108 protein-coding genes and 7 tRNA genes (1 of these 115 cut by a window edge) are annotated in these 115343 nt (G+C 54.1%); 48 read left to right on the top strand and 67 right to left on the bottom strand.

Annotated features, from left to right (window positions below):
• The 9 genes in view from ccmI to ccmA are tightly spaced (at most 55 nt apart) and all read right to left on the bottom strand, a layout consistent with a single transcriptional unit that may run on beyond the window.
• Positions 1–817 carry the 5' portion of a c-type cytochrome biogenesis protein CcmI gene (ccmI, locus tag CTZ24_RS14560; RefSeq protein WP_208723888.1) on the bottom strand. Its footprint begins 395 nt before the window's first position, so only the first 817 of its 1212 coding nucleotides appear in the window; its start codon is at positions 815–817; its stop codon lies beyond the left edge, outside the window.
• Complete coding sequence (locus CTZ24_RS14555; protein WP_036626831.1) at positions 817–1272, bottom strand: cytochrome c-type biogenesis protein; 456 nt, start codon at positions 1270–1272, stop codon at positions 817–819. The genes ccmI and CTZ24_RS14555 overlap by 1 nt, the downstream gene beginning before the upstream one ends.
• Positions 1269–1826, bottom strand: a complete 558-nt coding sequence (locus CTZ24_RS14550; protein WP_013509947.1) for a DsbE family thiol:disulfide interchange protein — start codon at positions 1824–1826, stop codon at positions 1269–1271. The genes CTZ24_RS14555 and CTZ24_RS14550 overlap by 4 nt, the downstream gene beginning before the upstream one ends.
• Positions 1823–3781 (bottom strand): heme lyase CcmF/NrfE family subunit, encoded by a 1959-nt coding sequence (locus CTZ24_RS14545; protein ID WP_021185132.1) that lies wholly within the window; start codon positions 3779–3781, stop codon positions 1823–1825. Before CTZ24_RS14545 ends, CTZ24_RS14550 begins: the two co-directional genes overlap by 4 nt.
• On the bottom strand, positions 3778–4263 hold the full coding sequence (ccmE, locus tag CTZ24_RS14540) for a cytochrome c maturation protein CcmE (protein WP_021185133.1): 486 nt from the start codon (positions 4261–4263) through the stop codon (positions 3778–3780). The genes CTZ24_RS14545 and ccmE overlap by 4 nt, the downstream gene beginning before the upstream one ends.
• Positions 4260–4493 carry a heme exporter protein CcmD gene (gene ccmD / locus CTZ24_RS14535; RefSeq protein ID WP_021185134.1) on the bottom strand — a complete coding sequence of 78 codons (234 nt, stop codon included), beginning with the start codon at positions 4491–4493 and terminating at the stop codon, positions 4260–4262. Before ccmD ends, ccmE begins: the two co-directional genes overlap by 4 nt.
• Positions 4490–5230: a heme ABC transporter permease gene (locus tag CTZ24_RS14530; protein ID WP_036626875.1), complete on the bottom strand. Its 741-nt coding sequence runs from the start codon at positions 5228–5230 to the stop codon at positions 4490–4492. Before CTZ24_RS14530 ends, ccmD begins: the two co-directional genes overlap by 4 nt.
• Positions 5231–5285: 55 nt before the next feature.
• Entirely contained in the window at positions 5286–5945 is a 660-nt protein-coding gene (ccmB, locus tag CTZ24_RS14525) for a heme exporter protein CcmB (protein WP_036626878.1), read from the bottom strand.
• Positions 5945–6559: a cytochrome c biogenesis heme-transporting ATPase CcmA gene (gene ccmA / locus CTZ24_RS14520; RefSeq protein ID WP_021185136.1), complete on the bottom strand. Its 615-nt coding sequence runs from the start codon at positions 6557–6559 to the stop codon at positions 5945–5947. Before ccmA ends, ccmB begins: the two co-directional genes overlap by 1 nt.
• Positions 6560–6803: 244 nt before the next feature.
• On the opposite strand from ccmA, the gene CTZ24_RS14515 reads away from it, so the two are divergent.
• Both CTZ24_RS14515 and CTZ24_RS14510 read left to right on the top strand, forming a co-directional pair.
• Complete coding sequence (locus tag CTZ24_RS14515; protein ID WP_021185137.1) at positions 6804–7721, top strand: formate/nitrite transporter family protein; 918 nt, start codon at positions 6804–6806, stop codon at positions 7719–7721.
• Positions 7722–7795: 74 nt separating this feature from the next.
• Positions 7796–7870 (top strand) — tRNA-Arg (locus CTZ24_RS14510).
• 17 nt (positions 7871–7887) lie between these two features.
• Here CTZ24_RS14510 and CTZ24_RS14505 read toward each other — a convergent pair.
• Both CTZ24_RS14505 and CTZ24_RS14500 read right to left on the bottom strand, forming a co-directional pair.
• The gene (locus CTZ24_RS14505) at positions 7888–8076 is read right to left on the bottom strand and encodes a hypothetical protein (RefSeq protein WP_208723887.1); all 189 of its coding nucleotides are present in this window, start codon (positions 8074–8076) and stop codon (positions 7888–7890) included.
• 180 nt (positions 8077–8256) lie between these two features.
• Positions 8257–9126 (bottom strand): AraC family transcriptional regulator, encoded by an 870-nt coding sequence (locus tag CTZ24_RS14500; protein WP_208723886.1) that lies wholly within the window; start codon positions 9124–9126, stop codon positions 8257–8259.
• A gap of 179 nt (positions 9127–9305) precedes the next feature.
• Between CTZ24_RS14500 and CTZ24_RS14495 the strand changes: the two genes are divergently transcribed.
• A complete protein-coding gene (locus CTZ24_RS14495) occupies positions 9306–10205 on the top strand; it encodes a DMT family transporter (protein ID WP_208723885.1) in 900 nt (299 codons plus the stop codon).
• Positions 10206–10243: 38 nt separating this feature from the next.
• Here the strand turns inward: CTZ24_RS14495 and CTZ24_RS14490 are convergent, their stop codons facing one another.
• Positions 10244–10483 carry a hypothetical protein gene (locus tag CTZ24_RS14490; protein ID WP_013509957.1) on the bottom strand — a complete coding sequence of 80 codons (240 nt, stop codon included), beginning with the start codon at positions 10481–10483 and terminating at the stop codon, positions 10244–10246.
• A 279-nt stretch (positions 10484–10762) separates the two neighbouring features.
• Between CTZ24_RS14490 and CTZ24_RS14485 the strand changes: the two genes are divergently transcribed.
• Entirely contained in the window at positions 10763–11980 is a 1218-nt protein-coding gene (locus CTZ24_RS14485; protein ID WP_208723884.1) for an L-lactate MFS transporter, read from the top strand.
• 38 nt (positions 11981–12018) lie between these two features.
• Here CTZ24_RS14485 and CTZ24_RS14480 read toward each other — a convergent pair whose 3' ends face one another.
• The gene (locus CTZ24_RS14480; RefSeq protein ID WP_208723883.1) at positions 12019–12897 is read right to left on the bottom strand and encodes an SMP-30/gluconolactonase/LRE family protein; all 879 of its coding nucleotides are present in this window, start codon (positions 12895–12897) and stop codon (positions 12019–12021) included.
• A 304-nt stretch (positions 12898–13201) separates the two neighbouring features.
• Between CTZ24_RS14480 and CTZ24_RS14475 the strand changes: the two genes are divergently transcribed.
• Positions 13202–13363: a hypothetical protein gene (locus CTZ24_RS14475; protein ID WP_200864702.1), complete on the top strand. Its 162-nt coding sequence runs from the start codon at positions 13202–13204 to the stop codon at positions 13361–13363.
• Positions 13364–13432: 69 nt separating this feature from the next.
• On the opposite strand, the gene CTZ24_RS14470 is transcribed toward CTZ24_RS14475, so the two are convergent.
• The 4 genes from CTZ24_RS14470 to CTZ24_RS14455 all read right to left on the bottom strand — a co-directional run bounded on the left by CTZ24_RS14470 (position 13433) and on the right by CTZ24_RS14455 (position 16025).
• On the bottom strand, positions 13433–13714 hold the full coding sequence (locus tag CTZ24_RS14470) for a putative periplasmic lipoprotein (RefSeq protein WP_021186345.1): 282 nt from the start codon (positions 13712–13714) through the stop codon (positions 13433–13435).
• A 252-nt stretch (positions 13715–13966) separates the two neighbouring features.
• Positions 13967–14770: a hypothetical protein gene (locus CTZ24_RS14465; protein WP_208723882.1), complete on the bottom strand. Its 804-nt coding sequence runs from the start codon at positions 14768–14770 to the stop codon at positions 13967–13969.
• Positions 14771–14780: 10 nt separating this feature from the next.
• Positions 14781–15233: a universal stress protein gene (locus tag CTZ24_RS14460; protein WP_021186343.1), complete on the bottom strand. Its 453-nt coding sequence runs from the start codon at positions 15231–15233 to the stop codon at positions 14781–14783.
• A gap of 6 nt (positions 15234–15239) precedes the next feature.
• Positions 15240–16025 carry an IclR family transcriptional regulator gene (locus CTZ24_RS14455; RefSeq protein WP_208723881.1) on the bottom strand — a complete coding sequence of 262 codons (786 nt, stop codon included), beginning with the start codon at positions 16023–16025 and terminating at the stop codon, positions 15240–15242.
• A 147-nt stretch (positions 16026–16172) separates the two neighbouring features.
• On the opposite strand from CTZ24_RS14455, the gene CTZ24_RS14450 reads away from it, so the two are divergent.
• The 3 genes from CTZ24_RS14450 (at position 16173) to ypdK (ending at position 19081) form a co-directional block, all read left to right on the top strand.
• Positions 16173–17774: an MFS transporter gene (locus CTZ24_RS14450; protein WP_208725562.1), complete on the top strand. Its 1602-nt coding sequence runs from the start codon at positions 16173–16175 to the stop codon at positions 17772–17774.
• A 5-nt stretch (positions 17775–17779) separates the two neighbouring features.
• Positions 17780–18808, top strand: a complete 1029-nt coding sequence (locus tag CTZ24_RS14445) for an HlyD family secretion protein (RefSeq protein WP_208723880.1) — start codon at positions 17780–17782, stop codon at positions 18806–18808.
• Between the two features lie 201 nt (positions 18809–19009).
• The gene (ypdK, locus tag CTZ24_RS14440) at positions 19010–19081 is read left to right on the top strand and encodes a membrane protein YpdK (protein ID WP_150105822.1); all 72 of its coding nucleotides are present in this window, start codon (positions 19010–19012) and stop codon (positions 19079–19081) included.
• A gap of 46 nt (positions 19082–19127) precedes the next feature.
• Here ypdK and alaC read toward each other — a convergent pair whose 3' ends face one another.
• On the bottom strand, positions 19128–20360 hold the full coding sequence (gene alaC / locus CTZ24_RS14435) for an alanine transaminase (RefSeq protein ID WP_021186339.1): 1233 nt from the start codon (positions 20358–20360) through the stop codon (positions 19128–19130).
• 118 nt (positions 20361–20478) lie between these two features.
• Positions 20479–21003, bottom strand: a complete 525-nt coding sequence (locus CTZ24_RS14430) for a GNAT family N-acetyltransferase (protein WP_208723879.1) — start codon at positions 21001–21003, stop codon at positions 20479–20481.
• Positions 21004–21255: 252 nt separating this feature from the next.
• Between CTZ24_RS14430 and CTZ24_RS14425 the strand changes: the two genes are divergently transcribed.
• Both CTZ24_RS14425 and CTZ24_RS14420 read left to right on the top strand, forming a co-directional pair.
• Positions 21256–22947, top strand: a complete 1692-nt coding sequence (locus CTZ24_RS14425) for a sensor histidine kinase (protein WP_302474913.1) — start codon at positions 21256–21258, stop codon at positions 22945–22947.
• A complete protein-coding gene (locus CTZ24_RS14420) occupies positions 22944–23672 on the top strand; it encodes a LytR/AlgR family response regulator transcription factor (protein ID WP_208723877.1) in 729 nt (242 codons plus the stop codon). The genes CTZ24_RS14425 and CTZ24_RS14420 overlap by 4 nt, the downstream gene beginning before the upstream one ends.
• A gap of 36 nt (positions 23673–23708) precedes the next feature.
• Here the strand turns inward: CTZ24_RS14420 and glk are convergent, their stop codons facing one another.
• On the bottom strand, positions 23709–24674 hold the full coding sequence (gene glk / locus CTZ24_RS14415) for a glucokinase (protein ID WP_021186335.1): 966 nt from the start codon (positions 24672–24674) through the stop codon (positions 23709–23711).
• 161 nt (positions 24675–24835) lie between these two features.
• Positions 24836–26482, bottom strand: coding sequence for a thiamine pyrophosphate-binding protein (locus tag CTZ24_RS14410; protein ID WP_208723876.1), 1647 nt, complete (start codon positions 26480–26482; stop codon positions 24836–24838).
• Positions 26483–26697: 215 nt separating this feature from the next.
• On the opposite strand from CTZ24_RS14410, the gene mgrA reads away from it, so the two are divergent.
• Both mgrA and CTZ24_RS14400 read left to right on the top strand, forming a co-directional pair.
• Complete coding sequence (gene mgrA, locus CTZ24_RS14405) at positions 26698–27687, top strand: L-glyceraldehyde 3-phosphate reductase (RefSeq protein ID WP_021186333.1); 990 nt, start codon at positions 26698–26700, stop codon at positions 27685–27687.
• A 159-nt stretch (positions 27688–27846) separates the two neighbouring features.
• The gene (locus CTZ24_RS14400; RefSeq protein ID WP_021186332.1) at positions 27847–28200 is read left to right on the top strand and encodes a DUF2502 domain-containing protein; all 354 of its coding nucleotides are present in this window, start codon (positions 27847–27849) and stop codon (positions 28198–28200) included.
• A gap of 69 nt (positions 28201–28269) precedes the next feature.
• On the opposite strand, the gene CTZ24_RS14395 is transcribed toward CTZ24_RS14400, so the two are convergent.
• Positions 28270–29550 (bottom strand): Nramp family divalent metal transporter, encoded by a 1281-nt coding sequence (locus tag CTZ24_RS14395; RefSeq protein WP_256402061.1) that lies wholly within the window; start codon positions 29548–29550, stop codon positions 28270–28272.
• 333 nt (positions 29551–29883) lie between these two features.
• On the opposite strand from CTZ24_RS14395, the gene CTZ24_RS14390 reads away from it, so the two are divergent.
• The 5 genes from CTZ24_RS14390 to CTZ24_RS14370 all read left to right on the top strand — a co-directional run bounded on the left by CTZ24_RS14390 (position 29884) and on the right by CTZ24_RS14370 (position 35531).
• Positions 29884–31074: a NupC/NupG family nucleoside CNT transporter gene (locus tag CTZ24_RS14390; RefSeq protein WP_021186330.1), complete on the top strand. Its 1191-nt coding sequence runs from the start codon at positions 29884–29886 to the stop codon at positions 31072–31074.
• Between the two features lie 192 nt (positions 31075–31266).
• On the top strand, positions 31267–32355 hold the full coding sequence (locus CTZ24_RS14385; RefSeq protein WP_208723874.1) for an LLM class flavin-dependent oxidoreductase: 1089 nt from the start codon (positions 31267–31269) through the stop codon (positions 32353–32355).
• Positions 32355–33335, top strand: coding sequence for an ABC transporter substrate-binding protein (locus CTZ24_RS14380; protein ID WP_208723873.1), 981 nt, complete (start codon positions 32355–32357; stop codon positions 33333–33335). The genes CTZ24_RS14385 and CTZ24_RS14380 overlap by 1 nt, the downstream gene beginning before the upstream one ends.
• A complete protein-coding gene (locus CTZ24_RS14375) occupies positions 33332–33922 on the top strand; it encodes a cysteine dioxygenase family protein (RefSeq protein ID WP_302474894.1) in 591 nt (196 codons plus the stop codon). Before CTZ24_RS14380 ends, CTZ24_RS14375 begins: the two co-directional genes overlap by 4 nt.
• On the top strand, positions 33915–35531 hold the full coding sequence (locus CTZ24_RS14370; protein ID WP_208723872.1) for a rhodanese homology domain-containing protein: 1617 nt from the start codon (positions 33915–33917) through the stop codon (positions 35529–35531). Before CTZ24_RS14375 ends, CTZ24_RS14370 begins: the two co-directional genes overlap by 8 nt.
• A 136-nt stretch (positions 35532–35667) precedes the next feature.
• Here the strand turns inward: CTZ24_RS14370 and CTZ24_RS14365 are convergent.
• Both CTZ24_RS14365 and CTZ24_RS14360 read right to left on the bottom strand, forming a co-directional pair.
• Positions 35668–35743, bottom strand: a tRNA-Ala gene (locus CTZ24_RS14365).
• 45 nt (positions 35744–35788) lie between these two features.
• Positions 35789–35864 (bottom strand) — tRNA-Ala (locus CTZ24_RS14360).
• 325 nt (positions 35865–36189) lie between these two features.
• Between CTZ24_RS14360 and CTZ24_RS14355 the strand changes: the two genes are divergently transcribed.
• Positions 36190–36978 carry a formate/nitrite transporter family protein gene (locus tag CTZ24_RS14355; RefSeq protein WP_208723871.1) on the top strand — a complete coding sequence of 263 codons (789 nt, stop codon included), beginning with the start codon at positions 36190–36192 and terminating at the stop codon, positions 36976–36978.
• Positions 36979–37089: 111 nt separating this feature from the next.
• A complete protein-coding gene (locus CTZ24_RS14350; protein WP_208723870.1) occupies positions 37090–37443 on the top strand; it encodes a YfeC-like transcriptional regulator in 354 nt (117 codons plus the stop codon).
• Positions 37444–37487: 44 nt separating this feature from the next.
• Here the strand turns inward: CTZ24_RS14350 and gltX are convergent, their stop codons facing one another.
• Positions 37488–38909 carry a glutamate--tRNA ligase gene (gene gltX, locus CTZ24_RS14345; protein WP_208723869.1) on the bottom strand — a complete coding sequence of 474 codons (1422 nt, stop codon included), beginning with the start codon at positions 38907–38909 and terminating at the stop codon, positions 37488–37490.
• Between the two features lie 273 nt (positions 38910–39182).
• Here gltX and CTZ24_RS14340 point away from each other — a divergent pair.
• The 5 genes from CTZ24_RS14340 to CTZ24_RS14320 all read left to right on the top strand — a co-directional run bounded on the left by CTZ24_RS14340 (position 39183) and on the right by CTZ24_RS14320 (position 40056).
• Positions 39183–39258 (top strand) — tRNA-Val (locus CTZ24_RS14340).
• A 38-nt stretch (positions 39259–39296) separates the two neighbouring features.
• Positions 39297–39372, top strand: a tRNA-Val gene (locus CTZ24_RS14335).
• Positions 39373–39413: 41 nt separating this feature from the next.
• Positions 39414–39489: transfer RNA gene (locus tag CTZ24_RS14330), tRNA-Val, on the top strand.
• A gap of 4 nt (positions 39490–39493) precedes the next feature.
• A tRNA-Lys gene (locus tag CTZ24_RS14325) sits at positions 39494–39569 on the top strand.
• A gap of 139 nt (positions 39570–39708) precedes the next feature.
• Positions 39709–40056: a FlxA-like family protein gene (locus CTZ24_RS14320; RefSeq protein WP_208723868.1), complete on the top strand. Its 348-nt coding sequence runs from the start codon at positions 39709–39711 to the stop codon at positions 40054–40056.
• Here the strand turns inward: CTZ24_RS14320 and CTZ24_RS14315 are convergent.
• Positions 40053–40973, bottom strand: a complete 921-nt coding sequence (locus tag CTZ24_RS14315; protein WP_208723867.1) for a LysR family transcriptional regulator — start codon at positions 40971–40973, stop codon at positions 40053–40055. The genes CTZ24_RS14320 and CTZ24_RS14315 overlap by 4 nt on opposite strands.
• 99 nt (positions 40974–41072) lie before the next feature.
• On the opposite strand from CTZ24_RS14315, the gene CTZ24_RS14310 reads away from it, so the two are divergent.
• Positions 41073–42077, top strand: coding sequence for a bile acid:sodium symporter family protein (locus CTZ24_RS14310; RefSeq protein ID WP_021184258.1), 1005 nt, complete (start codon positions 41073–41075; stop codon positions 42075–42077).
• Positions 42078–42143: 66 nt separating this feature from the next.
• Here CTZ24_RS14310 and CTZ24_RS14305 read toward each other — a convergent pair whose 3' ends face one another.
• From CTZ24_RS14305 to zipA, 3 genes are all read right to left on the bottom strand, one after another.
• Positions 42144–42359, bottom strand: coding sequence for a DUF3820 family protein (locus CTZ24_RS14305; RefSeq protein ID WP_021184259.1), 216 nt, complete (start codon positions 42357–42359; stop codon positions 42144–42146).
• Between the two features lies 1 nt (position 42360).
• A complete protein-coding gene (gene ligA / locus CTZ24_RS14300) occupies positions 42361–44379 on the bottom strand; it encodes an NAD-dependent DNA ligase LigA (RefSeq protein WP_208723866.1) in 2019 nt (672 codons plus the stop codon).
• Positions 44380–44452: 73 nt separating this feature from the next.
• Complete coding sequence (zipA, locus tag CTZ24_RS14295; RefSeq protein ID WP_208723865.1) at positions 44453–45421, bottom strand: cell division protein ZipA; 969 nt, start codon at positions 45419–45421, stop codon at positions 44453–44455.
• A gap of 217 nt (positions 45422–45638) precedes the next feature.
• On the opposite strand from zipA, the gene cysZ reads away from it, so the two are divergent.
• The 5 genes from cysZ to crr all read left to right on the top strand — a co-directional run bounded on the left by cysZ (position 45639) and on the right by crr (position 50587).
• Positions 45639–46397 (top strand): sulfate transporter CysZ, encoded by a 759-nt coding sequence (gene cysZ, locus CTZ24_RS14290; protein WP_208723864.1) that lies wholly within the window; start codon positions 45639–45641, stop codon positions 46395–46397.
• A gap of 140 nt (positions 46398–46537) precedes the next feature.
• Positions 46538–47509, top strand: coding sequence for a cysteine synthase A (gene cysK, locus CTZ24_RS14285; protein ID WP_208723863.1), 972 nt, complete (start codon positions 46538–46540; stop codon positions 47507–47509).
• Between the two features lie 389 nt (positions 47510–47898).
• Entirely contained in the window at positions 47899–48156 is a 258-nt protein-coding gene (gene ptsH / locus CTZ24_RS14280) for a phosphocarrier protein Hpr (protein ID WP_007889063.1), read from the top strand.
• A 157-nt stretch (positions 48157–48313) separates the two neighbouring features.
• Positions 48314–50041 carry a phosphoenolpyruvate-protein phosphotransferase PtsI gene (gene ptsI, locus CTZ24_RS14275; RefSeq protein WP_021184264.1) on the top strand — a complete coding sequence of 576 codons (1728 nt, stop codon included), beginning with the start codon at positions 48314–48316 and terminating at the stop codon, positions 50039–50041.
• 42 nt (positions 50042–50083) lie between these two features.
• Positions 50084–50587, top strand: coding sequence for a PTS glucose transporter subunit IIA (gene crr, locus CTZ24_RS14270; RefSeq protein WP_013509993.1), 504 nt, complete (start codon positions 50084–50086; stop codon positions 50585–50587).
• Positions 50588–50646: 59 nt separating this feature from the next.
• On the opposite strand, the gene CTZ24_RS14265 is transcribed toward crr, so the two are convergent.
• From CTZ24_RS14265 to CTZ24_RS14215, 11 genes are all read right to left on the bottom strand, one after another.
• Positions 50647–52020: an ATP-binding protein gene (locus CTZ24_RS14265; protein WP_021184265.1), complete on the bottom strand. Its 1374-nt coding sequence runs from the start codon at positions 52018–52020 to the stop codon at positions 50647–50649.
• Positions 52017–52697: a response regulator transcription factor gene (locus tag CTZ24_RS14260; RefSeq protein WP_021184266.1), complete on the bottom strand. Its 681-nt coding sequence runs from the start codon at positions 52695–52697 to the stop codon at positions 52017–52019. The genes CTZ24_RS14265 and CTZ24_RS14260 overlap by 4 nt, the downstream gene beginning before the upstream one ends.
• 178 nt (positions 52698–52875) lie before the next feature.
• The gene (cysM, locus tag CTZ24_RS14255) at positions 52876–53757 is read right to left on the bottom strand and encodes a cysteine synthase CysM (RefSeq protein ID WP_021184267.1); all 882 of its coding nucleotides are present in this window, start codon (positions 53755–53757) and stop codon (positions 52876–52878) included.
• 75 nt (positions 53758–53832) lie between these two features.
• Positions 53833–54921, bottom strand: a complete 1089-nt coding sequence (gene cysA / locus CTZ24_RS14250; RefSeq protein WP_208723862.1) for a sulfate/thiosulfate ABC transporter ATP-binding protein CysA — start codon at positions 54919–54921, stop codon at positions 53833–53835.
• The gene (cysW, locus tag CTZ24_RS14245) at positions 54911–55783 is read right to left on the bottom strand and encodes a sulfate/thiosulfate ABC transporter permease CysW (protein WP_021184269.1); all 873 of its coding nucleotides are present in this window, start codon (positions 55781–55783) and stop codon (positions 54911–54913) included. The genes cysA and cysW overlap by 11 nt, the downstream gene beginning before the upstream one ends.
• Positions 55783–56616, bottom strand: coding sequence for a sulfate/thiosulfate ABC transporter permease CysT (gene cysT, locus CTZ24_RS14240; RefSeq protein ID WP_021184270.1), 834 nt, complete (start codon positions 56614–56616; stop codon positions 55783–55785). The genes cysW and cysT overlap by 1 nt, the downstream gene beginning before the upstream one ends.
• Entirely contained in the window at positions 56616–57632 is a 1017-nt protein-coding gene (locus CTZ24_RS14235; protein ID WP_208723861.1) for a sulfate ABC transporter substrate-binding protein, read from the bottom strand. The genes cysT and CTZ24_RS14235 overlap by 1 nt, the downstream gene beginning before the upstream one ends.
• 193 nt (positions 57633–57825) lie before the next feature.
• Positions 57826–58722 (bottom strand): Dyp-type peroxidase, encoded by an 897-nt coding sequence (locus CTZ24_RS14230; protein ID WP_021184272.1) that lies wholly within the window; start codon positions 58720–58722, stop codon positions 57826–57828.
• A 100-nt stretch (positions 58723–58822) separates the two neighbouring features.
• Positions 58823–59437: an RpoE-regulated lipoprotein gene (locus CTZ24_RS14225; RefSeq protein ID WP_208723860.1), complete on the bottom strand. Its 615-nt coding sequence runs from the start codon at positions 59435–59437 to the stop codon at positions 58823–58825.
• A gap of 63 nt (positions 59438–59500) precedes the next feature.
• Positions 59501–59962 carry a DUF2919 domain-containing protein gene (locus tag CTZ24_RS14220; RefSeq protein WP_021184274.1) on the bottom strand — a complete coding sequence of 154 codons (462 nt, stop codon included), beginning with the start codon at positions 59960–59962 and terminating at the stop codon, positions 59501–59503.
• On the bottom strand, positions 59963–60388 hold the full coding sequence (locus tag CTZ24_RS14215; RefSeq protein ID WP_021184275.1) for a GNAT family acetyltransferase: 426 nt from the start codon (positions 60386–60388) through the stop codon (positions 59963–59965).
• 210 nt (positions 60389–60598) lie between these two features.
• Here CTZ24_RS14215 and amiA point away from each other — a divergent pair, with 210 nt between their 5' ends.
• Complete coding sequence (amiA, locus tag CTZ24_RS14210) at positions 60599–61459, top strand: N-acetylmuramoyl-L-alanine amidase AmiA (protein ID WP_021184276.1); 861 nt, start codon at positions 60599–60601, stop codon at positions 61457–61459.
• A gap of 35 nt (positions 61460–61494) precedes the next feature.
• Entirely contained in the window at positions 61495–62418 is a 924-nt protein-coding gene (gene hemF / locus CTZ24_RS14205; protein ID WP_208723859.1) for an oxygen-dependent coproporphyrinogen oxidase, read from the top strand.
• 72 nt (positions 62419–62490) lie between these two features.
• Here hemF and maeB read toward each other — a convergent pair whose 3' ends face one another.
• Positions 62491–64770 carry an NADP-dependent malic enzyme gene (maeB, locus tag CTZ24_RS14200; protein WP_208723858.1) on the bottom strand — a complete coding sequence of 760 codons (2280 nt, stop codon included), beginning with the start codon at positions 64768–64770 and terminating at the stop codon, positions 62491–62493.
• Between the two features lie 363 nt (positions 64771–65133).
• Between maeB and tal the strand changes: the two genes are divergently transcribed.
• The 3 genes from tal to ampH all read left to right on the top strand — a co-directional run bounded on the left by tal (position 65134) and on the right by ampH (position 69459).
• Positions 65134–66084 (top strand): transaldolase, encoded by a 951-nt coding sequence (gene tal, locus CTZ24_RS14195; RefSeq protein ID WP_208723857.1) that lies wholly within the window; start codon positions 65134–65136, stop codon positions 66082–66084.
• Positions 66085–66152: 68 nt separating this feature from the next.
• Complete coding sequence (gene tkt, locus CTZ24_RS14190; RefSeq protein WP_208723856.1) at positions 66153–68153, top strand: transketolase; 2001 nt, start codon at positions 66153–66155, stop codon at positions 68151–68153.
• Between the two features lie 136 nt (positions 68154–68289).
• Positions 68290–69459 (top strand): D-alanyl-D-alanine-carboxypeptidase/endopeptidase AmpH, encoded by a 1170-nt coding sequence (gene ampH, locus CTZ24_RS14185; RefSeq protein WP_208723855.1) that lies wholly within the window; start codon positions 68290–68292, stop codon positions 69457–69459.
• Here the strand turns inward: ampH and CTZ24_RS14180 are convergent.
• Positions 69456–70529: a DUF1176 domain-containing protein gene (locus CTZ24_RS14180; protein ID WP_208723854.1), complete on the bottom strand. Its 1074-nt coding sequence runs from the start codon at positions 70527–70529 to the stop codon at positions 69456–69458. The genes ampH and CTZ24_RS14180 overlap by 4 nt on opposite strands.
• Before the next feature lie 350 nt (positions 70530–70879).
• Here CTZ24_RS14180 and CTZ24_RS14175 point away from each other — a divergent pair, with 350 nt between their 5' ends.
• Positions 70880–75751 carry a hypothetical protein gene (locus CTZ24_RS14175; protein WP_208723853.1) on the top strand — a complete coding sequence of 1624 codons (4872 nt, stop codon included), beginning with the start codon at positions 70880–70882 and terminating at the stop codon, positions 75749–75751.
• A gap of 52 nt (positions 75752–75803) precedes the next feature.
• On the opposite strand, the gene nudK is transcribed toward CTZ24_RS14175, so the two are convergent.
• The 8 genes from nudK to CTZ24_RS14135 form a co-directional block, all read right to left on the bottom strand.
• Positions 75804–76382 carry a GDP-mannose pyrophosphatase NudK gene (gene nudK / locus CTZ24_RS14170; protein WP_208723852.1) on the bottom strand — a complete coding sequence of 193 codons (579 nt, stop codon included), beginning with the start codon at positions 76380–76382 and terminating at the stop codon, positions 75804–75806.
• Positions 76383–76538: 156 nt separating this feature from the next.
• Complete coding sequence (gene napC / locus CTZ24_RS14165) at positions 76539–77123, bottom strand: cytochrome c-type protein NapC (protein ID WP_208723851.1); 585 nt, start codon at positions 77121–77123, stop codon at positions 76539–76541.
• Positions 77120–77551 carry a nitrate reductase cytochrome c-type subunit gene (gene napB, locus CTZ24_RS14160; protein WP_021184286.1) on the bottom strand — a complete coding sequence of 144 codons (432 nt, stop codon included), beginning with the start codon at positions 77549–77551 and terminating at the stop codon, positions 77120–77122. Before napB ends, napC begins: the two co-directional genes overlap by 4 nt.
• A gap of 11 nt (positions 77552–77562) precedes the next feature.
• The gene (gene napA / locus CTZ24_RS14155) at positions 77563–80049 is read right to left on the bottom strand and encodes a nitrate reductase catalytic subunit NapA (protein WP_208723850.1); all 2487 of its coding nucleotides are present in this window, start codon (positions 80047–80049) and stop codon (positions 77563–77565) included.
• Entirely contained in the window at positions 80040–80324 is a 285-nt protein-coding gene (locus CTZ24_RS14150) for a chaperone NapD (RefSeq protein WP_021184288.1), read from the bottom strand. Before CTZ24_RS14150 ends, napA begins: the two co-directional genes overlap by 10 nt.
• On the bottom strand, positions 80311–80784 hold the full coding sequence (gene napF / locus CTZ24_RS14145; protein ID WP_208723849.1) for a ferredoxin-type protein NapF: 474 nt from the start codon (positions 80782–80784) through the stop codon (positions 80311–80313). Before napF ends, CTZ24_RS14150 begins: the two co-directional genes overlap by 14 nt.
• 216 nt (positions 80785–81000) lie before the next feature.
• Positions 81001–82503, bottom strand: a complete 1503-nt coding sequence (gene ansP, locus CTZ24_RS14140) for an L-asparagine permease (protein WP_021184291.1) — start codon at positions 82501–82503, stop codon at positions 81001–81003.
• A gap of 274 nt (positions 82504–82777) precedes the next feature.
• On the bottom strand, positions 82778–83050 hold the full coding sequence (locus tag CTZ24_RS14135) for a YdgH/BhsA/McbA-like domain containing protein (protein WP_021184293.1): 273 nt from the start codon (positions 83048–83050) through the stop codon (positions 82778–82780).
• 243 nt (positions 83051–83293) lie between these two features.
• Here CTZ24_RS14135 and narQ point away from each other — a divergent pair, with 243 nt between their 5' ends.
• From narQ to acrD, 3 genes are all read left to right on the top strand, one after another.
• Positions 83294–84982 (top strand): nitrate/nitrite two-component system sensor histidine kinase NarQ, encoded by a 1689-nt coding sequence (gene narQ / locus CTZ24_RS14130; protein ID WP_208723848.1) that lies wholly within the window; start codon positions 83294–83296, stop codon positions 84980–84982.
• Positions 84983–85013: 31 nt separating this feature from the next.
• Positions 85014–85646 (top strand): two-component system response regulator NarL, encoded by a 633-nt coding sequence (gene narL, locus CTZ24_RS14125; protein ID WP_208723847.1) that lies wholly within the window; start codon positions 85014–85016, stop codon positions 85644–85646.
• 196 nt (positions 85647–85842) lie between these two features.
• Positions 85843–88959 (top strand): multidrug efflux RND transporter permease AcrD, encoded by a 3117-nt coding sequence (acrD, locus tag CTZ24_RS14120; RefSeq protein ID WP_208723846.1) that lies wholly within the window; start codon positions 85843–85845, stop codon positions 88957–88959.
• 207 nt (positions 88960–89166) lie between these two features.
• Here acrD and ypfM read toward each other — a convergent pair whose 3' ends face one another.
• Positions 89167–89226 carry a protein YpfM gene (gene ypfM / locus CTZ24_RS26905; RefSeq protein WP_139810981.1) on the bottom strand — a complete coding sequence of 20 codons (60 nt, stop codon included), beginning with the start codon at positions 89224–89226 and terminating at the stop codon, positions 89167–89169.
• 404 nt (positions 89227–89630) lie between these two features.
• On the bottom strand, positions 89631–91796 hold the full coding sequence (katG, locus tag CTZ24_RS14110; protein WP_208723845.1) for a catalase/peroxidase HPI: 2166 nt from the start codon (positions 91794–91796) through the stop codon (positions 89631–89633).
• Between the two features lie 225 nt (positions 91797–92021).
• Here katG and CTZ24_RS14105 point away from each other — a divergent pair, with 225 nt between their 5' ends.
• From CTZ24_RS14105 to CTZ24_RS14095, 3 genes are read left to right on the top strand one after another with little or no spacing between them, the layout of a single operon-like run.
• A complete protein-coding gene (locus tag CTZ24_RS14105; protein WP_021184298.1) occupies positions 92022–92381 on the top strand; it encodes an ArsC family reductase in 360 nt (119 codons plus the stop codon).
• A 1-nt stretch (position 92382) separates the two neighbouring features.
• On the top strand, positions 92383–93510 hold the full coding sequence (dapE, locus tag CTZ24_RS14100; protein ID WP_021184299.1) for a succinyl-diaminopimelate desuccinylase: 1128 nt from the start codon (positions 92383–92385) through the stop codon (positions 93508–93510).
• 22 nt (positions 93511–93532) lie between these two features.
• The gene (locus CTZ24_RS14095) at positions 93533–93721 is read left to right on the top strand and encodes a YpfN family protein (RefSeq protein ID WP_208723844.1); all 189 of its coding nucleotides are present in this window, start codon (positions 93533–93535) and stop codon (positions 93719–93721) included.
• Positions 93722–93818: 97 nt separating this feature from the next.
• Here the strand turns inward: CTZ24_RS14095 and ypfH are convergent, their stop codons facing one another.
• The 6 genes from ypfH to dapA form a co-directional block, all read right to left on the bottom strand.
• Entirely contained in the window at positions 93819–94517 is a 699-nt protein-coding gene (gene ypfH, locus CTZ24_RS14090; RefSeq protein WP_021184301.1) for an esterase, read from the bottom strand.
• Positions 94518–94590: 73 nt separating this feature from the next.
• Complete coding sequence (locus CTZ24_RS14085) at positions 94591–96552, bottom strand: tRNA(Met) cytidine acetyltransferase TmcA (protein WP_208723843.1); 1962 nt, start codon at positions 96550–96552, stop codon at positions 94591–94593.
• Positions 96549–97415 (bottom strand): KPN_02809 family neutral zinc metallopeptidase, encoded by an 867-nt coding sequence (gene ypfJ / locus CTZ24_RS14080; protein ID WP_208723842.1) that lies wholly within the window; start codon positions 97413–97415, stop codon positions 96549–96551. Before ypfJ ends, CTZ24_RS14085 begins: the two co-directional genes overlap by 4 nt.
• Before the next feature lie 171 nt (positions 97416–97586).
• Positions 97587–98300, bottom strand: coding sequence for a phosphoribosylaminoimidazolesuccinocarboxamide synthase (purC, locus tag CTZ24_RS14075; RefSeq protein ID WP_013510031.1), 714 nt, complete (start codon positions 98298–98300; stop codon positions 97587–97589).
• A gap of 143 nt (positions 98301–98443) precedes the next feature.
• A complete protein-coding gene (bamC, locus tag CTZ24_RS14070) occupies positions 98444–99475 on the bottom strand; it encodes an outer membrane protein assembly factor BamC (protein ID WP_021184304.1) in 1032 nt (343 codons plus the stop codon).
• Between the two features lie 13 nt (positions 99476–99488).
• Positions 99489–100367, bottom strand: a complete 879-nt coding sequence (gene dapA / locus CTZ24_RS14065) for a 4-hydroxy-tetrahydrodipicolinate synthase (protein ID WP_013510033.1) — start codon at positions 100365–100367, stop codon at positions 99489–99491.
• A gap of 143 nt (positions 100368–100510) precedes the next feature.
• Here dapA and CTZ24_RS14060 point away from each other — a divergent pair, with 143 nt between their 5' ends.
• The gene (locus CTZ24_RS14060; protein ID WP_021184305.1) at positions 100511–101065 is read left to right on the top strand and encodes a glycine cleavage system transcriptional repressor; all 555 of its coding nucleotides are present in this window, start codon (positions 100511–100513) and stop codon (positions 101063–101065) included.
• A 145-nt stretch (positions 101066–101210) separates the two neighbouring features.
• Positions 101211–101678 carry a thioredoxin-dependent thiol peroxidase gene (gene bcp, locus CTZ24_RS14055; RefSeq protein WP_208723841.1) on the top strand — a complete coding sequence of 156 codons (468 nt, stop codon included), beginning with the start codon at positions 101211–101213 and terminating at the stop codon, positions 101676–101678.
• Positions 101679–101712: 34 nt separating this feature from the next.
• Here the strand turns inward: bcp and CTZ24_RS14050 are convergent, their stop codons facing one another.
• From CTZ24_RS14050 to CTZ24_RS14035, 4 genes are all read right to left on the bottom strand, one after another.
• Positions 101713–102771 (bottom strand): AI-2E family transporter, encoded by a 1059-nt coding sequence (locus tag CTZ24_RS14050; RefSeq protein WP_208723840.1) that lies wholly within the window; start codon positions 102769–102771, stop codon positions 101713–101715.
• A gap of 103 nt (positions 102772–102874) precedes the next feature.
• Positions 102875–104467 carry a sensor domain-containing diguanylate cyclase gene (locus CTZ24_RS14045; protein WP_208723839.1) on the bottom strand — a complete coding sequence of 531 codons (1593 nt, stop codon included), beginning with the start codon at positions 104465–104467 and terminating at the stop codon, positions 102875–102877.
• Between the two features lie 372 nt (positions 104468–104839).
• On the bottom strand, positions 104840–105448 hold the full coding sequence (locus tag CTZ24_RS14040; protein ID WP_208723838.1) for a DsrE family protein: 609 nt from the start codon (positions 105446–105448) through the stop codon (positions 104840–104842).
• Between the two features lie 34 nt (positions 105449–105482).
• Positions 105483–106088, bottom strand: a complete 606-nt coding sequence (locus CTZ24_RS14035; RefSeq protein ID WP_036626447.1) for a DsrE family protein — start codon at positions 106086–106088, stop codon at positions 105483–105485.
• 706 nt (positions 106089–106794) lie between these two features.
• On the opposite strand from CTZ24_RS14035, the gene bepA reads away from it, so the two are divergent.
• Positions 106795–108261, top strand: coding sequence for a beta-barrel assembly-enhancing protease (gene bepA, locus CTZ24_RS14030; RefSeq protein WP_021184319.1), 1467 nt, complete (start codon positions 106795–106797; stop codon positions 108259–108261).
• A 2-nt stretch (positions 108262–108263) separates the two neighbouring features.
• The gene (gene arsC / locus CTZ24_RS14025; RefSeq protein WP_208723837.1) at positions 108264–108611 is read left to right on the top strand and encodes an arsenate reductase (glutaredoxin); all 348 of its coding nucleotides are present in this window, start codon (positions 108264–108266) and stop codon (positions 108609–108611) included.
• Here the strand turns inward: arsC and hda are convergent.
• From hda to upp, 3 genes are all read right to left on the bottom strand, one after another.
• A complete protein-coding gene (gene hda, locus CTZ24_RS14020; RefSeq protein ID WP_021184321.1) occupies positions 108608–109315 on the bottom strand; it encodes a DnaA inactivator Hda in 708 nt (235 codons plus the stop codon). The genes arsC and hda overlap by 4 nt on opposite strands.
• A gap of 87 nt (positions 109316–109402) precedes the next feature.
• Positions 109403–110686 (bottom strand): uracil permease, encoded by a 1284-nt coding sequence (gene uraA / locus CTZ24_RS14015; RefSeq protein ID WP_208723836.1) that lies wholly within the window; start codon positions 110684–110686, stop codon positions 109403–109405.
• Between the two features lie 71 nt (positions 110687–110757).
• A complete protein-coding gene (gene upp / locus CTZ24_RS14010) occupies positions 110758–111384 on the bottom strand; it encodes a uracil phosphoribosyltransferase (protein ID WP_021184323.1) in 627 nt (208 codons plus the stop codon).
• 241 nt (positions 111385–111625) lie between these two features.
• On the opposite strand from upp, the gene purM reads away from it, so the two are divergent.
• Both purM and purN read left to right on the top strand, forming a co-directional pair.
• Positions 111626–112666 (top strand): phosphoribosylformylglycinamidine cyclo-ligase, encoded by a 1041-nt coding sequence (gene purM / locus CTZ24_RS14005; protein ID WP_013510051.1) that lies wholly within the window; start codon positions 111626–111628, stop codon positions 112664–112666.
• Positions 112663–113301 carry a phosphoribosylglycinamide formyltransferase gene (gene purN, locus CTZ24_RS14000; protein WP_208723835.1) on the top strand — a complete coding sequence of 213 codons (639 nt, stop codon included), beginning with the start codon at positions 112663–112665 and terminating at the stop codon, positions 113299–113301. The genes purM and purN overlap by 4 nt, the downstream gene beginning before the upstream one ends.
• Positions 113302–113419: 118 nt before the next feature.
• On the opposite strand, the gene CTZ24_RS13995 is transcribed toward purN, so the two are convergent.
• Both CTZ24_RS13995 and CTZ24_RS13990 read right to left on the bottom strand, forming a co-directional pair.
• Positions 113420–114163, bottom strand: a complete 744-nt coding sequence (locus CTZ24_RS13995; protein WP_208725560.1) for a T6SS immunity protein Tli3 family protein — start codon at positions 114161–114163, stop codon at positions 113420–113422.
• A 2-nt stretch (positions 114164–114165) separates the two neighbouring features.
• On the bottom strand, positions 114166–115326 hold the full coding sequence (locus tag CTZ24_RS13990; RefSeq protein ID WP_437180278.1) for a T6SS effector phospholipase Tle3 domain-containing protein: 1161 nt from the start codon (positions 115324–115326) through the stop codon (positions 114166–114168).
• Positions 115327–115343: the final 17 nt, after the last annotated feature.

The following is a 115343-nucleotide window of genomic DNA, read 5'->3' as shown; positions in this document are numbered from 1 at the left end:
CAATACGATGGTCCCCCGCCGGTAACAATTTCAGCATCGTCTGCCAGGCACCAATCGCCTCATCATATTGCTGCTGCTCAAAAGCGTTGAACGCCAGCAAACTCAGGGTACGGACATTGCTGTGATCGCGCTTCAGCAGGTCACGCAGCAACATGCTGGCCTGACGATTATCCTGTGGATCGCTGGAGCGCGTCAGCACTTCTGCGTAATCCTGTTGCAGTTCCAGATTATTCGGAGCCAGTTGCAACGCACGTTCGAATGCCTGACTGGCATCGGTGGCGTTATTCAGCACCATGCCAAGTCGGCCCAACATGGTCCAGTCATTGAGGTTTTGCGGGTCGGATTGCAGCGAGGTACGCAGCCCAAGTTGCAGACGCGCCAGTTCTTCCATCGTCAACGGTTTCGCCTGCGGATCCATCACGCGCGCACGTAACGCCGGATATTCTTGTTGTACCGAGGTCCAGCCCGCCAGTTGCGCCAATCCACCGGTTTTCAGGTACATGCCGAGTGAAACCACGATCAACAAACCGACACCGGGGAGCAGGACCCAGCGGCTGCTTTGATGGCTGCGCACCTCATCCTGTTGCGGCACATCGGTCAGCAACGTTTGTTGCAGCTCGCGTACCATCTCGGGTCGCTCTGCCACCACACCTTCATCTTCATCACGCTCCAGCTCGCGCAGGCGCTGCTGATAAAAGTCGGTGTTCAGACGATCGCGATCGCCATTACTCGCCACACGCTGACGCCAGCCTGCGCTCAGAAACAGCACCGTGGCTGCCGCCAGTAAAATTATCAGGGTAATCCAGAATCCACTCATTACGGCTTCCCGTCACGCTTCAGAATCGCCGCAAGGCGTTGTTGTTCGTTGTCATCCAGTTCGCTGCGCGTTTTACGCTGGCGACTGCGCAGGATAATGATCAGGCCACCGAGCACCACAAACAGAGCCGGGCCGACCCACAGGATCAGGGTTGATGGCGTCACCGGCGGTTCGTAAGTGACGAAATTGCCATAACGCGCCACCATATAATCAATGATTTGCTGGCGGCTCTGCCCCTGCTTCATCAGTTCATAAACTTTGAGACGCATATCCGCAGCAATCATCGCGTTGGAGTCAGCGATGCTGTTGTTCTGGCATTTCGGGCAGCGTAGCGAACCGGTCAGATCGCGATACTGCTCCTCCTGCTGCACCGAATCGAACTGGTAAGTATCAATCGCCGCCCACAGGCTGGTGCTCAACAACACGCCTGCGAGCAAAAGAAGCAGCCGTTTCACGCCCCTGCCCCCTTGCTGTATTTATCCCACAGCGGTTTCACTTCCTGCTGCCAGACACGCTCGTTCATATCACCGGCATGGCGATAACGAATAATGCCTTTGCCATCAATCAGGAAGGTTTCTGGCGCACCGTAGACGCCGAGATCCAGACCCAGCATGCCATCACCGTCATACAGGCTCAGCGCATAAGGATTCCCCAGGGTATTCAGCCAGGTCACCGCTTTGGTGCGATCGTCTTTATAGTTGAGGCCCACCACGCGAATGCCTTTTTCCGCCAGCGTGTTGAGATATTCGTGCTCCGCGCGGCAGGTCGGACACCAGGTGGCCCAGACGTTCAGCAAAATCGGTTTGCCATCAGTCAGCACCTGTTGGTCGTATATTTTACCTGGTTTGTCGAGCGCTTCGAGTTTGAACACCGGCACCGGTTTGCCAATCAGCGCCGACTCCAGCAACGTCGGATCGTCGCCATTGGCATTGCGCGTCAACTGCCACAGCAGCGCCGCCGCCAGCAGCAGAAACAACACCAGCGGGATAAAAAGGATTTTCTTGTTCATGCCTGCTCCTCCCGTTGCGCTTTTTTGCGCGAACGATAACGCGGGTCGAGCAGACAAAGCAGGCCACCCACCGCCATAAACACGCCGCCGAACCAGATCCAGCGCACGAAAGGTTTGTAGTAAATCCGCACTGCCCAGGAGCCGTCATCCAGCTCTTCGCCCAACGCCGCATAGAGATCGCGGGTAAAGCCACCGCTGATCGCCGCTTCGGTCATCATGGTACGCGCGGCGGTATAGAAGCGTTTCTCCGCGTGTAGCACCGCTTCCGGCTTACCGTTGCGGGTCACGTCGATAATCGCCACGCCACCGCTGTAGTTCGGCCCTTGCAGGTTATGCACGTCACGGAAGATGAAGTGGTAATTGTGGATATCAATATTATCGCCCGACTTCATCCGCACATCGCGCTCGACGCTGTACTGGGTACTGAAGGCGATACCAATCACCGTCACTGCCACACCGAGATGACCAAGCACCATACCCCAATGGCTGCGCGTCAGATGGCGCAAGCCTTTGAAGAAAGTATGACGATGGGTGGCGCGTTCGTGCAGCTCCATTAATGTCAGCAGGATCACCCAGATCGACATCAGCAAGCCAATCACCGTCATCGCTTCAATACGATCTTGCAACAACCACGGCAGCGCGATGGAGAGGATCAGCGTCACCAGTAAGGCGATGCCGAGACGTTTCCACAGTTTCTGCGGCTCATCACGTCGCCAGCGCACCAACGGGCCGATGCCGAGCATCAGCGCGAACGGCGCCATCAGCCAGGTGAACATGGTATTAAAGAAAGGTTCGCCGACCGAAATGCTGCCCAGCCCCAGTTGCTTATGCACCAGCGGCAGCAGGGTACCCAGCAGAACCACCAGCATGGCGGCAATCAACAGTACGTTGTTACCCAGCAGGAACGATTCGCGTGACCAGGCTTCATTTTGCACCCGGCTGCGTACCTGACCGCCTTTAATTGCGTACAGCAACAGCGAGCTACCAATCACGATCACCAGGAAAGCGAGAATAAACATGCCGCGCGCCGGATCGGAGGCAAACGAGTGCACCGATACCAGCACGCCGGAACGCACGAGGAAGGTGCCGAGCAAGCTCAGCGAGAATGCGGTAATCGCCAGCAGCACCGTCCAGGATTTAAAGCTGCCGCGCTTTTCCGTTACCGCCAGCGAGTGCATCAACGCTGTGCCTGCCAGCCACGGCATAAAGGAAGCATTTTCGACCGGGTCCCAGAACCACCAGCCGCCCCAGCCGAGTTCGTAATATGCCCAGGCCGAACCCAGCACGATGCCGATGGTCAGAAACACCCAGGCGGCCGTAGTCCACGGACGTGACCAGCGCGCCCATGCGGTATCGAGACGCCCCGCCATCAGTGAGGCGATGGCAAACGCAAAGGCAACGGAGAAGCCGACATAGCCCATATACAGTAGCGGCGGATGGAAGATCAGGCCGATATCCTGCAACATCGGATTGAGGTCACTGCCGTCAATCGGGAAGTTAGGCAAGGTACGGGTAAACGGGTTCGATGTCAGGGTGATAAACAGCAGGAAGCCGAGGTTAATCATCCCCATCACCGACAGCACGCGCGCCAACGCATCCTGCGGCATGCCGCGACTGAAAATCGCCACCGCCAACGTCCAGCTACTCAACAGCAGCACCCACAACAGCAGCGAACCTTCGTGCGCTCCCCATGTCGCGGCGATGCGATAATAAACCGGCAGCAAGGTGTTGGAGTTGGTTGCGACGTAAGCCACGGTAAAATCGTTCACGATAAACGCGTGTACCAACAGCAAAAACGCCGCTGCGATACAGGCAAACATCCCGACCGTCAGCGGGCGCGCCAACGCCATTAAACGTGCATCCTGACGCACCGCGCCCCATAGCGGATAAATACTTAACAGCAGCGCCAGTCCCAGCGCCAGGCAGAGCAGAAAACTGCCAATTTCTGGCATCATGATTGGGCACCTGCCTGCTGATAGTTGGCCGCAGGTCCTGTGTGATTTTTCTTCATCGCGTCCTGGATTTCCGGTGGCGTATATTTTTCATCGTGCTTCGCCAGCACTTCTTTGGCATTCACCAGGTTGCCGTCCTCCAGCACCCCTTGTGCCACCACACCCTGCCCTTCGCGGAACAGGTCCGGCAGAATGCCTTCATAGCTGACGCTCACCACGCCGTTGGCGTCATACAGTTTGAATGAGACAGCGAGGGTTTTGGGATCGCGCTTGACGCTCCCCGGCATCACCATGCCACCAACGCGCAAACGCTGGCCTGGCTCGGGTTTCTGGTGATTTTCGCCCTTGCCGTACAGAATTTCGCTCGGGGTGTAGAACAGATCGATGTTGGAACGCAGCGCATACATCACCAGCGTAGTGGCAAGGCCCAAGCCCACCAACACCGCTACCACCACATACAGGCGGTTACGACGACGGATATTCACACAGATTCTCCTGCCGCTTCACTGGCGGCTTTTTTCGATTTAGCCGCACGGATGCGACGCTCCCTGGATTGACGCTGGCGAATTTCCGCCAGCAGGCGACGGCGGAACAGCACGGTGTGCAGCACCAGACCGATCAGCGGAATCAGCGTGAAGACCACGGCGAGCCAGACATAAAAGGCATAGCCGCCCATGGCAAAGAAATCCTGCCAGGAAGAGAAAGCTGGCGTCATGATTTGCGCCCTCCCTGTGCGACCTCAATCGCCCAGGGACGATGACGTTCAGTAAACAAAATCATATTGCGCAGACGCATCAGCGTCAGCGAGATGAATACCAGTAGATAACCGAGGATCGCCCAACGCAGCGGGGTACGCATGCTCGGCGCAATCGCCTGTTGCAGAATGCCGGACGACCCCTGATGCAGGGTGTTCCACCACTGCACCGAGAAGTGAATAATCGGCAGGTTAATCACACCAACCAGAATTAAAATTCCAGCAGCACGACCGGCAGTGCGACGGTCATCAAAGGCGTGATAGAGGGCGATGACACCCATATAAAGGAACAGCAATACCAGTTCAGACGTCAGGCGGGCATCCCAAATCCACCAGGTGCCCCACATCGGCTTGCCCCAGGCGGACCCCGTGACCAGCGCGATAAAGGTGAACACAGCGCCAACCGGTGCCATCGCTGCCGATACCAGGTCAGCCATTTTCATCTGCCACACCAGACCGATAAACGCGGCAATCGCCATTGAGGCATAGACGCCCATTGACCACATTGCTGCCGGTACATGGATGTACATGATGCGGAAGCTATCGCCCTGCTGATAATCCGCTGGCGCAAAACCAAAGCCCCACACCCAACCCAACAACAAGGTGGCGACCCCAAGTACCGCGAACCAGGGAATTAAGCGACCACAAAGCCGATACAGCTTTTCAGGCTTTGCCCACTGGTGTAACCATTTCCACATTTGCATAGCTCACAATATAAGAAGAGAGATTTCGGCATCTCTGTGGATGCACGATTTAATGCAGACTAATACGCAGCGCCGCCGCCGTAGCAAACGGGGACAGCGTAGCACTGCCTGCCAGCATGGCACCGAGGATCGCCAGATAACCGCCAATCGGCAGGCCCTGTCCGGCGGCATCAATCGCTGCGCTGGCAAAAATCAACACCGGGATCGCCAATGGCAATACCAGCAAACTCAATAACACCCCGCCGCGCCGCAAACCGACGGTCAGGCCGGTGCCGATAGCCCCAAGAAAACTCAGGGTTGGCGTTCCCAGCAACAGGGTCAGCGCCATTGCCCGCCACCCGGCAAAGTCGAGTGACAACAGCAGTGCCGCCAGCGGCGACAATAAAATCAACGGCAGTCCGGTAATCAGCCAGTGAGCGATCACTTTGCCCAGAACCGTGACTGGCAATGGCGTTGGCAGTAACAACAGCTGCTCCAGCGAACCGTCCAGAAAGTCATCGCGAAACAGACGCTCCAGCGCCAGTAACGACGCCAGTAACGCAGCCACCCAGGCGATACCGGGGGCAATGCGTGCCAGTTGCTGCGGATCAGGGCCAATACCCAGCGGGAACAGCGTAATGACAATCAGGAAAAACCACAGCGGGTTAATCACTTCCGCACCACTGCGGAAGGCAATTTTCAGCTCACGCTGAATCACACGGCCCAGCATCATGCCCACTCCGATACCAGACGAATTTTACGAACCCGCTCTGCGCTGTCTGGCAAATCCTGATGGGTGGTTAAAATCACCGCGCCTCCGTTATCGGCATGCTGCGCAAAACGCGCCATCAATTTTTCCACGCCAGCTTTGTCGATGGCCGTCAACGGCTCATCAAGAATCCACAAGGTTGCCGGACTGAGCCACAGGCGAGCCAATGCGACGCGTCGCTGCTGACCAGCAGAAAGCTGTGCCACTGGCACCTCTTCATATCCCAGCAAATCAACCTGCTCCAGAGCCTGGAAAATCGCGTCACTGTGGCTGTCGCCATGCCAGAAATGCAAATTCTCTAATGGTGAGAGTACCGATTTCACTCCCGGGTGATGGCCCAGATAAAGCAGATTTTGATGCCATATTTCCCGCTGCTGACGAATCGGCTGCGCCTGCCACAGCACGTCACCCTCTTCCGCCCGGCTCAATCCGGCCAGCAAGCGCAGTAGCGAGGTTTTACCTGCGCCATTTGGCCCCTCAATTTGCACGATGTCGCCTGCTTCAACACGAAAGCTCAGCCCGTTGAACAGGGTACGCTCATCGCGAACGCATGCGAGATTAATGACTTCGAGCATAAAAGGGGGAATCATGGCAATGAAATTAGGCCGGGATAATACCACAATGAATCTGTGGGCCGTAGTCTGTGAGCCATGTCACACCTACCCCAAACGGGGTAAACGGGTGGTTCAGATCAATAAATCGCTCAAAAAACCACCACAGTTAAAATCTTGTTACTCTTAAATTGAATCCACGTAACAAATCAAGCTTGCGCAAAACGGCTACGCTTATTACGCAATGGCATTATCACCGGAGGAAAATATGAAGCGTTCGCCATCGGTTTCTCAAGCGAGTAATGACGTTGAAAGCGAAGAAAAAACGCAAGGCACAGAGATTGAAGTCGATGAGGAGGCGTTACCCTCACGAGCCGCTGCCATCCATGAAGAGATACGTCAGGACGGGGAAAAGGAACTAGAGCGTGACGGTATGGCGCTGCTGTGGTCAGCGATCGCAGCTGGGATGTCGATGGGCGCCTCTCTGATGGCGAAGGGGATTTTCCAGGTCCATCTGGAGGGCGTACCTGGGGGGTTTTTACTGGAAAATCTTGGCTATACCTTTGGTTTTGTTATCGTAATTATGGCGCGTCAGCAGTTGTTCACTGAAAACACCGTGACAGCTGTGCTGCCCGTAATGCACAAACCCACGTCAGGGAATATTTTGCTGCTACTGCGCTTCTGGGGGCTGGTGCTGTCGGGTAATTTGATCGGGACGGCACTGGGTGCGCTGGCGTTTAATTATATGCCGATCTTTGATGAGGCAACCCGTCAGGCTTTCACCGTGATCAGTGAAAAAGTAATGGCAAACCCGCCGGGAGAGATGTTCGCTAATGCGGTGATTTCCGGCTGGATCATTGCCACCATGGTATGGATGTTTCCCTATGCCGGTGCCGCGAAAATTGTGGTGATCGTGATGATGACCTGGCTGGTGGCGCTTGGTGACTTAGCCCACATCGTGGTTGGTTCAGTGGAGGTGCTGTATCTGGTGTTTGCCGGCCGTATTCCCTGGCATGAATTCCTCTGGCCATTCGCCCTGCCGACGTTGCTTGGCAATATTACCGGCGGAACGCTGATTTTTGCTTTGATCAGCCATGCGCAGATTCGCAACGATATGAGCGAGGCGGCAAAAGCCAAAGCCCGTGCCGAGCAAAAACGCCAGGCGAAGTGTGAGAAATCACGCTAATTTGTTGAGATATTAAGCAAACGGGAAACAGGCGGTTAAATTTGCGTAGCTGCTGGGGTATACTGCGCGCCGACGTTCCCTTAGTTAAATGGATATAACGAGCCCCTCCTAAGGGCTAGTTGCAGGTTCGATCCCTGCAGGGAACGCCATGTCTGGTGTTACCCCTTCAAAACAACCAACGCGCCAGCGCCAGAGACACTCCGGCAATCGCAGCCATGCTCGCCATTAACCATTTTGTTTGTTTACCGATTTCCTCAAGAAGATCACTACGCGTTGCGTGGTTTGACTTAATAACCGCCAGATCGGTTTTCATTTCGCTCAGATCCTGTTCCAACTTTGACACACGAATTTCCATATTGGGCTTCCTCGCATAAGAACCTACTGTGAAACAAGTGATAATCACACCACGTTAGCAAAACCATTTTAACTACTCAGCATTGAAAATCACGCTAATTCACTGGCCAGAATCACAAAATGCGTAGGGTCTCTCAGGAAAAGCAGGACGTTGCAGAACGATCTCAGCGAGTGACAGATCTCATCCCTGCGTCTGCCGCCACGCCGAAGGCGTCACCCCATGTAACTGGCGAAACCGGTTACTGAAGTGACTGGAGGAGTGGAAACCACAGCGTAGTGCAATCTCGGTCAGCGGTAACGCCGTGTGCCTGAGCAAGGTCAGGGCTTCGTCCATGCGTCGGCGCATCACATATTGGTGTGGTGCCTCCCCGACGCTGGCGCGGAACATGCGCGCGAAATGGAACTCACTCAACGCCGCCTCAGCCGCGAGGTGTGCCAGCGTGAGCGGTTGACCCAGATGCGCATCGATATAAGCCAGAATACGACGTAGCACTACCGGGGCCAGCCCACCACGTATCTGCGGTGCTTGCCATTGCACATCGCTGTAATGCTGCAACAAATGCGTCATTAATAAGGTTGATGCGCTGCTGAGCATCAACTGGTTGGCTGGTTGTTGCCAGTCGGTGCTGAGCAGGAAATGACGATAGAGTTGAGTGATGCGATCATCCGCCGAGAATACCTTCTCATGCAAATTAAGCCGAGCCGGACTGCGATCCCAGATTTGTTCAGCCATCTGGCGCAGGTGTTGATCGGTGCAGTAAAGATGCACAAACGACAGGTCTGCGCGAATATCCCACACCGATTCGGTGCCGGAAGGCATCAGACAAAAACGATCAGGGCCACCGCCATTACGCCAACCATGCTGGGTTTTGTGCCAGGTATCATAACCATCCGCGGTGTAGAGGCTGAGGGTGTGGTGATTACTCAGATTAGTCACGCGATCGCCGCTGTTGAACCAGGCTGCCAGCTTGATGCCGCTGCTTAGCTGCACGCTGTCACGCAACTGCGCTTTATGGCGCTGAAGCATAGTAAAAGTCTGGTAATCAGGCATGGTCAACATCACTCGCTGGGCAATAGCGCTTAGTTTACGGATTCAGACGGACAGAAAACAGGCCACATTGGGACGCAGAGGTAAAAAGCGCAAGATTTTGCAATTGTGGCGCAAGAGAATGCAAGCCAACCACCACAAGGGACGTCACACTCGCCGCAAATCTGTTGTGGAGAGAGCATATGAACCTGGTGTTATATCTGGCGGTGGTTTTAATCTGGGGCACCACCTGGATAGCAATTTTTTTACAGCAGGAAGCCGCTGATACGCCGGTCCTGGTGGCGGTGTTCTGGCGCTTTTTGCTGGCTTCGCTGGTGATGCTGGTGGTATTGAAACTGATTCGTCGCCTGAAAAAACTGGATGCGCAGGATCACCTGTTCTGTGTTTTGCAGGGTTGTTGTGTGTTTGGCTTCAATTTCGTCTGTTTTTATCATGCCGCAGCATGGATTAGCAGTGGTCTGGAGTCGGTGATTTTTTCGATGGCGGTGCTTTATAATGCCCTGAATAGCTGGATCTTCTTCCGTCAGCGTCCCCCCTTTCGTCTGTTACCTGCCGCGATTCTCGGGTTAGGTGGTATCGTTGCGCTGTTCTGGGGCGATATCCGCGCTGCGCATCCAGCGCCACAATTGTTGTGGGGTGTGGGTTTGAGCGCGCTTGGCACGCTGGGGTTCTCCTTTGGCAATATGATTTCGACGCGCCACCAGCGTCGTCAGCGTGATGTTCTGACCACCAATAGCTATGCAATGCTTTATGGCGCGCTGATCATGGCGGTGCTGGCCACGCTAAACGGTGATTCACTGGCCCCGGCACTCAATCTGCAATGGTTGGGTTCCATGAGCTATCTGGCGATTTTTGGTTCGGTACTGGGATTTGGTGCCTATTTCACCCTGGTGGGACGAATCGGGGCCAGTCAGGCCGCCTACAGCACGCTACTGTTCCCGCTGGTGGCGTTAACGTTATCCACCCTGTATGAAGGTTATCAATGGCATAGCAACGCGATTGTCGGCCTGGTGATGATTCTGGCGGGAAATATGGTGATGTTCCTACGCTGGCCGACCGCAAAACGCCTGCGTCTGGCCTGATGCACGAGAGCGGGCATTGCGCCCGCTCTCTGGTCCTCTTAGCGCCAGCCCTGCACGCCGATATTGAGCTGGTGAGGTTGATTGATCGCTTTTCTGGCGATCCAGTAAAGCAGTATGCGCTCATCGTCTCTGTCGCGATCGGCCATTGCCAGTAGTTTCAACGACAGCGTGGATTTATTCACTGGTTGATGTTCATCGCTTAACTCGATCACCGCCTGACCGATGATGCAGCAAACTTCATCCTCACTCGACGCGGATTCATATGCTCGGTCTTTCATATTTCCTCCTGTTTGATGAGCTTTAAGCATGGCAAAATTTTATTAGTTTGCAGCCCATAAATGGCCTGAGACGCATCTGGTTACATATCACCACCTGATGCAACAATCTTTCATGCACTGACACGCAATGCGTGCTAGCAAGTAGCGCAATGCCATTCATACCGGTTTCACTGCATTTCATTCCGTCGCTACAGCCTCTCACGCCTTTTCTCCCCACGCCTACGCGCGAGCGGATTACCATCGCTTCAGTTTCCGAATTCCCGGATGGGAGAGAAAAATATGCAAACCACCACATCAAATTATCAACGCACCCGCTGGCTCACCCTGGCTGGCACCATTTTGACTCAATTTGCGTTAGGTTCGGTCTACACCTGGAGCCTGTTTAACGGCCAACTGGCGCATAAGCTTGATGCCCCGGTCAGTCAGGTCGCGTTCTCGTTTGGTTTACTGAGCCTCGGCCTGGCGATTGCTTCATCGCTGGCCGGTAAATTACAGGAACGCTTCGGCGTACGTAATGTCACCATTGGTGCCGGTGTATTGATGGCGCTGGGTTTCTGGTTAACCGCGCATGCGGATAACCTGATGATGCTGTACCTCAGCGCAGGGGTACTGGTCGGGCTGGCTGATGGTGCCGGTTATCTGATGACCTTATCCAACTGCGTAAAATGGTTCCCGGAACGTAAAGGGGTGATCTCCGCCTGTGCCATCGGTGCCTACGGTTTGGGTAGCCTGGGCTTTAAATTTATCTGCGGCGCGCTGCTCAACAGCCAGGGGCTGGAAAACACCTTCGTGATTTGGGGGGTGCTGGCAATGACCATGATCATCCTCGGCGCACTGCTGATGCGTGATGCACCGGTCCAGCAGAGCAGCAGCACCTCCGCCGTGCAAAGCAAAGATTACACGCTGGCGCAGTCCATCCGTTTACCACAATACTGGATGCTGGCGCTGATGTTCCTCACTGCCTGCATGAGCGGTTTGTATGTGATTGGCGTGGCGAAAGATATTGGCGAGGGTCTGGTTCATCTCAGCACACAAACTGCGGCGAATGCGGTGACGGTGATTGCTATCGCTAACCTGAGTGGTCGTCTGGTGTTGGGTGTGCTGTCCGATAAAATGGCGCGTATCCGGGTGATTTCGCTGGCACAGGTGGTTTCACTGGCAGGGATGAGCATTTTGCTTTTCACCCACATGAATGAATCCACCTTCTTTATTTCCCTGGCCTGCGTGGCATTCAGCTTTGGCGGCACCATCACCGTCTTCCCGTCACTGGTCAGCGATTTCTTCGGCCTGAACAACCTGACCAAAAATTACGGCCTGATTTATCTGGGTTTTGGTATCGGTAGCGTGCTGGGATCACTGGTGGCATCGGTGTTTGGTGGCTTCACTATCACCTTCAGCCTGATTATGACCTTGCTGGTGATTTCATTGTTCCTGTCACTCAGCATCCGCCTGCCGCAACGCCACAATGTACAGGAGCCGGTACTACATCGCAGTTAAGTTCCAGGCCATGCCGTGCTTTCGGGCACGGCATGTTTTTATCCTTTAAATAACGGCTCCGCTATTCCCGCCACGTCCACCTCCACAGCAAAAATATCGCCCGACTGCGGATAACGTGTCAGCTCCTCGGCAGTTCGATGTTCACGCGATGAGGTGATATACAGGGTTTTCAAATCGGCACCGCCAAACGCGACCATCGTCGGCCAGCGCACCGGCAACGTAATCTCATCGACGATCTTCGCTGTCAGCGGATCAATACGCACCACCCGACCACCGTCAAATAGCGCAGACCAGTAGTAACCTTCGCTGTCCACCGCAGCACCATCCGGCAATCCCCCTTTGGCATCAAACTGACGAAAACGCTGACGCTCGCCAGGTTCGCCGTTTTGGACATTCAGTGGGTAGCGATACAGCACTTCATTGGGGGTATCGCTGTGATACATCCATTGGCGATCCGGTGAGAACGCCAGACCGTTGGAAATTTTCACGTCCTCAGCCATCACCGCTAATACACCATCAGGGGTAACGCGGCACAGTAGCCCACCATTTTTATCCTGTGGCTCCCACAGGCTGCCGCACCAGAAATTCCCCCAGGGGTCGACACGCCCGTCGTTGAAGCGACTCTTCGCTGCAACCCCCGGATTATCTGCCAGCTTACGCTGGGGTTTACCCTGTTGATCCAGCAGCCAGACGCCACTGCGCAGCGCCGCAATTAAGCCGCCCTGCTCACGCAGCCCAATACAACCCACCTCTTCCTGTTGAGGAAACGTATGCAACTCACCACTGACGGGATCGAAACGATGAATGGCAGGTGCCAGAATATCCACACACCACAGCACCTGTTCGCGTGTTGACCATAAAGGACACTCAGCCAACTCGGCCTGCAAGGCCAGTACATTTCTCACTTCACGCGCCATGATTGCTCCTTATTTATGCTGTCCCGACTGTAACCTGTATTTCAGAAACCTGCGCGATAAATCGCACCGCTAACGTCATCTATTTTAACTGAGAACAGATATTATTTAGACTTGCTTTTCAGACTAATCGCGTTATTATCATCAGGCATTCAGCTTATTCCGATTGGTTTATATTCCTTCCTGACAATCCTCTCTGCAAATTGAAATATTCAGAAATAGATCCAGAAATAACTCTACATTCGCTGCATCTTCGCTCCACTTTTCCACTGTAATCTGGCCTCATTGGAAAAGAGGAGGACTCTCCATGAAAAAACTAATTAAAGTTGCGTCTGTCGTTGCCGTCGTTGCCATGCTGAGTGGTTGTATTATTGATGGTGGTCACGGACGTGGACCTGGCTGGGGACCGCCACATGGGGGCTGGCACGGTGGCTGGCATCATGGGCCAGGACCAGGCAGACACTGGTAAGCGGGCAAAGCTAACACACAGCAAATAATAAAAAAGAAAAAGGGCGGGAAAATTTCCCGCCCTTCTTTTTTAACTTTTCACTGCGTAATTGCATTGATACCAGGCTTTCTTTAGTCCTGGAATATGACTATCCTGGGCGGGTAACGCTTCAACTTTATCAAATCCACGCTTGCTGCAATATTCAGCCAAATCTACTGCCATAGCATCTTTATTAAATGTCTGCGGATCGTAACGATACTGCACAGTATTTGAGCTGGGATCTTCATCTACACGCTCAAATCCTCCTGGGTGACTGACACTACAGCCAGACAATAATAACAGCGCGATGGCACCCATTAACCCATTTTTCATTGTGATGTCCTCATTTAGCACCGCAGTGTAAAAAGCAGCGCTGCGTCTGGCTATAGGAATGGGGAGCGAAATATCTGAACAAAGAAAAGATTTTACCAATTAAATTAATAAAACCAAACGGCTATTCTTATCACTTCTGTAGTGACATACTTTTCTCAGACAAAACGAAGTCCACGCCACACCAGGTGAATAACGTAAAAGACTGACTGATTGTGACCTTATTGCCCGTGCTGAGCGGGCTTTTTTTGCCCGCTATCCGGTAAGACTGACCATTTTACGCAGAAGATTAGCCGCTTGTTTGTCAGGCAATGCGAGAATGCCGTTGTAGAGGTCAATCGACATCGCGCACATCGCCGAACGATCGACCGTGGTATCCGCAGGCATATTAAGTTGTTGCAGACGGTCACCCCATTTGCTGTACAACGTCTCCACCACTTTCTGCAAATCACGCTGCGCCGCCTGATTATCCAGCGGTTGCTCATCTCCGGTGCTTTGCGCCAGCAATTCGTCCAATGCCTGCGCATCACGCTGATTCAGTTGTGGTGGCAGCAATTGCTGTAAATTGACACCGCCATTCACCTGCGGGTAAAGAAACCGGAAGCAGCTTTGTGCATTCTGTTGTTGCAGCGCCTGCATCTCCTCGACGGAAACGCGAATGTAATTGAGGATGGCGGTATCACTGGCACGGACCAGACGTTGATTAACTAAATCGAATAGCCAGCCACGCATCTCGCCCAACGCTTCTTCCGGTGGCACCCCGGCCAGACGTTTATGCAACAACTCACGATTCAGGAGCTGCCACAACACGGGTTCCTGGGTTTTCAACAGCCGATAACCCGGTGCCTCGCTGAGTTGATTAGCGACTTCAGTCGCCAGCGCCTGCCGCTGCTGGCGTGGATGCAGCCAGCTAAACCACAGCAGATTGGCCAGCAACACCGGTAACAGAAAGAGCAGCACACCCTGCCAGAGACGCAATGCGGTGGTACGCAACAGCACAATAATGATCAGCGCCAGCAGCCCAAATGCCACCAGCGTAATAATGAAAAGCGAGAGCATGGAGCGGTTATTAATCCTTGCGTACGTCAATCAGAACCGGACAGTTGGCGCGTTCAATCACGGCAGCGCTGACCGAGCCTTTCAGCAGGCGGTTGAACGGCGAAAGATGGCGTCGTCCCATGATAATCATGCTGGCCTGCACGGCAGCCGACTGTGCAACAATGGTTTCCGCCGCTTCCCCGGCCAGAATCACCCCTTTTGCTGTCACCCCGGCGCGCATAATCGGTGCCAGCGCATGGCGCACCACCATTTCAGCGGTATTTTGTTCATCCTTTGCCACCAGAAAATCATCCGGATCTTCACCGGCATCAATCTCAATCGGCTGGTTGCAGGAAGAATAAGCCGGGTCGATGCAGCACAGCACCACTACCTGCGCCTGGTGCGCAAGCGCCTGTTCAATCGTCAGGGCGATCACTTTCTCCGCCACTGGAGAGTTATCAATGGCCATCAACAAGGTTTTCATCTGCGGTTATCCTTCAACAGCGGTCATTTTGCCAATTTCGCGGGTCAGCGCCTCTTTACACTTCAGGATTTCCTCACAATAACGCGCCTCGTGTTTACGAAAACGCGCTGTCGGCACCAGCAGTGAAATAGAGAAGCGGCCAAATAAAGTGTCGATCGCCACCGCCATGGTTGAGATGCCCTCCAGCGTCTCACCACGATCGTAGGAGAAGCCGGTTTTGCGCACTTCACCAATCAACTCCAGCAACTGCGGCAGCGTTTTGATGGTCATCTCCGTCAGCTCTTTATAGGCTTCGCCGACAATTACCCTGACATCTTCATCGCTCTCCAGCGCCAGTAAGGCCCGACCGCCCGAGGTGCTGTAGAGCGGCAGATTCAGCCCCATGCGCGGCACCACACGCAGTTCGCGTGACGCCACCACATAATGGACGATAGCCAGTTGGGTACCACTGGCGCGTGCCAGTGAGACAGTTTCATTCGTCTCTGCGGAAAGTCGTTCAAGAAAAGGACGCACCACTTCAACCACGTCACTGTGCACGCTGGAGATCAGCTTCAGCAGCGCCGGACCGAGGCGTAATCCGCCTGCGCCACTGCTGCGTACCAGTTGCGCATTATCCAACGCGGCGACAATACGTTGCACCGTCGAACGGGGTAAATCCACCGCCTGAGCAATCTCCCCCAGGCTCATACCGCCGGGATGCTCACCCAATGCATTTAGAATTTTTGCCGCGCGGGCGATGACCTGAATGCCGCCCGCTTTTTCATCCTCACGGCAGGAGGGGATTTCAACCATAGTGCGATCCTTTGTGGCCTGCCCTACTTTAGCGCGATTAACCGCACTTTTACACCCTGTATCACATTGCAATACAACATACCGGGATGTAATATGCGATCTGTATCACATCGCAATACACTGCATCAACATAACGAGAAACCTGCTATGAATGCCCAGCCCGCAGCGGCCCCGGCACCCCATCCTTTTACCCTGCGCCTTGCGCTCGGTCTGGTGGGTGTGCTGATTGCCGCCCTGACCGCCGGTTTAAACGATCGCGTCACCGATATTGCTCTGGCGGATATCCGTGCAGCCATTGGCATCAGTTACGATCAGGGTAGCTGGATCATTTCTGCTTACCAGGCTGCCGAAGTGGCCACCATGATGATTGCGCCCTGGTTTGCCGTCACCTTCTCGCTGCGCCGTTTTGCGCTTACCGTCTCGGCTGGCTTCATGATCACCGGCATTCTGCTGCCGCTGCTACCCAATGCCACCTTATTTATCACCCTGCGCGTTATCCAGGGGCTGTTTGGTGGCGCTCTGCCCCCGTTACTGATGACGGTCGCGTTACGTTTCTTGCCTCCGCCGATCAAACTTTATGGCCTTGGCGCTTACGCGCTGACAGCGACCTTCGGCCCCAATCTTGCCGCCTCATTGGCTGCTTTCTGGACCGACGACGTCAGTTGGATGTTCGTGTTCTGGCAAGTGGTGCCCGCTATGCTGGTAGCCATGTTGCTGATTGGCTGGGGCCTGCCCCAGGACCCACTGCGTTTCGAGCGTTTCCAGCAAATGGATCTGTTCGGCATGCTGACCGGTTGCAGCGGTATCGCGTTGCTGATCCTCGCACTGACACAGGGTGAACGATTGGACTGGCTCAGCTCGCCATTAATCGTCGCGCTATTATTTAGCGCCGCGGCATTGCTGATTGTGTTCTTTATTAATGAATGGTTTCACCCGTTGCCATTGTTCAAGTTGCAGATGCTGCAACGCCACAACCTCGCGCACGGTCTGCTGGCACTGGCCGGGGTACTGATTCTGTCGCTTTCCGGTTCAGCCCTACCCTCGGCTTACTTTGGCCAGATCGAGGGTTTCCGTACCCTGCAATTTGCCCCGCTGGCACTGACGGTGGGTTTACCGCAGTTGTTAATCGCACCGTTGATTGCCGCGCTGCTGAATATCCGCTGGATTGACTGCCGCTGGATGCTGACCGCAGGCGTGGCATTGCTGGTGACCTCCTGCCTGCTCGGGATGCAAATCACCACCGACTGGGGGCGACAAAATTTCTGGCTGATACAAATTTTGCAGGCTTTTGGTCAGCCAATGGTGATTTTGCCGGTGTTGATGAGCGCCACCAGCGTCGTTGCCCCGCCGGAAGGTCCTTTTGCCTCCGCGATGTTTAATACCGTGCGCGGCTTCTCCAGCGTCGCCGCCAGTACGCTGGTGGAGTGGTTTATCAGCCACCGCGAACAGTTTCATTCCAATATCCTGGTGGGTAACGCCGCCAGCCGTTCGTGGTTGATGACCGCACCCACCAGCGCACAGGCAAGCAGCAGCTTCCCGCTTTTGCCGGATGGCAGCGCCAGCAGCAGTGAAAACCTGAGCGGTTTCGCCAGTCTGCTGAAGCATCAGGCGATGGTGCTCAGTTTGAGTGATAGCTATGTGATGCTGATCGGTTTCGCCGCACTGCTTCTGCTGCTCACCGCCTGGCTGCCAAAACGTGTCTGGCCGCCACAAACTCTGATTCAACCTGTTACAAACACGTCGAGATAACTGATATGCGTGCTTTTGCTCTGAAAAGAACGGTGCTGCTGAGCGCCTTACTGCTGGTGTTGCTGATCATGGCTTTTTTCGTCTGGTCGTCGATGACCGCCAATGATCACCGAACGGATGATGCTTACGTCAATGCGGATTACACGCTGGTTGCGCCGAAAGTCTCCGGCTATATCGCCAGCGTTAATGTGCAGGATAACCAGCGCGTCAAAGCGGGTGAACTGCTGGCGACGCTCGACGACCGTGATTATCGCGTCGCGCTGGAAACCGCCAAAGCCAATTTACAGGTCAGTGAAGCCAAGCGTCTGAGCAGCCAGGCGCAACTGGAGCAACAGCAATCCACCATTGACCAGGCAAAAGCGACACTGGCCGCCAGCCAGGCTTCAGCTCAGTATGCCGGTCAGAGTGCGGCGCGTTACGACAGCCTGTATAAAAGTGGCACCATCGCCGCCGATGAGCAGCAAAAAGCCACATCTACTCAGCGCTCCGCTGCCGCCACCGTACGCCAGAGCGAAGCGGCGCTGGCCGCCGCCGTGAAGGAAGTTGGTGTTTTGCAGGCAGCATTGCGTCAGGCAGAAGCGGATGTCACCGCCGCACAAGCCAGCGTCGATCAGGCACAGCTTAATCTGTCCTACACCCGTATCGTCGCCCCGGTCGATGGCATGGTGGGACAACGTTCGGTGCGACTCGGGGCCTATGTTACGGCGGGAACCCGTTTGCTGGCGGTGGTGCCGTTGCAGCAAACCTATATCACCGCCAACTATCTGGAAACGCAGTTGACGGATGTGCGTGAGGGGCAAAAGGTGTTGGTGCGGGTGGATGCCCTGCCGGGCAAGACATTTTCCGGCCATGTTGACAGCATTGCGCCCGCCACGGGAGCAACCTTTTCCGCCATTTCACCCGATAACGCGACAGGCAACTACACCAAGGTGGTGCAACGCCTGCCGGTGAAAATCGTGCTGGATCCCAACCAGGCCGATCTGGCGCAATTACGCGTTGGCATGTCGGCGATCCCGGAAATTGAAGTGCACTAAAAACGTGAGAAATATCTCAGAATGGATCTATTTCTTTTCGGAAAAATTACGCGTAAATTAGCGTTCGATCCTGTTCTGAGTTTGCTCTGAACGACCTGAGATGAAAGCGTGTAGCGGTGATGAACTCCACCTTTCTCTTATTCTGTCGCGTTACGCTGGTCTGGGATCACCATCGTCGTAAACGCTCAGAGGAGTTGTAGTGTGAAATACGCTTTGATGGGAATCTCTTTTTTCCTGTTAATCTGGGTCGGCACCTTCATGCTGATGCTCTAGTATCACCAGGAAGGGGCGACGGGATTGTCGCCCCTGAAACGGAAGGCTATTCTTCTTCTGTGGTTTTCACGGTTCCGGGCAAAATCCCGTCGGCACGGAACATCGCTTTAATTCCCCGCACCGCCTGACGAATACGATCGCTGTTCTCAATCAGCGCAAAACGCACATGGGTGTCACCGTAGTCACCAAAGCCGATACCTGGCGACACGCACACTTTGGCCTCCTGCAATAAACGTTTGGCAAACTCCAGCGAACCAAGATGCGCGTAATGGTCAGGAATTTTCGCCCAGACGTACATCGAGGCTTTGGGCATCTCGACCATCCATCCCGCTTCGTGCAGCCCTTTCACCAGCACATCACGACGACGTTTGTACTGCTCGGCGATATCGCGTACACATTGCTGATCCCCTTCCAGCGCAGCGATTGCTGCCACCTGCAACGGCGTAAAGGTGCCGTAATCGTGGTAACTCTTGATACGCGCCAGCGCCGAAACCAACTCTTTATTGCCGACCATAAAACCGATACGCCAGCCCGCCATGTTGTAGCTTTTCGACAGGGTGAAAAACTCAACCGCGACATCGCGTGCACCCGGCACCTGCATGATCGACGGCGCTTTCCAGCCATCGTAGACAATGTCGGCATAGGCCAGGTCGTGGATCACCAACACGTTGTACTGCTTCGCCAGCGCAATCACGCGTTCGAAGAAATCCAGTTCCACGCATTGCGCAGTCGGGTTGGACGGGAAACCGAGGATCATCATCTTCGGTTTTGGGTAGCTTTCACGAATGGCGCGTTCCAGCTCGTTAAAGAAATCGACGCCCGCCACCAGCGGCACAGAACGGACCTGCGCCCCGGCAATCACCGCGCCGTAAATATGAATAGGGTAGCTGGGGTTCGGCACCAACACGGTGTCGCCGTGGTCGAGGGTTGCCAGCATCAAATGCGCCAGTCCCTCTTTCGAACCGATGGTGACAATGGCTTCAGACTCAGGATCGATATCCACCTGATAACGGTCAGCGTACCAGCGTGAAATCGCGCGACGCAGGCGCGGGATCCCTTTCGAGGTGGAGTAGCCGTGAGTGTCCTCGCGCTGGGCCACCTGGCACAGTTTTTCTACGATATGCGGCGGCGTCGCGCCATCCGGGTTCCCCATCGAAAAATCGATGATGTCTTCGCCGCGCCGACGCGCAGCCATCTTCAATTCAGCGGTGATGTTAAAAACGTAAGGGGGAAGGCGGTCAATACGAGAAAAACGACGGGGTGTGCTGTTATCAGCCATGATGTCCTCTGGAGTACGTTAGCGCCCGGACCGTCCGAGCGACGTGGGTCACTGCTGTGACCGAACCAAGAACATAACGCGGTGATAACAGGATTGTCGAGAGCCGAAGATAATATTTTTATTTTTGCTGATTCAGACGCCCCAGCACCCAATCGTTCACCCATTGGCCGTTTAACAGATAATTATCCCGTAGCGTCCCCTCCAGCACAAAATCATTCTTCTCCAGAATGCGTCTTGATGGCCAATTCCCCTCCACCACCAGTGCTTTCAGCTTATGAAATTCGGCTTGCAGCAAAAACGTACAAAGCGCACCCAGCGCCTCGCTGCCATACCCCTGTCCGGTAAAACGATGCAGCATCATGTAGCCGACCTCGGCCTGGCGATAGGGTTCCCACTCCGGGTTGCAACCAAACAGGCCTATTGCTTCGCCGGTTTCACGCAAACGGGCCACCATGCACAACATGTGAAAACTGCTGACCTGCCAGGGAGCAAGGCGTTCCGTAAACCGCTGACGGATATCCTCTTCATCGGGGATTTCACTTACCCAGATCATGGTCGCGGCATCTTCATGTACCGCTTTGAAAATCTGCCAGTCTTCCGGCTGGAGGCGGTTGAGGGTCAAACGGGCTGTAACTAATTGCATGGCTGCGCTCCGAAAAAGGCTTAGGCCAACATAACAAACCGCACCGGTGACAACCAGTCTCAGCGCAGGGAAAAGCTAATCCTCTTTTTACTACTCAACTTTTCCTCTTTTTGCGTTTTACACGATAAAAATTGATCCTGGCCATAAGAAGTGTCTGAGGCCGGTCAGGGCGCTGGCGGATCGCGATCACATTTTTTATCATAGCCCTACCCTCCGGTTACTGACGAGATGCCTGTGCCTTCTCACTTTGACATGCTGCTGGCGGTATTTGACCGCGCCGCGCTGATGCTGATTTGCCTGTTCTTTCTCACCCGGACGCGCGCATTTCGCCAGTTACTACAGAAAGATGAACACTCGCGTCAGGAAAAAGTGGTGGTGACAGCGATTTTTTCGCTGTTTGCCCTGTTCAGCACCTGGTCAGGTATTGATGTCGATGGTTCACTGCTTAACGTGCGCGTGATTGCCGTAATGTCAGGTGGCATTTTGTTTGGCCCGTGGGTCGGCATCGCCACCGGGGTGATTGCCGGCTTGCATCGTTTTCTGATTGATATTCATGGCATTACCTCGATTCCCTGCCTGATTACCAGCATCATTGCCGGTATCGCCTCGGGGGCGATTAATCGTCGGGTGAGCAAGGAACAGCGTTGGCGCGCCGGTATTCTCGGCGGCATGTTATGTGAAACCCTCACCATGCTGCTGATTGTGCTGTGGGCCAGACCGATGTCACTCGGCCTGGATATTGTTTCCGAGATTGCGCTGCCGATGATCCTCGGCGCTTCCAGCATCGGTTTGATTGTGTTGCTGGTACAGAGTGTCGAAGGTGAAAAAGAGGCGATTGCCGCGCGACAGGCCAAGCTGGCGCTGGAAATTGCCAACAAGACGCTGCCGTTGTTCCGCCAGATTAACAGCCACTCGTTGCATCAGGTATGCGACATCATTCGTTGTGAAATCAATGCTGACGCCGTGGCGATCACCAATACCAAACAGATTCTCGCCTACGTCGGCTACGGCGCGCAAAACTATCAGAATGGCGACGACGGCCTCAGCCCGACCACCGCGCAGGCGATCACCAGCGGTAAAATCATCATCAAGAATAATGACGAAGCGCACCGTACCAAGGATATTCACTCAATGCTGGTTATTCCCCTTTTGGAAAAAGGGGAAGTCACCGGCACGCTAAAAATCTATTATCGCCGCGCTCACCGTATCACCGGATCACTAAAAGAGATGGCCGTGGGGCTGTCGCAAATCATCTCTACCCAGTTGGAAGTGTCCCGCGCCGAGCAACTGCGTGAGATGGCAAACAAAGCTGAACTGCGTGCCTTACAAAGCAAGATCAACCCACATTTCCTGTTTAACGCCCTGAACGCCATTTCAGCATCGATTCGAATGAACCCGGATACCGCACGCCAGTTGGTAATTAATCTGTCGCGCTATTTGCGTTACAACCTGGAACTGAATGACGACGAGCCAATCGATATCAAAAAAGAGCTGTGGCAGGTGAAGGATTACATTGCCATCGAACAGGCACGCTTTGGTGACAAGCTATCGATGATCTATGACATCGACGAAGACCTGCATTTTACCTTGCCCAGTCTGCTGATTCAGCCGCTGGTCGAGAATGCCATCGTGCACGGCATCCAGCCCTGTCGCGGCAAAGGCGTGGTGACTCTCAGCGTCAAAGATCTCGGTGATCGGGTGCGGGTGGCGGTACGTGATACCGGAGCCGGAATCAGTGAAGAGGTAATGGCACGCGTGGCGCGGGATGAGATGCCCGGTAATAAAATCGGCCTGTTGAATGTACATCATCGGGTGAAGTTGCTCTCCGGCCAGGGATTGACCATAGAGCGCCATCAACCTGGCACCGAAATCTCCTTTACCCTCAGCAAACATGGCCATCGACTACCAGCAACACAGGCCAGCGTGACGGAGACTTCAGCGTGAAAGCCATTATTGTCGAAGACGAGTTTCTGGCACAGCAGGAACTGAGCTGGATGATTCAGCATCACAGCCAGATCACCATCGAAGCCTGTTTTGATGACGGACTGGAAGTCCTGAAGTATCTGCAAAACCATCGGGTCGATGTCATTTTCCTCGACATCAATATCCCCTCGCTGGATGGCATGTTGTTGGCGCAAAACATCAATCAATTCGCCCATAAGCCGTTAATTGTGTTTATTACCGCGTGGAAAGAGCATGCGGTAGAAGCCTTCGAGCTGGAGGCTTTTGACTACATTCTGAAGCCGTATCACGAATCACGCATCATCACCATGCTTAACAAGCTGGAGGCGAGCTGGCAACAGCAGCAGTCCCCCGCCAGCAGCCCGCAGGCTATTGCCCAGCAGACGGTAAATCTGGTGAAGGATGAGCGCATCATCGTCACCGATATTAACGATATTTATTATGTTGAAGCCCACGAGAAACTGACGTTCGTGTATACGCGACGCGAAGCGTATGTGATGTCGATGACCATCAGCGAGTTTTGTAGCCGCTTACCCGAGACGGCTTTCTTTCGCTGCCACCGTTCATACTGCGTCAACCTGAGTAAAATCCGCGAGATAGAACCCTGGTTCAACAATACTTATCTGGTGAAATTACGCGATTTGGATGCGCAGGTGCCGGTGAGTCGTAGCAAGGTGAAAGCGTTTCGGCAACTGATGCGCTTATAAGGCGAGCAGCGCTGGAGGCCACTCGCCTGCGGGAAATTACAGCACGCGACCCAGTGTCTGACGCAGATGCGCGCCTGCACCAAGCAAGCCCGGCTGATCGTGCGTAATCATAAACACGGGGATATCAACCAGATAGTCGCGGAAGCGGCCCTTGTCTTCAAACGCGGCGCGGAAGCCGGAGGCTTTAAAGAAGTCGAGGAAACGCGGCACAATACCACCGGCGATATACACGCCGCCAAAGGTGCCGAGATTCAGCGCGAGGTTGCCGCCAAAACGTCCCATGATGACGCAGAACAACGACAATGCGCGGCGGCAATCGATGCAGCTGTCTTTCAGCGCGCGTTCGGTCACGTCTTTAGGTTTCAGGTTTTCCGGCTCGCGCTGATCCGATTTGACGATAGCGCGATAGAGATTAACCAGCCCGGAACCGGACAGTACACGTTCCGCTGAAACATGGCCCAGTTCCGCGCGCAGCACTTCCAGAATCTCGCCCTCTTCTTCGCTGTTCGGCGCGAAATCAACATGGCCGCCCTCGCCCGGCAGACTGACCCAGCGCTTATCGACATGCACCAGATGGCTGACGCCGAGGCCGGTGCCCGCGCCGTAAATAGCGATCGGCTTATCTTTCACCGGGGCTTTGCCGCCAAACTGAATCACATCACTTTCCGCCAGCATCGGCACCGCCATTGAGATGGCGGTGAAGTCATTGATGATCTCAAGATGAGCAAAACCCAGGCTCTCTTTCATCTGCTTCGTGGAGAAAGCCCAGTCATGGTTGGTCATTTCGACCCAATCGCCGGTGATCGGGCAGGCAATGGCGATGCAGCCATCTTTAATATCCTGCTTCTGCTCATCCAGATAGTGACGAATCACCGCTTCGAGATTGTCATAGTCTGCTGTTGAGAATGTTTTGGCCTGGGAGATGGCACCGGTTTCCACCTCACACAGGGCGAGACGGGCATTGGTGCCGCCCACATCGCCGACCAGGGCGTATTTTGTCATTCTTCTGCTGCTCCGCTTGGGTCATAAATAATTGCAAGACACTATAAAAGCCTGCCAATAAAACAACAACGCCCATCAGTGCGTCAGATGGGCGTAATCACTCAGGTGCGACCACATCCTGCCATGCAGTGGCTGGACTGCACAGAGGCAACTGTCCGAATTCAGCCGCCGTTGCGCTGATGCAGCGAGGCAGTCACTTTACGCAGCAATGGTGGGATATCTTCTTTATCCAGCACCACTTCCACCAGCGACAAACGCTGATTATTCGCCAGCCGTGCCATCACCGCCTCCAGTTGCACCGTTTCGCTGACGCGCCAGCTTTGCGCTTCTCCCGTCAGACTGAGCGCCTGCGGCAGCGCAGTCCAGTTCCACTGCGCAATGTCGTTGTAACGCTGATGCGCGCCATGAATCGCGCGTTCGACGGTATAACCTTCATTATTGAGAAGAAAAATAATCGGCTGCTGACCATCGCGCTGCATGGATCCCAGCTCCTGGATGGTTAACTGAGCCGAACCGTCGCCGATGATGAGAATTACCCGCCGTTGCGGCTGCGCGGTTTGCGCACCAAAGGCGGCGGGTAAAGTATAGCCAATCGAACCCCAGAGCGGCTGAACCAGCAATTGCACATCCTCGGGGAGGCGTAAAGCGGCGGCACCAAAGGCGGCAGTACCTTGATCGGCAAGGATAATATCACCTGGCAGCAGGAAACGCTGCATTGCCTGCCAGAAGGCATGCTGACTGATGAAAGCATCATCATCCGATGTATCTTCCCGTGTCGCCATGCCACCGATAGCCCAACGTTCGCCATAACGTCGGAACAAAGGTTCCAGCACGCCCAGCGCTTCTGCCATGCTTAAGGGCGAGAAGGTTTCCCCGGCAACCACAGCATGGAACGGTTGCAGGTCGATAAGTTTTTCTGTGGGGAGCTGCTGGGTAAAACCGGCGGTTAAGGTATCGGTGAAACGAACACCGACGCAGACAGTCACGTCAGTTTCTTCTATGGCCGCCCGCACCGCTGGCGTACTGCCCTCCCCGGCATAGGTGCCGACAAAGCCTGGCTGCTGCTCATCCAGCACGCCTTTGCCCATCAACAGGGTGGCGGCAGGAATGGCACGCAGCTGACGCAGGGCAGCCAGGGGGGATTGCAGTTGCCAGCGCGCGGCAAGGAAATCGGCCAGCAGCGCCACATGTTGAGCCGATGACAGCATAGCTTCCGCCGCTGTCGCAAAGGCATCTACCGCGGAAGGAAGCGACGTGATGGCAGAGGATGGCAGCGGTAAGGTGACCTCGGCCTGAGCAACATCGACCGCCAACAGCAAATAACCAGGGCGGTGTTGATACAGGGCTTCACCCATCACGCGATCGATTTCCTGTACCGCATTCTCTGCGGTCAGCACCGCGCTCGCCGCACTCACCTCCTGCGCCATACGGCTGAAGTGACGGAAATCGCCATCGCCCAGAGAATGATGGACACAATCCCCCTGGCTCTGTACCTGGCTGGCCGGTGCACCCACGATATGAATCACCGGTACATATTCGGCGTAACTGCCAGCGATACCGTTGATCGCACTTAACTCGCCGACGCCGAAAGTGGTCAGCAAGGCGGCAGCGCCGTTACAACGGCCATAACCATCCGCCGCATAGGCCGCATTCAGCTCGTTAGCGCAGCCGACCCAGGTGATATCGGGATGCGCAATGACGCTATCGAGAAACTGTAAATTGTAATCCCCCGGCACGCCAAACAGGTGCCGGATCCCCGCTTGCTGTAAACGCATCAACAAAAATTCGCCAACTTTGAGGGTTTTCATGCGCAGCGACTCCTTGGTGGGTTATATCTGGAGTATTAGCGATGCGGCTGAATTGGTTAGATTTTCAACATCATTTCTCAGAATGATCTGGCAACAGAACGTTACGATGACGGAAAAATCCGTAAGTTGCGATCGCCGACGCGTTTGCCATTAGTGTAAACGCATACACTGCTATGCTGATGACACTTTCTCCCCCTTTGAGACAGGAACGCTGCATGAGTGTTTTTCCCCATCCCGAACGTTATCAACAGATGCAATATCGCCGCAGTGGTCGTAGTGGCCTGAAACTTCCAGCGATTTCGCTTGGCTTGTGGCACAACTTTGGCGACAGCACCCGGGTTGATAACAGCCGCGAACTGCTGCGCCACGCTTTTGATTGCGGCATCACGCATTTTGACCTGGCAAATAACTACGGACCGCCGCCGGGATCGGCTGAAGAGAATTTTGGGCGCATTCTGCGGGAGGATTTCCGTGGCTATCGTGATGAGTTGTTAATCTCCACCAAAGCCGGTTACACCATGTGGGATGGCCCCTATGGTGACTGGGGTTCGCGCAAGTATCTGATTTCCAGCCTCGATCAAAGCCTGAAACGCATGGGGTTGGAATACGTGGATATCTTTTATCACCATCGTCCGGACCCGGAAACCCCGCTGGAAGAAACCATGCGGGCGCTGGATCAGGTGGTGCGCCAGGGCAAAGCGCTGTATGCCGCCATCTCAAATTACCCGGCAGAGCGCGCCGCTGAAGCGATTGCCATTCTGCGCGACCTCGGTACGCCCTGCCTGATTCACCAGCCACGCTACTCGATGTTTGAGCGCGCGCCGGAACAAGGGTTGCTGGATGTATTGGGCGACAATGGCGTCGGCTGCATCGCCTTCTCACCACTGGCTGGTGGCGTTCTGACTGACCGTTATCTGCAAGGTATTCCCGAGGATTCAAGGGTGGCCAGCGGCAGCAAATTCCTGCGTGAAGACCAACTGACACAGGAAAAAATGGCCAAGGTCCGTGCATTGCAAAACATTGCACAGCAGCGTGACCAGAAACTGGCGCAGATGGCGCTGAGTTGGGTGCTGCGTGATACCCGCGTCACCTCAGTATTGATTGGTGCCAGTAAAACTGCGCAAATTGATGATGCCGTTGCCATGCTGAGCCAGCCTGCGCTGAGCGAAGCAGAGTTAGAGGCCATCAACGCGATTCTGGTGTAACCGCTTTCCCGCCCGGCCAAAGCCGGGCTTCCCTTCCGGCAGAAAACTCTTATTTCAGATTATCCTCAATGTATTCAGACTACGTCTTAAGGTCTTTTTGGTCCGATCTGGCAGACTAGCGCAACGGTAGCAATCGATAAGCTGCCGGAAAGGAGAATTATGAAACGTGGAATTTTGTTTGCCGCTTTGCTGGCAACGCTGTCCCCACTGGCACTACACACAGCCCATGCCAGTAGTGCCACCATTAATCTGGCCCCTGGCATCACCCTGCATTTAGGCGATCGCGATCATCGAGGTTACTACTGGGATGGTGGCCGCTGGCGCGAACCGCGTTGGTGGAATGATCGCTATCGTTATCACGATCATCGTTGGTGGCGTCATGAGGAGTGGCGTCGACATGAGGCGTGGAAACGCGAGCAGGAACGTCGCCGTCATGAGCGCTGGCGTTATGAGCATCGTCATGACCATCATGGACATGGTCACGGCCATGACCACGGTCGCGACCGTTACTAATTTCGGCTTATTCCTCTGCGCAATAAATCGCGCCGCTACAACAAAAAGGTGTGCATCTGCACACCTTTTTTATAATCCCAGCGCCTGCCCGACCAGCAGATAAATATTCAGCGCCACCACTAACCCGACAATCACCCAACCGACGGTTTGCATCAGACGTGAGTTAACCATCTCAGCCCCCATCAGCTCACGGTTGCCGGTAAAAAACAGCAGCGGCACCAACGCCAGTGCGATACCGAAGCTCAGCAGCACCTGACTAAACACCAGAATGCGTGTCGGATCCCAGCCTGCCCAGATCACAATAAAAGAAGGCAGCATGGTAATAGCGCGACGTAACCACAGCGGAATCTGGAAACGGATAAAGCCCTGCATGACCACCTGCCCGGCGAGGGTTCCCACCACCGTAGAAGACAACCCTGCTGCCACCAGACTCAGACCAAATACCGTCGCCGCAGCATGGCTTAACAACGGTTGCAGCGTCAGATACGCCTGATCCAGATCGGCGATGCCGGTGTGACCGCTGAAGTGAAACGCTGCCGCTGCGGTTGCCATCATCGCCAGGTTAACAAACCCGGCAATGGTCATGGCAATCGCCACATCCAGTTTGGTGGAGGAGTAACGCTGTCCTTTGGTGCCCTGATTACCGTATTGCGTCAGTGCCGAATGCAGATAAATCACATGCGGCATAATGGTGGCACCGAGTACGCCGGCAGCAAGGAATACCGCATCCGCCGTCGGCAAGGATGGCAGCGCCATGCCGGTAATCAACTCGCTGACTTTGGGCTGAGAGAAGAACAACTCAACAATATATGCCGCGGCCACAAACAGCAGCAACCCGCCAATAACCAATTCGAGGGGCTTTTGTCCACGATTTTGCAGCATTAGAATCAGGAAGGTCGCGATACCGGTCAGCACCGCCCCCTGGAAAAGCGAGATACCAAGCAACAACTTAAAGCCCAGCGCGGCACCGATAAATTCGGCCAGGTCGGTCGCCATAGCGATGATTTCGGCTTGTACCCAGTAAAACCATACCGCCGGACGTGGGAAGCGATCGCGAATATGTTCCGCGAGATTTTTGCCGGTAGCGATACCCAGCTTAGCTGACATGAGCTGAATCAGCATTGCCATGATATTCGCCCAGACCACCACCCACAGCAGTTTGTAGCCGTACGCAGCCCCCGCCTGAATATTGGTGGCGAAATTGCCGGGATCGATATAACCGATAGCCGCGATGAAGGCCGGTCCCAGCAAGGCAAGTTTTATGTTTCTGGCTCCGCGAGCAGCGCGCTCAGCGGTGCGGCTTTCTGACATAGTTTTTGACCCTGTCTTAACGCTTGTTGACCCGAACAGGTTACGGGGCAGGCGCGGCAAGTGAAATATGGTTATAGTTATCGCTTTAATAGATAGTGCTATAAAGTATAGCCTTTGCTATACATTGCGGTAAAGCCAGGTTTTGCCAAAATGTGTGCAACAGGAATCAATCTACCCTCGGCTCATTTTATAGACAATGACTTTGTGGTTATTTTTGTTGTAACAAGTGTGTGAAGAAGTTGTGATGGTTGAGACTAATCTTAAAAATATGTCGATAGTTAATACTTATAATGTGGTTTAGATCTCGTTTTTAAGTAACGCGTTACATAGAATACGCAGCAAAATACAACCCTCCTCAAATTTGGAGCCGACATGTCCCATATTTTGCACTTTCTTTTGGCATTGGTGGTGGTAGCCGTGCTGGCCTTATTGGTCAGTCACGATCGTAAAAGCATCCGTATTCGCTATATCGTTCAGCTTCTGGTGATTGAAGTTCTGTTGGCCTGGTTCTTCCTGAACTCTGAAGCGGGTCTTGGCTTCGTGAAAGGGTTTGCAGGCCTGTTTGACCATCTGCTCAAGTACGCCGCAGAAGGGACTAACTTCGTGTTCGGCAATATGAATGAAAAAGGCCTCGCCTTCTTCTTCCTGAATGTGCTGTGCCCGATTGTGTTTATCTCCGCCCTGATCGGTATTTTGCAACATTTCCGCATCCTGCCGTGGGTGATTCGTGGCATCGGTACCGTGCTGTCAAAAATCAATGGCATGGGCAAGCTGGAATCCTTTAACGCCGTCAGCTCTCTGATTCTGGGACAATCAGAAAACTTTATCGCCTATAAGGATATCCTCGGCAAAATGTCACAGCGCCGCATGTACACCATGGCGGCTACCGCGATGTCCACAGTGTCTATGTCGATCGTTGGCGCTTACATGACCATGCTGCAACCCAAATATGTGGTTGCCGCGCTGGTACTGAACATGTTCAGTACCTTTATCGTGCTGTCGCTGATTAACCCGTACCGCGTCGATAGCGAAGAAGATCTGCAATTGCAGGACCTGCACAAAGGTCAGAGCTTCTTCGAAATGCTGGGCGAATACATCCTTGCCGGTTTCCGTGTGGCGATTATCGTTGCGGCGATGTTGATCGGTTTTATCGCCCTGATTTCCGGCCTGAATGCGCTGTTTGATGTGATCTTCGGCATCAGCTTCCAGGGCGTGCTGGGTTATGTCTTCTATCCGTTTGCCTGGGTGATGGGCGTGCCTTCCAACGAAGCGTTGCAGGTTGGCAGCATCATGGCGACCAAACTGGTTTCTAACGAATTCGTGGCGATGATGGATCTGCAAAAAATTGCCGGTCAGCTGTCACCGCATGCGGAAGGTATTCTGTCAGTGTTCCTTGTCTCCTTTGCTAACTTCTCCTCTATCGGGATTGTGGCAGGTGCGATTAAAGGTCTGAACGAAGAACAGGGCAACGTGGTGTCCCGCTTCGGTCTGAAACTGCTGTACGGCTCTACCCTGGTGAGCGTGCTTTCCGCTGCGATTGCCGGTCTGGTGCTGGGCTTCTGATGTTAAAGGCGGGCTTCGGCTCGCCCTTCTCTTCTTTATTATTCCTATCCGTTATATCTCCTTTTTTTACCCCGCTCTCCGCGCCTGACGCTGCTTCACGTCAAAACGCAAAACCTTTGCACAATATTGAATTTCCGTTGCCACCGCCCGCGCCCGTAGCTTTTCTCCATGACTTCACATCAGGAGAACACTATGAGCATTCAGTTTCTTGGCATGATTGGCCACCGCCTCGCCTCCGAAATCATTCCAGCCAACGGCCCGTTATTTGATAAAGACTACATCGCCCGCTTCGCCCGCGCCCATGAAGACGCCGGGTTTGACCGCATCCTGGTCGGTTACTGGTCCGATCAACCGGACGGTTTTCTCGTCACCGCCCATGCCGCCGCCCATACTTCGACGCTGAAATTCCTGCTGGCCCATCGCCCAGGTTTTGTGGCACCCACCCTTGCCGCGCGCAAACTGGCTTCGCTCGATCACCTCACCGATGGCCGCCTGGCGGTGCATATCATCAGCGGCGGCAGCGACAGTGAACAACGCCGCGATGGTGATTTCCTCAATAAAGCCGAACGCTACGCGCGTACCGATGAATTTCTGACGGTGCTGAAGCTGAGTCTGGAATCGACGCAACCCTACAATCACCAGGGAACGTTCTACCAGGCCGAGCAGGCGTTCTCCGCGATTAAGCCGTTGCAGAAAAAGCTGCCGATCTATTTTGGCGGTTCGTCAGCAGAAGCGATTGATGTCGCGGCACGCCATGCCGATGTGTTCGCCTTGTGGGGCGAACCGTTGAAAGGCGCAGAAGAGACGGTGCGCAGCGTTCGTGCTGCCGCCGCAAAACAGGGGCGGGAAATTGATTTCAACATTTCTTTCCGCCCCATCCTCGGTAGCACCGAAAAAGAGGCCTGGGAACGTGCCGAGTACATTCGCGAAACGGCCGGGAAACAGTTGGCGGAAAGCGGTTATACCTTCGGCTTGCCAAAACCACAGAGCGTCGGTGCACAGCGCTTGTTAGCTGCCGCCAACGAGGGCGAACGCCACGATAAAGTGCTGTGGACCGGCGTCGCCAAACTGGTGCAGGGTGGCTACAACTCCACCGCATTGGTTGGCACGGCCGAACAGGTGTCTGACGCGCTGCTGGATTACTACCGCCTCGGCATCCATAACGTGCTGATTCGTGGTTTCGATCCCCTTAACGATGCGGTGGAATATGGCCGCGAATTGCTGCCACTGACGCGCGAAAAAGTCGCGGCTGTCGATCGCCATGAAAAAAGGAGTGCCTGATGCGGCTGGCTGCTTTATTTGCCGGTCTGACGCTGGCGCTATCGCTTAATCCGTTGTTTGCCGCCGAGAAAGTCACTTTGCGCCTCGGTGATGTAAAGGGTGACCGCTTTGCAGCGCTGAAGGCGTCTGGCGAGCTGACCAACCTGCCTTATGACCTTAAGCTCACGGCATTTGACTCCGGTGCACCGGTGCAGGAAGCGCTGAACGCCGGGGCGTTGGATGTCGGTTTCACCGGCGATCTGCCGTTCCTGTTTGTCTATGCTGCGGGGGCCCCGGTGAAAGCGGTAGGTGCGTGGCAAAACAACCCGGATAGTATCGCCCTGCTCACTCGTCCCAATGCCGGGGTGCACAGCTTGCAGGATTTGAAAGGCAAGCAAATTGCGGTGAATCGCGGCGGCTGGGGCCATTATCTGATTCTCGGTTTGCTGGAACGCGCGGGCCTTAAGCCCAGCGACGTGACGTTGCGCTTCCTTGGTCCGGTGGATGGACGTGCCGCGTTAACCTCGGGTGCCGTGGCCGCCTGGGCACCGTGGGAACCTTATATCGCAACCTCTACCGCCGTCGATGGTACGGTGCGTGTGCCACAAGGCGGTGGCAAGGGCATTATGTCGGGATATTCCTATGCGCTGGCGCGTGATGAGGCACTGAGTAACCCGGAAAAACGCAAAGCCATCGCCGATTTGCTGGTGCGCTTAGCCAAAGCGCAGGTTTGGGCGCAGCAGCATCCCACTGAGTTCGCCCAGGTTCTGGGAAAAAACCTCAATATGCCAACCAGCATTACCGCCAGTTGGATCGCTGATGCGCGCATTCGTCCGTTGGTATTCGATGCCAGCCTGATTGGTACGCTGCAAAAATCGGCGGATTTTTTCCACCGTTACCAGGTGTTGCCAAAGCAGGTTGATGTCAGCAAAGCGTTTGATTTCAGCCTCGCCGCCGGGGCCAATCAGGTGGCAAAAAGCGTTCAGGGGGATAAATCATGAGTGAACTTCAGCATCACCGGTTACGTACCTTTGTCGGCAATCTGGCGCAACTGCTCGATAGCCATCCTGATGAGCAATCTCTGTTGCAACGCGCCAGTGCCTGGCTGGCTGAGTTGATCCACCATGACGACTGGCTGGACGAAGCCTTTACCCAACCGCATCCCCAACATTATCAGCAATATTTGTTGTACGCCGATGCGCAGCAGCGCTTCTCGGTGGTGAGCTTTGTCTGGGGACCGGGGCAGCAGACGCCGATACACGACCATCGCGTCTGGGGCTTAATTGGCATGCTACGTGGCGCGGAGATATCCCAGTCATGGCAACCCGGCCCCAACGGTTTACAACCGGAAGGCCCGCCGGTACGCCTTGAGCCAGGCAGCGTAGAGGCGGTATCTCCTACGGTGGGCGACATCCATCGTGTCAGCAATGCCTTTGACGATCGGGTATCCATCAGCATCCACGTCTATGGCGCCAATATCGGCGCGGTTAAGCGCGCGGTGTATCGCGAAGACGGCAGCGAAAAAGAGTTTATCTCCGGCTACAGCAACCGTTACTTACCAAACATTTGGGATCTTTCACATGACTAAACCGGTTTTTCCGTTACGCCAGGCGGCCGACATTCTGACCGCGCTGCGTCAGCAGCAGGAAGTGGCACTGGTCGATGTGCGCGATGAAGCGCTGTATGCCACGGGTCATCCGTTGTTTGCGGTGAACATCCCGTTATCCAAACTTGAACTGGAGTGGCTGGATCGCATCCCGCAGCGTGCTACCGCCATTACCTTATACGACAATGGCGAGGGTCTGGCGCAAACGGCTGCGGAACGCATTGCAGCATTGGGTTACCACAATGTCGCGTTGTTGGCGGATGATCTGCCAGGCTGGCAGGCCGCCGGAGGGGAGCTGTTTATTGACGTGAACTCCCCCAGTAAAGCTTTCGGTGAACTGGTGGAACATCATAACCAGACACCGTCGCTCTCCGCCGATGAGGTACATAGCCTGCTGAACGGCGACCACGATGTGGTGGTGCTGGACGCACGCCGCTTTGATGAATACCAGACCATGAGCATCCCACACGCTACCAGTGTACCGGGCGGTGAGTTGGTGTTGCGGGTGCGCGACCTCGCCCCCTCTCCGGAAACCACAGTGATCGTTAACTGCGCAGGCCGCACGCGCAGCATCATCGGCACGCAGTCACTGGTGAATGCCGGAATCCGTAATCCGGTGTTTGCACTACGGAACGGCACTATCGGCTGGACACTGGCGGGACATCCGCTGGATAAGGGACAGGACCGCCGTTATGGTGCAACCAGCGAAATCGCACAGCGCCAGGCGGCGGCAAAAGCGCGTGAACTGGCGGATCGCGCGGGCGTGGAACGCATTACGCTCGACACACTGCATCGTTTGCGACAGGAGCCTCGCACCACTTATCTGTTTGATGTGCGCGATGCACAGGAATATGCCGCCGGTCATGTCCCCGGCAGTCGTCATGTTCCGGGTGGTCAACTGGTGCAGGAAACCGATCACTACGCCAGCGTACGTGGTGCGTGCATTGTGTTGATTGACGACGACGGCGTGCGTGCCAATATGGCGGCCTCCTGGCTGGCGCAACTGGGTTGGCAGGTGGCGGTGCTGGAGGGTTTGCAGGTCAGTGATTTCAGTGTGACGGGCAACTGGCAAGCTCAGGTTCCGCCTGTCGCACAGCCAGAATTTGTCTCACCGCAACAGCTTGCCAGTTGGCTGGCTGAAGGACAAACCCAGGTGTTGGATTTCACCACGCGCGTCAATCACCTCAACAGCCATATTCCCGGTGCAGCCTGGCTGCTGCGCTCCACCCTGCAACAACAGGGCAACGCCTTATTGCCTGAAGCGCGACGTTATGTCCTGACCTGCGGCAGCAGTTTGCTGGCGGGCTATGCGGTCGAACAGATTGCAGAGCTGAGCGGAAAGCCGGTATATGTGTTGGAAGGCGGTAACGCCGCCTGGCGCGCGGCGGGCCTGCCAACCGAACAAGGAGAACAGCGGTTGCTGTCACCAGCGATTGACCGTTATCGCCGTCCGTATGAGGGCACCGATATTGAGCCGACGGTGATGCAGGCTTATCTCGACTGGGAATATGGTCTGGTGGCGCAGTTGGATCGCGATGGAACGCATGGATTCAGGGTACTCAAGCCAGTGTCACAGGCAGTGACCGTCTGACTGGTAGCGGCGCGATTTATCGCGCTGTTTTTAATTTGTTGCAGAAAAAAACCGCACGATAAGTCGCGCCGCTACGGGGTACTTGTACCCAATAGTATGATTTTTTTTTAAAATTTGTTCGGAACGAACAGAGAAATGGTGGAGATAAGCGGGATCGAACCGCTGACCTCTTGCATGCCATGCAAGCGCTCTCCCAGCTGAGCTATACCCCCACATCTGGAATCGTTTTTTCAGTGCCAAACTTTTGGGAAGAAGTTTGGTGGAGCTAAGCGGGATCGAACCGCTGACCTCTTGCATGCCATGCAAGCGCTCTCCCAGCTGAGCTATAGCCCCGAACCGAAAAAACCGCCGAGTCACCTCGACGGACGGCATAATATGAAACCCCTTCCTGGGTGTCAACGTCAAATTTCCGTTCTGTGTTCAATCGCTGAAAAAGGCGGCAAACCCGTGTCGCTGTGGCTTTTTTTTCAGCATCATCGCCCGTTTTCTGATGCCGCCTGGTTAAACCATCGTTAATTGCTATCGTAAGAACGCTTGTTTTTTGTTAATGGTCGGTGTAAAAATTCGCACGCTAATTAACCGGTCATCGACCAGGGGTTTTGCCTCTTTTGATCGGCCAGCACGTCCCTTCCCTTGTTATTAATAAGAATGCGAATTTATGTCACTGCATACACCAAAAGAGATCGCCCAACTGGCGATTCAGTCTGGCGTGGTTAAAAGCCAGGCGCCGGTATCTACCTTATTGATCCTCGGCTTTATGGCGGGCGCATTTATTGCAACCGGCTTTCTGCTTGATCTGCACGTTATTAACCAACTGCCCGCCGATTGGGGCTCCTTCGGCGGGCTGTTGGGCGCGGCGGTTTTCCCGGTCGGTCTGATTCTGACCGTGCTGGCCGGTGGTGAACTGCTGACCGGCAATATGATGACCATGCCGATTGCCTGGTTCGCACGCCGTATCAGTGGCTTCAGCGTGCTGCGCAACTGGTTCTGGGTCACCATCGCCAACTTCCTCGGCAGTATCGCCGTCGCCTGGTTCTTTGGTCATATGTTGGGTATGACGGAGGGAGACTACCTGAAGAAAACGGTCGCCATCGCTACCGCCAAAGTGAATGCTGATTTCCTGCATGCCTTTATCTCTGGCATTGGCTGTAACTGGCTGGTGTGCCTGGCGGTGTGGCTGGCGTTTGCCAGTAAAGACGTGGTAGGCAAGATTTTTGGTATGTGGTTCCCGGTAATGGCCTTCGTGGCGATTGGCTTCCAGCACGTCGTGGCAAATATGTTTATCGTGCCGGCCGCGATTTTCGCCGGACAGTTGAGCTGGACTGAGTACCTGCCGAATTTTGTCGCCGTGTTCCTCGGTAATGGCGTTGGCGGGGCGATTTTTGTCGGTCTGACCTACTTTATCGCCTTCCGCCCGGCGATGGCGGCAGCGAGCGAAGCACGTTAATCGAATGGTGCCTTTTGCTGGTGGGCAAAAGGCATTTTGCTGCGTGATGACTTTCACCTGAAACGTTTTGTTGTAATATGTAATTCTAATGTATTTAACAGGGAAAGCGTCGTGAAAAAGGAATGGCTAACACCCGAAGAACTCGCGCTGGAAACCGGATACAGTCGCCAGACTGTTAACAAATGGATTAAACGCGAAAACTGGACAACCACGCCAAAGCCCGGCGTACAGGGCGGCAAGGCGCGTTTGATCCACATTGATGAACGCGTTAAAAGCTTTATCCAATCTACCCGACACGCGAGTGAACCGGCAGCTCATTACGGTGCTCAGCAAAATACGTTACCTGCGTTATTAATAAATTCTATCCAGCAAATGACAGTCGCCGAACAGGAACAATTGGTGGCACTTCTGTTGCGGGAAGGAATCAGAGGCGTATTACAACGGCTGGGAATTCAGGAAAAATAAAAAAGCCGGGAGCAACGCTTCCGGCTTTTTTACTCACGTCAGGTTTAGGCCTGCGCTTCACGTTCCGCAATAAAGGCCAGCGCTTTTTCAATGCGCGCCACGCTGCGGCTGCGACCAATCGCCTGTACCGTCACATCCAGCGCGGGTGATTGCCCGGCACCGGTTACGGCAACACGCAACGGCATGCCGACTTTCCCCATCCCCAGCTCCAGCTCATCAGCCGCGCTTTGAATGGCGTGATGCACATTTTCAGCGGTCCAGTCGTTGTCGCTGATGGCGGCCAGTTTGTCACGCACCACTTCCAACGGTTGACGCGCTACCGGGCGCAGGTGTTTCTTCGCTGCATCGGCATCAAACGCGTCAAACTCTTCATAGAAGTAGCGGCAGGAAGCGGCAATCTCCACCAGCGTTTTGCAACGCTCGCCCAGCAACGTAACCAGCTTCGCCAGTTCCGGGCCAGTACGGGTATCGATGTTCTGTTGTTCAATGTGCCATTGCAGATGGGTGGCGACATATTCCGGCGGCAGCGTATTAATGTAGTGATGGTTCAGCCACTGCAATTTTTCTGTGTTAAAGGCACTGGCTGACTTGCTGACCGCATCAAGGGTAAACAACTCCGTCATCTCCGCCACACTGAAAATTTCCTGATCGCCATGTGACCAGCCCAGACGCACCAGATAGTTGAGCAGCGCTTCCGGCAGGTAGCCGTCATCACGATACTGCATCACACCTACCGCACCATGACGCTTGGAGAGTTTTTTGCCATCGTCACCGAGGATCATCGAGACGTGAGCATAAGTCGGCACTTCAGCGCCAATCGCTTTCAGGATGTTGATCTGACGCGGCGTGTTGTTGATATGGTCTTCACCACGAATCACATGGGTGATCCCCATATCCCAGTCGTCCACCACGACACAGAAGTTGTAGGTCGGCGAACCATCGGTGCGGCGAATGATCAGGTCATCCAGCTCCTGGTTGCTGAATTCAATCGGACCACGGATCTGGTCATCGAAAATTACCGAACCCTCTTGTGGGTTACGGAAACGCACCACGCAAGGTTCATCAGCGGCATGATGTTCGTGGCTGTCGCGGCAACGACCGTCATAACGCGGTTTTTCGCCTTTCGCCATCTGCTCTTCGCGCAATGCTTCCAAACGTTCTTTCGAGCAGTAGCATTTATAGGCAGTGCCTGCTTCCTGCATTTCGTCGATCACCGCGTTATAGCGATCAAAACGTTTGGTCTGGTAGTACGGGCCTTCGTTCCAGTCCAGGCTCAACCAGTTCATGCCATCCATAATGGCTTCGATGGCTTCCGGCGTGGATCGCTCCAGATCGGTATCTTCGATACGCAGAACAAATTCGCCCTTGTTATGACGAGCATAAAGCCAGGAGTAAAGCGCGGTACGAGCACCGCCCACATGCAGATAACCAGTGGGGCTGGGTGCGAAGCGAGTTTTGATTTTCATTCAGCATTGCCTTAAATGCGCGGAGGTTCGTTGTCTGGATGACAAAAAACAGGTTAACGCGAAAAAACAGTGCGCATATTCTAGCAGCTGACCATGATTCCTCAATCATTGTCGCGGTACGCGTCACAATAGATAGTGGTTTTTCTGCTAATAAAACCAGCATATTGGCTAAAAGCGCCGCGAGATGTTTAATTTTAAAGCGAACGCACATTTATGTTTTAAAAAGCGTTGACTCACTTCGAAGGATCCCTATAATGCGACTCCACACAGCGGGGGTGATTAGCTCAGTTGGTAGAGCATCTCCCTTACAAGGAGGGGGTCGGCGGTTCGAGCCCGTCATCACCCACCACTCTCAAGGTGGCCCGCAGTGAACAAGAGATAAGATATGGGTGATTAGCTCAGTTGGTAGAGCATCTCCCTTACAAGGAGGGGGTCGGCGGTTCGAGCCCGTCATCACCCACCATATCTTAGTCTGATGACACTCTTGTTAAGTAGTACCGAAGTGGGTGATTAGCTCAGTTGGTAGAGCATCTCCCTTACAAGGAGGGGGTCGGCGGTTCGAGCCCGTCATCACCCACCACTTCGGGTCGTTAGCTCAGTCGGTAGAGCAGTTGACTTTTAATCAATTGGTCGCAGGTTCGAATCCTGCACGACCCACCATTATGTAGAAAGGCGCCCTAAAGGCGCCTTTTTGCTATGCGCGTTTTACAGATTCCTTTCACAACCTTAACGCTTTGAACCCTCATGTGATTTTATCCCCTTGCCGATAACGACTGTGAACTATTGCAAGGAGAAAACCATGAGTACCATTTCCAGTGTATCCAGTAGTACCACCAGTGCCAGCAGTAGCGGCAACACGTCGCAAATCGCCAGCCTGAATAAACAAATTCAGAGCCTGACCAAAGAACTCAAAGATCTGTCCAGTGATGACACCCTCACAGATGAACAAAAATCTGAACAGGAGCAGTTACTGGAGTCGCAGATTCAGATGATTGAAGCGCAGATTGCGCAAATCGAGCAGCAAGCGGCTGAAAAAGCGCAACAACAGCAGGAGCAGCAGCAAAAACAGGAAACCGCCAGCACCACGGCAAAAGCTGATGGTATCAACCGCCCGACGGATACCAATAAGATCAACGTTTACGTTTAAAACGCCGGTTTAAGAGAACGTTGTTGCGTCAGCAGCGCTGCCTGCTGACGCACTTCCTGCCAGATCGCCTCTGCTGCGGGCGTCAACGATCGGTTTCGGCGTTTAATCAGCATCAGGCTACGGTTTATTTCCGGGTAAAGACGTCGCACCGTCAGTTTGCGCCCGGACGGTAAGGGCAACGCCAGCGCCGGAAGAATACTGATGCCAATCCCTGCTTCAACCATCGGATATAGCGTTGCCGGATGCCCTATCTCCTGCACCACGTTGACCGAGATCCCCTGCTGATGCAGCGCGGCGTCAATGAGCAGACGGCTGCCCGAAGCGTAGTCCTGAAGCACCATAGTACGCCCATCCAGCATTGACCACTGTGGCTGAAGCGCCTGTGCCAGGACATCATCTTCCCGACACAGCAATAAAAAGGGTTCATCCATAATGGTCTGGTAGTCAAAATCGCTATCACGCAATGGCCCGATGATGATGCCGAAGTCTACCTCCGCGTTACGCACGCTTTGCAGTACCCACTGCTGCGCGCGGTCATGCAAGATCACACGAATATCGGGATAGCGTTGTTGGCTGCTGGCAAGACATTGCGGCATCAGATGCGCAGAAGGCGTCTGGCTGGCCGCCACCCGCACCGTACCGCTACGCTGTTCACCGTAGCTACGGACATCCAGCACCGTGGTGTTAAGTTCTTCCAGCAGATGCTCCAGGCGCGTGGCCAGCTGCTGTCCCGCACCAGTCAGCAGCACCTCGCGCGTAGTGCGATCCAGCAAACGCACCCCCATTTCCGCTTCCAGTTCTTTAATGCTGTGGCTGACCGCCGACTGGCTCAGGCCAATGACCTGCCCGGCCAGGCTGAAGCTGCCATGTTTTGCCACAGCGACAAAAGTGCGCAACTGGCGCAGCGTGTAATTCATCGATATCACTCATAGATTAATGCAATAAATCAATTTTATTTCTAAACCCGATTGGCGCACAATCAGCAACATCAAATTTTAATTAACCGGATTGTAACAATGGGATTTTTACGCCTCGACCCGATGATGGTCAAACTCATCATCACCGTGCTGCTGGCCAGCTTCTTACCGGCCAAAGGCGGGTTTGTCGACTTCTTTGAATGGCTGACCACCGCTGCCATCGCCCTGCTGTTCTTTATGCACGGTGCCAAGCTGTCACGCGAAAAAATCATCGCCGGTAGCAGCCACTGGCGACTGCATTTATGGATTATGTGCAGCACCTTCGTGCTGTTCCCGATCCTTGGCCTGCTGCTGGTGTGGTGGCATCCGGTTGATGTAGGCGCTGAAATCTATACCGGTTTTCTTTACCTGTGCATTCTGCCTGCAACCGTGCAGTCGGCAATCGCCTTTACCTCTATGGCCGGAGGCAACGTGGCGGCTGCGGTATGTAGCGCTTCCGCATCCAGCTTACTCGGCGTATTTGTTTCGCCGTTGCTGGTGAATCTGGTGATGAATGTGCACAGCGATGGTCCGAGCAACGGGCTGGAGCAGATTGGCAAAATCATGTTGCAGTTGCTGGTGCCTTTTGTGCTCGGTCATATTTCACGTCGCTGGATTGGCGGCTGGGTGGAGAAGCATCGCAGCCTGATTGGTAAAACCGACCAGACCTCCATTCTGTTGGTGGTTTATTCCGCCTTTAGTGAAGCGGTAGTCAACGGCATCTGGCACCGCGTGGGCGTGGATACGCTGCTGTGGATTCTGGCCGGTAGCCTGCTGCTGCTGGCTGTGGTGTTGTTGATCAACCTTGGCGCATCACGCCTGTTTGGCTTCAAGCGTCCCGATGAAATTACCGTGTTGTTCTGTGGTTCGAAAAAGAGCCTCGCCAACGGCGTGCCGATGGCCAATATCCTGTTCCCGGCCAGCAGCGTGGGGATTATCGTGCTGCCGCTGATGATCTTCCATCAGGTGCAGTTGATGGTGTGTTCTTTCATTGCCCAACGTTATAAAACCAGCAATGCGAAACGGCTGGCGCAGCAGCAACAGGTTGAAGTGCAGAAATCCTGATTCGTAGCCGCGCGATTTATCGCGCGGGTTGTAAAAAAACGGCGCGATAAACCGTGTCGCCTTACATCATGTACGTTTCAGCGGCTTCACCAAACCCTGTAACCCTTCAATCTTAATCGCCAGGGTGAGCTGCATCAGCTCACCCAGTTTACCGGCGGGAAACTCACCGCTGCGGGCAAACCACAGCAGATACTCCTCCGGCAAATCAATCAACACCCTGCCTTTGTATTTACCAAACGGCATTGGCGTGTTGGCAATCTCAATCAGCTGCTGCTTTTCCATATCAGGCTCCGAGCAGGCGAATCATCTCTGCTTCGTCGATCACCGCAATGCCCAGCTCCTGTGCTTTCGCCAGTTTGGAACCGGCGGCTTCACCGGCAATCAGCAAATCGGTTTTCTTTGATACGCTGCCACTGACTTTGGCACCCAGGGCCGTCAGACGCGCTTTGGCATCATCACGGTTCATCTGCGACAGCGAACCGGTTAATACCACGGTTTTACCGGCAAACGGGCTATCGATCTCTGCTGCATTTACCACCTCAACCTGCGGCCAGTGCACGCCCATTTCCACGGTCAGTTCGCGAATCACCTCACGGTTGCTCTCTTCATCCATAAAGTTGCGTACATGGCTGGCAACCACTTTGCCGACATCCTGCACCGCTATCAGCGCATCTAGGTCGGCATCCATCACTTTTTCCAGCTCACCAAAATGATTGGCAAGGTTAGCCGCGGTGGCCTCCCCGACTTCACGAATGCCAAGGGCATAGAGGAAACGCGGTAGCGTGGTGAGTTTGGCTTTCTCCAGCGCATCGACCACATTCTGCGCCGATTTCGGCCCCATACGGTCCAGCCCGGTGAGCTTACCGGCGGTCAGGCGAAACAGGTCGGCAGGCGTTTTGACGTACTCCTTTTCCACCAGTTGATCGATGATTTTGTCACCCATCCCCTCGACATCCAGCGCGCGGCGCGACACAAAATGCTTGAGCGCCTCTTTGCGTTGCGCACCGCAAATCAGGCCACCGGTACAACGCGTCACCGCTTCGCCTTCCACACGCTCCACATCAGAGCCGCACACCGGGCAGTGGCTGGGGAACACAATCTCACGCGTGTCTTCCGGGCGTTCCGATTCCACAACATTCACCACCTGCGGGATCACATCCCCGGCACGACGAATCACGACTTTGTCACCAATGCGCAGCCCCAGACGGGCAATTTCATCGGCGTTATGCAACGTGGCGTTGCTGACCACTACGCCGGCCACCTGCACTGGCTCCAGACGAGCAACTGGCGTGATGGCGCCGGTACGACCCACCTGGAACTCCACGTCACGCACCACGGTCATCTGCTCCTGCGCCGGGAATTTAAACGCAACAGCCCAACGCGGTGCGCGGGCGACAAAGCCCAGTTGTTCCTGTAATGCCAGCGAATCAACCTTGATCACTACACCATCGATATCGAACCCCAGCGTTGGGCGCGCCTCTTCAACCTCGCGATAAAACGCCAACACTTCATCGGCATTATTGGCCAGACGGATACGGTTGCTGACCGGTAAACCCCAGGCCTTAAATTGTTGCAGACGGCCGAGGTGGCTGGCAGGCATCTCACCGCCCTCCAGCAGGCCAAGGCCGTAGCAGAAGAACGTGAGTGGGCGCTTCGCGGTGATGCGCGGATCGAGCTGACGCAGCGAACCCGCAGCGGCGTTACGTGGGTTGGCGAAAACTTTCCCCCCGCTACGGCGCGCTTCTTCATTCAATTTTTCGAAACCACTTTCCGTCATAAACACTTCGCCACGTACTTCAACGCGGGCCGGGATATTGTCGCCGTGCAGGCGCAGCGGAATCGCGTGAATGGTGCGCACGTTGGCGGTGATATTTTCTCCGGTGGTGCCGTCGCCGCGCGTGGCGGCACTGACCAATAAGCCATCTTCATACAACAGGCTTACCGCAAGACCATCCAGTTTGAGTTCGCAGCAGTAGACAAGGTCATCGCTGCTTTTCAGACGATCCTGAACGCGTTTGTTGAAAGCGAGGAAACCGGCTTCATCGAAGGTGTTATCCAGCGACAGCATCGGCACTTCATGACGAACCTGTTCAAAGGCGGCCAGCGGTGCTGCACCGACACGTTGCGTCGGTGAATCCGGCGTGATCAGCTCGGGATGCGCGCTTTCCAGCTCACGCAGCTGTGCCATGAGTCGGTCATATTCTGCATCCGGGACTTCCGGCGTATCCATCACATGGTAGAGATATTCGTGGTGACGTAACGTGGTGCGCAGCGCGGTGATCTGCTCCTGAACCGATTTCATAGTGCCTCATCCGATAAAAAACCCCCGACAGGCGGGGGTTATAAGTAGAGATTGTTGACGCCTGCACGGGTTATCAGCCGATAACCTCGCGAATACGTGCTTTATAAGTTTCCAGCTTTTGTGGCGTCATCATTCGACGCTCATCATCCAACACGACGCCGCCGACATCATCCGCGATACGCTGTGCGGATTGCAGCATCAGTTTAAAGTTCTGGTTCGCATCGCCGTACGACGGCACCATCATAAAGATGGATACGCCTGGCGTGCTGAAATCACCCATTTCATCCGGATTGAACGAACCGGGTTTTACCATATTCGCCAGGCTGAACAGCACCGGACCGCTGCCGGCCGGACTCAGATGGCGATGGAAAATATTCATTTCGCCAAACTGGAAGCCTGCCTGCAAAATCCCCTGCAACAGCGCTTCACCATTCAGCACGCCGCCAGCATGAGCCGCAACGTGCAGTACCAGCACGGCTTCTTTTTTGCTGCCCGCAGCGGCTGGCTGCGGTTGTTCTTCGTGGGCAACGGGCGTCTCTTCTTCCGGCTCAGGCTGTTGGGCCACGACCGGTGCGGCGCTAACCAGCGGGTCGTTATCCAGCAACGGATCTGCCTGAATCGGTTGCGGCTGTGGTTGCGGCTGCACAACAGGTTTTACCACTGGAGGAACAGGCGGTACGGGTTGCTGGCGCACTTCCGGCTCCGCATCAAACAGCGGATCGCGTGCAACTGAAGGTTCCTGACGCGGTGCAGGCTGACGAACAGGTTCAGGCGCACGCGGCGCACTGACCGGCTTTTCTGAATAGCCGCCCAGCTCAGGTTCATCATGCGTATCGCGACGAACCCGTACTTCGCCGACGCCTTCATCATCGTCGCCCAGCAGATCATCATCCGCTTCTTCGCGTTGTTTCAGACGTTTGTGCGGGCGATCGCGAAACACGGAGGAGCGCTCTTTACGGCTGGTCCACAGTCCGTGAAGTAGCAGCGCTATTATGGCGATCGCGCCAACAACGATTAATATCAGACGCAAATCCTGCATCATTGTATTCTCTGTTGTTCCAATACCTTGCCACCACGGCAAACTTTATCCTCTAACTGTATTTGCCCTGCTACACAAGTGCAAGTCTGTGCAGTATTTTCTGACAAATAAGATAGCTCCCCCACGCTTTTTTGCTGTTTTTTCGTGCAAAGCGACCCTGTTGCCGATAAAAAGCCAGGTTATGATGTTCGCGCCCGTACACATTGGAGAAAGGCTTGTTATGCCCGTTGAGAAATCGGTCTCATCTTTGAATGGTATTCATTACTTCGCCGAGGGATGGAAGCTGGTGCGTCTGCCCGGTATTCGCCGCTATGTTATCATCCCGCTGCTGGTCAATATCCTGCTGTTGGGGGGTGCCTTTATTTGGCTCTTCCACCGCCTCAGCCAGTGGATTCCCCAGCTAATGGCACATATCCCCGATTGGCTGCAATGGTTGAGTTACCTGCTCTGGCCGTTGTCGGTGATTTCGATTGTGCTGGTGTTCAGTTACTTCTTTTCCACCATCGCTAACCTGATTGCGGCCCCTTTTTGCGGACTGCTGGCAGAACAACTGGAAGGGCGTCTGACCGGTAAACCCTTGCCCGATAGTGGCTGGGTAGCCATGTTCAAAGACATTCCCCGCATCATGAAGCGTGAAATGCAGAAGCTGGGCTACTATTTGCCCCGCGCACTTGGGTTATTGCTGCTGTACTTTATTCCGGGTTTCGGGCAAACGGTGGCTCCGGTTTTATGGTTTTTGTTCAGCGCCTGGATGCTCTCAATCCAATATTGCGATTATCCATTTGATAACCATAAAGTGAGTTTTCAACAGATGCGCCATGCGTTACGTCGGCATAAAAGCGCCAATATGCAATTTGGGGCGCTGGTCAGCCTGTTTACCATGATCCCCATCCTCAATCTGGCCATCATGCCCGTTGCCGTGTGTGGTGCCACCGCCATGTGGGTCGATCGTTATCGCCAGCAAAATGGCCGTCATTAAACCATCAAAAAGCCTTATGCTTTTTTGCATGGGGCTTATGGTCAAGGGCTATATAGATATACGATTTCTTTCCTTCCGCACACGGGCAGAAAAGGTATGCTCTGAGGGTTCCCAATATTTCATACAGTTAAGGACGAGCTATGAGTAAGATCTATGAAGACAACTCGCTGACAATTGGTCATACGCCGCTGGTTCGACTGAACCGCATCGGTAACGGCCGCATTCTGGCGAAGGTCGAGTCCCGTAACCCGAGCTTCAGCGTCAAATGCCGTATCGGTGCCAATATGATTTGGGACGCAGAAAAACGCGGTATCCTGAAAGAAGGCGTAGAACTGGTTGAGCCGACCAGCGGCAATACCGGTATTGCCCTGGCTTACGTTGCGGCTGCTCGCGGTTACAAGCTAACGCTGACCATGCCGGAAACCATGTCGATCGAACGTCGTAAACTCCTTAAAGCACTGGGTGCCAACCTGGTGCTGACCGAAGGCGCGAAAGGCATGAAAGGTGCCATCGCCAAAGCTGAAGAAATTGTGGCCAGTGACCCGGACAAATATGTGTTGTTGCAGCAGTTCAGCAATCCGGCAAACCCGGAAATTCACGAAAAAACCACCGGCCCGGAAATCTGGGAAGACACCGACGGCGACGTTGACGTGTTCATTGCCGGTGTCGGTACTGGCGGTACGCTGACTGGCGTCAGTCGCTACATCAAAAACACCAAAGGCAAGAAAGACCTGATCACCGTCGCGGTAGAGCCAACCGACTCCCCGGTTATCGCCCAGGCACTCGCAGGCGAAGAGATCAAACCTGGCCCGCACAAAATCCAGGGTATCGGTGCCGGTTTTATCCCGGGCAACCTTGACCTGAAGCTGATTGACCGTGTGGTCGCCATCACCAATGACGAAGCGATCAGCACCGCACGTCTTCTGATGGAAGAGGAAGGTATTCTCGCCGGTATCTCTTCAGGTGCTGCGGTCGCCGCTGCACTTAAGTTGCAGGAAGATGAAGCCTTCGCCAATAAGAACATTGTGGTGATTCTGCCCTCCTCTGGCGAGCGTTATCTGAGTACCGCGCTGTTTGCCGATCTGTTCACTGAAAAAGAGCTGCAACAGTGACCGGTCAAAGTCTGAAATGACGAAAAAAGCACCCAAATGGGTGCTTTTTTGTGGCTCAGATCTCACTTTTACCACCTGGCAGATTGCTTTCAGTGACGTGGGTCTGGTATTTAAGCAACCAATTATTTCGATGCCTGAAATTAATCGGGCTTTGAAGTGGATCAAGCTGAATCGATTTACTGATTTGGCGATACGGCGAATCACGGCATAATGAGCAGATGGAGCGATCATCTCTGCTTTTGATCCTTCCGCTGGATATGACGCTCACATCGCATGCGCATTTTTTGGTTAGCGTGATGCCATCCAGTGCACCTACACAGGCTAAAGTTACGGCTCCAGGCTAGACTTTAGATCCATAACACCAAACCTGATAAAGTTGGGGAAATAGAATGTTCCAGCAAGAAGTTACCATTACCGCACCTAACGGCCTCCACACTCGTCCTGCAGCTCAGTTCGTTAAAGAAGCCAAGGCTTTCCAGTCAGAAATCACTGTGACCTCGAATGGCAAATCTGCCAGCGCGAAAAGCCTGTTCAAACTGCAGACACTGGGTCTGACTCAGGGTACGGTTGTTACGCTGTCTGCCGAAGGTGAAGATGAGCAGCAAGCGGTTGAACACCTGGTAAAACTGATGGCTGAGCTGGAGTAATCCACTCAGTTTGTGACTAAACCGACTCCTTTGCCCCATTGAGTGCAAACATCTTGATCGCGGACAACTTGTCCGCGTTATTGCTTCCGTAGATTACACGTCCGCGACAATGGCAATGCATTGGGTCAACGAGCCATCGTGATTAAAAGGTAGGGTTATGATTTCAGGCATTTTAGCATCACCGGGTATCGCCTTCGGCAAAGCACTGCTGCTGAAGGAAGATGAGATCGTCATCAACCGTAAAAAAATTTCTGACGATCAGGTTGAGCAGGAAGTACAGCGCTTCCTCGACGGACGCAGCAAGGCTGCTACCCAGCTCGAAGCCATCAAAGTTAAAGCCGGTGAAACCTTCGGTGAAGAGAAAGCGGCGATCTTTGAAGGTCACATCATGCTGCTGGAAGACGAAGAGCTGGAGCAGGAAATCATCGACCTGATCAAAAAAGATCACGCGACTGCTGACGCTGCTGCCCATTCGGTTATTGATGGCCAGGCGAAAGCCCTGGAAGAGCTGGACGATGAATACCTGAAAGAACGCGCCGCTGACGTGCGTGACATCGGTAAACGCCTGCTGCAAAACATCCTCGGCCTGCATATCGTCGATCTCAGCGCTATCGAAGACGAATCCATTCTGGTGGCAAAAGATTTGACGCCGTCAGAAACCGCACAGCTGAACCTGAAAAAGGTGCTGGGCTTTATCACCGATCTCGGTGGCCGTACCTCGCATACCTCCATCATGGCGCGTTCACTTGAACTGCCAGCGATTGTCGGTACCGGTAACGTGACCGCGACTGTTAACAACGGTGATTTCCTGATTCTGGATGGCGTAAACAACAAAGTTTATGTCAACCCGACCCCTGACGTACTGGAAGAGCTGAAAGCCATCCAGACGCAATATCTGTCAGAAAAACATGAACTGGCGAAACTGAAAGATCTGCCGGCAATCACGCTGGATGGTCATCAGGTTGAAGTCTGCGCCAACATCGGTACGGTACGTGACGTCGCCGGTGCCGAGCGTAACGGTGCGGAAGGCGTGGGCCTGTATCGTACTGAGTTCCTGTTCATGGACCGCGATTCACTGCCGACCGAAGAAGAACAGTTCCAGGCCTACAAAGCCGTTGCGGAAGCCATGGGCTCACAAGCGGTTATCGTGCGTACTATGGACATCGGCGGTGACAAAGACCTGCCGTACATGAACCTGCCGAAAGAAGAGAACCCATTCCTCGGCTGGCGTGCGATTCGTATCGCAATGGACCGCAAAGAGATTCTGCATGCTCAGCTGCGTGCGATTCTGCGTGCCTCGAAGTTCGGCAAACTGCGTATCATGTTCCCGATGATCATTTCTGTGGAAGAAGTTCGCTTCCTGAAAGCTGAACTGGAAACCCTGAAAGCGCAACTGCGTGAAGAAGGCAAACCCTTTGATGAGACCATTGAAGTGGGCATTATGGTGGAAACACCGGCTTCAGCGGTTATTGCTCGTCATCTGGCAAAAGAAGTCGACTTCTTCAGTATTGGGACAAACGACCTGACGCAGTATACTCTGGCGGTCGATCGTGGTAATGATTTGATTTCTCACCTCTATAACCCAATGTCGCCTTCCGTTCTGGGCCTCATCAAGCAAGTGATCGATGCATCACATGCCGAAGGGAAATGGACCGGCATGTGTGGTGAGCTGGCTGGTGATGAACGTGCTACACTACTGTTACTGGGAATGGGGCTGGACGAATTCAGCATGAGTGCCATTTCAATCCCAAGCATCAAGAAAATTATCCGTAATACCAATTTTGAAGATGCGAAGGCATTGGCGGAGCAGGCTCTGGCTCAACCCACAGCGGAAGATTTGATGACGCTGGTTAACAAGTTCATCAAAGAAAAAACACTCTGCTGATACGCGAGACGCTGGCCCCAAATTACTGCTTAGGAGAAGATCATGGGTTTGTTTTCTAAACTTTTTGGCGATAAAACAGAGAGCGCATCAGGGACTATTGAAATTGTAGCGCCTCTGTCAGGCGAAATCGTGAATATTGAAGACGTACCAGATGTGGTATTCGCGGAGAAAATTGTCGGTGACGGTATTGCGATCAAACCGACCGGCAACAAAATGGTTGCCCCGGTTGACGGCACCATCGGTAAAATTTTCGAAACCAACCACGCATTTTCAATCGAGTCTGACAACGGCATCGAGCTGTTTGTCCACTTCGGTATCGACACGGTTGAACTGAAAGGTGAAGGCTTCAAACGTATCGCTGAAGAAGGCCAGAAAGTGAAAAAAGGCGACGTGGTGATCGAGTTTGATCTGCCGCTGCTGGAAGAGAAAGCAAAATCCACGCTGACGCCGGTTGTGATCTCGAACATGGACGAGATCAAAGACCTGATCAAACTCTCTGGTCCGGTCACTGTGGGCGAGACCCCGGTGATTCGTATCAAGAAGTAATTCGCAGTCTGGATAGTAAAACGGCACCCAATGGGTGCCGTTTTTGTTTCCACGATAATCTAGTCCTGTTTCCAGCGTGGTAGCCTGATCGTCAGCTCCAGGCCACCCTCCGGACGATTTACCGCCTGGACTTCACCATGATGCGCCAGCACTACCTTCCGCACAATCGACAGTCCCAGCCCATAGCCTTTGCCCATCAGCGGCGAATTGACGCGCACAAAGGGGTCAAAAATGCTGGAAAGCTTTTCGTCATCGACTCCCGGTCCCTGATCGCGCACACGAATCGCCAGCCACTGGTTTTCCGCCTGCAAGCGCACCTGAATATGCTGCCCCTTGTGAGAGAAACGCAGCGCGTTGCGCAGCACATTCTCCACACCACGACGTATCAACTCAGCATTGCCGTGCACGGTGTAATCCGCATTTTCATCGACCTGAAAATCAACCTTCACCCCCGGAATCTGCGCCTCGTAACGGACGTCCGTCACTATCGCATGCAGCAGACCGGTCAGGTCGAAGTACTGTTCACCCGGCATACTCTCGTGCTCAGCACGCGAGAGCGTCAGCAGTTCACCAATCATCTTGTCCAGTCGACGCGCTTCTTCGTCGATACGATTAAGCGAGGATTCGACACTTTCCGGCGTCTGGCGCGCCAGACCGGTGGCGAGCTGAAGACGGGCTAACGGCGAACGCAGCTCATGGGAGATATCATGCAGTAGCTCCTCACGCGCTTTCACCAGCGTATCCAGCCGTTCCACCATCGCATCAAAATCCTGCGCGACGCTGGAAAGCTCGTCATGGCGTTTGCGCATTACCGGATAGAGCCGCACGCTCAGGTCACCACTACTGACGCGGGCAAAGCCCTCACGGAGCTGACGCATCGGACGCGTCAGGTTCCAGGCCAACAACAGGCTAAACAGCAAACCGAGCGCACCCGCAAAGGTGAACATCGGTTCCGGGATATTCAGGATGCGGCGAGGACCACCCACACCCATTGAGCTATCTTCCCGCAGTGCTTTGACGTCGTAACGCAGTTCATACTCTTTAGCATCAGCCCCTTTTACCCAACGTACAATCACATCCGGGAAGGGACCGTGGAACGGCTCGTTAAAGCCTGATGGCGGCAATACTTCCGGTGGCGCATTCACCGTAGCGACGGGTTTGCTGTGCTGGATCACCGAGAAAAACTGGCGATCGTTCGGTTCCCAGTCAGCCATCATGTCGTCGAGTGCGCTCGGCCCACCGCGCTCAAGCACCGAGACGGCTGAAGCCATCTGTAAATTCACAATACGACGGATCGCCACGATTTCTGGCGGTTCATGGCGGTTACCGGAAAGCGAAAAACCGAGCCACAGCAGCTGACTGATAATCACAAATACAATCCAGAAGCCCAGCAGGATCTTCCAGAACATGCGGCCACGGTAGCTGTGCTTCATCGAATGCGATAACCAATACTGCGCACAGTTTCGATATTGACGTTGTCAGCAGTTAACGCTGCCAGTTTCTGGCGAATATTGCTGATATGCACATCGACGCTGCGATCGTAGGCTTCACGCGGACGCCCCAGCCCTTTTTCCGACAGTTCATCTTTCGATACCACACGATCGGGGGCGCGCATCAGCAGGTCGAGCAAGTTAAATTCCGAAGCGGTGAGATCAAACGCCTTACCCTGCCATTCGGTGATACGGGTGGCAGGATTGAGGCTTAAATCCCCCCAACGCAGTATCTCTTTTTTGTCCGGCAGCGGGGCCTGATCTTCAAAACGACGCAGCACAGCACGCAGGCGCGCGACCAGTTCACGGGGATAGCAAGGTTTTGGAACATAATCGTCAGCGCCCATTTCCAGACCGATGACGCGATCGATGTTGTCACCTTTGGCGGTCAGCATGATCACTGGCAGACGGCTGTTCTGGCGTACCTGACGCAGCACATCAATTCCACTCATATCCGGCAGCATGATATCGAGGATCATGGCGGTGTAATTGCCTGAAAGCGCACCTTCAACCCCGGCACTTCCGGTTAAAACCAGTTGTGCATCAAAGCCTTCAGCAATCAGGTATTGGCTCAGCATAGTACCAAGCTCTAAATCGTCATCAACAAGCAGAATTTTCATCTTTATCTCTCGTACAAAATTGCCGCTATTTTGTCCTGAGTTCGTCCTGAGCGCAGCCGGTTTTACTCGATCCTTACAGTGACGATACTCCGTAGCGACGCGATTTATCGCGCGAATTTAAAACACAGGAAAACAGCGCGATAAATCGCGCCGTTACGCATTTTTACAAGAGGATAGTTTAGTGGAAAACACCGGTGGAGAGATAACGGTCGCCGCGATCGCAAATAATCGCCACCACCACACTGCCTGGTTGCGCTGCGGCAACACGTAATGCGCCTGCCACCGCCCCACCGGAGCTGACACCGCAGAAAATACCTTCGCGCCGTGCCAGCGCGCGCATGGTTTCTTCGGCTTCCTGCTGAGACATATCCATCACCTCGTCCACCAATTCCGGACGGAAAATCCCCGGCAGATAGGCACTCGGCCAGCGGCGGATACCGGGAATGCTGCTACCTTCCTGCGGTTGTAAGCCAATGATTTTCACCGCAGGAGCAAACTCACGCAGGTAACGTCCCACGCCGGTAATGGTACCGGTGGTGCCCATGCTGGAGACAAAATGCGTCATCCGTTGCTGACTCTGCTGCCAGATTTCCGGGCCGGTGGTCAGGTAGTGGCCGAGTGGGTTATCCGGGTTGTTGAACTGATCCAGTACCCTCCCCTCTCCACGCGCCGCCATCTCCTGCGCCAAATCGCGTGCCCCTTCCATGCCCTGCTCACGCGTTACCAGCACCAGTTCAGCCCCGTAGGCAAGCATCGCATCCTGGCGTTCCTGGCTCATGTTATCTGGCATCAGCAAACGCAGACGATAGCCTTTCATCGCCGCAATCATCGCCAGCGCGATGCCGGTGTTGCCACTGGTGGCTTCAATCAACGTATCGCCCGGTTTAATCTCGCCACGCAATTCCGCCTGGTGAATCATCGACCAGGCCGCGCGATCTTTTACCGATCCCGCCGGATTGTTACCTTCCAGTTTTAACCAGATTTCGCTGCCGTTGTCAGGCGTCAGGCGCTGCAACTTAATCAACGGCGTGTTGCCGATGGTATTTTCCAGTGTGGTCACGGTCAGATTCCCGGCGTAGAAAGAGGGGCAAAGAAATCGGGCGGGAAAATCCCGCCCGAAGGAGTGTCAAAAATATCAGGCGCTCTCGGCAAAGGCAACCGCGCGCAGCGGCGTTGTTCCCTGGTAAAGTCGTGCCTGTTGCAGGCCAACAAACAGGCGTTCACCGCGAATCGGTGCGGTTTGCTCGCCATCAAACACCAGGGTGAAGGGCTCGCTTTGCCAGCCAGTGGGCTGCACCACCAACTGCCAGAAGTGACCACGCGGGCTGACTTCCAGCACCTGCACCGGCAACGGGGTTTCCAGGCTGCTCTGGCGCGAGACATCAATCTCCCACGGACGCAGGAACAACTCGACCTTGCCCTGGTGGGCAGGTGTGTAGCCCAGCGGCCAGCGATGCGCGGCGACATGGAACTGCGAGCCGTGCACTTCACCGTCGAAGCGATTTACTTCACCGAGGAACTCCAGCACGAAGCGGGTGGCAGGATCGCGCCACACGTCATCCGGTGTCCCCACCTGTTCAATGTTACCCTGACTCATCACTACCACCCGGTCAGCGACTTCCATCGCCTCTTCCTGGTCATGGGTGACGAATACGCTGGTGAATTTTAACTCTTCATGCAACTGACGCAGCCAGCGGCGCAGTTCTTTACGCACCTGCGCATCCAGCGCGCCGAAGGGTTCATCCAGCAGCAAAATCTGCGGTTCCACTGCCAGCGCACGCGCCAGCGCAACACGCTGTTTCTGGCCGCCCGACAGTTGTGCCGGGAAACGGTTAGCAAGGTGTGCCAGTTGCACCATTTCCAACAAGCGGGTCACCCGTTGTTTGATTTCGGCGCTGGAAGGACGCTCACGCCGCGGCAACACTGTCAGACCAAAGGCGATGTTGTCGAACACCGTCATATGGCGGAACAGTGCATAATGCTGGAAGACAAAACCGACCTGACGATCGCGAGCATGAATGCGGCTGACGTCTTTGCCGTGAAAATAGATCTGCCCGCTGTTCTGATGCTCCAGTCCGGCGATAATCCGCAGCAGCGTGGTTTTACCGGAACCGGATGGCCCCAGCAGCGCCACCATCTGGCCGGAAGGAATATCCAGAGAGATATCGTTCAGCACCGGGGTACGGCCAAACGCTTTGTTAATTTGTTTAATCTCAATGCTCATGATTTTCCTCCTGTTGGCGTTTCTGCTGATGCTCTAAACGCCACTGCAGCACGCTTTTCAGAAACAGTGTCACTATCGCCATCAGGGTCAGCAGCGCGGCGGCGGTAAACGCACCGACGGTGTTGTAATCCTGATGCAGTAATTCAACCTGAAGCGGCAACGTATAGGTTTCGCCGCGAATCGATCCCGATACCACCGAGACCGCACCAAATTCGCCGATGGTACGCGCGTTGGTCAGTACCACGCCGTACAGCAGCGCCCAGCGGATGTTAGGCAGCGTCACGCGGCGAAACATCTGCCAGCCGGATGCGCCAAGCAGCACCGCCGCTTCGTCTTCATTGCTGCCCTGGCTCAGCATCACCGGCACCAGCTCACGCACCACAAACGGACAGGTGACGAAAACGGTCGCCAGCACCATACCGGGCCAGGCAAACATAATCTGGATATTGTGCGCATCCAGCCAGCCGCCAGCCGGACCGTTGATGCCCCAGAACAACAGATACATCAAGCCTGCCACCACCGGTGACACGGCAAACGGAATATCAAACAGCGTGAGCAACAGCTGGCGACCAGGAAAGTTAAAACGCGTCACCAGCCACGCCAGCAGCGTACCGAACACCAGGTTTACCGGCACGGTAATCAACGCCACCATCACCGTCAGCCAGATGGCATGCAGCATGTCGCCATCTTTCAGATTGCTGATGACGCCGCCCAGCCCCTGGCCCAATGCCTCCCAAAAGATGGAGATCATCGGCACCACCAACAACAGCAGCGAAACCAGCGCGCCAATGCCAATCAGCAGCCATTTGCCCCAGTTAATCGGTGAACGGTCAACACGATTGATTTGCGAAATCTCTGCCATCAGTGGCCTCCTAAACGACGGCCAAAGCGGCTTTGCAGGGTATTAATGGCGAACAGCAGCAGCAGCGATGCGGCAAGGATCACCGAGGCAATCGCACTGGCGGCCGGGTAATCAAACTCCTGCAAACGCACGAAAATCATCAGCGAGGTGACTTCGGTCTTCCACGCGATGTTACCGGCGATAAAGATCACCGCGCCAAACTCGCCGAGGCTGCGGGTAAAAGACAACGCGGTCCCGGCCAGCAGCGCCGGTGCGACTTCCGGCAGCACCACGCGACGGAAGCTCTGCCACGGCGTGGCCCCGAGCGTTTCTGCCGCTTCTTCATATTCCGGGCCTAACTCTTCCAGCACCGGCTGCACAGTACGCACCACAAACGGAATGCTGGTGAAGGCCATCGCCACTGCGATACCAAGCCAGGTGTAAGAAACTTTGATATCAAACTGCGCCAGCCATTGCCCATACCAGCCGTTGACCGAGAACAACCCGGCCAGCGTCAGACCGGCGACAGCGGTAGGCAGCGCAAACGGTAAATCCATCAGGCCATCAAGCAACGTGCGGCCAGGGAAGCGATAACGGGTCAGGATCCACGCCATCAACATGCCAAACACCGCATTGAAGATGGAGGCAACACCGGCAGACAACAGCGTCACCTTGTAAGCCGCCACCAGTTGCGGACTGGTGATCACTTCCCAGTACTGCGCCAGCGTCATCTTTGACAACTGCATCAGCAGCGCGCTGATCGGCAGCAGCAGGATCAGGCAGGTAAACAGCAGGCTGGTACCCAGGCTGAGACCGAATCCGGGCAGCACCCGTTTTTGCGTAGAGGCAAACATCAACCGCGCCCCGCTGCCAGCAGTTTGTCCAGCTCAGCGCCAGACGCGAAATGGGTTTTCATCACGTTATCCCAGCCGCCGAACGCCTCGTCTACGTTGAATAATGCCGTCTGCGGGAAGCGACTTTTCTGCTCCGCCATCAGCTGCGGGTTGTTTACGCGATAGTAGAAGCTGGTGATAATTTTCTGTGCTTCCGGGCTATAGAGAAAATTCAGGTAGGCTTTCGCCGCATCGGCGGTGCCATTGTGCTCAACATTTTTGTCCACCCAGGCCACCGGGAACTCGGCGAGGATGTTGGTTTTGGGCACAATCACTTCATAACCGTCTTTGGCGTACTGGTTACGGATGTTGTTCACTTCAGATTCAAAGCTAATCAACACATCCCCCAGACCACGCTCGGCGAAGGTGGTGGTCGCACCGCGACCGCCGGTATCAAACACTTCGACGTTCTTCAGGAATTTAGTCATAAAGGCTGCGGTTTCGGCCTGATCTTTACCATCAGCCTGATCCGCCGCGCCCCACGCAGCCAGATAGGTATAACGGCCATTACCGGAGGTTTTTGGATTGGGGAACACCAGCTTCACATCATCGCGCGCCAGGTCAGCCCAGTCGTGAATGTTTTTGGGATTGCCCTTGCGCACCAGAAACGCCATGGTGGAATAGAACGGTGAGCTGTTATTCGGCAGACGAGTTTTCCAGTCCGCCGGGATCAGATTGCCTTTATCATGCAGCACCTGCACGTCCGTCACCTGATTGTAAGTCACCACATCGGCACGCAATCCTTGCAGGATCGCCAGCGCCTGTTTTGAAGAACCGGCATGAGATTGTTTAATGGTCAGCTTGTCACCCGGATGGCTGGCATCCCACTGCTGCTCAAACGGCACATTCAGCGCAACAAACAACTCGCGCGAGACGTCATAAGAGCTGTTGAGCAGTTCTGTCGCCTGCACAGCACCCGCCATTGCCAGCGAAAGCGCGATACCGCCAACCAACTTTTTCAAAACGGGAAGTGTCATGCTGCACCCAGAGATATGGAGTTACGGCTGATGCCATTAGATGTTGTCAGTGTATTTATAACTCAGGGGAAACCAGTAACGGTTTTATATATCGTTTGCTGATTTCAAAGTCTAAAAAGGCATAAGACGGCGGGGAAGAATATGCGGCTGGCGGGATTGGGCACGGACGGCAGCGTGGCCGTCCGTAGCAGAGTTACAGCGCCTGCAACGCGTCGAGGGACGGTGCGAAATAGTAGCTGCCGGTCACTGGTTTGGTGAAACGCAGCATGGCGTCCATTTTGCCGTCACGCTCGCCAAACATACTCAGCAGCTGCTGTTCGATGTTATACAGACGATTGCAGTAGGCGATAAAAAACAGGCCGTGGGTGCCGCTGGCGGTGCCGTAAGGCAGGCTCTGACGCAAAATCTTCAGCCCTTTTCCCTCTTCTTTGAGATCGACACGGCTGAGATGCGACGTCGCCGGGCGCGCCTCACCCGGTATCTCTTCATTTTCCACTTTGGTACGCCCGAACACCGCTTCCTGCTTCTCAACCGCCATGCGGTTCCACAGCTTCAGGTTATGTTCCCAACGCTGAGTGAAGACGTAGCTGCCCCCGGCATCCGGGCCATCGGCGATAATCGCCACCTGCTGACGCTGTTCGCCCTGGGGGTTCTCGGTGCCATCGATGAAGCCTGAGAGATCGCGCTCCTCCACCCAGCGGAAGCCATGCGTCTCTTCTTCAACGCTAACGGCGTCAGCAAAAGCCACCAGCGCCGCCTGGGCCAGGGAGAAGTTAACGTCATGGCGTAGCGACTGAATATGGATCAGCAAATCATGCTGGGTTGCGGGCGCAATGCCCTTACCCAGTTCGCGAAAGGCTTTCAGCTCCGGCGCGCTATCCGTCCCGTGCAAATCGCGCCACAGCGTGTCGCCAAAAGCGATAACCGCGCCCAGACCCGCATCGGTGAATTGTTGTTGCAGTGATTCGAGGTGTTGCAGAAAAGTTTTGCTGCCCAGACGCAGCGCATCGAGATCGCCCGTGACACGAGCTTCCAGCCAAATGGCGAAACGGCGGTGTTCCAGCAGGATCCCGCTCTGAAATTGAGACATCGACATGCTCTCCGGCGATGGGGGTTAAACGACGTTTTTTTCGCCCGTATCATACTGGAAAGCGGCGGTGATAGCCCGTATCACCGCACTTTTTTCAGGGTTACCGTTGCCAGACGATCTGACTGATTTTCCAGTTTTTCAGAGTATCGTCAGACGGCATCAGACCTTCAGGCCCGTGCCATTCACCGCTGTAAATGTAAGCGATGTGCTGGCTGTTGGGTGCCCGGCACTCAACATCACGGCTATCCAGGCCTGGCACCATTTTGCAGTTATCGAAAGCTTTGCTGAATTTCGCGCTGAACAGGTCACCGATTTTGCTGCCATCGGCACTTTTTGCGCTGCTATCCACGACTTCGATACGCTCCACGCTGCTTTGGCCGTGAATCACCATTTTGACCTTGCCATCATCCAACGCCTGCCAGAACTCCACCACCTGGCCGTTCTGGGTGCGCATGCCCTGGCGCAATTTGTAATCCCCATCCAGGGCTTTATCGATGGCAGTTTGCGTCATCGCGGTGCTGCTGGAAAGGCCTGCTACCCCCTGCTCCGTCACGGTAAGCGAACCACCAAACCAGTTCAGCGGATTCAGCGCTGACCAATGATAACTGAGCGGGTTGTACCAGTGGCTTTCATCAGCCTGGGAAGAGGAACCCGAACTGGCACATCCTGCCAGCACCAGAGCCGTCGCCAGCAGCGCGGGACGAACAACGTTCATGAAAACTCCTTGATCTTCTTTGCCGGTTGGCGTGCCTGTTGGAGTCGCAAAGCGACAAAAAGTTTATTCGTGATGCTGATGTTCGGGCAAAAAACAGTCACGCAGGCGGCGATGGGTTTGCAGCCAATATAACGCCAGCAGGTCAAACAACGTCAGCAACAGCGGAAATGGCGAGTCAGGCATCTCGCCCTGCCACAGATTAACCCCCTGCCACAACAGGTTAATCAGTAGCGACAGACTCAACACCCAGCGCCAGCTTTGCCACACCCGGGGCCAACGCTGGCGATAACCGGTGAGTAATAAACCGATGGCCGACGGAACACCCAGCGCCAGACCGAGCCAGAAACTTTGCCGGTCCGGATAAAACAGCGCCAACAGGTCATTGCCCTGCTGACGTGAAGCGCCAGCCATCACCAGCAGCAGCCAGGTGCGCGCCTGCAATAACAGGATCAACCAGAAAAGAAACGGCAGCCGTAGCTGCCCTTTCGCATCATATTCTTCGGGTGGATATTTCAGCGTGACCACTTAATACTCGCGATCTTCAATCAACCGTTTACCAAACAGCAGCGAGTCCACCGGTTCGTAATCGAGCTTTTCATAGAACGCCACCACCTGGTCGTTCTCTTCACGTACCATCAGATGGATTTTCGGGCAGCCACGCGCAATCAGTTTCTTTTCCAGACGGTTCATCAGCGCATTGGCAAAGCCGCGTCCCTGATAATCCGGGTGGACCGCCAGATAGTATGCGGCACCACGATGACCATCGTAGCCGCCCATCAGCGTCCCCACCACCTCGCCACCGACTTCAGCTATCAGGAAGAGATCCGGGTCATGGTTCATTTTGCGTTCGATGTCCAACTCCGGGTCATTCCACGGGCGCAACAGATCGCAACGCTCCCAGAGCGTGATCACTTCTTCAAAATCTTCCTGGCGGAAAGAACGGATTTCCATCGGCGTTACCCTACAGTTGGCCACAATTCGCTGATTATCACGCATTCTTTGCCAGGTGCAAACCTTGCACCGCTCAGTGGCGGAAAAAAGCGGCAAATTTCCTGTTAGCGACCTGAAATACAAAGTAAAGCCCTGAAATAGTTGTGAGGTCGCACGCGACAGGGTGTTACGCTATAACACTTCGCAGGTTTACCTGTCAGGGATTCATTGATGAAAAAGATTTCACTGCTCAAACGCTTAACCAATCGCCGTCAGCTGCTGCTGTCCGGGCTGGCGCTGGCGGTGCTGTCACCGCGTCTGGTCCAGGCCAAAGAAGAGAGCGCAGATTTACGCATGCTGCCACGCCACAGCAAACCTGCGCCCCCAGCCCGCAGCGGCAAACGTATTGTGATGATCGACCCTGGTCACGGCGGCATCGATTCCGGTGCGGTTGGCGAGCAAGGTTCGGAAGAGAAGCATATCGTGCTGGATATCGCCAACAACGTACGTCAGTTGTTGCAGGATCATCCGAAGGTGGAAGTGCGTCTGACACGCGACACTGACTACTTTATTCCGCTCTATCAGCGCGTTGAAATCGCCCATCAGCACGGTGCAAATCTGTTTATGTCTATTCACGCCGATGGCTACACCAGCCCGGATGCCAATGGCGCGTCAGTATTCGCCTTGTCGAATCGCGGAGCAAGCAGCGCGATGGCGCGTTATATGTCGCAAAAAGAGAACGATGCCGACAAAGTTGGTGGTGCCGAAGTGGCGGCGAAGGATCAGTATCTGAACCAGATTCTGTTCGACCTGGTGCAGACCGACACCATTCGTAACAGCCTGACGCTGGGTAAACATGTGCTGGATCAGATTCGCCCGGTGCATCATCTGCACAGCCAGCACACCGAACAGGCCGCGTTTGCGGTACTGAAGTCGCCATCCATTCCTTCGGTGTTGGTGGAGACCTCGTTTATTACCAACCCGCACGAAGAGCAGTTGCTCGGCACCCCGGCGTTCCGCCGTAAAATCGCCAGCGCAATTGCCGATGGCATCGTCAATTACTTTGATGAGTACGATCGTCGTCAGGCTTAGGTATAATCGCGGCAAATTTCCGGAACGAGTGACTCATGAGCAATCCCGATATTTCCCGCGTTAAAGCCTTTTTGCTGGCGCTCCAGGATGACATTTGCGCCCAACTGGCGGCGGAAGATGGTAAAGCAGACTTCGCAGAAGATAACTGGCAGCGGCCCGGCGGTGGTGGCGGACGCAGCCGCGTACTGCGCAACGGCGCGGTGTTTGAGCAGGCTGGCGTTAACTTCTCCCACGTTCATGGCGACCAGATGCCCGCTTCCGCGACTGCGCATCGTCCGGAGCTGGCTGGCCGCAGTTTCGAAGCGATGGGCGTATCGCTGGTGATCCATCCGGAAAACCCGTATGTACCGACCAGCCACGCCAACGTGCGTTTCTTTATTGCAGAGAAGCCGGGAGCCGATCCGGTGTGGTGGTTTGGTGGCGGTTTCGACCTCACCCCGTATTACGGTTTTGAAGAAGATGCCGTGCACTGGCATCAGACAGCCTTTGAGTTGTGCCAGCCGTTTGGCGAGGACGTCTATCCACGTTTTAAAAAATGGTGCGACGACTATTTCTATATCAAGCATCGTGAGGAACAGCGTGGCATTGGCGGTTTGTTCTTCGACGATCTCAACACCCCCGATTTTGACCACTGCTTCGACTTTACCCAGGCGGTAGGCAACGGTTTTCTGCAAGCCTATCGTCCGATTGTGGCAAAACGCAAAGCGCTGCCGTGGGGCGAGCGCGAGCGCCAGTTCCAGTTATACCGGCGTGGTCGCTATGTCGAGTTCAACCTGGTGTGGGATCGCGGCACCCTGTTTGGTTTGCAAACCGGTGGACGAACCGAATCGATCCTGATGTCGATGCCCCCCCTGGTGCGCTGGGAATATGATTATCAACCGGAAGCGGGAACGCCAGAAGAGGCGTTGTACCGCGATTTCCTGCCGGTGAAGGATTGGTTGAGTATCGCGTCCAGATAATGGCCATTTCGTAGCGGCGCGATTTATCGCGCAGGTTTTGAAACACGCGCGATAAATCGCGCCGCTACGATCTCACAACGGCTCGGTCTGCGCCTCCACCACCGCCAGCGCCACCATATTGACGATGCGTCGCACCGAAGCGATACGTGTTAATACATGTACCGGTTTGCTGATACCCATCAACACCGGGCCAACCGTCACCCCCTCCGAACAGGAGACGCGCAGCAGGTTGTAGCTGATACGCGCCGCTTCAACATTTGGCATAATCAACAGATTGGCAGTGCCTTTTAACGGGCTGTCCGGCATCAATTCCCGGCGGATATTTTCCACCAGCGCCGCATCGCCGTGCATTTCTCCGTCAATCTCCAGTTCCGGCGCACGCTGCTGAATCAATGCCAGCGCTTCACGCATTTTGCGCGCGCCCGGCGCATTCGAGGTGCCAAAGCTGGAGTGCGACAGCAGCGCCACACGCGGTTCGATACCAAAGCGTCGCACCGTCTCCGCCGCCATCAAGGTAATATCTGCCAGTTGTTCTGGTGTCGGATCTTCGTTGACGTAGGTGTCGGTAATAAAGGTGTTGCCGCTCGGCAGCAATAGCGCGTTCATCGCCCCGGCGACGCGTACATCAGGACGGAAGCCAAACACCTTCTCAATCACTTCGTAATGTTCATGATAATCACCAACGGTGCCGCAAATCATCGCATCGGCTTCACCACGATGGACCATGATCGCCCCAATCAGGGTGGGATTGCCTATCACCGCACGCTGTGCCATCTCCGGCGTAACGCCACGCCGTTTCATAATCTGGTAATACTCGCTCCAGTAGGCTTTAAAACGCGGGTCGGATTCGTTGTTCACTACCTCAAAATCTTTTCCGGCTTCGATTTTCAGTCCCTGCTTTTGCAGGCGCATGGCGATTACGTTAGGACGACCGATCAGAATGGGTTTCGCCAGTCCGAGCGTCACCAGTTCCTGAGTGGCATGCAGCACCCGCACTTCTTCTCCTTCCGCCAGCACCACCCGTTTCGGCTCTTTGCGTGCCTGCGAGAAAATCGGTTTCATAAACAGGTTGGTTTTATAGACAAACTCGGTGAGTTTCTCGCGATAGGCATCGAAGTCCTCAATCGGTCGCGTGGCGACGCCAGATTTCATCGCGGCTTGCGCCACCGCAGGCGCAATCTGCACAATCAGACGCGGATCAAAAGGTTTCGGAATCAGATATTCCGGGCCAAAACTCAGATCCTGATCATCATAGGCCGACGCCACCACATCGCTTTGCTCCGCCTGCGCCAGCGCCGCAATGGCGTGCACCGCCGCCAGTTTCATCTCTTCGTTGATCGCGGTAGCCCCCACATCCAGAGCGCCACGGAAGATAAACGGGAAACACAGCACGTTATTGACCTGATTAGGGAAATCCGAACGTCCGGTGCAGATGATGGCATCAGGCCGCACCGCCTTGGCTAAGGGCGGCATGATTTCAGGTTCCGGGTTTGCCAGCGCCAGAATCAGGGGATCTTTTGCCATCTGCCTGACCATTTCCGGCGTCAGCACCTGCGGCCCGGAGCAGCCAAGAAAAATATCCGCGCCAGCAATCACCTCCTCCAGCGTGCGTTTACCGTTGTCCTCAATGGCATACCGCGCTTTGGTTTCTGCCATCTCGGCATCACGACCACGCCAAATCACGCCTTTGGAATCGCAGGCCACGATGTTGTGACGCTGCATCCCCAGCGCTACCAGCAGGTTCAGACAGGCGATGGCTGAAGCGCCCGCTCCCGAGACCACCAGCCGCACATCGGAGATGGCTTTTTTCACAATCTGCAATCCGTTCAGCACCGCAGCGGTACAGATAATGGCGGTGCCGTGCTGATCGTCGTGGAACACCGGGATTTTCATACGTTCGCGCAGCTTCTGCTCGATGTAGAAGCACTCCGGCGCTTTGATATCTTCAAGGTTAATGCCGCCAAAAGTCGGTTCCAGCGCGGCAATCACCTCAATCAGTTTATCCGGGTCGTGTTCGTCGATTTCGATATCGAACACGTCTATACCGGCAAACTTCTTAAACAACACGCCCTTGCCCTCCATCACCGGCTTCCCCGCCAGCGCGCCGATATTGCCGAGGCCAAGCACCGCAGTGCCGTTAGAGATCACCGCCACCAGGTTGCCGCGTGCGGTGTATTTATGTGCCGCCAGAGGGTCCACGGCAATTTCAAGGCACGGGGCTGCCACGCCGGGTGAATAGGCCAGGGCCAAATCACGCTGCGTCGCCAGCGGCTTGGTGGGTGACACCTGAATTTTTCCGGGGGTGGGATACTGGTGAAAATCGAGAGCGCTTTGCTTCAGTTGATCGTCCATTGGGCATCCTGTTGCGCGGAGAAAGAGCGTTCAGTATAGAAATCAACCGCCCAAAAGAGGGTGAAGGCGCTCAAAGAATACGCGGTTTACAAGGGCACAGATTGCCACAGCCAGATCAACGCCCCGGTCACAGACTGCTATGCTTAGTGGTGGTAAAACGCGCAGCTGTCATCTCAGGCTGGCCCCTAATCACAAGCGCGCGCAGTGGGCGCCCCAGCGTCACAATCAGAGAAAACGCATTTTCTTCACCTGACGTCTGTAGCAATGTGTTGGACCGGTACTCACCTGGAAATGGCGTAATAAGGCCAAAGCTGCCTGAGGTTTTCTATTTGCCATAATGATTGCTAATCAAGGAGTTAAGCGATGAACCAGCTCGATGCATTAAAACAGTTCACCACCGTGGTGGCGGACAGTGGCGATATTGAATCCATTCGCCAATACCACCCGGAAGACGCCACGACCAACCCCTCATTAATCCTCAAAGCCGCCGGACTTGACGCCTACAAACACCTGATTGATGACGCCATCGACTACGCAAAAAAACAGGGCGGCAGTAAAGAAACGCAGATCATCAACGCCAGCGACAAAGTGGCGATCAACCTCGGTATGGAAATTCTGAAAAGCGTACCAGGCCGTGTCTCGACCGAAGTGGATGCGCGCCTCTCTTTCGATCGGGGCATGTGTGTTACCAAAGCCGAAAAACTGGTGCGGTTGTACGAAGAGAACGGCATTGACCGTTCGCGTATCCTGATCAAACTGGCATCAACCTGGGAAGGCATCCGCGCTGCCGAGGAGCTGGAGAAAAACGGCATCCATTGCAACCTGACGCTGCTGTTCTCCTTCGCTCAGGCCCGTGCCTGCGCCGAAGCGGGTGTGTTCCTGATCTCCCCGTTCGTTGGTCGTATTTATGACTGGTACAACAGCCGTAAACCGCTCGACCCGTATGTAGCAGATGAAGATCCGGGCGTGAAGTCCGTGCGTCGCATCTACGATTATTACAAAAAGCATCGCTACAACACCGTCATCATGGGTGCCAGCTTCCGTAAAGTGGAGCAGATTCTGGCGCTGGCGGGTTGTGACCGACTGACCATCTCGCCAAATCTGCTGGAAGAACTGGCCAACAGCGATGCGCCAGTGGAACGTAAGCTGGAACCGTCAACCGAAGGCTTCCATCAGCCTGCGCCGCTGTCTGAAGCGGAGTTCCGCTGGGAACATAATCAGGATCCGATGGCGGTAGAAAAACTGTCCGATGGGATCCGTCAGTTTGCCATTGACCAGCAAAAACTGGAGGACGTGCTGGCTGCTCGCCTCTGACCGACCATCACCTCATGCCGGACGGGCGTCTTGCCCGTCCTTATTGCCAAATCACAAGGGAGAACCCTATGTCTTCACGCAGAGAGTTGGCTAATGCGATTCGTGCCCTGAGCATGGACGCCGTACAAAAAGCAAATTCCGGCCATCCGGGAGCCCCGATGGGCATGGCGGATATCGCCGAAGTGCTGTGGCGCGATTTTCTCAAACATAACCCGACCAACCCGCACTGGCCCGATCGCGACCGTTTCATTCTCTCCAACGGCCATGCCTCTATGCTGCTTTACAGCCTGCTGCATCTCACCGGTTATGACCTGCCGATGGAGGAATTGAAAAACTTCCGTCAACTGCATTCGAAAACGCCGGGACACCCGGAGCTGGGTTATACCGCAGGGGTAGAAACCACCACCGGACCACTCGGTCAGGGGCTGGCGAATGCCGTGGGGATGGCGATTTCCGAACGCACGCTGGCGGCACAATTTAACCAGCCGGGGCATGAGATCGTCGACCATTACACCTACGTGTTTATGGGTGACGGCTGCCTGATGGAAGGGATCTCTCACGAAGCCTGCTCGCTGGCGGGTACCCTTGGACTTGGCAAGCTGATCGGTTTTTACGATCACAACGGCATTTCCATCGACGGTGAAACCGAAGGCTGGTTTACCGACGATACCCACAAACGCTTTGAAGCCTACAACTGGCATGTGATTGGCGACATTGACGGCCATGATCCGACCGCCGTCAGCAACGCCATCAAAGAGGCGCAGGGCGTCACCGACAAACCCTCGCTGATTATCTGTCGCACCATCATTGGCTTTGGCTCGCCCAATAAGGCCGGTAAAGAGGAGTCGCACGGTGCCGCGCTCGGCGAAGCGGAAGTGGCGCTGGCGCGCAAACAACTGGGCTGGAACTCTCCGGCGTTTGAGATCCCAAAAGAGATTTATCAGCAGTGGGATGCCAAAGAAGCCGGGGCCGCGCGCGAAAAAGCGTGGGACGAAAAACTGGCGGCCTATACAACAGCGCATCCCGAACTGGCGAAAGAGTTCACACGTCGCCTGAGCGGTGAGTTACCCGCTAACTGGCAAAGCGAGGTTCAGGCGTTTGTTGAACAACTTCAAGCAAATCCACAGAAAATTGCCAGCCGTAAAGCATCGCAAAATACCCTCGAAGTGTTTGGCAAGCTGTTACCGGAATTCCTTGGGGGATCTGCCGATCTGGCCCCCAGCAATCTCACTATCTGGTCCGGTTCTAAATCGATCAAAGAGGATATTGCCGGTAACTATATTCATTACGGAGTGCGCGAGTTTGGTATGACGGCGATCGGCAACGGTATTGCCAATCACGGCGGCTTTTTGCCTTATACCGCCACCTTCCTGATGTTTGTCGAATACGCACGCAACGCGGTGCGCATGGCGGCATTGATGAAGGCGCGTCAGGTGCTGGTCTACACCCACGACTCGATTGGTTTGGGAGAAGATGGCCCGACGCATCAGCCGGTGGAACAACTCGCCAGCCTGCGCGTCACGCCGAATATGAGCGTGTGGCGTCCGTGCGACCAGGTAGAAACGGCGGTGGCGTGGAAGGCGGCGGTGGAACGTCAGCACGGCCCAACCGCGCTGATTCTGTCGCGTCAGAATTTACTGCAACCGGAACGCAACCCTGCGCAGGTTGCAGATATCGCGCGGGGTGGTTATGTATTGCAGGATTGCGAAGGCACGCCGGAAGCGATCATCATCGCCACCGGTTCGGAAATCGAAATCGCTCTTGGTGCAGCGGATAAACTGATGGCGGATGGTCATCGTATCCGCGTGGTATCCCTGCCCTGCACCGACGTGTTCGATAAACAAGATGCGGCTTATCGTGAATCGGTGCTGCCTTCTGGCGTTAAGGCACGCGTGGCGGTGGAAGCCGGGATTACCGATTACTGGTTCAAGTATGTTGGCCTTGACGGATCCATCGTCGGCATGACCACCTTTGGTGAGTCGGCACCAGCCGGTAAACTGTTCCCGGAATTTGGCTTTACCGTGGAAAATATCGTCAGCCATACCGAAGCCTTACTCAAGCCGCACTAATTGACCCGGCCCCCGCTGTGGGGCCGTTTTTGATCACAGCCTGAAACAGAAAAAAATCTTACTTGACCTCTTTCCGCCCCTCGCAAACTGATTACTATAAGACGTTCCTTTAATTAGCCTAGCGGACGCTTTCCCGTTGAAAAAACGTACACCCTTTTTACTGAGCTTACTGGTTTCGCTGCTTCCGTTAAAAAGCATGGCGCAGGCGTCTCCAGACCCCCTGCTCGCTTCGCAGATCGTTGATCGTTACGCTGAACATATCTTTTACGGCAGCGGTGCCGTTGGCATGGCACTGGTGGCGATTGATGGCAACCAGCGTGTTTTCGCCAGCTTCGGCGAAACCAGCCCCGGCAACAACACCCGGCCACAGCAAGACTCGGTGATTCGTATTGCCTCGCTCAGCAAGTTGATGACCAGCGAAGTGATGGTGAAAATGGCGGAGCGTGGTCAGATTCGCCTCGACGATCCTTTAAGCAAATACGCACCAGCGGGCGTGCGTGTGCCAAACTTCAACGGCCAACCGATTCGCCTGATTAATCTTTCGACCCATACCAGTGGTCTGCCGCGTGAGCAGCCCGGTGGCAAACCGCATCGTCCGGTGTTTGTCTGGCCAACCCGAAGTGATCGCTGGCAGTGGCTGTCGCGTGCTGCGCTGAAAGCGGCACCAGGTACTAATGCAGCCTACTCCAACCTCGGTTATGACCTGCTGGGCGATGCGCTGGCGAAAGCAAGCGGTCAACCCTATCCAGCCCTGTTCCAGCAGTTGATCACCCGTCCACTGGGGATGAAGGACACCACCTATACCCCCTCGCCAGATCAATGCAAGCGTCTGATGATTGCTGAAAAAGGTGCCAGTCCGTGTAACAACACCCTCGCAGCGATTGGCAGCGGCGGCGTCTATTCAACGCCGGACGATATGGGGCGTTGGATGCAACAGTTCCTCAACTCCGCCGTCAACAAGCGCACGCCGCAAATCGATCGTCTGCAAACGCTGATTTATCGTCGTGACCAGTTGAATAAAGTGGAAGGGATGGATGTCCCCGGACGTGCCGATGCGCTGGGTATGGGCTGGGTCTATATGGGGCCGAAAAACGGTCGCCCAGGCATTATTCAGAAAACCGGTGGCGCGGGTGGGTTCATAACCTATATGGCAATGATACCGCAGCAAAATGTCGGGGTGTTTGTGGTGGTGACGCGCTCGCCGCTAACCCGCTTTACGCCGATGAGCGATGGAGTCAATGATCTGCTGGCCGAACTGGTGGGTAACCAGAATGGCTCACCGATGATGGTACAGGCAATCCGTTAACGCGATTGCGGTGCCGTCTCCGACTGGCTGACCCACAAGGTTGGCCAGTCATCGCTGCTGTGCCAGGCATCACAGGTCTTCTCTTCCGCATACTCCGCCAGCACAAATTCATTGCCATCAAACTGCCAGCGCGTAGCGATGCCACAATCCCCCAGGCCACGCCCCTTGCTAAAGGTATAAAGGAAGCCGCTGCTGGCATCGTATTCGGCATTCACCAGCTCCAGTTGATTATCACTGCGTGACGCGGGTGTGAAGGGTAAGGTCAGCGTCAGACCGCGCGCCACATAGGGTTGACTACGTGTCACTTCAAAGGCCAGATCAATCACGTTATACGCCCCGGTTTCACAGCTCACCAGCAGCAACGCTTTATCGTCGGTGAGCGGCGCGACGCTTACTTCACGCCGCATCGGATCGAGTGAACAACTGTCGGTATTGATGCGCCAGGTACCATAGTCGATCAACCCACTGGCTTCGTCATGGGTGAGTGGCGCAGGCTGCGGCAAAGGCGCAGGCAACCGGGGTAACGCTGGCTGCGGCGGTACATCCCATACCACACGATCGCCGCGCTTTACCCAGGCACTCAAACCGTTCACCCTGCCCTGCACCTCATCCATCAGCAGCAACGCCGCTTTCATCCCGTGCAATGAAACGGCTGCTTTGGCCTGCCAGGTGAGCTGGAGGGTATCCGCGTCCAGCGTTTGTGCCAGAAACTCATCAATGGCGATGGGATTGCTGGTAGCGAGATGATGCGGTTCCACGCTCCAGTGTTTGAGATCGGGTTTCAACAGACGCTGATCGAGCAACAGATTGTCCTGTAAGGACGCACCGGGAAGTTCACCAGTGTAAGCGCTGCCATAATCAATGCGCAGCAAAGGACGATCATCGACACCCGCATGCCGGGAGAGGGTCATGACCAGGCCATTATCACCAGGAAAACTGCGCGCTACGCAAAAAGCCGCATTGTTGCAGGTCAGCTGCCAGTCAGAAAATGACTTTTGCAGTGGATCCGCCTGCACTCCCGCAGCAAACAGAAAAAGCAATAAAAGCAGCGATTTCATCCAATACGACATTAAGAAAACCGATCCCCAAAATCTTAGAGAGAAGATGATAGCGCAGTGGCAGCGCTGACACCGGGCCTAATCTGTGAGCTGGCCCTAAAAGCGGTACTAACTGCCGAAAAAGACGTCGCCTGGGAGCGATCTGTGCGGGTGGTGCGAGGGGTCATCATCCTTGTCCAACGCCGTGCGCTCAATCGGATTTGTCGCACAATGCGTCAGCCAGCCCGGCACACGGTCAGGGATTATGAGAGAGATTGTCTGGAGTAGAGAAAGCGTCACATTATCGCCATGTTGGAGCATGTTAATTTTAACGCTGGCAAAGTGCCAATTCAGTGCGAAGTCATCAAGGAAGAGGATGAATTATGCTTAGTACTTACAATTCCACACGTTCCACAATACAGCCTTCACCCGTCAATGAAATCATTACTACAACGCCAGCTATCATTAATCAAATCTCCACCATCAACGAAAAAAATACCGTTCCCTATAGTCAGCAACCGCTGGAGTCACTAATTTCACCGTCATTGTCTCCCGCTTCGACTTCGTTTGGCATACATGTCACCCCGTCATCCTCCAGTCCAGCATGCTTTACTCTCCAGCCAAGAATAAAAGGTTTATCAAATATAAATGGTAAGCAGCATATAGAGCGATTGTTTAAACTTAATACTTTCACCGACTCCATTTTTCGACTTACCACTGAAATGGCTGGTTCAACTAACCCTCTGGTAATACAATACAAAGATTGCCTGTTAAATTTCAAAGCCGAAAACGACAACATTATAAAAAGCATAAATAAAAAAGCAAAGGAAACCTACAAAATAAATAAAGCAACATTAAAGAAGCTAAGTAAAACCATTAACAACAAGAGCATTGGGGAGTTTATTCAAAAAATATTGGCCATCCATCAGGCAAAGACAAGTAAGGTATTTGCAAGATACTTCAGCCAAATCGATATGTTCATGACAGTTTATGAAAAAGAAAAAAACAACACAGAAAAAATCAAATCATTATGGCGGGCCATCATTGATGAAGGAGATAATCCCCTTAGAGATTTTTTGGTGGGATTTAACTTATGGGATTACTTCCGCGACAATGTAAACCATATGTTGGAGGCTAACGACGATGACAACTTTCCTGACTTCATAGCACGTCAATACCAGTTGTATGATGAATTAAAGACCCTATGTGCTCCTTCAACACCTTCCCAGGAAGAAAACAATCTATATCGCCATCAATTTTGCGATCTGCATCTCAATGATAAAAGTGTTGCCGCAGCAATAGAATCAATGCAGGAAAATAAGGGCTTAACCTTCGTGTTAAGTTGTACGGATCATGGCAAACAGTTATTAGAACAGCTCAATAATTATAAGGTATTGTTAGCTCAGGACACCAGAACAAAAAGAGAAAAACAAATAGAAGCTGAACTGGCAACAATAGCTCCGGAACGTGCAACGTCGAAAAAAACCAGCTTACTAAAAGCGCTATTTAACTCCATACCAATTTGCATTAATTTACTGGATAGTACTGATGATCTGAGGAGTGAACTACGCGCATCCAGAAATTGGGGGCTGGATATATCAGCATCTGTTGATTCAGGTCTGAAATCAATTTATGACACTGCCTATTCCGGAGTGAGAAAATCACTTACGACGTTACTTAAAAATGAAAAAATCCTTAATGAAGTTGTCAGTGCAATAGGCATAACACCGGAAGTAAAAGCTGTTACTCCTCAATTCATGACGGAGGAATTATCGGTATCAGAAGCGTTATGTGTTGCTAATACATTGTATAACAACCGCGTCATTGCAGATAATATGGGTAATCTTACTCAATTATATCACGTAATGAGAGAAAAATTCCTCCATCCCGATATGATTCAGGAACTCACCTTTAATCAGTTAGATCACGAAGGTCACGTAGTTATTAAGGCATTACTGCTGGCTGCTCTACAGAACTGTATTGCTGATCCTGAAATGGACTGGATGGCACAGTGGCATATATTACTGGGATTCGCCGATAAAAAACATGCTGAGAATACCGATGCGACCGAGCAAACGGTAATGATGCACGACAATCATAAAATCAGGCATTTTGTTAAACTTGATCATTTCGATACCATTTTAGAGTACGTTTCAAATAGAATAAACAAAGAAAAATTAAGGTGGAAATTTAAACAAAGCATTAAACTTGACCTAAAAATCATCAAGCTGATAAATCAAAATATCACAACCGAAGATTTGCAGCTAATATCTTCTGATATGATAAACTATTTACTTTGTGACGGATGTTTTTCTGATGCCGATTTAAGACCTTTCACTTTTCGCACCAAACTTGCCAGCCTGCTAAAAGTGGCACCACAAAAGTTCCTCAGTGATATGGCAGAAATAAATTATACACCGTCATATCATTTCAGACATCACGCTCATCAGACAGATAACCTCTTTACCGCAAAGCAAATCAGTAACGTTGATCATTTAGTGGTTATTATTCAGTACCTCCAGGAGGTGGTAGCTGAAACGACAACGACACTTGAACACCTTGAAAGCGTGGAGTATATCGTAAGGTTTGCTGACCTTAACGGATTCAGTGACGCCGAGCAGAACACGTTGAAAGAAGAATTTATTAAACAAAAGAACAGATTAAATCAGCAACCTTATAATATTGAGTTGAAAGAGAAACTCAAAGAGTTAGCCAAGACAATTTTGGAAAATGTGGAGTTGAATAGTTTAATCGAAGAAGATAATGACGAACCGCTTAACGAAATCATTCCTCTCCTGGATAATTATTTTTCATCCTACCAGGCTAAAGACATTAATAAATTTTATGCCAAGATGCAGGAAATGGGTCTTCCGCTGAACAGTGACAGTCAGGAAAAAACAACCCAATTCCTGAGCGAAATGCTAAATGATGGTAAAGAGCATCCAAATTATCATTCCGAAGTGATATCCGCTATTGTTCACGAATTATTTTCTTCCCTTCCCTTGTCAGACCCAGCAGCTACTTCACAAAGTGTACAAGTGGCTACGCCGTTTAATACCCTGTCAACACAGTTACTGGCACAGATGGACATCATTTTGAACGATGAAATAAAAAAATCGATTGATTTTTTTAACCCGGAACACGATCAGGCTGCATTTAACTTACTGGCCTTATGTCAAATTATTGACAACCCCGATGCTATCGAAAAAGCGTTGAAGGAGTACATTTCCAAACCTAACGAAAAAAATACTCATACCAGGAAACTCCGCTTAACACCCGATCAATTTAAACTGTTAAAACATGGATTATATAACTTGTTCAAGTCAGGTAGTAGCGACTACGCTTCAGATATAGAAAAGCTATTCGATAAAATGAAAGAATTAGCAAAAGAAAGCAGCGAAAGATATGCTATCTACATTTACGATCTCTATATGAAATTTAAAAAAGTATTTAGTGACAAAGAAGGTAAAACCCCGAGCCAATTATTTTTTGAAATCCAGGAACTTGATCAGGAAAAAGGTATCCCTTCACTTATCAAAATGGAACCTGATGTCATTAAACGCACTACCGCCAGACTATCGAAAGAAACCTTTATCTTAGGCGACATGAATGCTGCCAGTCATGCTGATTTCCTCCATGCATTAAACCGCAGGCATCAGCTTTCCCCCTCGCTCTATTTTAAATTCTTCAGGCTTAAACCCTGGCTTTCATTCGTATCCAAAATACGTGACGATGAAATTGAATGTAACCAAAAAAGAATAGAGGCCCTCAACTTTTCGCTGAATGCGAGCACAATAAATGCGGCGATTCAAGCAGGAGTTCTCTTAACGGAACACGAACGCCAGAGGGCACTCTATCGAGAAAAATGTGAAAGGGAAGATGCCATAAGAGATCAACGTCAGATTGAATACAGAAATGACCGAGACCTATGGAACCAACAGATGACGCTCGAGTCGAATATATTCCTTCAACATGTGATGGATTTCTCCAGGGAGTTTATGTTTTGGTGGCAGCCAAGATATATTGTTTACAAAACCATAGTACGTGACGGGCATAAATCGATAATTATATTTTCCAATGATGAGTTTTTCCAAAGTGAACATAGCCATGAATATGATATTGGTCTGACAATGATACGTACCAAGAATGTCGATATATTGGATGATAAAAAGAGACCAGATCAGAATAAGATTTTAAAAACCATTAAGAAAACCAACCCCGATTTTAAATTTGTAAATACACAAAGGATACGCACTGAAGTCAACCATAACATCAGAGTAAATATTGTTAAAAATGGAGAAGTTGAATCAAAACATGTCGCGACTCTCACACAAACACATACTTTAAGTACTGAAATCGTTATAAACACGATAACTGCTGACTTTATGCATGCGATTCCCAGCGTTTATCCTACATCTAATAATGACAAACTCTCTTATCATGAATTCTTTTTTCAGCCGGATACCCTTCGTGATATCCATCCAGTTGTAGCGGAGAGTGTATATAAAGAAAAGCAGACCTTTCTGCCGCCATATGTTGCTGACCCTAAGCCCTCAACCAGCGCCGCCGCCACAGCCATGATACCTGCCGCCAATACTGCCAGATCATGCAACCCCATCGACAATCAACTTAGAGAGATGGTTAGCCCTTTTACCCGCTTTCGTCCTGAGAACGTCTCTTTACCTGAACCCTTTCTCAGCTCATTGCAAGAGCGAACGTTGGAGCATCTCGCCCTTACCATCGGGAGAGATATCGTGACAATAAATAATAAAAATGAAGTGACCTACTACTACTCAGGCGGAAATATCGTTTCATATAATCTAAAACTGGAGATTTCTGCTAATGATGCGAAACGGGGAAATTATGCCGCAGCGTTACCCGATAAAATCATAGAAGACGTTCACAAAAGAGAGGTCATATTACTGAAAGTAGACGGCCAGAAATATAACGGCATACAGGTTCAGTCGACCGATGCTGGCTTCGTATCGAGTATGATACCTAACCAACCTGATTACCGTGATTCCGTCATTAATAGTACGTTGCATAAACTGGTCGAACCTGTCAGACCTTTAGTTGAGGAAATGTTTCCGGCTGTAATGAATGCGGCCTATGTCACCACACATGGCACAGTTCCTGATGGAAACATAACTACTTACCCATTAGTCAGAAAATTTCTGGAACAGTTAAACCACACAGCTGAACAGGAGAGTGAAGAGGATAATCAGCCGGGAACCTCCGGTTCTGGCAGCCATTAAACTCCAACGGCGCGATAAATCGCGCCGTTACGCTTTATGCCTGGCGTCAGCATCAGGCGTGCAGCCATCCTGCAAGTTGCGCATGTTGCAGTAACATAATCGTTTTACCGTCACGGATACGACCATTTTTCATCATCGCCAGCGCTTCAGGAAACGCCAGTTCGAGCACGGTAATTTCTTCGTCTTCAACACCGCCGCCTTTGTTCGCGCGTTGAGCTTCGCTGTATTCAGCAGCGAAGAAGTGCAGAATCTCGGTAACGCCCCCTGGTGACATATAGGCTTCCCAGAGTTTTTCCACTTTACCCACCTGATAACCGGTTTCCTCAATCGCTTCCTTACGGATGCAGTCTTCAGGCGTATCGTCGTCCAGCAGGCCCGCGCAGGCCTCAATCAGTTCGCCACTCTCATTACCGTTCAGGTAGGTGGCAATACGGAATTGGCGCGTCAGCACCACGCTATTTTTTTCACGGTTGTAGAGCAGGATGGTTGCGCCGTTGCCACGGTCGTAGACTTCACGTTTGTGACGCAGCACTTCACCATTGTTGCGGGTAAGTTCGTAGGTAAAGTTGCGCAGCACAAACCAGTTTTCTGACAGCAACTTGTCTTTGATGATATTGATCTTTAACGGCATGACCACTCCACTGCAAATTTTGAGGGAGCCTGAAAGAGTAAAACGTTATGGCGGGGAAAACTATCTGAATTGTTTGTCACAGAGAACAAAAGAGCGCAATAAATTGCGCCGCTACGCACCTTTGTCGTAGCGGCGCGGTTTACCGCGCTGTAAACATCAAAATCCGTTCTTTTCCTCTTTCATATCTGGCAGGTGATGCGCAATCCCTTTATGGCAGTCGATACAGGTTTTGCCTTCCTCCACCGCTTTGGTGTGCATCTTCGCCGCGACCGTCTTCTGCGCGGTAAAATCCATATATTCAAAGTTATGGCAGTTACGGCAGGCTTGCGAATTGTTGTTCTTCATCCTGCGCCATTCGTTTTGCGCCAGTTCAAGCCGCTTTTCCTCAAACTTTTCTGGCGTGTCGACAATGCCGAACACCTTGGCATACACCTCTTTGCTGGCCTGTAACTTACGCCACATTTTTGGCCCCCACTCGTGTGGCACATGGCAATCCGGGCAGGTCGCACGCACGCCGCTGCGGTTGTTGTAGTGCACCGTCTGCATATATTCCTGATAGACGTTGTTACGCATTTCATGGCAACCGATACAGAATTGCTCGCGGTTGGTCATCTCCAGGCCGGTATTAAATCCGCCCCAGAAAATGATGCCTCCGGCGAAACCAATCAGCAGCAACGTGCCAAGCGCCAGGCGGCTGGGACGACGCCACCAGCGCCAGATGCGGAGAATCATCTGCTTCATTGACCAAAGCCCTCAGCCGGACGGAAGGTGTTTTCCACCACCGGTTTGGCATCGGTCTGCGGCACATGGCATTGCAGACAAAAATAGCGGCGCGGTGAAACCGTACTGCTGACCAGGCCATCACGATCGGTAAAGTGCGTTGGACTAACGCGGGGCGCACCGGTGGTGAGGTAACTTTGCGTACCGTGGCATTGCAGGCAGCGGTTAACGTTTTTCGTCACCTGGTAGCCATCAACGCTATGCGGGATCACCGGTGGTTGATTGACATAGTTCAGCGGCTTGCGGCTCTGCTCTTTGGGCTGATGGATCGTGCCCTGCTGCGTGGCCGTCACCTCCGGTGACTGTTGCAAGTCCACGCCGTTATCGGCCCAGACCGCGCCGCCCAATGTCAGGGCAGCCAATGTAAGAAGTGTGATAAGAGGTTTCATTGCATCCTGCCTTAAATTTTCACCAGCTTAACGGCGCATTTTTTATAATCGGTCTGTTTCGAAAGCGGGTCGGTGGCATCCAGCGTGACGTTGTTGACCAGCACCCCGGCATCGAAGAACGGTGAAAACACCAACCCCTGCGGTGGCTGATTACGGCCACGCGTTTCGACGGTGGCCATCGCTTCACCCCGGCGGGAAACCACGCGCACTTTCTCGCCCCGACGCAGACCACGCGCTTTGGCATCCAGCGGATGGATATACAGCAACGCCTGCGGCACCGCGCGATGCAGCTCCGGCACACGGCGCGTCATGGTGCCGGTATGCCAGTGTTCCAGCACGCGGCCGGTACAGAACCACAGATCGTATTCCGCATCCGGTGATTCAGCAGGCGGCTCGTACGGCAGGGCAAAAATGGTCGCTTTGCCGTCTGGTTTGCCGTAGAAGCGCACGCCCTCGCCTGCTTTGACGTAGCTGTCATGACCTTCGCGATAACGCCAGCGCGTCTCTTTGCCGTCAACCACCGGCCAGCGCAAACCACGCGCCTGATGATAAGTGTCAAACGGTGCCAAATCGTGGCCGTGACCACGACCAAAACTGGCGTACTCTTCGAACAATCCTTTTTGCAGATAGAAGCCGAAAGCACGGGCATCATCGTTCAGTTGGTCGTCGGCGACCTCACTCAGCGGGAATTGGTTAACCTGGCCATTGGCAAACAACACGTCGTAGAGGGTTTTGTCACGTAGCTCCGGCTGTTGGGCGATCAATGCCTCCGGCCACACTTCCGCCACGCGGAATCGCTTCGAAAAGTTCACCAGTTGCCACAGATCGGATTTGGCGTCCCCAGGCGCTTTGACTTGCTGATGCCAAAACTGGGTGCGGCGTTCAGCATTGCCATAGGCACCCTCTTTTTCCACCCACATGGCGGTGGGCAGAATCAGGTCGGCTGAGAGCGCGCTGACGGTCGGATAGGGATCCGACACCACCACAAAGTTGCGCTCATCGCGCCAACCCGGCATACGTTCCTGCGTCAGGTTCGGTCCGGCCTGCATATTGTTGTTGCACATCGACCAGTAGGCATTGATTTTGCCGTCTTTCAGCGCGCGGTCCTGCGCCACTGCGTGGTAGCCCGGTTTGGCCGGGATGGTGCCGGACGGCAACTTCCACAGTTTTTCTGCCAGCGCGCGGTGCTTGTCGTTAGTCACCACCATATCGGCAGGCAAACGATGGGAAAACGTCCCCACTTCACGCGCCGTACCACAGGCTGAGGGTTGCCCGGTCAGAGAGAAGGGGCCGGTACCAGGGCGTGAAATTTTGCCGGTCAGCAAGTGCAGGTTGTAGACCAGATTATTGGCCCACACGCCACGCGTATGTTGGTTGAAACCCATCGTCCAGTACGACACCACCTTGATGTTGGGATCGGCATACAACTCGGCCAGTTTCACCAGTTGATCTTGCTCGACACCGCTCATGGCACTGGCTTTTTCCAGCGTATACTCCGCGACAAACTTCGCGTACTCGTCGAAACTAATTGGTGTCGAGGCATCGCTGTCCGGATTTTTCGCCTTCGCCTGACGCGGGTCGGTCGGACGCAAACCATAACCGATGTCAGTCGTACCCTGACGCAGCGTGACGTGGTTTTCCAGGAAGGTTTTATCCACCTTGCCGTTCTGAATGATGTAGTTGGCGATAAAGTTGAGGATCACCAGATCGGTCTGAGGCACGAACACCATGCCGTTATCCGCCAGCTCAAAGCTGCGATGGCGATAGGTCGACAGCACGGCAACCTTGACGTTTTCATTGCTGAGACGACGCGCCGTGAGACGAGACCAGAGAATCGGATGCATCTCAGCCATGTTCGATCCCCACAACACAAAAGCATCAGCCTGCTCGATATCGTCATAGCAGCCCATCGGTTCATCCATGCCAAAGGTACGCATAAACCCAACCACCGCCGACGCCATGCAGTGACGCGCATTGGGATCGAGGTTATTGCTACGGAAACCGGCTTTCATCAGCTTGGAGGCCGCGTAACCTTCCCACAAGGTCCACTGGCCAGAACCGAACATACCAATGGATTCCGGTCCGTTGGCCTTAAGCGCAGCCTTAAACTTCTCCTCCATGATGTCGAACGCCTGTTCCCAGCTAATCGGCGTGAATGTGCCATTTTTGTCGAAACGCCCTTCGGTCATCCGCAATAGCGGCTGGGTCAGACGGTCCTTGCCGTACATAATTTTGGGCAGAAAATAGCCTTTAATGCAGTTCAGGCCACGGTTCACCTCCGCCTGCGGATCGCCCTGTGAAGCAACCACACGACCATCCTGAGTGCCCACCAGCACGCCGCAGCCCGTTCCGCAAAAGCGACAGGGCGCTTTTTCCCAACGAATCGGTGCCGCCAACGCCGTGGCGGCTTTGGTAACGGTAGGGATGACTAATCCCGCAGCGGTTGCAGCTGCCGCCGCCGCATTGGCTTTCATAAAATCACGACGACTCAGTTGCATGAGGTTTCCTTGGCAAGTTCTTCAAATTCGTCCTGCTGGTGATACACCAGCGATACCGCCAACACGCCTGGGATATTGCGCGTGGCTTCAATGTTGCTAAGCAGCGTGGCGCTATCGGACGCGCCCAACGTAACTGCCAGGGTGCCGCGTGCGGCGTCTTGAGCGGCGATGTCGCTGTCGGCCCAGGTCAGCAGCTCCTGCGTGACCGCAGCACAAGCCGCCGGTCGCGCCTGAATCACCAGGCCACAGACGTGCCAACTGTTATTCGGGTTCATGATGTAATCCTGTGGCTGAAACCGGGCAAGGCGCGATGCACGCACCACAACCGGTGCAATGTTGCGGCGTGGTTTCGGGTTGTGCGATACCGTTGGCAGTAAGGCGAAAAACGATGGCCTGCTGCTCACAACTTTCCTGACAACTGCGACAATTCACCCCCTGAAAGGTGATGCAATCACGGCTGATGCGGATACGTTGCTGCCACGGCTGCTGCTCGCGCGGATAAAACAGCGCCTGTGGGCAGGCATCGGCGCAGGCGGCACAGAAGGTACATTCACCTCGTTGAAAATCGATCTGCGGTACCGCACCGGGCGCAAGCTGTACAATCTGCGTTTCGCAGGCGGTTACGCAGTTGCCACAACCGTCACACCCGGTCTGATGGCGCCACCACGGCAATGCAATTGCCCCCATGACAGCTTTACGCTGCCCGGTGAAGAATTGGCGTCGTGACAGCCCCATCGGTACACCTTAATTCGGGTTAGAAAATTAGGGCTTAAAATAACCTGACACAATGGAGGGCTATATCACCCGAAAGGAGTAATTCCCGGAGTGGGATCAAGGGGGGAGCAGATGGTGATCAGACGGGTCCAGGTGCCAGCAAAAACGCGGCATTACGGTGGCAAAAACAAAAAAGGCCGTCGGAGAGACGGCCTTCTGATAACACATCATGCGCGTTTAGCGTGAAGAATCTTCCGCCAGGATACGCGGTGCGTCATCCGACTCATCGACATGATGATCATGCTCTTTCATCGCTTCTTCGTGTACGCGCTTACGCACACCAAACCAGCCCAGCACCAACACCACCGCAATCAGCGGGATGGAGGCAATGGTGTAGGTGCCATTCGGGTAGTCAAACGCCATCAACACCAGCACGCTGACCAGGAACAGCAGCGTCAACCAGGAGGTGACCGGTGCCCACGGCAGCTTAAAGCTGACATCTTCCGCTTTGCCTTCTTTGATGGCTTTGCGCAGACGCATCTGGCATACCACGATAAAGCCCCACGAAGAGATGATACCCAGCGATGCCACGTTCAGGACGATCTCAAATACCTGAGAGGGTACGTAGTAGTTCAGCACCACGCCCACCACATAGACAGCAATGGTCACCAGGATACCGGCAAACGGCACCTGCTGGTTGCTCATCTTCGACATAAACTTCGGTGCAGAACCGCCCATCGACATCGAACGCAGAATACGACCGGTGGAGTACAGACCGGAGTTCAGGCTGGACAACGCCGCACTCAGCACCACGATATTCATGACGCTGCCGATATAAGGCACGCCCAGTTTGGAGAAGAAGGTCACGAACGGACTCTGCCCGGCCTGATAAGCATTCCACGGCAACAGCAGCACCAACAGCACCACCGAACCCACGTAGAACAGGCCGATACGCCAAATCACGCTGTTGATCGCTTTTGGCAGCATGGTTTTCGGGTCTTTACACTCCCCCGCCGCCGTGCCTACCAGCTCGATCGAGGCGAAGGCAAACACCACCCCTTGCACCAGCACCAGCGCAGGCAGCAGACCATGTGGGAACAGGCCGCCGTTATCGGTTATCAGGTGGAAACCGGTGGCATTGCCGTCCAGCGGCTTACCGCTGCCGAGGAACACCACACCAACCACCAGAAACACCACGATGGCCAGCACCTTAATCAGCGCAAACCAGAACTCCATCTCGGCGAACCACTTCACGCCGATCATGTTCATGGTGCCAACAATCGCCAGCGCACCAAGGGCAAACACCCACTGGGGAACATCACCAAACGCGCCCCAGTAATGCATATACAGCGCAACGGCCGTGATATCGACGATACCGGTCATCGCCCAGTTAACAAAGTACATCCAGCCCGCCACATATGACGCTTTTTCACCAAGAAATTCACGCGCATAGGAAACAAAGCTGCCGCTGGAAGGACGATGTAAAACCAGTTCGCCCAACGCACGCAGAATGAAGAAAGAGAAGATACCGCACACCAGATACACCAGTGCCAGAGCCGGACCTGCCATCTGTAAGCGCGCGCCTGCGCCTAAAAATAGCCCCGTACCAATAGCACCGCCGATGGCGATCATTTGAACCTGACGATTACCCATAGCTTTGTGGTAACCGGTGTCGTGGGAATTCAGCCAGCGTCGTTTCGCAGCGCGTTGTTCGGCCGCGGTTTTTTTAGTAGGTTTCATAGCTTTCCTGTTTATCCTGACCATCAATCACCGGCTTACCAAACGTTTGCGTAGCACGGTGCGAAATGGGGTAAAACCCCGGTTGCAGGCGGCGGAACGATGTCGCGCAGCGATCCGGGAAATTACGGCGATGAATCCTACCCGTTCTGCAAGAACGAAGCAAAATATACCGCCAGATTGCACAGAATGAATTGAGATTATCCTTCACAGTGCACAAAAAAACCGGCCAGAGCCTCTGGCCGGTGAAGATTGCGGCAGGAAAAAATCGGGGAAATTAACGATAAATCTCGGCGGTACCACTCCACATGCTGGAGTCACCTGGATTTTGCACGCCGATGACGCGGTAATGGCTGGCACCCATCTCTTGCGCTTTCTGTGACAACTGACGGGTCGCATCATCCAGTGAGCCACTGACGCCACTGACGGAGACGCTACCGATACTTTGCATATTTTGAGCTTGTTCCGCGTTTAACGCTGTCGCGGCCAGCGAACTAAAACTTGCGGCGGCTAGCAGTGCACCAGCCAGAACAGCATATCGAGTCTTCATGGGATGCTCCTGTTATCTTGCGGGGAAACCGACGGCCTACGCAAAAAGTATTAGTCAGCCAGGCAAAAGCGGGATGACACAAGCGGTAAAACTGTTCAATTTTTCGACAGGGGTTTCAGATTTATCCTGGGAAATGTAAATTGCGGTTACTTTATGTGCGAAGAGTAACCTGATGTAGCGAGATAACGTCGCCGACATGACAACGCTGCTTTATAATTCCGCGCTCGCAACAGGGTTTTTATCGTGATGGTTAAACGTCCCGTAATACGCACTATCGCTCGCGCGCTGAGCGCAATTGTCCTGCTTTCGCTGCTCACTTCCGGGCTGGCGTTGATGACACTTTCCAGTAGCTTACGTGATGCTGAGACAGTCAATGTCGCCGGGTCGCTGCGAATGCAAATTTATCGCCTGGCCTGGGACAGCACGCGCGATCCCCAACAGCTAACTCATCATATTGGTTTATATGAACAAACCCTGGACGCTCCGGCATTGAGCAATCTGGAGCGCGCGTGGGTACCGATCGAAGTTCGCAACCGTTACCACTACCTGCGTGATAACTGGCCGGAACTGAAGCAACGGTTACAAACGCAGAACACCCTGATTTATCAACAGCAGGTCGCCAGCTACGTCAGTGAAATCAATCGTTTTGTGTTGTCCGTACAGCATTACGCCGAGCTAAAAATGCATCTGGTGGTTGCCAGCAGCCTGTTTGGTTTTCTGGCGATTGTCGGGCTGGCACTCTGGACCATCCGTTTTATTCGCAGCAACGTGGTGGGGCCGCTCGACGCGCTGGTCACCGCCAGTCAGTTTGTCGAACAAACTCGCTTCAGCTTTCCTCCCCTGCCCGTGGCACAGCCTAACGAACTTGGTGTGCTGGCCCATGCCTTCACGGCGATGGCGGCCAGACTACAATCACATTATCGCCTGCTGGAAGATGCGGTGCAGGAGAAAACCGAGAGCCTGACGCAGGCTAACCGCACGCTGTCTCTGCTCTATGAAAGCTCGCAAATGCTTACCAGCAGCGCCCTCAATCCCGATGTATTTCAGGGTTTTATCGAGCAACTTCAGCAGCGCGAAGGTTTTAACGTGGTGGTGCTGGAGAGTGACAACCAGACATTCCAGACCGGAAGCAGTGATGCCAACTGCCGCTGGCAGCGCATCACATTGCGTCAGGATGAGCAGCCCTTCGGCGAATTGCGTTGGCAATCGCCGCAACGCGCGTCGCCCGGAGAATTGATGCAGAGCCTGGCGAATATGCTGGCTCGTGCCCTGTGGGTGTGGCAGACGCAGAAGCAGTATCAGCAAATGCTGTTAATTGAGGAGCGCGCGACCATTGCCCGCGAACTTCACGATTCGCTGGCGCAGTCACTCTCCTTTTTACGGATTCAGCTTACGCTGCTGAGACGCACGGTCGATGGCAGCCAGTTGGCAGCGCAAAGTATTATCAGCGAGTTTGACCGGGCGCTGGCAGACGCTTATCAACAATTACGCGAATTGCTGACCACCTTCCGCCTGACCATTGAGCAGGCAGATTTGGTAGCAGCATTGCAGGCAATGATCGTACCCTTGCAGGAACAATCCCAGGCGGCGATCCAATTTGACTATCAACCTGGGCTACAAAGCCTCGATGCACAACAGCAGGTGCATGTTTTACAGATTGCGCGCGAGGCCTTACTCAACGCCATTCGCCATGCCGGTGCGCAGCAGATTCGCATTTGCTATCAGCGTATCGCTGAGGAGGATCATCTGTTAACCATCGAAGATGACGGTATTGGTATCCGCAGCACGGAAGAACCGCCGGGCCATTATGGCCTGACAATTATGGCAGAACGGGCAGCGCGCCTTGCCGGCACGCTGCTGATTACCCCGCAGGAACGCGGCACGCGTGTCACCTTACGTTTCCCGCCTCGCCCGACCTACCTACTGGAATAACGCGATACATGGACTGTTTATTGGAGAGAATATGGACCAGCCAAAACTGACAATCATGATAGTTGATGACCATCCCCTGATGCGCCGTGGCGTTCGCCAGTTGCTGGCGCTGGAGCCACGGCTTCAGGTGGTGGCCGAGGCCAATAATGGCACGGAAGCGCTGGCAGAGGCCCGTCGTCTGTCGCCGGATGTGATTCTGCTCGACCTGAATATGAAAGGGATGTCCGGGCTGGATACGCTAAAAGCGTTACGCCATGAGGAGATCTCCGCCCGCATCCTGGTGTTGACCGTTTCCGATGCGCGTAATGATATCTACGCCATGATTGATGCCGGTGCTGATGGCTATTTGCTAAAGGACAGTGAACCGGAGCAATTGCTGCAACAAATCCTGTCCGGCGCCCAGGGGGAGAACGTATTCAGTGAGGTGGTGGAGGAGTATCTCGCCAATCGCCCACACAGCTCCAATCCGTTCCGCCAGTTGACCGAGCGCGAACTCGACGTACTACAGGAAGTGGCGCGTGGTTTGTCGAATAAAGAGATTGCCACCACGCTGCATATCTCTGAAGAGACGGTCAAAGTGCATATTCGCAATCTGCTGCGCAAACTGGATGTACGCTCACGCGTGGCCGCCACCGTGCTCTGGCTGGAGAGCCGGAACGTCTAGCACATCACATAAAACCGTCGGGACATTTACACTTTCTCCATAATTTCTCCACGATTATCTAATTTGCGCCGCGTAGAGTAAGCAGCGGCAGGAGATTCTCCCGAGATAGCGCATCCCCTCCGCCAGCGTGGGCCCACACGGGTTCACGCTTCTGATAATAAAAGTAAAAAATACGCAGCTGAGGAGTGTCGGTTCCATGTCGAATTTTTTTATCGACCGCCCCATTTTTGCCTGGGTTCTGGCGATTTTACTCTGCTTATGCGGCACTCTGGCGATCATCTCGCTGCCGATTGAGCAATATCCTGACCTCGCGCCACCGAACGTGCGCATCACCGCCAACTACCCCGGTGCTTCAGCGGAAACGCTGGAAAACACCGTTACCCAGGTGATTGAGCAGAACATGACCGGCATCGACAACCTGATGTATATGTCATCGAACAGCAGCAATACCGGTCAGGCCCAAATTACCCTCACCTTTACCGCAGGCACCGATCCGGACGAAGCACGCCAGCAGGTTCAGAACCAGCTACAGACAGCCCTGCGCCAGTTGCCCTCGGCAGTGCAATCCCAGGGCGTCACCGTCAACAAAACGGGTGACAGCAACATCCTGATGATTGCGTTTGTTTCTACCGACGGAAGTATGGACAAACAGGATATTTCAGATTATGTCGCCAGTAACATTGAGGATCCCCTCAGCCGTATCGATGGTGTCGGTGAAGTTGATGCCTACGGTTCGCAATATTCCATGCGTATCTGGCTCGATCCGAACAAACTGAACGCCTACGCGTTAACAACCGATGATGTCGTCAGCGCTATTGAATCGCAAAACGCCCAGGTTGCGGTAGGTCAGTTGGGAGGCTTGCCCTCGGTTGAAAAACAGGCGCTGAATGCGACGGTCAATGCCCAGTCGATGCTACAAACCCCGGAACAGTTCAAAGCCATTACGCTAAAAACCAACACTGACGGTTCTGTGGTTACCGTGGGTGATGTGGCGGATGTCGCGATGGGGGCAGAGAAATATGACTATCTCAGCCGTTACAACGGCCAGGCTGCGTCCGGTTTGGGCATTAAACTGGCTTCCGGCGCCAATGAGATGAACACCGACAAACTGGTACGCGCCCGCATCGCCGAATTATCACAATACTTTCCACACGGGTTGGAAGCAAAAATCGCCTACGAAACCACGCCGTTCGTCAAAGCGTCGATCACCGATGTGGTGAAAACGTTGCTGGAAGCGATTCTGCTGGTGTTCCTGGTGATGTATCTGTTTATGCAGAACTTCCGTGCCACGCTGATCCCCACCATCGCAGTTCCTGTGGTGTTACTCGGTACCTTTGCGGTGCTGTATGCCTGCGGCTACAGCATTAACACCTTGACCATGTTTGCCACGGTACTGGCCATTGGTCTGCTGGTGGATGACGCCATCGTGGTGGTAGAAAACGTCGAACGTATTATGAGTGAAGAAGGTCTTTCACCCCGCGCGGCCACGCGTAAATCAATGGGACAGATTCAGGGTGCTCTGGTTGGCATCGCGCTGGTACTGTCGGCGGTATTTGTCCCGATGGCGTTTTTCGGTGGCACCGTTGGCGCGATTTACCGCCAGTTCTCCATTACCATCGTCTCCGCCATGATCCTGTCGGTACTGGTGGCATTGATTTTGACCCCCGCCCTTTGTGCCACTCTGCTCAAACCGATGGAACAAGGGCAACATCACGGTCGGCGTGGTTTTTTTGGCTGGTTCAACCGTCATTTCAACACCAATGCAGCACGTTATGAACGGGGTGTGGCGCGGATTCTGGTTAAAAGCGGCCGCTGGATACTGCTTTATTTGGCGATCATTGGCCTGATGGCATTTATGTTTATCCGTCTGCCCACGTCGTTCCTGCCGCAGGAAGACCGTGGCGTATTTCTGACGCAGGTACAACTTCCGGCGGGATCAACACTCCAGCAAACCTCTAACGTGGTCGCTAAGGTGGAAAAATATTATATGACCGCCGAGAAAGATAACGTCTTATCGGTGTTTTCCACCATTGGTGCTGGCCCTGGCGGTAACGGTCAGAACGTGGCGCGTATGTTTATCCGTCTGAAGGATTGGGATGAGCGTCCGGGAGCTGACCGCACGTCTTTTGCCATCATTGACCGCGCCACCAAAGCCTTTAATAAAATCCGGGAAGCCCGGGTGATTGCCAGCAGCCCCCCGGCGATTACTGGCCTCGGCAGTTCATCTGGCTTTGACCTTGAAATACAGGATCATGGTGGAATGGGTCACACCGCCCTGATGGCAATGCGCGATAAATTACTGGATGCGGCAGCACATGACCCGGCGTTATCACGCGTACGCCATAATGGCCTGGATGACAGCCCGCAGTTGCAGATTGATGTTGACCAGCGCAAAGCGCAGGCACTGGGCGTTTCGATCGATACCATCAATGACACCCTCACCACCGCCTGGGGCTCATCCTATGTGAATGACTTTATCGACCGCGGTCGTGTTAAGAAGGTCTATGTCCAGGCCGCGCCGGAATTCCGCATGCTGCCAGACGATATCAATAAATGGTATGTGCGTAACAGCAGCGGCACTATGGTGCCCTTCTCGGCCTTTGCCACCAGCCGTTGGGAAGTCGGCTCGCCACGCCTGGAGCGCTATAACGGCTACTCCTCACTGGAAATCGTCGGTGAAGCGGCGAATGGCGTCAGCAGCGGGACGGCAATGGATGCGATGGAGAAACTGGTCAGTCAGTTACCTTTGGGCGTCGGTTTCCAGTGGACCGGTGCCTCTTATCAGGAGCGGCTCTCCGGTTCGCAGGCCCCGGCGCTGTATGCCATCTCGCTGCTGGTGGTGTTCCTGAGCCTGGCGGCGCTGTATGAAAGCTGGTCGATCCCGTTCTCAGTGATGCTGGTGGTGCCACTGGGCGTGGTGGGGGCATTGATTGCCACCTGGCTGCGTGGACTGGAAAACGATGTTTATTTCCAGGTCGGGTTACTGACCGTCATTGGCCTGTCGGCGAAGAACGCCATTTTGATCGTGGAGTTCGCCAATGAGATCAACAGCAAAGGTCGTGAGCTGATTGAGGCCACACTGGAAGCCTCGCGTCAGCGTCTGCGTCCGATTTTGATGACTTCGCTGGCGTTTATCTTCGGCGTGCTGCCGATGGCGATCAGCGCGGGTGCGGGTTCTGGCAGCCAGCACGCGGTGGGTACCGGCGTGATGGGGGGCATGATCTCCGCAACGGTGCTGGCCATCTTCTTTGTGCCGCTGTTCTTTGTGCTGGTGCGCCGCCGCTTCCCGCTGAAAGAGAAGCCGCATGATTAAGCCCTGATCCGTAGCGGCGCGATTTATCGCGCGCCTTTAACCTTCATGCAGCAATAACAATGCGCGATAAATCGCGCCGCTACTGGATGAAGCAATGTGTTCTGGTCATGGGCGATAAAAAAATTAAGGCAGCCGTTGGCTGCCTTAATTTATGTTTGGTAAGAATTACAGCAAGTTGGGGATTTGCCCTGCTTTTCTTTTCGCGTGTTACTTGCGCAACATCGCGTCAATAAATTCTTTCCAGTTCCCCAGTTCAGTGTCAACCATAATACCCTCTCTTATTGTGCTGGCGATAATACGCCGTTTTTTTCTACAGGTGAATACGTTTCCACCTGTTATCTGTATCGGCAAAAGCAGGCAAAAGCGTTAATTTGCTCAAATTGCGTACTGACGCACATTTCAGCAAACCCCTAACGCAACGGGAGAAAATTCCTGGTGACAAGGCGTAGCACATTTTTCGGCTTAGGATAATTCTGATCAGGCTTATGGTACGGAAGGGAACTATTCAGGACGTTAATGAAAGCGGTTACTGGTCCTGAATATATCCTGTTGAGTAGGGGCGCGATTAATCGCACAACAGGAATGAAAAACAAAAACAGCGCGATAAATCGCGCTGCTACGAACACATAAGATCCAGACTTCCGGGTCGCCCCGGAAGTCCACTTTATGCATCAGAAACGATCAAGGTTCATCACTTTGGTCCAGGCAGCCACAAAGTCATGCACAAACTTCTCGCGGCCATCGCTGCTGCCATACACTTCCGCCAGCGCGCGCAGAATCGCGTTAGAACCAAACACCAGGTCAGCACGGGTGGCGCTGTATTTGGCGACGCCGCTGCTACGGTCACGCCCTTCGTACAGACCTTTCGCCTGATCTACCGCTTTCCATTCGGTGCCCATGTCGAGCAGATTGACAAAGAAGTCATTGCTCAACACGCCTTTGTTGGCGGTAAACACGCCGTGTTCGCTACCATCAAAGTTGGCACCCAGCACACGTAAGCCACCTATCAGTGCCGTCATTTCCGGTGCGGTCAGGGTCAGTTGTTGCGCTTTATCAATCAGTTGCGTTTCCGCCTCTTGCGTAGTGCCTGCACGCTGATAATTACGGAAACCATCGTAACCCGGTTCCAGCAGGGCAAATGCCTCGACATCCGTCTGCTCCTGGGTGGCATCGACACGACCGGCAGTGAACGGCACCTTAACCGCAACATTCGCCGCTTGCGCCGCCTGCTCAACACCGACCACACCGGCCAGCACAATCACATCCGCCAGCGATGCTTTACCGGAGGCCTGTTGGATTGCTTTCAGTTTCGCCAGCGCAGGCTGGATACCGGCATTCACTTCCCAGCTGTTCTGTGGTGCCAGAGCCACGCGTGCGCCATTGGCACCACCACGTTTGTCACCACCTCGGAAAGTCGAAGCGGAAGCCCAGGCCACCGCAACCAGCTCACCTACGGTCAGACCGGAATCGGCAATCGCCGTTTTCAGGTTGTCGATATCGGCTGCGGTTGGATTGTGTGACGGGTTCGGCAGCGGATCTTGCCAGATCAGTGCTTCTTTCGGCACTTCCGGGCCTAAGTAACGTGCAATCGGCCCCATATCGCGGTGAGTCAGTTTGAACCACGCACGGGCAAAGGCTTCGTTAAATGCCTGCGGATTGTTCAGGAAACGACGCGAGATTTTCTCGAACTCCGGATCAAAACGCAGCGTCAGGTCAGTCACCAACATGGTCGGCTTACGTTTTTTCGCCGGGTCAAAGGGATCTGGAATGATATCCGGTCCATCCACGGCTTCGTACTGAATCGCCCCCGCCGGGCTATGGGTTTTCACCCACTCATATTTGAACAGGTTCTCGAAGAAGTAGTTGCTCCACTGGGTCGGCGTTTGCGTCCAGACCACTTCAAGGCCCGAGGTGATGGCATCCGCACCGACACCGCTGTTGTAGCTGCTTTGCCAGCCAAAACCCTGAGATTCCAGCGGAGCCGCTTCCGGCTCAGCACCGACATGGCTGGCAGCACCAGCACCGTGGGTTTTGCCCAGCGTATGACCACCGGCGATCAACGCCACGGTTTCTTCATCATCCATACCCATATTGCCGAAGGTGGCACGGATAGCCGGGGCCGCCGAGGCCGGATCGCCACTGGCGTTCGGACCTTCCGGGTTGACGTAAATCAGACCCATTTCGGTGGCAGAGAGGGGATTTTTTGCCAGCGCTTCTGGATGGCGGTGGGCCAGCCAGGTTTTTTCATCGCCCCAGTTCACATCCAGATCCGGTTCCCAGACATCTTCACGTCCGGCACCGAAACCGAAAGTGCGGAAACCCGCATTTTCCAGCGCCACGTTACCGGCGAGGATATAGAGGTCAGCCCAGGAAATTTTCTGACCATATTTTTGTTTTACCGGCCACAGCAGGCGGCGCGCTTTATCCAGGCTGACGTTATCCGGCCAGGAGTTCAGCGGCGAAAAGCGCTGCTGACCGCGACCGGAACCACCGCGCCCGTCGGTCATACGGTAAGTCCCCGCGCTATGCCAGGCCATACGAATAAACAAACCGGCATAGTTACCCCAGTCGGCAGGCCACCAGGGTTGAGAGTCGGTGAGCAGCGCTTTCAGATCGGCTTTCAGGGCAAAATAGTCAAGCTGGCTAAAGGCTTCACGATAGTTGAAGTCTTCACCGAGGGGATTCGAACGATTGGAATGCTGATTCAGTAAATCGACACGCAACTGCTTGGGCCACCAGTCACGGTTGTTGGTTCCGCCCCCCGCAGCAGGCAGGTCTGCACCCTGATGAAAGGGGCATTTGGCTGCTGTCGGGTTTGTTTCGTTTGAATTGCTCATGTTGCTCTCCGCTTTTTTAATTTGCGACTAGATTAAAACACCTCAATTGATAGGTAATACTCATTTAGATCAAACGATTTGATAGTTATTATCTTTATACAATAGTGGGCCTGCGCTTAATTGCCAGTGAGAATACAAGATCGCTGTTATCCCGTCTGGCAACCTTGTTACAATCCCTGGCCGACCACGCAATCCATCTTCACGCTAAAAGAGTAGTCAAATACTATGTTCCAGCTCTACGGCATTAAAAATTGTGACACCATTAAAAAAGCCCGCCGATATTTAGAGGCTTCTGGCATTGATTATCGCTTCCATGATTATCGGGTAGATGGCGTGGACGATGCGCTGTTGCAGTCGTTTATTGACACGCTGGGTTATGAGCCGTTGCTCAATACCCGTGGCACCACCTGGCGCAAACTGCCAGAAGCAGAACGCGAAGCGGTACAGGATGCTGACAGCGCCAAAGCCCTGATGCTGGCGCAACCTGCCATCATCAAGCGCCCGGTGCTGGCGGCGGCCAATGGCGACCTGCTGGTGGGCTTTAATGAATCCCTTTATCACGCGTTTATCCAGGAGAAGTCATAACATGTTTTGTCCGGTTATTGAGCTGGCTCAGCAGCTGATTCGCCGCCCTTCCCTCAGCCCGGATGATGCGGGTTGTCAGGCGCTGCTGATTGCCCGACTGGAGGCGATTGGCTTCCAGGTGGAGCCAATGCACATTGGCGATACCCTTAACTTCTGGGCAACGCGTGGTGAGGGTGAAACCCTGGCATTTGCCGGTCATACCGATGTGGTGCCGCCCGGTGATGCTAACCGCTGGATTAACCCCCCGTTTGAACCCACCATTCGTGACGGCATGTTGTTTGGTCGCGGTGCCGCCGATATGAAAGGATCGCTGGCGGCGATGGTGGTGGCGGCAGAACGCTTTGTTGCGGCCCATCCCAATCATAAGGGGCGTCTGGCCTTTTTGATCACCTCCGATGAAGAAGCCAGCGCCGTTAACGGCACGGTGAAGGTGGTTGAACGCCTGATGGCGCGCAATGAACGCATGGACTACTGCCTGGTGGGTGAGCCATCCAGCACCGAAGTGGTCGGCGATGTGGTGAAAAATGGCCGTCGCGGCTCCATCACCGCCAATCTGACCATTCACGGCGTGCAGGGGCATGTGGCTTACCCGCATCTGGCGGATAACCCGGTGCATCGCGCCATGCCTGCGTTAAATGAACTGGTGGCCACCGAGTGGGATCAGGGGAATGAATTCTTCCCACCAACCAGCATGCAGATTGCCAACGTCAAGGCAGGCACTGGCAGCAACAACGTGATTCCTGGCGAATTTTTCGTTCAGTTCAACTTTCGCTTCAGTACCGAACTGACCGACCAGATGATCCGTGAGCGTGTTGCCGCTCTGCTGGATCGCCACCAGTTACGCTACACGCTGGAGTGGAATCTTTCCGGCCAGCCGTTCCTGACATCACGCGGCAAGCTGGTGGATGCCGTGGTGAACGCGGTGGCACACTATAATGAAATCAAGCCGCAGTTACTGACCACCGGCGGCACCTCCGACGGACGTTTTATCGCCCGCATGGGGGCGCAGGTGGTGGAGCTCGGCCCGGTGAACGCCACCATTCATAAAATCAATGAATGCGTGAAGGCGTCAGATTTGCAGATGCTGAGCCGTATGTATCAGCGCATCATGGAACAGCTGATCGCCTGAGACACGCATAAGGAGTGGGCAAATGGAATGGTTGAAAGAGTATTGGTGGATCCTGGTGATCCTGCTGATGGTCGGTATTTTGATGAACGTCTACAAAGACCTGAAACGTATCGACCATAAAAAATTTATGGAAAACAAACCGGATCTGCCGCCACATCGTGATTTCAACGACAAGTGGGACGATGACGACGACTGGCCCAAGAAGAAATAACATCTAGCACCATCGTAGCGGCGCGATTTATCGCGCAGTTTTTTCCCGCATCACGCACCAAACCGCGCGAGAAATCGCACCGCTACGGGACCATGAGTTACACCATCATCACCACATCATCATCGCCGGGTTTCGCACCGCTCAGCGCTTCGTCAAAGTAGCGACGCGGCACGGTATAGCGCAGATGATTCAACGCCAGTTCCATACTGCGATCGTCGATGGCATGTGGCAAATCCTCCACAATATCCAGCGTGACGTCACCGCCCAACGCCGTTAAACGCTGCGCCGCGTCCTCAGCATGCTGCATCGGGATCTGATCATCATAGTCGCCGTGAATCAGATGGATAGTGGTACGGGTACTGGCGCGTTCCGGTAACGTCACGTAACGTCCACTGAACGCCACCACGCGTCCGGCCAGATCCGGCTGGGCCTTCACGCCTTCCAGCACCATGGTGCTACCCTGCGAGAAACCAATCAGCGCCGTGGCTTCCGGTCGGACCCCACTTTGTTGCTGCCAGTGGCGCACCGATTCAATAAATTCCGGCATCGCCCCATCGACGCCCTGCTGTTCGGAACGATCGTGCGCCGGGATTTCGGCATACCATTTACGCCCCTGCGGTACGCTGCCGGGCAAGGGTGCCCCCACCGCCACCACCAGCGCTTCCGGGAAGGCACGCGCAAACCAGCTCCCGATCTGCGCCATCGAGTCCGGGTTATCGTTGACACCGTGGTACAGCAGAAACAGCTGCGCGGGGTCGGTGCTCGGTTGCTGAACAATCACATAATGTAGTGCCATAATATCCTCCTGTGATCACTATACGCCGCTGTGAGCACAGTGATATTGGGAAAATTTGAATGAGATAATGGATTTATTGCAATGACGCGAGCCGTTGTTGCCAGCGAGATGCCGCACTGGCATCCCTGTCTGTCAGCGCCTGAGCCGCCTCAACCCGTAGCTGCGCCATCAAGGCTTTGCGCCCGCCACTCCCCACCTGACTCAGCGCTTGTTTTTGCACAAGTATGGCGTGCAACAACGGCTGTGGATGTTGTCGTACCAGGCGCTGCAAAGCCGCGAAGCTGGCCTCCCACGGACGTTGTGCCCAGGCAAAACCGGCCAGCAACGCCAGATCATCGTCATCGGTTTGCTGCTCCCCCTCCGGCTCCAGCGGCAGATCCAGTTCAATCAACTGTTGCAGCCACGGCCAGTCACGCGCCAATCTGCGGGCCGCCCGCTGTTGCAACATTTCGCCTGCTGGCGTCAGTGCCAGCATCGCCATCGCGGCGTAACATCCGCTACTGGCTTCGCGCTGTGAACCGATGCGTACCAGGGTAAAGCCGCAGCGCTGCCAGAAACGCCACAAGGCCTCGGTATAGCCAAAACTCACCGAGAGATAATCGCAACCCTGCGCTTGCTGACGGGCCGTCGCGACCAACGCGGTTCCAATACCACGCTGCCGCTGCGCCGCCATCACCGCGATACGGCTGATGCGTCGCGATCGCAAGGTCGCAGCCTCAACGAAACCGGCATGGGCGGCCAGCGATTGTGCCACCAGGTTTCCACGGGGACGACGCAACCCTGCCCATACTGACCAGGCCAGCGCGGGATCCAGCCCACCTTCCTCTACCAACCACAACGCCCCCTGAACGTTGTCTGGCGTACCCGCCAGCCAGAAACGCTGACCGGGAGCATCCAGCATCCGCCGCAAGTCGAGCGGCGAAGTACGATAGTGGGCACTGGCTAACAAGCGATACCCCGCAGCCAGGGCTTCGGCATGCTGTTCCGGCGAGGCGGGAAACAGCGAGATCGCAGACGGCGGCGCACTCTCCTGCGCGTCCTCAAATAACAGGACATGACTGAGCCAGGCTTCTAACGGATCGTGCGGCGACCAGCGCAGTGGCTCATCCAGCGCGAAATAATGTACATCCGACAACGAGGCACAGAAGCGCAGCATAAAACCGCGCCCGGTCCCTTCATAACCCTGTACCGTGGTCGTCAGCAACACACGCGGAAAGCGTGCCACCAGCTTTGCAAGCAGCGGTGCCGGAATCGCCGCCGCTTCATCGATAATCAGCCACTCCGCCTGTGGAGGAGGATTGATCGCCAATAACGCATCCGGGGCGATAAACTGAAAATGCTCACCGGCAAACTGCGCCAGCACGTCGGTGGAGACTTTCGCGGGGGCGGTGACAAGGCAGGGGCGTTTTTCCCGCGCCAGCATACCCGCCAGCGCAGATTTGCCACGCCCACGCGCGGCGGTGATGACCGCCACCCCGGTGGGCATGGCCAGTAATTGTTGCAGGATACGCTGCTGTTGTTGCGGTGCCCGACAGTGCCACTCCGGCCAGGCGATCGCCTGCGGTGCACGCGCGGGATAGCCTTCCCGCAGCAACATCACCTGGGGGTCATCAAGCATGCTCTGTTGTAATTGACGGGTGAAATGCGGCGTGGCGATCGCGACGGAGACATCCGCCCAACGCAGGCTGTCGGCATCCGCCTGGCTGGCCCATGCCTGCCACGGCGGCGTCAGCAACAACAGCCAGCTTCCGGCTTTCAGGGTACCCGCCAACGCGGCAAACGCTTCGGCATGGAAGCCATGACGGGCATCAAAAATAGCGTGCAGGAATTCCCGTCCCAGCAACGTGCGTAACGCCGCTGGGGCATGGGATGTCGCGCTGAAATCGGTTTGTTCGCTGATGCATAGCCAGTCACCTGCTAAGGTACTGCGCCACTGGGCAACCTGCTGGCTCGTCCATGCGCTGCTGCCGCTGATCACGCACAGACGGCGAATGCCTGCCCGCTGCATCGCCGTGCTGACTTCACGCAGGTTCATCCTTTGCTGGCAAAGGTGTTGCATTGACCAGGGTTGCCGCTGTCAAAACCCTGTTTGAACCAGGTATAACGCTGCTGCGACGTACCGTGGGTAAAGCTATCAGGCACCACCCGCCCCTGGCTTTTTTGTTGCAAGCGATCATCACCGATCGCCTCAGCTGCATTCAGCGCTTCCTGCAAATCCCCCACTTCGAGGATGTTCTGTTGCTGCATATAATGGCCCCAGACACCGGCAAAGCAGTCGGCCTGGAGTTCCATCTTCACCGATAATTGATTAACCTGCGCCTGGCTGGCGCCCTGCTGCATCTGACGTACTTTGGGTTCGATCCCCAACAATTTCTGCACATGATGACCCACTTCATGCGCAATCACGTAGCCCTGAGCAAAATCTCCGCCCGCACCGAGTTTGGTTTTCATGTCATCGTAAAAAGACAAGTCGATGTAGACGGTCTGATCCGCCGGGCAGTAGAAAGGTCCCATTACCGACTGGCCAGTACCACAGCCGGTGCGCGTTGCACCGCGATACATCACCAGTTTCGGCGGCACATATTGTTTGCCCATCTGCTGAAACAGTTTGTCCCAGGTATCTTCAGTGGTCGCCAGGATCACCGAGGTGAATTTTGCGGCTTCATCCTGTGCCGGTTTCGCCTGACGCTGTTGTTGCGTGGTGGACGTCAGATTGCCGCCACCTTCAAGCAGCGCCGTCAGGTCATAGCCGTAGTAACCGGCCACCGCCACGATGATTAATAGGATGATGCCGCCTTTACCACGCGGCAGACGGATCTGTCGACCACCGCTGTAACCCGGCGATTGATCGCGTCGGTCTTCCACATTGTCGCTTTCGCGACGTCCCTGCCAGCGCATGGCATGCTCCTGTTTTGATCAAAATTGGCTTTGCATGATTTTAGATGGCGGCAGGAGGAAGCACCAGCGCGTAACGGCGCGATTTATCCTGCTATTCGGGACGCGGCACAAAAAAAAGCAGCGCGATAAATCGCGCCGCTACATGGGGTGCCGTCAATGGTTACCGATTAATTAATCCAGTTTCACGCCCAGACGGTGCGCCACTTCTTCATAGGCTTCGATCAGGCCGCCCAGGCTCTGACGGAAACGGTCTTTGTCCATTTTGTCCATCGTCTCTTTGTCCCACAGACGTGCGCCGTCTGGTGAGAACTCATCGCCGAGTACGACTTCGCCTTTGAACAGACCAAACTCCAGTTTGAAGTCGACCAGGATCAGACCGGCGTCATCAAACATTTTGCTCAGCACGTCGTTCGCTTTGTAGGTCAGCTCACGCATGCGCGCCAGATTCTCTTTGCTCACCCAACCAAAGGTTTCGCAGTAAGATTCGTTCACCATCGGGTCGTGTTTGGCGTCATCTTTCAGGAAGAGATCAAACAGCGGCGGATTGAGCAACATGCCCTCTTCTACGCCCAGACGTTTAACCAGTGACCCTGCCGCACGGTTGCGCACCACGCACTCCACCGGCACCATCTCCAGCTTTTTCACCAGCGCTTCGTTATCCGACAGCAGCGCTTCCATCTGGGTCGGAATGCCCGCTTCCTGCAATTTGGTCATGATGAAATGGTTGAATTTGTTGTTCACCATTCCTTTGCGATCAAACTGCTCGATTCGTGCACCGTCTCCTGCTGACGTATCGTTGCGGAATTCAAGTACCAGCAGATCCGGATTGTCGGTGCTGTATACGGTTTTCGCTTTACCGCGATACAACTCAGCTCGCTTTTGCATCTTGTTAACTCCAAACATGAAAGAACCCGTGTTCAACAGCGGTTGCCCACTGCACGGCGGCAATACGCAATCGTTTACCTCGCCGGGCGCTATTATGCCAAAATCTCAAAAAAAAGGCCGGATATTCTCCGGCCTGAGGCAATTTATTTGTTCAGTGCGCCCTGCATCACCGCCACCAGCGCATCATTCTGCGACTGGGTCAGCACATGACCTTTAGGATCAATGAACTGTAGGCTGCTGCGGTTATCGAGATCACCGACCTGCAATTTATAATCGCCGTTCGGTAAACCCGGATCTTTCGCACCAATGTCATCCCACGCGCCGCTGCCCGGCTGCTTGTAGGTGACGTTCAGACTGCCCTGCGAGCGATTGCTGTCGGTCACTTCCATGCCTGCGCGCTTCAGCGCCGCTGGCAGACGCTGCCAGGTCAGGTTGAACGGCGAACGCAGAATCAACAACGGCAAGCCAGTGTCATCAGCACCACTCTGAACGGCAATCTGGCCTACACCACGACCGGCTGCGGCATCCTGAGCTGCGGTATCGATCTTATCCATACCGGTGCTGAGGTCGTTCAACATCTGCGCGGTGTAGCGCTGGATTTGAACCGGCGTCGTCACCGTCTGGCCTGACTGTTGCAGCTCAAGCAGACGCACCGTCAGCACCTGCTGATAGCCCTGATTCTGCACGCTGACCTGGTAACGGCCACGATACTGATTGTCTTCATCCGCACGGTTCCACTGCACCCAATCGGTGGTTAGCTGCTGGGCAGCATCATCACGCTGGGCGATCGGGAATTTGTACGACTGCACCACGTTCACCACCTGAGACCAGATGGAGCCACGGCTGCTTTCCACTGCCAGAACACCGGTATTGCCGGTGAACTGCGCGCGTGTACCGTTCATCAGCGCCAGCGGCTGAGCAGGCGGACGAATATCCAGTTCTTTACCTACCGCGCCTTTGGCAACGGCGTGCGGTACATCATAATCACCATTCTGCACAGGCAGAATCATTCCCGCCGGAGCTTTTAAATCATGCAGTTCAGGCGCCTGCAAGTAAGATTCATCACCACTGACCTGGCGCTTATAACGCTGATCGCTGGAACAAGCTGACAGCAGCATCAGGGTGGACAAACCCACCACAGTCGCCAGCGTCGAGCGCTTCACTGTATAACGCATTGATTCTCCCTAATTATCGCAGACCCGCTTTGATCAATGCCTGCGCCGTTTTGCTCTGACCGGCTTCGGTCAGCGGCGTCATTGGCAAACGCAGCGTGTCATCCGCGATTAATCCTAGTTGTTTCGCGGCCCATTTCACCGGGATAGGATTGGGTTCACAGAAAAGCGTCTGGTGCAGGTGCATCAGACGCTGATTCAGGCGACGCGCTTCGGCGAAGTTGCCCTGCTGCGCCAGTGCGCACAGTTCAACCATTTCACGAGCCGCAATGTTGGCCGTGACCGAAATAACGCCTTTACCGCCCAGTTGCATGAAGTCCAGCGCGGTGCCGTCATCGCCACTTACCAGAATGAATTCATCATCAACCAGCTCTTGGATCTGACTAACCCGCGATAAGTTCCCGGTTGCCTCTTTGATTCCGATAATATTTTTGATTTCGGCCAGACGCGCAACGGTTTCCGGCAGCATGTCGCAACCGGTTCGTGAAGGCACGTTATACAGCATCTGGGGCAGATCGGTGCTTTCCGCAATCGCTTTGAAGTGCTGGAACAATCCTTCCTGCGTCGGACGGTTGTAATACGGGGTCACGGTCAGGCAACCCACCACACCGGTGCCGGTAAAGCGTTTGGTGAGCGAGATCCCTTCAGCGGTGGCATTTGCGCCGGTTCCGGCAATCACCGGAATACGGCCATCGGCCAGTTCGAGGGTCATCATCACCACATCGCCATGCTCTTCATGGCTGAGGGTGGCTGATTCGCCGGTGGTGCCAACAGAAACAATCGCCGCGGTGCCGCTGGCGACATGATAATCAATCAGTTTTTTCAAACTCGCGCGGCAGACATTGCCTTTGTCATTCATTGGCGTTACGAGCGCAACAATACTTCCGGTGAACATGGGCGATCCCCTCGACAAACAAGTGCTTCATGGTACGTTTTACGCTGTGGGAAAAGCAAGCGAGCCACGCCATTCCCGCGCTTGTCAGCAGTTTTTTTTATGTTTACCTTATGGTTATTAGCGAACACACAGGAAATGTCATTTTGTCGCAGCCACAGCCTCACCATCTGGTGATCACCGCATTGGGCGTTGATCGTCCGGGTATTGTGAATACCATCACCCGCCATGTCAGCAGCTGCGGCTGCAACATCGAAGACAGTCGCCTGGCGATGCTCGGTGATGAATTCACCTTTATTATGCTGCTCTCCGGAAGCTGGAATGCCATTACCCTGATTGAATCCACCCTGCCGATGAAAGGGGCTGAGCTGGAGTTGTTGATCGTGATGAAGCGCACCAATGCGCGCGCCACGCCACCAATGCCGGCCACCGTCTGGGTTCAGGTTGAAGTTCCGGATTCCCCGCATATCATCGAACGGTTTACCGACCTGTTCGATAAACATCAAATGAACATTGCTGAATTGGTTTCGCGCATTCAACCGGCGCAGGATGGTGTACCGCCTACCCTGTATATTCAGATGACGGCGCACAGCGCTGAAGGCGCGCGTATCGAACCGGCGTTTAATCAACTCTGTCAGGAACTGCACGCCCAGGGTACGATTCGCTTATATAGCGTGGCGGATGATGCCGTACCGCACTGATGCGACCTCCGGGTTATTTCGTCACACACTCTGTCCGGATTGGATAAACAGTGTGCGGAAATAACCCTGACGGTAAACTCCACCTGGCACTTTTGGCCCTGATGGTGTATTACCCACAGCATGAAGAAAAAAATGGAGAGTTGTGATGAATCCACTGAAAGCCGGTGATACCGCACCGAAATTTAGCTTGCCCGATCAGGATGGCGAACAAGTAAATTTGGCCGACTTCCAGGGACAGCGCGTTCTGGTCTATTTCTACCCGAAAGCCATGACGCCGGGCTGCACCGTACAGGCCTGCGGCCTGCGCGACAACATGGATGAATTGAAAAAGGTCGGTGTGGAAGTGCTGGGTATCAGCACTGACAAACCGGAGAAGCTATCGCGTTTTGCCGAAAAAGAGCTGCTGAACTTTACGCTGCTGTCTGATGAAGACCATCAGGTATGCGAACAGTTTGGCGTCTGGGGTGAGAAAACCTTTATGGGTAAAACCTACGACGGCATTCACCGCATCAGCTTCCTGATTGATGGTAATGGCAAGGTGGAGAAGGTGTTCGACGATTTCAAAACGTCTAACCACCACGAGATCGTGCTGGATTACCTCCAGTCAGCCTGATGAGCAACGGGTGCGTACCACGCACCCGTTTTCTTTAATTCACGATAGTTTCTTCCGGCCAGGCCCGAACCACCGCTTTGATTAACGTAGCCAGTGGGATGGCGAAGAACACACCCCAGAAGCCCCACAACCCACCGAAAATCACGACCGAGAGAATGATCACCAGCGGGTGCAGGTTGACCGCTTCCGAGAACAGAATCGGCACCAGGACGTTACCATCCAACCCCTGAATCACCAGATAAACCACAAACATGGTCCAGAAGTCGCTGCCCAGGCCCCACTGGAACAGCCCCACGCCAATGACCGGGATGGTCACCAGCATCGCACCGATATAAGGGATCAGGACCGATACCCCAACCAGCACCGCCAGCAGCAGCGCGTAGTTAAGGCCGAGCAGCAGAAACGCCAGCCAGCTCACCACGCCCACCGCCACCATCTCCAGCACTTTGCCGCGAATATAGTTGGTGCTCTGTTGGTTCATCTCCTGCCACACCACGCCTGCCAGGCCACGGTTGCGCGGCAATACGCGACGCACCGCATTTAACATCTGCTCTTTATCCTTCAACAGGAAAAACACCATCAGCGGCACCAGCACCAGGTAAATCATCAACGTCATCAGCCCAACCAACGACGCCAGTGAATATTTCACCAGCGACTCACCTAGCCCGGTCAGGCGGCTGCGTAAGTTTTCGACCACGATGTCGATGATGCCCGCATCCACCAGTGCCGGATAACGCTTCGGCAGTCCGGCGGCAAACAGGTAAAGTTTGTTGAGCATATTGGGGAGATCGCGGGTGAGGTTGATGCCCTGCTGCCATGCGACGGGTGCAACAATCAACACCATCACCAGCACGATACCGCCGAACAGCACCAGCACGATGCTGGAAGCCCAGGTGCGGCTACATCCCACCCGCTCTAAACGGACTGTTGGCCACTCCAGCAGATACGCCAGCACCAGCGCCACCAACAGCGGGGCCAGCAAGCCACTAAAGAAGAAGAGGATAAGAAACGCCGCCAGCAAAATTGCCACCAGGCCAATTGCCTGGGGATCGCTAAAGCGACGTCTGTACCATTGAATAAGCAGAGCCAGCATACCTTTCCTTTCCCGTAACGGTGCGATTTATCGCGCAAACCCGTGCACTATACGGGAAAAATCTGCGCGATAAATCGCGCCGCTACAAATCCATAATGTCTCTTTAACGCGTAATACTACTGACCAGCGCATCCTGCCCGGCCAGCATCACACAATTTCGTCCGGCATTTTTCGCCTGATACAAGGCCGCATCGGCCTGTTTCAGGCTCTGCTCCTGTGAGCCGTTGTCCGGCTGCCACAGCGCGATACCCACCGAGATGGTGATATTCCCCACCGCATCAATCCAGCTATCAGCAATGCTTTGACGCAACCTTTCGGCGATGATTCTCGCCTCTTCCGGCGCAGTCCCCGGCAGCAACATCAAAAACTCTTCGCCGCCATTACGACAAACCACATCGGTCTGACGAGCACTGCTTCGCAACGCCTGCGCCACTTTTTTGATCACCTCGTCACCCACGTCATGACCAAAGTTGTCGTTGACCCGTTTGAAGTGATCAATATCCAGCGCCAGCACTGCAAACGGCTGACGCATGGCAAGGAAGTAATCCAGCACCGCACCGAGGCCGCGTCGGTTAAGCAAATTTGTCATCGGATCGGTCTGGACTTCGGATTTCAGCCGTCCGATTTTATCCTGCACCAGACCGATACCGGTCAGCATCGCGCGTTTAACCTGCGCGGCTTCAAAGTACCAGGCGCGGATACCATTGATCTCACCGGACACGCTTTGGGTATCCATCTGGCTGGCCTTACGCGCCAATTGCCACAGCGGTAAGGCAATCAGACGCGAAAGAATGACTGCCGCCAGCAGGGTTAACAACGCAAAAGGCACCGAGTTTTTCAACACTTTCAACAACAGGCCGGAGAGCGGTGCCAGCGTCACGTCGGTCGGTTTCAGCGCTACCACCATCCAGCCGGTGGTGGGCACAATCGCATAACCGGCCAACTTCGATGTCTCTTCATCCATCAATTGCAATGAACCGTTAGTCCGATTCTGACGCTCCTGGTCACTGATAATCCCCGGTACCGTTTTACCAATCAGTTGACTGTTCTGGTGATACAGCACCTGGTCATTACGATCCAATACATAGACATGCGTGCCATCGCGATAAAACTGCTCGCCGAGTAACGCATTGAGAATACTTTTCTTTTTCAGATAAATCGTGCCGCCAATGTAGCCCAGATAGCGTCCATCGTTGCTCCAGATTGGCCAGGAAACAAACACAATCAGGTTATTCGCTACCGAAAGCGTCGGTTTACTGACCATAGGTTGGCGTTTCGCCAGGGCTTCACGCGATGCCTGACTGGTGAGATGCATACCTTTTAACATCATCGATTCCGGTGAAATGGCTTTCACTACGCCATCGGTATCGACTATCGCCACCGAGTTGAAGCTGTTGGTTTGCTCGCGCAGGCGATTCACCTCTCCCTGAGCCAACTCAGAGTTATCAAAATCATTGCCCAGTTTTGTCGCGCTGTAGTGCAACTGTGATTCAGCCAGTTGAAAGAAGACTTCAGTGGTGGAAGCCAGTTTGGTGGCATAAGCGCGATTGGCTTCGAGGGTGCTTTCGATCAGGACCATGCGTTGCACCCGCCATGTTGCGTACAACGCATTAGCGAGCGTGATAACAATACTGGTGATCGCCAGCAGCATGATTAGCGTGCGCAGATCAGTTTTAGGCCAGATGCGCGTTAACATGGCGCACCCGCCATCAGGAGTCTGTTCATCATTGGTGTGCCTGGCAGTCTTGTTATTGTTGGACGTACTTACCCTGGTGAGGTAACGGAGAATTGTACACCCACAACCCAATTTGAGCACTAAGCATCCTGCCGACACCCCAATTCTTTTGCTTTTATCTGGCGCTAATTAGTCAATTAATCCGTTTATATCGTAAAAGGGAAACGGTCCGGGATAATCGTCAATCGCACAAAATTTCGCGATGGCTTTCGACTGGGTGCCCCAGTTAGCCCATTCCGACGTGCAGTTGTAGCAAATCGGGGTCAGCAACTTGAGTCAACCCGCTGAAGAACGAACAAGATGACAGCAGCGCATGCTGCCGTCTGGGGAAAATTACAGCATCAGGAAGGCATAACCTTCGTTTTGCAGCGTCGCCACGGTGGTGCCGCTGGAGAGGGTATGCGTCACCATCGGGTCAATCCATTCACGCTCCAGTTGATGGAAAGCCACCGACTGATCGCAAATCGATACCTTGACCCCGGCTTTTTCCAGTTCGCTGATTAACTTCAGGTTAGGGTTATCCACGCCGTAGGCTTTGCGGAACTGTTCATTGTTCAGCGCTGCGGGGACTGCATCGCTATTGATCGACACCACAAAGTTCAGTTGCTCCAACGGCACACCGGCAGCGTAATAAAGATTCGTTACCCGTGCCACCCGCTCCAGCCCGAGATTTGGCTGGCGAATATCCCCCTCACTGCGGTTAATCTGGAACACGATTTTATTGCTTAAACCAGGCGTGCTGGCCGGATTGTATGCAGGCGTGTCAACAAAGTGGATCTTGCCGTAACCCGCGATTGCTGGCGTGCTCCAGAAATCGGCCGGTTCGGTTTTCTTATCCGCAAAGCGGTCGCTGAATTTATTGACCATATCGGGAATCTGGAGCACATTGCCGCCAACAAAACCGGCCAGTGCTGCCACAACAATGTATGTCGCTGGACGCATTTCACTTCTCCTCAACCATCATCAAAATGCCTGTTTACATTTGCAACCACGCATAACCCTGATTTTGCAGCGTCGACACCGTGGTCGGGCTGGAGAGCGCGTGAATCACCGATTTATCGATCCAGTCATTGGGATAATGATGAAACGCCACCGACTGATCGCACACCGACACCTTTACCCCTTGCTTGTTCAACTCCGCAATCAGCGGCAGATTGGGGTTATCGGTGCCATAAAATTGTTTGAAATGCGTGTTATCCAGCATCGCCGGGGTGGCATCTCCGGTGACCGATACCACAAAATGCAGCTGATCGGCCGGTACGCCCGAGGCGATGTAGAGATTAACCACCCTTGCTACGCGCTCAAGGCCGAGATTAGGCCGGGCAATATCACCTTCGTTTTTAGTGAGCTGAAAGACGATCTTGTTGCTCAGTCCAGGCACAGGTTTAAAAGCGGCATCGGCTTCGTAATGGATCTTGCCGTACCCTTCGATACCTGGGGTACTCCAGAAACCTTCCGGGTCCGCTGGTGGAGCAGAAAAGTGGTTCATTACACGTTGATAGATGTCATCGCTTCTGCTGACGACAGCACCGACAAAACCCCCAACAATCGCGATCAGGGCCCAGGAGACAGCAGTACGCATAGAGATACTCCGGCAGGCATGGAAAGTCCGTTTGAACAAAGTACGTTATCTATACCACACCAGGACAACGCCTAAAGCAGGCGGATTTACTGCCCGCGCACGGTTTACTTGCAGGAAAAATAATTAGCGAGACTAATTGAATAACAACCTTGATGGAGCCTGAGCGAGGAGTTGAAAAATAGCTGGTCGGAAGTTTTGCCGGTAACAGGGATTGTCATGACAAACACCGACTTAAAATATGGCCGTCTTAATGTACAGTGCCGCATTTAACCTTTTGTGGCATGATAAAGAATGTCGATGGATAAAATGGGCCAGTTCGGGCTTAGATAGCTTGTTTTTCAGAGAAAACCTGGAAAAACTTATGCCAGGTTCAATAATTTTGAGTAACTTTACCAATCTTTAATCTGAGCCAACCGAAAACAGCCTGCTGGCGTCCAGGTCGCTTTATTCAAATTTTTGCTGCTTTTATCAACAGACAACAGCAACATTTTGCATTCATCACATCCCCCTGCTTTGCTTGCTTGTATGCTGCGGGTGGTTAAGATAAACAATCATCCCAACATTCGTAGCGGCGCGATTTATCGCGCGTCTTTCAAAACTGCGCGATAAATCGCGCCGCTACGAATGGGCGTTAACTGAGTGGCTTTACAGAACATTTGCACCACTTAACGGTCCAATTTCCGGACACTTTTTACAGGATCAAGGCATGTTTAACCGGTTGAAAAAATCAGCGCTGGCAGCCCTTATTCCTGCGCTGCTTCTCACACCTGTGCTGAGCGTCAGGGCTGACGTGAGCGACTCTCTGCCCGATATTGGCACCACGGCAGGCGCAACGCTGTCGATTAACCAGGAATTACAGATTGGTGATTTCTATGTACGACAACTGCGGGCCAGTGCACCACTGATCAACGATCCGCTGTTAAATCAATATATCAATCAACTCGGACAGCGGCTGGTGGCGCACGCCGATTCGGTGCGTACACCGTTTCATTTTTATCTGATCCAGAATGATGAGCTGAACGCCTTCGCCTTCTTCGGTGGCAACGTGGTGCTGCACTCGGCGTTGTTCCGCTTTACCGATAACGAAAGCCAGCTGGCATCGGTGATGGCGCATGAAATTTCGCACGTCACCCAGCGCCATCTGGCGCGTGCGATGGAAGAGCAAAAACGCAACGCACCGCTGACCTGGGTCGGCGCGCTTGGCTCGATTCTGCTGGCTATTGCTAACCCGCAAGCGGGTATGGCCGGGTTAATGGGCACCCTCGCCGGGACCCAACAGGGTATGATCAGCTTTACGCAAGCGAATGAACAGGAGGCCGATCGCATCGGCATTCAGGTGTTGCAGCGTGCCGGGTTTGATCCCCAGGCGATGCCAAATTTCCTGCAAAAACTGGCTGACCAGAGCCGCTTCTCTTCCAAACCCCCGGAAATTCTGCTGACTCACCCCCTGCCCGATAGCCGCCTGGCGGATGCGCGCAACCGCGCGAACCAGATGCGACCGGTGGTGGTGCAATCATCGCAGGATTTTTATATGGCGAAGGTACGCGCACTTGGCATGTATTCCACCGGTCAAAACCAACTGACAGATGACCTGCTCGATCAATACGCCAAGGGCAATACCCGCGAACAGCAGGCTTCACAATACGGCAAAGCGGTGCAGTTTTTGCAGGCGAAAAGCTTTGAAAACGCGAAGAAAATCATCTCCCCGATGCTGACTAAACAACCGGATAATGTCTGGTTTCTCGATATCATGAGCGACATCGACATCGGTCTGAATCAGCCACAACAGGCCATCAAGATGTTGAGCAGCGCCAAGGGCAGCAACAGCAATCCGGTAATTCAGCTCAACCTCGCCAATGCCTATGTCGAAGCCAAACAACCGGCCAATGCCAGCCGTATTCTTCATCGTTATACCTGGTCGAATCCCAACGATCCTAACGGCTGGGATCTGCTGGCGCAGGCATCGGCAGCCCAGGGTTTACAAGATGAGGAGTTGTCGGCACGCGCGGAGGGCCTGGCGTTAAATGGTCAGATGGATCAGGCGATCAGAGCGCTTAGCAGCGCCAGCGCCCAGGTGCCGCTCGGTAGCCTGAAACAGGCGCGTTATGACGCGCGCATTGATCAATTTAGAGAGCTGCAAAAACGCTTCCAACAGTATCAAAAAGGATCTTAATCATGGTGACCATTTATCATAATCCACGTTGCAGCAAGAGCCGCGAGACGCTGGCGCTGCTGCAACAGCAGGGAGTGCAGCCGGAAGTGGTGCTGTATCTGGAAACACCGCCTGATGCGCAAACGCTGAAAGCGTTGCTGAAAAAACTGGGTATGACGAGTGCACGCGAGCTGATGCGCCGCAAAGAAGATCAGTATAAATCGCTGGGGTTAGCTGAACCCGGTCTTAGCGAGGATCAGCTGATTCAGGCGCTGGTTGAGCATCCCAAACTGATCGAGCGCCCGATTGTGATCAACGGTGAACAGGCGCGCCTTGGCCGCCCGCCCGAAGCGGTGCTGGAGATTATTTAAAGCCCCAGCGCTTCTTTAACAAAGGGAATGGTGAGTTTACGCTGCGCGCTGATGGAGGCGCGATCCAGTCGATCCAGGGTTTCAAACAGAGTACGCATTTCGCGGTCGAGGCGTTTCAACAGGAAACGCCCGACATCCTCCGGCAATTCAAAGCCGCGGATCCCGGCACGCAATTGCATCGCCTGCAACTTGTCGTCATCCGACAATGGCTGTAAACGGTAAATCTGGCCCCAGTCGAGACGTGATGCCAGATCCGGCAACCCGAGATTGAGCTGGCGCGGCGGGCGATCGCCGGTGATCAACAGACGGGTTTTGCCGATTTCCAGAATGCGGTTATAGAGATCAAAGATCGCCATCTCCCACTCGGCGTCCCCGGCGATGCACTCGATATTATCGATGCACACCAGTGCCAGATGCTCCATCCCTTCCAGCACTTCCGGTACGAACCAGGTGCGTTTGTCCAGTGGGACATAGCCGACCGCTTCACCGCGTGCCGACATTTCGGCACAAGCAGCGTGCAGCAGATGGCTGCGGCCACCACCTTCGCGCGACCAGAAATAGAGATAGCTGCCGTGTTGTTGCACCAGCGCCCCCTGAAGTGCAGCTAACAGGGACGGATTTTCCCCAGGCCAAAAGCTGGCAAAGGTTTCGTCATCAGGTAAGTAAAGTGGCAGTGAAAGCTGTGCCGGCGTGTTCAGAAGCACCTCAGCGTATGAACGGGCAGAAAACGGGGCAAGTCTATCACGATCCTCGCCAGAGATGAACCGGGCTTCCCTGCCCGGCAAACGCGCTTAGGGTTCGCGTTGCTCTTCAGCATCCAGAACCACTTCTTCCGGACGTAACAAGCTAATTACGCGGAAGATCAGGCTGAGTGCCACGCCAACAATGGTCGCCAGCGCCATACCTTTCAGCTCGGCGGCACCGATATGCACTTTGGCACCGCTGACGCCGATGATCAGGATCACCGAAGTGAGGATCAGATTCTGCGCTTTGTTGTAATCCACTTTGGATTCAATCAGCACACGAATACCTGAAGCACCGATCACCCCGTACAGCAGCAGTGACACGCCACCCATCACCGGCACCGGAATCGCCTGAATCGCGGCGGCCAGTTTGCCGACGCAGGAGAGCAGAATCGCCAGGATTGCCGCCCCGCCGATCACCCAGGTGCTGTAGACACGGGTGATCGCCATGACGCCAATGTTCTCACCGTAGGTGGTGTTGGGGGTTGAACCAAAGAAACCGGAGATCATGGTGGAAAGGCCGTTGGCGAACATGGAACGATGCAGGCCCGGATCGCGGATCAGATCTTTTTTCACGATATTCGCCGTCACCACCAGGTGACCAACGTGCTCGGCGATCACCACCAGCGCCGCAGGCAGAATGGTCAACATCGCCGCCCACTCAAAACGTGGCGTATAGAACGTCGGCAGTGCAAACCACGGCGCATTCTCAACCGACGCCCAGTTTACGATGCCCATAAAAGAAGAAAGCGCGTAGCCAACCAGCACACCAATCAGAATCGGGATAATGGCAAAGAAGCCACGGAACAGCACGGAGCCAAACACGGTAACACCCAGCGTCACCAGCGAAATAAACACGGTGGTGCCATCAGGTGAGGTGCCCTCAGCAGGCAGCAAACCAGCCATATTGGCCGCCACGCCCGCCAGCTCAAGGCCGATAACCGCCACAATCGCACCCATTGCCGCAGGCGGGAACATCACGTCCAGCCAGCCGGTGCCCGCCTTTTTCACTATCAGGGCAACAACACAGAACAGGAAACCGCAGAGGATGAAGCCGCCCAACGCGACTTCATAGCCCAACGGTAACAGCAGCAGGACCGGAGAAATAAAGGCGAAGCTGGAGCCGAGATAAGCCGGGATTTTCCCTTTACAGATGAAGAGATACAGCAGCGTCCCTACCCCGTTAAACAGCAGCACCGTGGCCGGGTTGATGTGAAACAAAATCGGCACCAGCACGGTTGCGCCAAACATGGCGAACAGATGTTGCAGACTGAGTGGAATGGTTTTGAGTAGCGGCGGTCGTTCGCTAACGCCGATGGCGCGACGAGTCATTCAGTGATCCCCTTGAGTTGTGTGGTGCATTTTTGCCAAAAAAAAGCCGACTCTCTGGCCGGCTGCTTTATTTATTTGGTTCCGAAAATCTTGTCGCCGGCATCGCCGAGACCAGGAATAATGTATCCCTTCTCGTTCAGGCCTTTGTCGATTGAAGCGGTATAGAGTTCAACGTCCGGATGCGCTTTTTCCAGCGCGGCAATACCTTCCGGTGCCGCCACCAGCACCAGCACCTTGATGCTGTTACAACCGGCTTTTTTCAGCAGGTCGATAGTCGCGATCATCGAGCCGCCGGTTGCCAGCATCGGATCCACCACCAGCGCCATGCGCTCTTCGATGTTGGAAACCAGTTTCTGGAAGTACGGTACCGGTTCCAGCGTCTCTTCATCACGGTAAACGCCGACCACGCTGATACGCGCGCTCGGTACATGTTCCAGCACGCCTTCCATCATGCCCAGACCGGCACGCAGAATCGGTACGACGGTAATTTTTTTGCCTTTGATTTGTTCGATTTCTACCGGGCCATTCCAGCCTTCAATCGTAACGCGCTCGGTTGCCAGGTCGGCAGTGGCTTCATAAGTCAGCAGGCTGCCAACTTCTGACGCCAGTTCGCGGAAGCGTTTAGTACTGACATCATGCTCACGCATCAGGCCCAGTTTATGTTTGACCAGCGGGTGTTTGACTTCCACGATCTTCATGATTGTTCTCCCGGAATTGAGTTGAGCTAAAAAAAAATCGCGGGATTATACCGCCTTTTTCCTGCTGCGCCATATGTCATTGGTCAATACAACGCCTTCCACCATCTGAGATTAAGGATTAGCGAAAAAGCGGTGCCGTGCAAAGGGGGCGTGAGATGGGACTCGCAAACGTTTGCCTGCGCTGGTAGAATTACGCCGCTTTATTTTAACCACCAACCGCAACTCGCGTGGGGATTCCGCAGTGACCGACAAGACCTCTCTCAGCTACAAAGACGCCGGTGTTGATATTGACGCAGGTAACGCTCTGGTTGACCGCATTAAAGGCGTAGTGAAAAAGACCCGCCGCCCGGAAGTGATGGGTGGACTGGGGGGCTTTGGCGCGCTTTGTGCGCTGCCGCAGAAATACCGCGAGCCAGTGCTGGTCTCCGGCACCGACGGCGTCGGCACCAAGCTGCGTCTGGCGATGGATCTTAAGCGCCATGACAGCATCGGTATCGATCTGGTGGCGATGTGCGTGAACGATCTGGTGGTGCAAGGCGCTGAGCCGCTGTTCTTCCTCGACTACTATGCCACCGGCAAACTGGATGTCGACACCGCTTCCTCGGTGATCACCGGTATCGCTGAAGGTTGTTTGCAATCAGGCTGTGCGCTGGTTGGCGGTGAAACCGCAGAGATGCCTGGCATGTATCACGGCGAAGATTACGACGTGGCGGGTTTCTGCGTCGGCGTGGTGGAAAAATCAGAGATCATCGACGGCTCGAAAGTGCAGGATGGCGATGTTCTGATCGCGCTGGGTTCCAGTGGCCCGCACTCTAACGGTTACTCGCTGGTACGTAAGATCCTGGAAGTCAGCCAGACTAACCCGGAAACCAAACAGCTGGAAGGCAAACCGCTGGCCGATCATCTGCTGGCACCGACCCGCATTTACGTGAAAAACATCCTGAGCCTGATCGAACAGGTTGATGTGCACGCCATTGCGCACCTGACCGGTGGTGGCTTCTGGGAAAACATTCCGCGCGTACTGCCGGATAACACTCAGGCGGTGCTGGAAGAAAGCAGCTGGCAGTGGCCGGCAGTGTTCAACTGGTTGCAGCAGGCCGGTAATGTTAGCCGTCACGAAATGTACCGCACCTTTAACTGTGGCGTGGGCATGGTGATTGCGCTGAGCGCAGCCGAAGCTGATAAAGCGGTACAGCTGATGACTGACGCAGGTGAGCAGGCGTGGAAGATTGGTGTGATCAAAGCGTCTGATTCTGAAGAGCGTGTGGTTATCAACCCATGAAAAAACTGGTTGTACTGATCTCCGGCAACGGCAGCAATCTTCAGTCCATCCTTGACGCCTGCGCAAGCGGGCGTATTAACGGCAGCGTGGCTGCCGTTTTCAGTAATAAATCCTCAGCGTTGGGTTTAACCCGTGCGCAGGAAGCCGGTGTGCCGACTCATGCGCTGGCTGCCAGTCAATTCGCTGACCGTGAGGCCTTTGATCGCCAGCTGATGCAGGAGATTGATGCTTACGCCCCTGATTTGGTGGTGCTGGCGGGATATATGCGTATCCTCAGCCAGGCATTTGTCGCGCATTATCATGACCGTCTGGTCAATATCCACCCTTCCCTGTTGCCAAAATATCCCGGTCTGCATACCCATCGGCAGGCACTGGATAATGGCGACGCAGAGCATGGTACTTCGGTGCATTTCGTCACCGATGAACTGGATGGCGGGCCGATTATTTTACAGGCGCGCGTACCGGTGTTTGCCGATGATACGGAAGAGGATGTTACCGCCCGCGTGCAGCACCAGGAACACGCCATCTATCCGCTGGTGATTAGCTGGTTTGTGGAAGGACGTTTGCAGATGCGCGAGGGTGCGGCCTGGCTGGATGATCAACCGCTGCCACCGCAGGGCTACGCTCACGATTGATCTCAGATTCAATACTGGCTTCGCGCGATAAATCGCGCCGCTACCGTATTTGCAACCCTCCGTAGCGGCGCGATTTATCGCGCTTGTTTTTTGTGCCGCGAAAATGGCGCAGCGACATTCATAGCCCGGCATTCAGGTCGCATTTCATATGCGTCCAGCCCTGATAATTTTTGACTTCAGGTATCCGGTCCGGCAGGTTCTGGAAGTTGGTGTAATACTGGTTTACCGAGCGATGTAAAATGCGCGGATCGATATATTCACGGCCCCATAATGATGTATCCAGGCCTTCAGCCGGACGTATGGCATCGATATGGTGCGGTATTTTTCTTCCCCTGAACTCCACAACATAATCCACACCTGTTCCGCCGGGTTGCAGACGCGGGTCATCGAAAGGGTGAGAAGACATATAAATACGGCCCTGTCTGGTCAGCAGAAACCCCTGGTCGTTGATAATCGTGGCAGAGACAATGTCATCATATTTAGGTGCATTAGAACCATTGTCCTCTTCACCTTTAATTGACGCATTTTGCCAGGTTTTTCCGTAGTCTTTGGAAACCACAAATCCTGCTTCACCCCAGTTAGGAACCGCTATATATCGTTCAGAGGCATTAATATAGGGTTTGGTAAAAATTCGGTAAAACTGAGACCATATTTCGCTCCGAATGCCTCGTTGCTGATCCACGAACCAAAGTTCTCCCTCACAATTATAACCTTTCAGCTCCAGCCAGCGGTGGTCATCAAACCGGTACACTACCTGTACCGGTTTCTGGCGTGGTTTTAACAAGTTGTGCTGACATCCGCTAATCATGAACAAAGCAACAACCACTATCGTTGATGTAAATCCTTTTATATATTTCAGCATCATTAAAACACCATTTTTTGGCCGGTGGAGGGGATATCATAATGACTGGCCGGTTCCGGCATATCCCACTGAGGTAACGGGATCTCTTTATGATGAAATTCTCCAGGTCGAGCCGGATCAATTTTGGTTGCGGGATGGTATTCATTAACGACGCCAAATTCACCTTTTGGTAAAACATCATTGGGCTTATTCATGAAACGCTTCGTTTTCTTTTGGGACAACTCGCCAGATTTGTAATAAGTCTTAGTATCCTCATCCGGATTATACTTATGCCGCCAGTCGGCCAGCTTTCTCAGCCGTAGCCAGAATTCCGGATCCTCAAACGCCATACAGTTACCAATCGCCAGGTCATACGCCACCGCTTTTTCCTGTACATTCGGATCCATCACAATGGCCGAGTGCTGACTGAATTTGACCGGGTCACCATATTTCGCCATCTCTTCAATTTCCTGGTCGGTTTTGTTCCGCAACAACCGATATTCCATACGCTGCTGAGAACCAATAACCCGGCCGCCGGTAAACTGCGTTTTGTAATAATAATTCACCGCACTCAATTCATTTTCAGTGAGTACATGCCCCGGTTGCATAAAATAGGCGTGTAGCTCCAGCACCGGCCGGGTTTCTTTTACCTGCCATACGCCCTCGTGGGCTCGGGCGGAATAATCGATATAGCGATCCTCTCCCGCAATACCGGTTTTAAACTTCATCTCCCCTTCATTGCTGCTGCCCATCATGGTCAGTTCAAACACCTGTGGCAGCGCTTCGGCATTGATAGTTACACCGCTGTGATGCGGATAGGTCGCGTTGGTGGCCCAACCGTCATAGCGGAAATCTCCTTCTTGCCAGGCNGGTTTCTCAAACGGCTGACCCGTCGGGTTGCCTCCGGTGGTATAGCGCTGGCAAAACGCCCGCTGGTAAAGGTTCTCCATCCCGGCGGCTAACTGGTCAGGGATCCCTCGCCAGCCAAAACCCTGCACGCTCTGGAGCGACACGATGCCATCGTCCGGGCAGAAGTAGTTGTACACCCGACCATAATTGTTGCGGCCGTAGCGCGGGTCGCTGTGCCACTGGTGTTTGCGCGCCAGCGTACCGTCGTTCATCATCGCCTGCACAAAGTCCGGGTGATAGCGCCCGGCAGGATCATATTTGGGGTTAGTCGCCATCAGCCGACAAAAGTTAC

Source organism: Pantoea phytobeneficialis (genome assembly GCF_009728735.1).
GTDB classification, from domain to species: Bacteria; Pseudomonadota; Gammaproteobacteria; order Enterobacterales; family Enterobacteriaceae; genus Pantoea; species Pantoea phytobeneficialis.
The sequence above is the reverse complement of the archived record's forward strand: the minus strand, read 5'-3'. Positions and strand labels throughout refer to the sequence as shown.

Excerpts from the sequence above, each read along its gene's own strand:
- CTZ24_RS14550 (WP_013509947.1), bottom strand. The coding sequence starts at position 1,826 with ATGAACAAGAAAATCCTTTTTATCCCGCTGGTGTTGTTTCTGCTGCTG.
- CTZ24_RS14545 (WP_021185132.1), bottom strand. The coding sequence starts at position 3,781 with ATGATGCCAGAAATTGGCAGTTTTCTGCTCTGCCTGGCGCTGGGACTG.
- ccmD (WP_021185134.1), bottom strand. The coding sequence starts at position 4,493 with ATGACGCCAGCTTTCTCTTCCTGGCAGGATTTCTTTGCCATGGGCGGC.
- CTZ24_RS14530 (WP_036626875.1), bottom strand. The coding sequence starts at position 5,230 with ATGTGGAAATGGTTACACCAGTGGGCAAAGCCTGAAAAGCTGTATCGG.
- ccmB (WP_036626878.1), bottom strand. The coding sequence starts at position 5,945 with ATGCTGGGCCGTGTGATTCAGCGTGAGCTGAAAATTGCCTTCCGCAGT.
- ccmA (WP_021185136.1), bottom strand. The coding sequence starts at position 6,559 with ATGCTCGAAGTCATTAATCTCGCATGCGTTCGCGATGAGCGTACCCTG.
- CTZ24_RS14515 (WP_021185137.1), top strand. The coding sequence starts at position 6,804 with ATGAAGCGTTCGCCATCGGTTTCTCAAGCGAGTAATGACGTTGAAAGC.
- CTZ24_RS14505 (WP_208723887.1), bottom strand. The coding sequence starts at position 8,076 with ATGGAAATTCGTGTGTCAAAGTTGGAACAGGATCTGAGCGAAATGAAA.
- CTZ24_RS14500 (WP_208723886.1), bottom strand. The coding sequence starts at position 9,126 with ATGCCTGATTACCAGACTTTTACTATGCTTCAGCGCCATAAAGCGCAG.
- CTZ24_RS14495 (WP_208723885.1), top strand. The coding sequence starts at position 9,306 with ATGAACCTGGTGTTATATCTGGCGGTGGTTTTAATCTGGGGCACCACC.
- CTZ24_RS14490 (WP_013509957.1), bottom strand. The coding sequence starts at position 10,483 with ATGAAAGACCGAGCATATGAATCCGCGTCGAGTGAGGATGAAGTTTGC.
- CTZ24_RS14485 (WP_208723884.1), top strand. The coding sequence starts at position 10,763 with ATGCAAACCACCACATCAAATTATCAACGCACCCGCTGGCTCACCCTG.
- CTZ24_RS14480 (WP_208723883.1), bottom strand. The coding sequence starts at position 12,897 with ATGGCGCGTGAAGTGAGAAATGTACTGGCCTTGCAGGCCGAGTTGGCT.
- CTZ24_RS14475 (WP_200864702.1), top strand. The coding sequence starts at position 13,202 with ATGAAAAAACTAATTAAAGTTGCGTCTGTCGTTGCCGTCGTTGCCATG.
- CTZ24_RS14470 (WP_021186345.1), bottom strand. The coding sequence starts at position 13,714 with ATGAAAAATGGGTTAATGGGTGCCATCGCGCTGTTATTATTGTCTGGC.
- CTZ24_RS14465 (WP_208723882.1), bottom strand. The coding sequence starts at position 14,770 with ATGCTCTCGCTTTTCATTATTACGCTGGTGGCATTTGGGCTGCTGGCG.
- CTZ24_RS14460 (WP_021186343.1), bottom strand. The coding sequence starts at position 15,233 with ATGAAAACCTTGTTGATGGCCATTGATAACTCTCCAGTGGCGGAGAAA.
- CTZ24_RS14455 (WP_208723881.1), bottom strand. The coding sequence starts at position 16,025 with ATGGTTGAAATCCCCTCCTGCCGTGAGGATGAAAAAGCGGGCGGCATT.
- CTZ24_RS14450 (WP_208725562.1), top strand. The coding sequence starts at position 16,173 with ATGAATGCCCAGCCCGCAGCGGCCCCGGCACCCCATCCTTTTACCCTG.
- CTZ24_RS14445 (WP_208723880.1), top strand. The coding sequence starts at position 17,780 with ATGCGTGCTTTTGCTCTGAAAAGAACGGTGCTGCTGAGCGCCTTACTG.
- alaC (WP_021186339.1), bottom strand. The coding sequence starts at position 20,360 with ATGGCTGATAACAGCACACCCCGTCGTTTTTCTCGTATTGACCGCCTT.
- CTZ24_RS14430 (WP_208723879.1), bottom strand. The coding sequence starts at position 21,003 with ATGCAATTAGTTACAGCCCGTTTGACCCTCAACCGCCTCCAGCCGGAA.
- CTZ24_RS14425 (WP_302474913.1), top strand. The coding sequence starts at position 21,256 with ATGCTGCTGGCGGTATTTGACCGCGCCGCGCTGATGCTGATTTGCCTG.
- glk (WP_021186335.1), bottom strand. The coding sequence starts at position 24,674 with ATGACAAAATACGCCCTGGTCGGCGATGTGGGCGGCACCAATGCCCGT.
- CTZ24_RS14410 (WP_208723876.1), bottom strand. The coding sequence starts at position 26,482 with ATGAAAACCCTCAAAGTTGGCGAATTTTTGTTGATGCGTTTACAGCAA.
- mgrA (WP_021186333.1), top strand. The coding sequence starts at position 26,698 with ATGAGTGTTTTTCCCCATCCCGAACGTTATCAACAGATGCAATATCGC.
- CTZ24_RS14400 (WP_021186332.1), top strand. The coding sequence starts at position 27,847 with ATGAAACGTGGAATTTTGTTTGCCGCTTTGCTGGCAACGCTGTCCCCA.
- CTZ24_RS14390 (WP_021186330.1), top strand. The coding sequence starts at position 29,884 with ATGTCCCATATTTTGCACTTTCTTTTGGCATTGGTGGTGGTAGCCGTG.
- CTZ24_RS14385 (WP_208723874.1), top strand. The coding sequence starts at position 31,267 with ATGAGCATTCAGTTTCTTGGCATGATTGGCCACCGCCTCGCCTCCGAA.
- CTZ24_RS14380 (WP_208723873.1), top strand. The coding sequence starts at position 32,355 with ATGCGGCTGGCTGCTTTATTTGCCGGTCTGACGCTGGCGCTATCGCTT.
- CTZ24_RS14375 (WP_302474894.1), top strand. The coding sequence starts at position 33,332 with ATGAGTGAACTTCAGCATCACCGGTTACGTACCTTTGTCGGCAATCTG.
- CTZ24_RS14370 (WP_208723872.1), top strand. The coding sequence starts at position 33,915 with ATGACTAAACCGGTTTTTCCGTTACGCCAGGCGGCCGACATTCTGACC.
- CTZ24_RS14355 (WP_208723871.1), top strand. The coding sequence starts at position 36,190 with ATGTCACTGCATACACCAAAAGAGATCGCCCAACTGGCGATTCAGTCT.
- gltX (WP_208723869.1), bottom strand. The coding sequence starts at position 38,909 with ATGAAAATCAAAACTCGCTTCGCACCCAGCCCCACTGGTTATCTGCAT.
- CTZ24_RS14320 (WP_208723868.1), top strand. The coding sequence starts at position 39,709 with ATGAGTACCATTTCCAGTGTATCCAGTAGTACCACCAGTGCCAGCAGT.
- CTZ24_RS14315 (WP_208723867.1), bottom strand. The coding sequence starts at position 40,973 with ATGAATTACACGCTGCGCCAGTTGCGCACTTTTGTCGCTGTGGCAAAA.
- CTZ24_RS14310 (WP_021184258.1), top strand. The coding sequence starts at position 41,073 with ATGGGATTTTTACGCCTCGACCCGATGATGGTCAAACTCATCATCACC.
- CTZ24_RS14305 (WP_021184259.1), bottom strand. The coding sequence starts at position 42,359 with ATGGAAAAGCAGCAGCTGATTGAGATTGCCAACACGCCAATGCCGTTT.
- ligA (WP_208723866.1), bottom strand. The coding sequence starts at position 44,379 with ATGAAATCGGTTCAGGAGCAGATCACCGCGCTGCGCACCACGTTACGT.
- zipA (WP_208723865.1), bottom strand. The coding sequence starts at position 45,421 with ATGATGCAGGATTTGCGTCTGATATTAATCGTTGTTGGCGCGATCGCC.
- cysZ (WP_208723864.1), top strand. The coding sequence starts at position 45,639 with ATGCCCGTTGAGAAATCGGTCTCATCTTTGAATGGTATTCATTACTTC.
- cysK (WP_208723863.1), top strand. The coding sequence starts at position 46,538 with ATGAGTAAGATCTATGAAGACAACTCGCTGACAATTGGTCATACGCCG.
- ptsH (WP_007889063.1), top strand. The coding sequence starts at position 47,899 with ATGTTCCAGCAAGAAGTTACCATTACCGCACCTAACGGCCTCCACACT.
- ptsI (WP_021184264.1), top strand. The coding sequence starts at position 48,314 with ATGATTTCAGGCATTTTAGCATCACCGGGTATCGCCTTCGGCAAAGCA.
- crr (WP_013509993.1), top strand. The coding sequence starts at position 50,084 with ATGGGTTTGTTTTCTAAACTTTTTGGCGATAAAACAGAGAGCGCATCA.
- CTZ24_RS14265 (WP_021184265.1), bottom strand. The coding sequence starts at position 52,020 with ATGAAGCACAGCTACCGTGGCCGCATGTTCTGGAAGATCCTGCTGGGC.
- CTZ24_RS14260 (WP_021184266.1), bottom strand. The coding sequence starts at position 52,697 with ATGAAAATTCTGCTTGTTGATGACGATTTAGAGCTTGGTACTATGCTG.
- cysA (WP_208723862.1), bottom strand. The coding sequence starts at position 54,921 with ATGAGCATTGAGATTAAACAAATTAACAAAGCGTTTGGCCGTACCCCG.
- cysW (WP_021184269.1), bottom strand. The coding sequence starts at position 55,783 with ATGGCAGAGATTTCGCAAATCAATCGTGTTGACCGTTCACCGATTAAC.
- cysT (WP_021184270.1), bottom strand. The coding sequence starts at position 56,616 with ATGTTTGCCTCTACGCAAAAACGGGTGCTGCCCGGATTCGGTCTCAGC.
- CTZ24_RS14235 (WP_208723861.1), bottom strand. The coding sequence starts at position 57,632 with ATGACACTTCCCGTTTTGAAAAAGTTGGTTGGCGGTATCGCGCTTTCG.
- CTZ24_RS14230 (WP_021184272.1), bottom strand. The coding sequence starts at position 58,722 with ATGTCTCAATTTCAGAGCGGGATCCTGCTGGAACACCGCCGTTTCGCC.
- CTZ24_RS14225 (WP_208723860.1), bottom strand. The coding sequence starts at position 59,437 with ATGAACGTTGTTCGTCCCGCGCTGCTGGCGACGGCTCTGGTGCTGGCA.
- CTZ24_RS14215 (WP_021184275.1), bottom strand. The coding sequence starts at position 60,388 with ATGGAAATCCGTTCTTTCCGCCAGGAAGATTTTGAAGAAGTGATCACG.
- amiA (WP_021184276.1), top strand. The coding sequence starts at position 60,599 with ATGAAAAAGATTTCACTGCTCAAACGCTTAACCAATCGCCGTCAGCTG.
- hemF (WP_208723859.1), top strand. The coding sequence starts at position 61,495 with ATGAGCAATCCCGATATTTCCCGCGTTAAAGCCTTTTTGCTGGCGCTC.
- maeB (WP_208723858.1), bottom strand. The coding sequence starts at position 64,770 with ATGGACGATCAACTGAAGCAAAGCGCTCTCGATTTTCACCAGTATCCC.
- tal (WP_208723857.1), top strand. The coding sequence starts at position 65,134 with ATGAACCAGCTCGATGCATTAAAACAGTTCACCACCGTGGTGGCGGAC.
- tkt (WP_208723856.1), top strand. The coding sequence starts at position 66,153 with ATGTCTTCACGCAGAGAGTTGGCTAATGCGATTCGTGCCCTGAGCATG.
- CTZ24_RS14180 (WP_208723854.1), bottom strand. The coding sequence starts at position 70,529 with ATGTCGTATTGGATGAAATCGCTGCTTTTATTGCTTTTTCTGTTTGCT.
- CTZ24_RS14175 (WP_208723853.1), top strand. The coding sequence starts at position 70,880 with ATGCTTAGTACTTACAATTCCACACGTTCCACAATACAGCCTTCACCC.
- nudK (WP_208723852.1), bottom strand. The coding sequence starts at position 76,382 with ATGCCGTTAAAGATCAATATCATCAAAGACAAGTTGCTGTCAGAAAAC.
- napC (WP_208723851.1), bottom strand. The coding sequence starts at position 77,123 with ATGAAGCAGATGATTCTCCGCATCTGGCGCTGGTGGCGTCGTCCCAGC.
- napB (WP_021184286.1), bottom strand. The coding sequence starts at position 77,551 with ATGAAACCTCTTATCACACTTCTTACATTGGCTGCCCTGACATTGGGC.
- napA (WP_208723850.1), bottom strand. The coding sequence starts at position 80,049 with ATGCAACTGAGTCGTCGTGATTTTATGAAAGCCAATGCGGCGGCGGCA.
- CTZ24_RS14150 (WP_021184288.1), bottom strand. The coding sequence starts at position 80,324 with ATGAACCCGAATAACAGTTGGCACGTCTGTGGCCTGGTGATTCAGGCG.
- napF (WP_208723849.1), bottom strand. The coding sequence starts at position 80,784 with ATGGGGCTGTCACGACGCCAATTCTTCACCGGGCAGCGTAAAGCTGTC.
- ansP (WP_021184291.1), bottom strand. The coding sequence starts at position 82,503 with ATGAAACCTACTAAAAAAACCGCGGCCGAACAACGCGCTGCGAAACGA.
- CTZ24_RS14135 (WP_021184293.1), bottom strand. The coding sequence starts at position 83,050 with ATGAAGACTCGATATGCTGTTCTGGCTGGTGCACTGCTAGCCGCCGCA.
- narL (WP_208723847.1), top strand. The coding sequence starts at position 85,014 with ATGGACCAGCCAAAACTGACAATCATGATAGTTGATGACCATCCCCTG.
- acrD (WP_208723846.1), top strand. The coding sequence starts at position 85,843 with ATGTCGAATTTTTTTATCGACCGCCCCATTTTTGCCTGGGTTCTGGCG.
- katG (WP_208723845.1), bottom strand. The coding sequence starts at position 91,796 with ATGAGCAATTCAAACGAAACAAACCCGACAGCAGCCAAATGCCCCTTT.
- CTZ24_RS14105 (WP_021184298.1), top strand. The coding sequence starts at position 92,022 with ATGTTCCAGCTCTACGGCATTAAAAATTGTGACACCATTAAAAAAGCC.
- dapE (WP_021184299.1), top strand. The coding sequence starts at position 92,383 with ATGTTTTGTCCGGTTATTGAGCTGGCTCAGCAGCTGATTCGCCGCCCT.
- CTZ24_RS14095 (WP_208723844.1), top strand. The coding sequence starts at position 93,533 with ATGGAATGGTTGAAAGAGTATTGGTGGATCCTGGTGATCCTGCTGATG.
- ypfH (WP_021184301.1), bottom strand. The coding sequence starts at position 94,517 with ATGGCACTACATTATGTGATTGTTCAGCAACCGAGCACCGACCCCGCG.
- CTZ24_RS14085 (WP_208723843.1), bottom strand. The coding sequence starts at position 96,552 with ATGAACCTGCGTGAAGTCAGCACGGCGATGCAGCGGGCAGGCATTCGC.
- ypfJ (WP_208723842.1), bottom strand. The coding sequence starts at position 97,415 with ATGCGCTGGCAGGGACGTCGCGAAAGCGACAATGTGGAAGACCGACGC.
- purC (WP_013510031.1), bottom strand. The coding sequence starts at position 98,300 with ATGCAAAAGCGAGCTGAGTTGTATCGCGGTAAAGCGAAAACCGTATAC.
- bamC (WP_021184304.1), bottom strand. The coding sequence starts at position 99,475 with ATGCGTTATACAGTGAAGCGCTCGACGCTGGCGACTGTGGTGGGTTTG.
- dapA (WP_013510033.1), bottom strand. The coding sequence starts at position 100,367 with ATGTTCACCGGAAGTATTGTTGCGCTCGTAACGCCAATGAATGACAAA.
- bcp (WP_208723841.1), top strand. The coding sequence starts at position 101,211 with ATGAATCCACTGAAAGCCGGTGATACCGCACCGAAATTTAGCTTGCCC.
- CTZ24_RS14050 (WP_208723840.1), bottom strand. The coding sequence starts at position 102,771 with ATGCTGGCTCTGCTTATTCAATGGTACAGACGTCGCTTTAGCGATCCC.
- CTZ24_RS14045 (WP_208723839.1), bottom strand. The coding sequence starts at position 104,467 with ATGTTAACGCGCATCTGGCCTAAAACTGATCTGCGCACGCTAATCATG.
- CTZ24_RS14040 (WP_208723838.1), bottom strand. The coding sequence starts at position 105,448 with ATGCGTCCAGCGACATACATTGTTGTGGCAGCACTGGCCGGTTTTGTT.
- CTZ24_RS14035 (WP_036626447.1), bottom strand. The coding sequence starts at position 106,088 with ATGCGTACTGCTGTCTCCTGGGCCCTGATCGCGATTGTTGGGGGTTTT.
- bepA (WP_021184319.1), top strand. The coding sequence starts at position 106,795 with ATGTTTAACCGGTTGAAAAAATCAGCGCTGGCAGCCCTTATTCCTGCG.
- arsC (WP_208723837.1), top strand. The coding sequence starts at position 108,264 with ATGGTGACCATTTATCATAATCCACGTTGCAGCAAGAGCCGCGAGACG.
- uraA (WP_208723836.1), bottom strand. The coding sequence starts at position 110,686 with ATGACTCGTCGCGCCATCGGCGTTAGCGAACGACCGCCGCTACTCAAA.
- upp (WP_021184323.1), bottom strand. The coding sequence starts at position 111,384 with ATGAAGATCGTGGAAGTCAAACACCCGCTGGTCAAACATAAACTGGGC.
- purN (WP_208723835.1), top strand. The coding sequence starts at position 112,663 with ATGAAAAAACTGGTTGTACTGATCTCCGGCAACGGCAGCAATCTTCAG.
- CTZ24_RS13995 (WP_208725560.1), bottom strand. The coding sequence starts at position 114,163 with ATGCTGAAATATATAAAAGGATTTACATCAACGATAGTGGTTGTTGCT.